At 63.9% G+C, this 84,594-nt stretch carries 77 protein-coding genes and 5 pseudogenes; 28 read left to right on the forward strand and 54 right to left on the reverse strand.

The genetic code is table 11. The features are described 5' to 3' along the window. Nucleotides 1–160 precede the first annotated feature (160 nt). The 3 genes from AB4Y44_RS27415 (at nt 161) to AB4Y44_RS27425 (ending at nt 1,861) form a co-directional block, all read left to right on the forward strand. Nucleotides 161–532 (forward strand): DoxX family protein, encoded by a 372-nt coding sequence (locus tag AB4Y44_RS27415; protein WP_368701327.1) that lies wholly within the window; start codon nt 161–163, stop codon nt 530–532. A gap of 271 nt (nt 533–803) precedes the next feature. Continuing rightward, the gene (locus AB4Y44_RS27420) at nt 804–1,391 is read left to right on the forward strand and encodes a YSC84-related protein (protein WP_342922657.1); all 588 of its coding nucleotides are present in this window, start codon (nt 804–806) and stop codon (nt 1,389–1,391) included. Nucleotides 1,392–1,624: 233 nt separating this feature from the next. After that, the gene (locus tag AB4Y44_RS27425) at nt 1,625–1,861 is read left to right on the forward strand and encodes a hypothetical protein (protein WP_368701328.1); all 237 of its coding nucleotides are present in this window, start codon (nt 1,625–1,627) and stop codon (nt 1,859–1,861) included. Between the two features lie 24 nt (nt 1,862–1,885). On the opposite strand, the gene AB4Y44_RS27430 is transcribed toward AB4Y44_RS27425, so the two are convergent. The 8 genes from AB4Y44_RS27430 to AB4Y44_RS27465 all read right to left on the reverse strand — a co-directional run bounded on the left by AB4Y44_RS27430 (nt 1,886) and on the right by AB4Y44_RS27465 (nt 9,262). Beyond that, nucleotides 1,886–2,329 carry a hypothetical protein gene (locus tag AB4Y44_RS27430; RefSeq protein ID WP_368701329.1) on the reverse strand — a complete coding sequence of 148 codons (444 nt, stop codon included), beginning with the start codon at nt 2,327–2,329 and terminating at the stop codon, nt 1,886–1,888. Between the two features lie 221 nt (nt 2,330–2,550). Continuing rightward, nucleotides 2,551–3,789 carry an acyl-CoA dehydrogenase family protein gene (locus AB4Y44_RS27435; protein WP_368701330.1) on the reverse strand — a complete coding sequence of 413 codons (1,239 nt, stop codon included), beginning with the start codon at nt 3,787–3,789 and terminating at the stop codon, nt 2,551–2,553. 67 nt (nt 3,790–3,856) lie between these two features. Continuing rightward, nucleotides 3,857–4,621 (reverse strand): SDR family oxidoreductase, encoded by a 765-nt coding sequence (locus AB4Y44_RS27440; RefSeq protein WP_368701331.1) that lies wholly within the window; start codon nt 4,619–4,621, stop codon nt 3,857–3,859. 47 nt (nt 4,622–4,668) lie between these two features. Further along, nucleotides 4,669–5,688, reverse strand: a complete 1,020-nt coding sequence (locus AB4Y44_RS27445) for a phosphotransferase (RefSeq protein WP_368701332.1) — start codon at nt 5,686–5,688, stop codon at nt 4,669–4,671. A 22-nt stretch (nt 5,689–5,710) separates the two neighbouring features. Next, nucleotides 5,711–6,385 (reverse strand): histidine phosphatase family protein, encoded by a 675-nt coding sequence (locus AB4Y44_RS27450; RefSeq protein ID WP_368701333.1) that lies wholly within the window; start codon nt 6,383–6,385, stop codon nt 5,711–5,713. A gap of 95 nt (nt 6,386–6,480) precedes the next feature. Continuing rightward, on the reverse strand, nt 6,481–7,380 hold the full coding sequence (locus AB4Y44_RS27455) for a LysR family transcriptional regulator (protein ID WP_368701334.1): 900 nt from the start codon (nt 7,378–7,380) through the stop codon (nt 6,481–6,483). Between the two features lie 64 nt (nt 7,381–7,444). Beyond that, complete coding sequence (locus AB4Y44_RS27460) at nt 7,445–8,212, reverse strand: class II aldolase/adducin family protein (protein WP_342922649.1); 768 nt, start codon at nt 8,210–8,212, stop codon at nt 7,445–7,447. Nucleotides 8,213–8,344: 132 nt separating this feature from the next. Next, nucleotides 8,345–9,262 carry a LysR family transcriptional regulator gene (locus tag AB4Y44_RS27465; protein WP_368701335.1) on the reverse strand — a complete coding sequence of 306 codons (918 nt, stop codon included), beginning with the start codon at nt 9,260–9,262 and terminating at the stop codon, nt 8,345–8,347. A gap of 115 nt (nt 9,263–9,377) precedes the next feature. Here AB4Y44_RS27465 and AB4Y44_RS27470 point away from each other — a divergent pair, with 115 nt between their 5' ends. After that, nucleotides 9,378–10,229, forward strand: coding sequence for an alpha/beta fold hydrolase (locus AB4Y44_RS27470; RefSeq protein WP_368701336.1), 852 nt, complete (start codon nt 9,378–9,380; stop codon nt 10,227–10,229). Here AB4Y44_RS27470 and AB4Y44_RS27475 read toward each other — a convergent pair. From AB4Y44_RS27475 to AB4Y44_RS27495, 5 genes are all read right to left on the reverse strand, one after another. Further along, nucleotides 10,183–10,524 carry a carboxymuconolactone decarboxylase family protein gene (locus AB4Y44_RS27475; RefSeq protein ID WP_342922646.1) on the reverse strand — a complete coding sequence of 114 codons (342 nt, stop codon included), beginning with the start codon at nt 10,522–10,524 and terminating at the stop codon, nt 10,183–10,185. The two genes, AB4Y44_RS27470 and AB4Y44_RS27475, sit on opposite strands and share 47 nt — an antisense overlap. Then, complete coding sequence (locus tag AB4Y44_RS27480; protein WP_342922645.1) at nt 10,508–10,951, reverse strand: MerR family transcriptional regulator; 444 nt, start codon at nt 10,949–10,951, stop codon at nt 10,508–10,510. The genes AB4Y44_RS27475 and AB4Y44_RS27480 overlap by 17 nt, the downstream gene beginning before the upstream one ends. Nucleotides 10,952–11,203: 252 nt before the next feature. Continuing rightward, nucleotides 11,204–12,391 carry an MFS transporter gene (locus AB4Y44_RS27485; protein ID WP_368701337.1) on the reverse strand — a complete coding sequence of 396 codons (1,188 nt, stop codon included), beginning with the start codon at nt 12,389–12,391 and terminating at the stop codon, nt 11,204–11,206. Continuing rightward, nucleotides 12,391–14,460, reverse strand: a complete 2,070-nt coding sequence (locus AB4Y44_RS27490) for an ATP-binding protein (protein WP_368701338.1) — start codon at nt 14,458–14,460, stop codon at nt 12,391–12,393. Before AB4Y44_RS27490 ends, AB4Y44_RS27485 begins: the two co-directional genes overlap by 1 nt. Then, the gene (locus tag AB4Y44_RS27495; RefSeq protein ID WP_368701339.1) at nt 14,447–15,961 is read right to left on the reverse strand and encodes an ATPase domain-containing protein; all 1,515 of its coding nucleotides are present in this window, start codon (nt 15,959–15,961) and stop codon (nt 14,447–14,449) included. Before AB4Y44_RS27495 ends, AB4Y44_RS27490 begins: the two co-directional genes overlap by 14 nt. A gap of 275 nt (nt 15,962–16,236) precedes the next feature. Between AB4Y44_RS27495 and AB4Y44_RS27500 the strand changes: the two genes are divergently transcribed. Beyond that, nucleotides 16,237–16,458, forward strand: a complete 222-nt coding sequence (locus AB4Y44_RS27500) for a dodecin family protein (RefSeq protein ID WP_368701340.1) — start codon at nt 16,237–16,239, stop codon at nt 16,456–16,458. An 81-nt stretch (nt 16,459–16,539) separates the two neighbouring features. Here AB4Y44_RS27500 and AB4Y44_RS27505 read toward each other — a convergent pair whose 3' ends face one another. From AB4Y44_RS27505 to AB4Y44_RS27515, 3 genes and pseudogenes are all read right to left on the reverse strand, one after another. Continuing rightward, nucleotides 16,540–16,815, reverse strand: a complete 276-nt coding sequence (locus tag AB4Y44_RS27505) for a hypothetical protein (RefSeq protein ID WP_368701341.1) — start codon at nt 16,813–16,815, stop codon at nt 16,540–16,542. 261 nt (nt 16,816–17,076) lie between these two features. Beyond that, on the reverse strand, nt 17,077–17,280 hold the full coding sequence (locus tag AB4Y44_RS27510; RefSeq protein ID WP_368701342.1) for a hypothetical protein: 204 nt from the start codon (nt 17,278–17,280) through the stop codon (nt 17,077–17,079). A gap of 80 nt (nt 17,281–17,360) precedes the next feature. After that, nucleotides 17,361–17,495 (reverse strand): annotated as a pseudogene (locus tag AB4Y44_RS27515) (ferritin-like domain-containing protein); the annotation flags it as partial. Between the two features lie 7 nt (nt 17,496–17,502). Here AB4Y44_RS27515 and AB4Y44_RS27520 point away from each other — a divergent pair. Next, a pseudogene (locus tag AB4Y44_RS27520) lies at nt 17,503–17,613 on the forward strand (NAD(P)-dependent oxidoreductase); the annotation flags it as partial. Here the strand turns inward: AB4Y44_RS27520 and AB4Y44_RS27525 are convergent. After that, on the reverse strand, nt 17,565–18,572 hold the full coding sequence (locus AB4Y44_RS27525; protein WP_368701343.1) for a PIG-L deacetylase family protein: 1,008 nt from the start codon (nt 18,570–18,572) through the stop codon (nt 17,565–17,567). The pseudogene AB4Y44_RS27520 and the gene AB4Y44_RS27525 sit on opposite strands and share 49 nt — an antisense overlap. Nucleotides 18,573–18,587: 15 nt before the next feature. Here AB4Y44_RS27525 and AB4Y44_RS27530 point away from each other — a divergent pair, with 15 nt between their 5' ends. Then, nucleotides 18,588–19,070 carry a PRC-barrel domain-containing protein gene (locus AB4Y44_RS27530; protein WP_368701344.1) on the forward strand — a complete coding sequence of 161 codons (483 nt, stop codon included), beginning with the start codon at nt 18,588–18,590 and terminating at the stop codon, nt 19,068–19,070. Between the two features lie 135 nt (nt 19,071–19,205). After that, on the forward strand, nt 19,206–20,885 hold the full coding sequence (locus AB4Y44_RS27535) for an SAM-dependent methyltransferase (RefSeq protein ID WP_368701345.1): 1,680 nt from the start codon (nt 19,206–19,208) through the stop codon (nt 20,883–20,885). 23 nt (nt 20,886–20,908) lie between these two features. Here the strand turns inward: AB4Y44_RS27535 and AB4Y44_RS27540 are convergent, their stop codons facing one another. Then, complete coding sequence (locus AB4Y44_RS27540; protein WP_368701346.1) at nt 20,909–21,592, reverse strand: glycosyltransferase family 2 protein; 684 nt, start codon at nt 21,590–21,592, stop codon at nt 20,909–20,911. 241 nt (nt 21,593–21,833) lie between these two features. Between AB4Y44_RS27540 and AB4Y44_RS27545 the strand changes: the two genes are divergently transcribed. Next, nucleotides 21,834–22,715, forward strand: coding sequence for an FAD-dependent oxidoreductase (locus AB4Y44_RS27545; protein ID WP_368701347.1), 882 nt, complete (start codon nt 21,834–21,836; stop codon nt 22,713–22,715). Continuing rightward, a complete protein-coding gene (locus tag AB4Y44_RS27550; protein ID WP_368701348.1) occupies nt 22,607–22,879 on the forward strand; it encodes an oxidoreductase C-terminal domain-containing protein in 273 nt (90 codons plus the stop codon). The genes AB4Y44_RS27545 and AB4Y44_RS27550 overlap by 109 nt, the downstream gene beginning before the upstream one ends. 29 nt (nt 22,880–22,908) lie before the next feature. Here the strand turns inward: AB4Y44_RS27550 and AB4Y44_RS27555 are convergent, their stop codons facing one another. Continuing rightward, complete coding sequence (locus AB4Y44_RS27555; RefSeq protein ID WP_368701349.1) at nt 22,909–24,207, reverse strand: NRAMP family divalent metal transporter; 1,299 nt, start codon at nt 24,205–24,207, stop codon at nt 22,909–22,911. Between the two features lie 124 nt (nt 24,208–24,331). Here AB4Y44_RS27555 and AB4Y44_RS27560 point away from each other — a divergent pair, with 124 nt between their 5' ends. The 3 genes from AB4Y44_RS27560 (at nt 24,332) to AB4Y44_RS27570 (ending at nt 26,365) form a co-directional block, all read left to right on the forward strand. Then, nucleotides 24,332–24,559: a hypothetical protein gene (locus AB4Y44_RS27560; protein ID WP_368701350.1), complete on the forward strand. Its 228-nt coding sequence runs from the start codon at nt 24,332–24,334 to the stop codon at nt 24,557–24,559. A 117-nt stretch (nt 24,560–24,676) separates the two neighbouring features. Beyond that, nucleotides 24,677–25,972 (forward strand): Nramp family divalent metal transporter, encoded by a 1,296-nt coding sequence (locus AB4Y44_RS27565; protein WP_368701351.1) that lies wholly within the window; start codon nt 24,677–24,679, stop codon nt 25,970–25,972. A gap of 180 nt (nt 25,973–26,152) precedes the next feature. Then, the gene (locus tag AB4Y44_RS27570; RefSeq protein WP_368701352.1) at nt 26,153–26,365 is read left to right on the forward strand and encodes an ester cyclase; all 213 of its coding nucleotides are present in this window, start codon (nt 26,153–26,155) and stop codon (nt 26,363–26,365) included. 356 nt (nt 26,366–26,721) lie between these two features. On the opposite strand, the gene AB4Y44_RS27575 is transcribed toward AB4Y44_RS27570, so the two are convergent. The 10 genes from AB4Y44_RS27575 to AB4Y44_RS27620 all read right to left on the reverse strand — a co-directional run bounded on the left by AB4Y44_RS27575 (nt 26,722) and on the right by AB4Y44_RS27620 (nt 39,938). Then, the gene (locus AB4Y44_RS27575; protein WP_342922635.1) at nt 26,722–27,462 is read right to left on the reverse strand and encodes a 3-ketoacyl-ACP reductase; all 741 of its coding nucleotides are present in this window, start codon (nt 27,460–27,462) and stop codon (nt 26,722–26,724) included. Nucleotides 27,463–28,033: 571 nt separating this feature from the next. Further along, the gene (locus AB4Y44_RS27580) at nt 28,034–28,471 is read right to left on the reverse strand and encodes a hypothetical protein (RefSeq protein ID WP_368701353.1); all 438 of its coding nucleotides are present in this window, start codon (nt 28,469–28,471) and stop codon (nt 28,034–28,036) included. A 311-nt stretch (nt 28,472–28,782) separates the two neighbouring features. Next, nucleotides 28,783–29,721 carry a LysR family transcriptional regulator gene (locus tag AB4Y44_RS27585; RefSeq protein WP_368701354.1) on the reverse strand — a complete coding sequence of 313 codons (939 nt, stop codon included), beginning with the start codon at nt 29,719–29,721 and terminating at the stop codon, nt 28,783–28,785. Between the two features lie 172 nt (nt 29,722–29,893). After that, the gene (locus AB4Y44_RS27590; protein WP_368701355.1) at nt 29,894–30,544 is read right to left on the reverse strand and encodes a TetR/AcrR family transcriptional regulator; all 651 of its coding nucleotides are present in this window, start codon (nt 30,542–30,544) and stop codon (nt 29,894–29,896) included. Nucleotides 30,545–30,842: 298 nt separating this feature from the next. Further along, nucleotides 30,843–31,706, reverse strand: coding sequence for a 4Fe-4S dicluster domain-containing protein (locus AB4Y44_RS27595; RefSeq protein WP_368701356.1), 864 nt, complete (start codon nt 31,704–31,706; stop codon nt 30,843–30,845). 10 nt (nt 31,707–31,716) lie between these two features. Next, on the reverse strand, nt 31,717–34,695 hold the full coding sequence (locus tag AB4Y44_RS27600; RefSeq protein ID WP_368701357.1) for a molybdopterin-dependent oxidoreductase: 2,979 nt from the start codon (nt 34,693–34,695) through the stop codon (nt 31,717–31,719). A 191-nt stretch (nt 34,696–34,886) separates the two neighbouring features. Then, nucleotides 34,887–35,627, reverse strand: coding sequence for an OmpW family outer membrane protein (locus AB4Y44_RS27605; RefSeq protein ID WP_342922628.1), 741 nt, complete (start codon nt 35,625–35,627; stop codon nt 34,887–34,889). A 259-nt stretch (nt 35,628–35,886) separates the two neighbouring features. Beyond that, entirely contained in the window at nt 35,887–37,878 is a 1,992-nt protein-coding gene (locus AB4Y44_RS27610) for an acyl-CoA synthetase (protein ID WP_368701358.1), read from the reverse strand. Continuing rightward, entirely contained in the window at nt 37,875–38,831 is a 957-nt protein-coding gene (locus AB4Y44_RS27615) for a fumarylacetoacetate hydrolase family protein (protein WP_342922626.1), read from the reverse strand. The genes AB4Y44_RS27610 and AB4Y44_RS27615 overlap by 4 nt, the downstream gene beginning before the upstream one ends. A 36-nt stretch (nt 38,832–38,867) precedes the next feature. Beyond that, entirely contained in the window at nt 38,868–39,938 is a 1,071-nt protein-coding gene (locus tag AB4Y44_RS27620; protein ID WP_368701359.1) for a VOC family protein, read from the reverse strand. Nucleotides 39,939–40,288: 350 nt separating this feature from the next. On the opposite strand from AB4Y44_RS27620, the gene AB4Y44_RS27625 reads away from it, so the two are divergent. Next, nucleotides 40,289–41,044 (forward strand): TetR/AcrR family transcriptional regulator, encoded by a 756-nt coding sequence (locus AB4Y44_RS27625; protein WP_368701360.1) that lies wholly within the window; start codon nt 40,289–40,291, stop codon nt 41,042–41,044. 18 nt (nt 41,045–41,062) lie between these two features. Here AB4Y44_RS27625 and AB4Y44_RS27630 read toward each other — a convergent pair whose 3' ends face one another. The 6 genes from AB4Y44_RS27630 to AB4Y44_RS27655 form a co-directional block, all read right to left on the reverse strand. Then, nucleotides 41,063–41,809 carry a PqiC family protein gene (locus AB4Y44_RS27630; protein WP_342922623.1) on the reverse strand — a complete coding sequence of 249 codons (747 nt, stop codon included), beginning with the start codon at nt 41,807–41,809 and terminating at the stop codon, nt 41,063–41,065. Then, the gene (locus AB4Y44_RS27635) at nt 41,806–43,401 is read right to left on the reverse strand and encodes an intermembrane transport protein PqiB (protein WP_368701361.1); all 1,596 of its coding nucleotides are present in this window, start codon (nt 43,399–43,401) and stop codon (nt 41,806–41,808) included. The genes AB4Y44_RS27630 and AB4Y44_RS27635 overlap by 4 nt, the downstream gene beginning before the upstream one ends. Before the next feature lie 15 nt (nt 43,402–43,416). Continuing rightward, nucleotides 43,417–44,802, reverse strand: a complete 1,386-nt coding sequence (locus AB4Y44_RS27640) for a paraquat-inducible protein A (RefSeq protein ID WP_368701362.1) — start codon at nt 44,800–44,802, stop codon at nt 43,417–43,419. Nucleotides 44,803–44,997: 195 nt separating this feature from the next. Next, nucleotides 44,998–46,461 (reverse strand): efflux transporter outer membrane subunit, encoded by a 1,464-nt coding sequence (locus AB4Y44_RS27645; protein WP_368701363.1) that lies wholly within the window; start codon nt 46,459–46,461, stop codon nt 44,998–45,000. 2 nt (nt 46,462–46,463) lie between these two features. Beyond that, nucleotides 46,464–49,637: an efflux RND transporter permease subunit gene (locus tag AB4Y44_RS27650; protein ID WP_368701364.1), complete on the reverse strand. Its 3,174-nt coding sequence runs from the start codon at nt 49,635–49,637 to the stop codon at nt 46,464–46,466. Continuing rightward, nucleotides 49,634–50,758 carry an efflux RND transporter periplasmic adaptor subunit gene (locus AB4Y44_RS27655; RefSeq protein ID WP_342922737.1) on the reverse strand — a complete coding sequence of 375 codons (1,125 nt, stop codon included), beginning with the start codon at nt 50,756–50,758 and terminating at the stop codon, nt 49,634–49,636. Before AB4Y44_RS27655 ends, AB4Y44_RS27650 begins: the two co-directional genes overlap by 4 nt. Nucleotides 50,759–51,042: 284 nt before the next feature. Between AB4Y44_RS27655 and AB4Y44_RS27660 the strand changes: the two genes are divergently transcribed. Continuing rightward, nucleotides 51,043–51,723 carry a TetR/AcrR family transcriptional regulator gene (locus AB4Y44_RS27660; RefSeq protein WP_368701383.1) on the forward strand — a complete coding sequence of 227 codons (681 nt, stop codon included), beginning with the start codon at nt 51,043–51,045 and terminating at the stop codon, nt 51,721–51,723. A gap of 207 nt (nt 51,724–51,930) precedes the next feature. Here the strand turns inward: AB4Y44_RS27660 and AB4Y44_RS27665 are convergent, their stop codons facing one another. Continuing rightward, nucleotides 51,931–52,128, reverse strand: coding sequence for a hypothetical protein (locus AB4Y44_RS27665; RefSeq protein ID WP_342922618.1), 198 nt, complete (start codon nt 52,126–52,128; stop codon nt 51,931–51,933). A gap of 62 nt (nt 52,129–52,190) precedes the next feature. On the opposite strand from AB4Y44_RS27665, the pseudogene AB4Y44_RS27670 reads away from it, so the two are divergent. Beyond that, nucleotides 52,191–52,781 (forward strand): annotated as a pseudogene (locus AB4Y44_RS27670) (MFS transporter); the annotation flags it as partial. A 38-nt stretch (nt 52,782–52,819) separates the two neighbouring features. Next, entirely contained in the window at nt 52,820–53,713 is an 894-nt protein-coding gene (locus tag AB4Y44_RS27675; protein ID WP_368701365.1) for a LysR family transcriptional regulator, read from the forward strand. A 21-nt stretch (nt 53,714–53,734) separates the two neighbouring features. On the opposite strand, the gene AB4Y44_RS27680 is transcribed toward AB4Y44_RS27675, so the two are convergent. Continuing rightward, nucleotides 53,735–54,742 (reverse strand): aldo/keto reductase, encoded by a 1,008-nt coding sequence (locus AB4Y44_RS27680; RefSeq protein ID WP_368701366.1) that lies wholly within the window; start codon nt 54,740–54,742, stop codon nt 53,735–53,737. Between the two features lie 106 nt (nt 54,743–54,848). Further along, nucleotides 54,849–55,790, reverse strand: a complete 942-nt coding sequence (locus AB4Y44_RS27685; protein WP_368701367.1) for a LysR substrate-binding domain-containing protein — start codon at nt 55,788–55,790, stop codon at nt 54,849–54,851. A 157-nt stretch (nt 55,791–55,947) separates the two neighbouring features. Here AB4Y44_RS27685 and gtdA point away from each other — a divergent pair, with 157 nt between their 5' ends. The 5 genes and pseudogenes from gtdA (at nt 55,948) to AB4Y44_RS27710 (ending at nt 61,104) form a co-directional block, all read left to right on the forward strand. Beyond that, nucleotides 55,948–56,997, forward strand: a complete 1,050-nt coding sequence (gene gtdA, locus AB4Y44_RS27690; protein ID WP_368701384.1) for a gentisate 1,2-dioxygenase — start codon at nt 55,948–55,950, stop codon at nt 56,995–56,997. Between the two features lie 95 nt (nt 56,998–57,092). Beyond that, nucleotides 57,093–57,791, forward strand: a complete 699-nt coding sequence (locus tag AB4Y44_RS27695) for a fumarylacetoacetate hydrolase family protein (RefSeq protein ID WP_368701368.1) — start codon at nt 57,093–57,095, stop codon at nt 57,789–57,791. A 29-nt stretch (nt 57,792–57,820) separates the two neighbouring features. Beyond that, nucleotides 57,821–58,471 carry a maleylacetoacetate isomerase gene (maiA, locus tag AB4Y44_RS27700; RefSeq protein ID WP_342922612.1) on the forward strand — a complete coding sequence of 217 codons (651 nt, stop codon included), beginning with the start codon at nt 57,821–57,823 and terminating at the stop codon, nt 58,469–58,471. Between the two features lie 43 nt (nt 58,472–58,514). Continuing rightward, a complete protein-coding gene (locus AB4Y44_RS27705) occupies nt 58,515–59,723 on the forward strand; it encodes a 3-hydroxybenzoate 6-monooxygenase (protein ID WP_368701369.1) in 1,209 nt (402 codons plus the stop codon). Nucleotides 59,724–59,831: 108 nt separating this feature from the next. Then, nucleotides 59,832–61,104 (forward strand): annotated as a pseudogene (locus AB4Y44_RS27710) (IS256 family transposase). 367 nt (nt 61,105–61,471) lie between these two features. Here AB4Y44_RS27710 and AB4Y44_RS27715 read toward each other — a convergent pair. The 10 genes from AB4Y44_RS27715 to AB4Y44_RS27760 all read right to left on the reverse strand — a co-directional run bounded on the left by AB4Y44_RS27715 (nt 61,472) and on the right by AB4Y44_RS27760 (nt 72,990). Next, complete coding sequence (locus AB4Y44_RS27715) at nt 61,472–62,173, reverse strand: ABC transporter ATP-binding protein (RefSeq protein ID WP_368701370.1); 702 nt, start codon at nt 62,171–62,173, stop codon at nt 61,472–61,474. Beyond that, complete coding sequence (locus AB4Y44_RS27720; protein WP_368701371.1) at nt 62,166–62,906, reverse strand: ABC transporter ATP-binding protein; 741 nt, start codon at nt 62,904–62,906, stop codon at nt 62,166–62,168. Before AB4Y44_RS27720 ends, AB4Y44_RS27715 begins: the two co-directional genes overlap by 8 nt. Continuing rightward, entirely contained in the window at nt 62,893–63,882 is a 990-nt protein-coding gene (locus tag AB4Y44_RS27725) for a branched-chain amino acid ABC transporter permease (protein WP_368701372.1), read from the reverse strand. The genes AB4Y44_RS27720 and AB4Y44_RS27725 overlap by 14 nt, the downstream gene beginning before the upstream one ends. Nucleotides 63,883–63,887: 5 nt before the next feature. Beyond that, nucleotides 63,888–64,760 carry a branched-chain amino acid ABC transporter permease gene (locus AB4Y44_RS27730; protein WP_254358187.1) on the reverse strand — a complete coding sequence of 291 codons (873 nt, stop codon included), beginning with the start codon at nt 64,758–64,760 and terminating at the stop codon, nt 63,888–63,890. A 28-nt stretch (nt 64,761–64,788) separates the two neighbouring features. Next, nucleotides 64,789–66,000, reverse strand: a complete 1,212-nt coding sequence (locus AB4Y44_RS27735; protein WP_368701373.1) for an ABC transporter substrate-binding protein — start codon at nt 65,998–66,000, stop codon at nt 64,789–64,791. Between the two features lie 85 nt (nt 66,001–66,085). Further along, nucleotides 66,086–67,315, reverse strand: coding sequence for an ABC transporter substrate-binding protein (locus AB4Y44_RS27740; RefSeq protein WP_368701374.1), 1,230 nt, complete (start codon nt 67,313–67,315; stop codon nt 66,086–66,088). Between the two features lie 310 nt (nt 67,316–67,625). Beyond that, a complete protein-coding gene (locus tag AB4Y44_RS27745) occupies nt 67,626–69,065 on the reverse strand; it encodes a DNA-binding protein (protein WP_368701375.1) in 1,440 nt (479 codons plus the stop codon). A gap of 271 nt (nt 69,066–69,336) precedes the next feature. Beyond that, entirely contained in the window at nt 69,337–70,173 is an 837-nt protein-coding gene (locus tag AB4Y44_RS27750) for an IclR family transcriptional regulator (RefSeq protein WP_368701376.1), read from the reverse strand. A gap of 96 nt (nt 70,174–70,269) precedes the next feature. Then, complete coding sequence (locus AB4Y44_RS27755) at nt 70,270–71,529, reverse strand: CaiB/BaiF CoA transferase family protein (protein ID WP_368701385.1); 1,260 nt, start codon at nt 71,527–71,529, stop codon at nt 70,270–70,272. 153 nt (nt 71,530–71,682) lie between these two features. After that, nucleotides 71,683–72,990, reverse strand: coding sequence for an MFS transporter (locus tag AB4Y44_RS27760; RefSeq protein ID WP_368701377.1), 1,308 nt, complete (start codon nt 72,988–72,990; stop codon nt 71,683–71,685). Nucleotides 72,991–73,301: 311 nt separating this feature from the next. Here AB4Y44_RS27760 and AB4Y44_RS27765 point away from each other — a divergent pair, with 311 nt between their 5' ends. From AB4Y44_RS27765 to AB4Y44_RS27775, 3 genes are read left to right on the forward strand one after another with little or no spacing between them, the layout of a single operon-like run. Next, nucleotides 73,302–73,772, forward strand: a complete 471-nt coding sequence (locus AB4Y44_RS27765) for a MaoC family dehydratase (RefSeq protein WP_233888092.1) — start codon at nt 73,302–73,304, stop codon at nt 73,770–73,772. Nucleotides 73,773–73,832: 60 nt separating this feature from the next. Then, nucleotides 73,833–74,999, forward strand: a complete 1,167-nt coding sequence (locus AB4Y44_RS27770) for an acyl-CoA dehydrogenase family protein (RefSeq protein ID WP_342925387.1) — start codon at nt 73,833–73,835, stop codon at nt 74,997–74,999. Nucleotides 75,000–75,012: 13 nt separating this feature from the next. Further along, complete coding sequence (locus AB4Y44_RS27775; RefSeq protein ID WP_368701378.1) at nt 75,013–76,041, forward strand: acyl-CoA dehydrogenase family protein; 1,029 nt, start codon at nt 75,013–75,015, stop codon at nt 76,039–76,041. A gap of 125 nt (nt 76,042–76,166) precedes the next feature. On the opposite strand, the pseudogene AB4Y44_RS27780 reads toward AB4Y44_RS27775, so the two are convergent. The 3 genes and pseudogenes from AB4Y44_RS27780 to AB4Y44_RS27790 form a co-directional block, all read right to left on the reverse strand. Next, a pseudogene (locus AB4Y44_RS27780) lies at nt 76,167–76,646 on the reverse strand (M28 family peptidase); the annotation flags it as partial. A 12-nt stretch (nt 76,647–76,658) separates the two neighbouring features. Then, nucleotides 76,659–77,834, reverse strand: a complete 1,176-nt coding sequence (locus AB4Y44_RS27785; RefSeq protein ID WP_368701379.1) for a M20 aminoacylase family protein — start codon at nt 77,832–77,834, stop codon at nt 76,659–76,661. Nucleotides 77,835–77,853: 19 nt separating this feature from the next. Next, the gene (locus AB4Y44_RS27790; protein ID WP_368701380.1) at nt 77,854–79,068 is read right to left on the reverse strand and encodes a diaminopropionate ammonia-lyase; all 1,215 of its coding nucleotides are present in this window, start codon (nt 79,066–79,068) and stop codon (nt 77,854–77,856) included. 115 nt (nt 79,069–79,183) lie between these two features. On the opposite strand from AB4Y44_RS27790, the gene AB4Y44_RS27795 reads away from it, so the two are divergent. Then, nucleotides 79,184–79,663 carry an Lrp/AsnC family transcriptional regulator gene (locus AB4Y44_RS27795; protein WP_342924933.1) on the forward strand — a complete coding sequence of 160 codons (480 nt, stop codon included), beginning with the start codon at nt 79,184–79,186 and terminating at the stop codon, nt 79,661–79,663. A gap of 59 nt (nt 79,664–79,722) precedes the next feature. Continuing rightward, nucleotides 79,723–80,484, forward strand: a complete 762-nt coding sequence (locus AB4Y44_RS27800; protein ID WP_342924934.1) for an aldolase — start codon at nt 79,723–79,725, stop codon at nt 80,482–80,484. Nucleotides 80,485–80,497: 13 nt separating this feature from the next. On the opposite strand, the gene AB4Y44_RS27805 is transcribed toward AB4Y44_RS27800, so the two are convergent. Genes AB4Y44_RS27805 through AB4Y44_RS27815 form a run of 3 tightly spaced genes read right to left on the reverse strand, consistent with a single transcriptional unit; the run spans nt 80,498 to nt 83,282 of the window. Next, complete coding sequence (locus AB4Y44_RS27805) at nt 80,498–81,262, reverse strand: crotonase/enoyl-CoA hydratase family protein (RefSeq protein ID WP_342924935.1); 765 nt, start codon at nt 81,260–81,262, stop codon at nt 80,498–80,500. 12 nt (nt 81,263–81,274) lie between these two features. Next, nucleotides 81,275–82,054, reverse strand: coding sequence for an SDR family NAD(P)-dependent oxidoreductase (locus tag AB4Y44_RS27810; RefSeq protein ID WP_368701381.1), 780 nt, complete (start codon nt 82,052–82,054; stop codon nt 81,275–81,277). A gap of 34 nt (nt 82,055–82,088) precedes the next feature. Then, nucleotides 82,089–83,282: a thiolase family protein gene (locus tag AB4Y44_RS27815; RefSeq protein ID WP_324161557.1), complete on the reverse strand. Its 1,194-nt coding sequence runs from the start codon at nt 83,280–83,282 to the stop codon at nt 82,089–82,091. 341 nt (nt 83,283–83,623) lie between these two features. Here AB4Y44_RS27815 and AB4Y44_RS27820 point away from each other — a divergent pair, with 341 nt between their 5' ends. Continuing rightward, nucleotides 83,624–84,472 carry an IclR family transcriptional regulator gene (locus AB4Y44_RS27820; protein ID WP_368701382.1) on the forward strand — a complete coding sequence of 283 codons (849 nt, stop codon included), beginning with the start codon at nt 83,624–83,626 and terminating at the stop codon, nt 84,470–84,472. Nucleotides 84,473–84,594: the final 122 nt, after the last annotated feature.

The raw sequence follows: 84,594 nt of genomic DNA on the forward strand, positions 1-84,594 counted from the left end.
CAACCCGCGAATATCAGTGTGATCGACCGTCGAGATTTACTGCTACGTCGCCCTCAGGAAATTCACATGACATGTACTCGAGAAGCAGAAAACCGATCCCCATTGACTCGTGAAGTCATATCAGTCCTCCGCTGCGCACTCAACAGAGAAGGTAGAACGCATGTCCAAGATTTCCTGGCACCAGATATTACCTTTGGTTCTTGCCGCTTTTTTCGTCGTCGGATCGCTCAGCAACATCGTCGCCCCGCGATCCATCTTTGAGGAATACCTGAAGTGGGGATATCCGCACTGGTTCCATTTCGTGACTGGTTCGCTGGAACTCATGACGGCCCTTCTGCTCGCGCGAGCACGGACGAGGCTGTGGGGCGCGGCGCTCGGCTGCACCGTGATGTTGGCTGCGCTGGCAACCGTCGCAGTGCACGGCGAATACGAACACGCGGTGGCGCCGCTTGTCGCGGCGACACTATCGATTGTCGTCGGCTGGATTGCCTGGCGCGAGCGGCTCGCTACCGGTTCTTTGGCTCGGGCCTAACCCTTACGTGGCCTGCAAGAGCTACAAAGCATGCTGGGAGTGCGTTTACCAGCCTCTGCAAAAGGCTGCCATCACCCTATTGGACCTAAGTCCTATTGCGCAACCCGCGAGTCTGCCAAATATTGTTGGCACCACCGCGCACCAGGCGCCCGGTCTGGTCAAATCGATCTGGATAGCTGTATCGCCAGACGAAAAGGCTTCGCCTGCGGCGCCACAATCCTCGCCTCACTTTCCTGTGTGAATTCGACCTTAACCCTTGATGGAGGTGATCATGCACAGACGTTCTGTTTTGAAGACAGGTGCCGCAACGCTAACGATCACGGGACTGTCGTTGACCAGTTTCTGGGCGCCGGTGACTGCGGCCGTTGCCGCAGAGTCCAATGCAGCAAAGCGCCACGAAATCGACGCGAAGGTCAATGAAACACTGTCGCGGCTGTTCGAGACAGTCAGTGGCTCAAAGGAACTCGTCGGCAAGGCGAATGGCGTACTCGTATTCCCGTCTGTCATCAAGGCTGGTTTCGTCGCCGGGGGAGAATACGGCCAGGGCGCTTTGCGGATAGGCGGGAAAACTGCCGGCTACTACAGCACGGCGGCGGCCTCATTCGGCTTGCAGGCAGGTGCGCAATCCAAGGCTGTCATCTTTCTGTTCATGACGCACGATGCGCTTAACAGCTTCCGCAACTCGAAAGGCTGGTCGGTCGGTGGCGAAGGATCGGTTGCGCTGGTGAAGGTCGGAGCGAATGGCCAGATTGATACGACTACGGCTACCGCGCCGGTTCAAGCCATTGTGATGACCAACGCTGGATTGATGGGCGACGTGTCGCTGTCCGGCGCCAAGATTTCGCGACTGAAAATCTGAAGTGGGTCTCGCCCCGGCGCGGGCAATCCGTGCTGCAGGTACTTGATATACGCGCACGGATAGCCCGTCTCCTTCGCACGCTCCTGAATCCCAATGTCGGCTCGACTCCAGGCGTTCGGCAAACGCTGGAACAGGCGACGGCCATGTCATGCTCACGCTCGCCACGACGGTGCTCGCACAAATCGGCACCTTCATCATTTTCACGTACTTCTCCGTGGTGTTCGATCGCGCCATTGGCCAACGCGTCCGTGCTGCGCGGACTCCTGGTGCTCTGGGGTCTGGCGGGAACGTGTTCGAACCTGCTGACGGGCCGCATCCTCAACAAGGTCGGTTCGCGCCCGGTGGTCGTCGCGATGCTGGTCGCCGTGGCAGTCGTCATCCTCACCATGCCGCTTTCGGGAACCCACCTCTGGAGTGCCGCTGTTGCGATCAGTGATCAACCGTACCGGCTTGACGGCGCGTCACTGTAGTGGCTTCGACAGCTTCCCGGAGGCTCACGTCGGCCAGGTCCTGCCCGGACGATAACCATCGGCAACTTCCACCTCTTTCAGGCGGAGCGCCCTGGCGACCTCCTTCTTCGTGGCGAACCGGGCGGTAACGTGAAATTTCGTGGTGCTCTGGCGCATTCGCCCGATACCATAGGCACCCTTCTCGTTTTCCTTGACGATGATGTCTGCGGGATGAGCGGCTTCCCCGCGGAAGTCTTCCGACTCAAAATCGACATGCTGACGATTCTTGATGTTGGTTTCGGCAGTTCGGTCGAGATCGTAGGCCACTAACCAGGCGTTACCGGAAATTGCCTGCCCAGGCCGATAGGACTGTTCAAGATCAAACACCCACAGCGCTGACCCGTTATGCGACATGAGCTTTTCCTCCACCGCGGTGAGTGCGTGCTGCCTGGGAATCCAGCGAAACAAGCTCCACGTTTTTGTCGCCATGAACGTCTCCACGGGTGTTGTCGGACTCAAAGCATCTGTCGCGACCAGGTATCAGGTGCTTATTAGAACAGTTCGCCAGCCGGTTTATTCCGTGCCTCATGCGGCGGCGCTGGCCGCCAGCGTATCTCGCATGCCACAAGCCTTGCGGGAACTGGCCGATCGAACGGGACAGCCAACCTGCATCCACATGATCGCGAACCTGCACGCTCGCGAGCCTCTCGCTAACGCATCAGATAAGGACTCTCACGGCCCGGCTCATACGGCCGCGCCTTGATCTCCATACGCGCGATGCTCTGGAGATGCACCTCGTCCGGGCCATCGGCGAACTTTAATGCACGCCCCCAGGTCCAGCTGTCCGCCAGCGGCGTGTCGGGGCTCAGCCCCATCGCGCCGAAGGTCTGGATCGCGCGCTCGCATACGGCGGTGTGCACGCCCGGCACGAGCGCCTTGATCATCGCGATTTCCTTGCGCGCCTCCTTCGCACCCACGTTGTCGATCATCCAGGCCGCCTTCAGCACGAAGAGCCTTGCCTGATCGATTTCGATACGCGACTTCGCAATCCACTCGCCCACGGAGCCGTGCTGATAGAGCTTCTTGCCGAACGCCGTGCGCGCCTGTGCGCGCTCGATCATCAGTTCGAGTGCCAGTTCGGCGGCGCCGATCGAACGCATGCAATGGTGAATGCGGCCCGGTCCGAGACGCGCCTGGGCGAGCGCGAAACCGCCGCCTTCTTCACCGAGCAGGTTCGAGCGCGGCACGCGCACACCCTTGAATTCGATCTCGCAGTGGCCTTCGGGCGCCGTGTGGTTGACCACCGTGATATTGCGGATGATCGTCACGCCCGGCGTATCGCGCGGCACGAGAATCATGCTTTGCTGACGGTGCGCGGGCGCGTCCGGGTCCGTCTTGCCCATGACGATGAACAACTGGCAGTTCGGGTGCGCCGCGTTCGTGATGAACCATTTGCGGCCGTCGATCACATAGTCGTCGCCGTCGAGTCGAATCGACGAGGTGATATTGGTCGCGTCCGACGACGCTACTGCGGGCTCCGTCATCGCGAACGCCGAACGGATCTTGCCGTCGAGCAGCGGCTCGAGCCACCTCTTGCGCTGCGCGGGCGTCGCGAACATATGGAGCAGTTCCATGTTGCCCGTATCTGGTGCGTTGCAGTTGAACACCTCGGAGGCCCACGACACGCGCCCCATGATCTCGGCCAGCGGCGCGTACTCGAGATTGGTCAGCCGCGTGCCCGGCTCGTCGTCGCGCAGGTGCGGCAGAAACAGGTTCCAGAGGCCTTCCGCACGCGCCCTCTCCTTCAGGTCCTCCATGAAGGAAACGGGATACTGCCCCGCGCTCACTTCTTCGTGCCATTGGTGAATGCGCGGCACGATATGCATGCCCATGAACGCGCGCAACTGCGTGCACAGCGCTTCGACTTTCGGGCTATAGGCAAAGTCCATCTCGCTCTTCCTTGAATCGGGGGTGAATGTGCGGCGCGTGGGTCCACGATGCGCGCCGCTCCCATCGTCAAACCGTCAGGCCGCCGTCCACGACGATGCATTCGCCGTTGGTATAGCTCGCCGCGTCGGAGACGAGATAGAGCACGGTGCCGGCCATCTCGCGAGGCTCCGCATGGCGGCGCAGCGGAATCTTCGTCATCCAGCTTTCGTACACGGCCTGGTCTTCGAACAGGGCTCCGGCGAATTTCGTCTTGGTGAGGCCCGGCAGCAGCGCGTTCACGCGGATGCCGAACGGTCCGCACTCCTTGGCAAACGCCTGCGTCATGTTGACCACGGCGGCCTTCGTGATCGAATAGATGCCCTGCTTGTCGCCGGGCTGCAGCGCATTGACGGAAGCCGTGTTGACGATCGCACCGCCGCCGTGCTCGCGCATCAGCTTGCCCGCCTCGACCGACATGAAGAAGTAGCCACGCAGATTGACCTCCACCGTTTTTTCGAATGACGACAGATCGGTGTCGAGAATGTGGCCGAAATACGGATTCGCCGCCGCGTTGTTCACGAGGATGTCCAGCCGGCCATGTTTCGAGCGGATGTGCTGAAAAACGCCCTGAATGTCGTCGAGACGGCCCACGTGGCACGGATACGCCTCGGCGCTGCCGCCCGCTTCCCGGATGCCGCGCGCCACGGTCTCGCAGTCGTCGAGCTTGCGGCTCGACACGATCACGTGGGCGCCCTGTTGCGCGAGCAGCTTCGCGATCTCTTCGCCGATGCCACGGCTCGCGCCAGTGACCAATGCAATCTTTCCGTGCAGATCGAACAAATCAGTACTCACAACTGTCTCCTCAATATAGTCGCAGTGTCCGCGTCAAATGCCTGGCGTCAGATGACGTCGACGCCCATCTTCGCGAGCGCACCGGCCATTTCACCGACCTGGCGCGCCTTCTCATGCGATGCGTTGCCGCCCAGCGCACGTTTCTTCACACCCTGCGCGATGGCGGCCAGCCGGAAGAAGCTGAACGCCAGGTAAAAATTCCAGTTCCCGATCGGCCCGATGCCCCTCATGCTGCAATACCGCTCGACGATCGCGGCCTCGTCCGGCACGCCAAGCGCTGCCCTGTCCAGCCCCGCGAGACCGCCGATATGGCCTTTGGGCGGCAGCCGCAGGCACATGCAGAAGTACGCGAGGTCGGCGAGCGGATTGCCGAGCGTGGAGAGTTCCCAGTCGAGCACGGCGCGAACCTTCGGCGTGCCGCGGTGGAAGATCAGGTTATCGATGCGAAAGTCGCCATGCACGAGCGAAGGCTTGCCCGCTTCGGCCGGACAGTGCGCGGGCAGCCAGGCGATCAGCGCTTCCATGGCGTCGAGTTCGTCGGTCTGCGCCGCGCGATATTGCTTCGTCCAGACTTCGATCTGCCGTGAGAAGTAGTTGCCCGCGCGGCCGTAGCCGGCGAGGCCAACGGCCTCGACATCCACATCGTGCAGGGCCGCCATCGTGCCGATCAGCGCGTCGTACACAGTGCCGCGCTCTTCAACGGGCAACGCTGGCAACGACGGGTCCCAGTAGATTTCGCCCTCTTCGAAGCTCATCACGTAGAACAGGCTGCCGATCACCTTGCGGTCCTCGCAAAGATGCAAGGCCCGCGCGACAGGAACCGGTGTGTCGCCGAGCGCGCTCAGCACGCGGAATTCGCGGTCCACCGCATGTGCGGACTTGAGCAGTTCGCCCGGCGGCTGACGCCGCAGCACATAGCGGCCGCTTTGCGCTTCGAGCAGAAATGTGGGGTTCGACTGTCCGCCAGCGAACTTCTCGACGACCATGGGCCCCTGAAGGCCGGGCACGTGCGCGGCCAGATAGCGCGTGAGTGCATCGACATCGAACTGAAGACTTGCATTCGTCATGGTGCGGGAATCCGGATTCGAGTCAGCCATAGGTGACGTGTTCGCGCCTCTCGGCCGGTTCGAGATGCGGCAGGGTGTTGAAGGTGACCAGCGACATCGCGCTGTCGTTGAAGACGTACTGGCTCACGCTGCTGTTGCGGATCTGCATGTTGAGCGCGATGGCGGCAGCAGCCGGCGCCTGCAGAACCTGCTGGGTGAACACGGCGATCGGTCCGCCTGAACTCACCACCAGAATCCGCTTGCCGCCGCTGCGCTGAATGGCGAGGCGTGCACGCTCGCAGCGCGCCTGGAACTGCCCCCATGTCTCGGGAACGCGCCCGGGCAGCTTGTCTTCGGACCAAAGCTGCAAGACCTGTTTGAGCCCCTTGTAGAAGTGCTTCATCGAGCCTTCGGCCAGCAGGCCGGGCGCCAGACCGCTCTCGCCGAGCGCGGCAAAGAGGCCGTGAAAGTCGTACTCGTTCAGATCCGCGTCCTGCACGATTTCCGCGGGCGCGCCGCCCATGGCGGTGAGCAAGGCGTCGGCGGTCTGCGCGTGCCGGCGCATCGTGCCGGTCACGACACGATCGAACGTCAGCCCCGCCTGCGCGCAATATTCGCCCAGCCAGCGCGACTGGGCGACGCCGCGAGCTGAAAGCTCGTCATAGTTTCCGGCGCCGAACGACGCCTGCCCATGCCGTACCAGGTAGAGTTCCGCCATGCCAACCTCATCTGAACATGACGGCAACGATACTGGGACACTCGCTATTCAGGAAATTTATTCTGGTGATACTGCGCCATAACGATTCGTGACACCTACGGTCTCTGCTTGCGCATCAGACGGCCGATCTGCTCGCGCAGCCAGCGATGGGCCGGATCGGCCGTGACGCTGCGGTGCCAGTAGCCATGCGTCTCGAGATCGGGGAGATCGAACGGCAGCGCCAGGATGCGTGCGTCATAGCGCTTGAGCAACATGAGCGGCGCAGTCAGGGCGAGATCGGTGCGCATCGCGATCAAGGGCGCGACGAGATAGTGCTGAACGCGGGTCTGGATGGTGCGCCGGAGTCCCAGCTTGTTGAGTTCGGTATCGACCAGACCGGGTCCCTGCCGGCGGCTCGACACATGGATATGGCCGAAGCGCAGGTAGTCGTCGATCGTCAGTTTCTTCTTCGCGAACGGATGGTCCTGGCGCAGCATGCACGCGTAACGGTCGCGGCCCATCGGCTCCTGCTCGAGGTACGGATCGTCGATCAGCGGCGCGTCGATCGCCAGATGGACCGCGCCGCTCGCCAGCGCTTCGGGAACGTCGCGGCGCGTCGTGAAGTAGCTCTCGATGCGGATGCCTGGTGCAAGACGCTGCAGCACCTCTTCCAGCGCAGGCAGCAGCATGGTCTCGGTCAGGTCGTTCATGCTGAGCCGGAAGGTTCGCTGCGACGAGGCCGGATCGAAGCGTTCACCGGCATGGGTGCTCGAATCGAGCAACTGCAGCGCATCGCGCACGCGCCCAATGATGTTCTCCGAGACGGGCGTGGGCATCATGCCGGCCGGCGTGCTCACGAACAGCGGATCGTCGAACGCCTTGCGCATGCGCGCGAGCGCGTTGCTCACGGCGGGCTGCGTGATGAACAGCAACTCCGCCGCGCGCGTGAGGTTGCGCGTTCGATAGACGGCCTCGAACACGACGAAGAGATTCAGATCGACTTTGGATGAGCGCATGGCCCGAGCCTAACCGGCCCATCGCAATGCCGTCAATCGAGCGCGGATCGGATCGTCTCGAACGTCAATCCGCATACCCCGGATAGGCTCGATCGAGCCGGCGCAGCAGTCCGGGCCAGACGAGCGCCCCTGGCATGACGCCGCGCGTCACTGCCACGATCTGCTGCCTGAAGCCGTCGAGAATGGGCTGCGCGATCGGCGTCAGCTTTGCGCCGCCCGACTGCGCGCGCACCTGGATCATGCAGGCCGCCTCGAAGAAGTACATCGCGACAAAGGCGTCCGCCGGCGTGCTGCCGACGGTCAGCAGTCCGTGATTACGCAGCATCAGATACGTCTTGTCGCCAAGGTCTCGAACCAGACGCGGCTTTTCGGCTTCGTTCAGGGCAAGGCCCTCGTAGTCGTGGTAACCGAGCGACGCCAACACCCCGAGCGACTGCTGCGAGAGCGGCAACAGTCCCGCCTCCTGGGCCGACACGGCAACGCCGTTGATCGAATGGGTGTGCATCACGCAGTGCGCGTCGTCACGTGCTGCATGCACGGCGCTGTGGATCGTGAAGCCAGCGGGATTGATGTCGTATGGCGATTCGCTGACCTTGCGGCCCTCGAGGTCGATCTTCACCAGCGAGGACGCCGTGATTTCCTCGAACATCATGCCGTACGGGTTGATCAGGAAATGATGCTCCGGACCGGGCACACGCGCCGAGATATGGGTAAACACCAGATCGTCCCAGCCGAACAGCGCGGTGAGGCGATAAGCAGCTGCCAGATTGACGCGCGCCTCCCATTCGGCGGGTGACACGTCGTTCTTGACATTGACACAGGGTGAAGCCATGTCGACGCTCCTTGGTTGGGTTTGGTGAACTCCAGAGAGTCCTCATGATGCGCGCGGACTCGCCGTAAGATTGTCGGCCAGGCGACAACTCCATTCAACCGCGGCCGGCACATGCCATTCGATAGCGCTCGTCTAAGGCTTCGCCTTGCGATCCCAGGGCGGTTCGTCGCCAAACGTCTCCGCGAGATAATCGACGAACCGGTGCACCTTGAGCGGTATGCGCCGCACGCCCGGATACACCGCCTGAATCGCCAGCTCGGTCGCGCGATAGTCCGGCAGCAGCGCCACCAGTTCGCCGCGCCTGAGGTGCTCGCCGAACACGAAGGTCGGACCATAGGCGATGCCGGCTCCGGCCAGCGCGGCGCCGAGCAGCATCTGCGTATTGCTGGCCGCGAGCCGGCAAGGTCCGTCGATGACGTGTGCGCGGTTGCTCGCATCGAGCAGGGTCCAGTCGCCGGCCGAGACGGCCTCGCTGAAGGCGAGGCGCTGCGCGCGACGCAAGTCGTCGGGGGTGCGCGGCGTGCCATGGCGCTCGAAATACGCGGGCGACGCACACACGACCATCCGGCACGGCGCGAGCCGGCGCGTCACGAGTCCAGGGTCCTGCAGCCGTCCGATCCGGATCGCGACATCGACGCCCGCATCGATGAGATCCACGTAGCGGTCCCCGAGCAGCACTTCCACGTTCACGTGCGGATGGTCCTCCAGATAGCGCGCGACGACCCCGCCCAGATGCATCGCGCCGAACGTCACCGGCGCGGCGACGCGCAGCACGCCGCGCGCCGTGCCCTGCGAATCGCTTGCCTCCCGATTCGCTTCGTCGAATGCTTCGAGAATCCGCTTGCAGCGCTCGTAATAGGTGTGGCCGACGTCGGTCAGGCTCAGGCGCCGCGTCGTTCGCTGGAGCAGCCGCGCATTCAGTTCGGCCTCGATTGCGCTCACGTGCTTGCCGGCCATCGCGGCCGACAGCCCGAAGCGACGCGCCGCCGCGGCGAGGCTGCCCTCCTCTACAGCGGCGACAAATACGCCGAGACTCGTCAGTCGGTCCATCGCATCCTCCAATTCGATCATCCGATTATCGACTGACCACACTGGAACGGCAATTATCAAATACAAGGCTTGAATCTACCATGCATCCATCGCCCAACCGGGAAGGAGCCTGGAAATGAAAATCGAGTCGAACGGCACGCGGATTCACGTCAAGGAGCAAGGCAGCGGCGAGCTGGCGCTGGTGTGCCTGCATTACTACGGCGGCTCGTCGCGCACCTGGGACGGCGTCGCGAGCGAACTGTCCGACCGGTATCGGATCGTGGCCACCGATCACCGCGGCTGGGGCGATTCCGAGGCACCCACTGGCGGCTACCGCATCGCCGATCTCGCCGCCGACGCCGAGGGCGTCATCGAGGCGCTCGGTCTGCAGCGCTACGTGCTGGTCGGACATTCGATGGGTGGCAAGGTCGCGCAACTGATCGCATCGCGTCGGCCGGGCGGGCTCGAAGGCCTCGTGCTCGTGGCGCCATCGCCGCCTTCGCCGATGATCCTGTCGGACGAGCAGCGCGCGACGTTGACCGGCGCGTATCAATCGCGCGCATCGATCGAATACGTCATCGATCACGTGCTGACCGCAAAATCGCTCGACGCCGCCCGCCGCGAGCAGGTCATCGAGGACAGCCTGAAGGCCGCGCCGCACGCCAGGGCGGCGTGGCCGAACGTGGCCATGCACGAGGACATCACCGACGCGGTGGCGTCCATCGACGTGCCGACCATCGTCATCTCAGGCGAGCTTGACCAGGTGGATCGCGTGGCGACGCTGCAGGCGGAACTGCTGCCGCGCATCCCGCACGCGGCGATGCACATCCTGCCTGGAACGGGACACTTGTCGCCGCTGGAGGCGCCGGCCGACGTGGCTCGGGTCATTGCGCAGTTCGTCAGCGCGATCGAGGATCGCGCCGACGCATGCCGCGCACACCTCAACCCCCTTGGGCAAACACCTCACGCGCCGCGAACAGGCCGTTGAGCGCCGCCGGAAAGCCCGCATAGACGGCCATCTGCATGATCGTCTCGACGATCTCCTCGCGCGTGAGGCCCACATTCAGGCCCGCCGCGATATGGACCTTGAGCTGCGGCTGCGCGTGGCCGAGCGCCGTGAGCGCCGCGATGGTGGCGATCTCGCGCGAGCGCAGGTCGAGACCCGGCCGCGCGTAGATGTCGCCGAACGGAAATTCGAGCAGATACTGCGCGAAATCCGGCGCGATGTCGGCAAGCGAGTCGATCACGTGCTCGCCGCCGCTGCCGTCAATCGCCGAGAGCATGCGCTTGCCTCTTGCGAGGCGGCTTTCCTGCTGGGCGTCGCTGTGCTGATTCATCGTGGTGTGCATTCTCGTTCCTTTGCATGGCGTGGGAATAACCTTCGATCTTGTTGTCGAGGACGAGAAGACACGCCTGGAGTTCCGCCACCTGCGCACGCACCGCTTCGCGATGCGCCGCCAGCAATTCGCCGCGCTCGCGCTCGGTGGCCTTGCCCGCCGCACGCAGTTGCGCGTAGCGCAACATGCCCTGAATCGGCATGCCCGTGGTCTTCAGACGGCCCAGAAACTCGATCCATTCGAGCACCGAGCGGTCATAAGCACGCTGGCCCGTTTCGTTGCGAACCGCATAGGGAATCAGCCCGATGCGTTCGTAGTAGCGAATCGTGTGGGCCGAAAGGCCCGTGAGCGCGGCCAGTTCGCCAATCTTCATGCGCTTCTCCTCATCGACGTTCTGAATGGTGAGACTTCGAGTGCACTCCAGGTCAAGCTTTTTTTGCGAGGGAACACCGTACCGCGTAGCCGCCCGGTGACCGAACATCGGGGAGACCGGGTCATCTCTGGTTCAAGGAGACGGGGCATAAGCATGCCTTGAGTTAGGTGGATCTCATCCACAAGTGTTGTGTCTTCTGGATTCTGCGCACGGATCATGCGTCTGCGGCGATTGATTCGCAGCCCGCTCCTCTCATGCCGACCGGCGCGCCACTCGTGCGCCGACCGCGAGTGCGACGCACGCGAGCGCTGCACAGAAGACTGCGAACACCACATTGGCCCACAGATGGCCAACCGCGCTCGCAAGCAGCGCAACGCCGACTGCAGGCACCGAGTTCCCGGTGTAGCAGCACAGCAGATAGGCCGATAGCAATTCCGCGCGCTTGTCCTGGGGAGCGATGCGGTTGATCTCCTGGAGATTACCGCGAAATCCCCACGCGCTCGCAACACCGCAAAGCGCCGTCGCCGCCAGTAGCCAGGCGAGCGAGCCGTCAATCTGCGCCCACAGGAGGATGGCGAGGCTGGGCGGCAAAAACCATAGCCCTGCCGACATCGCGGTCCGCGCCGCGAGCATGGGGGTCGCGATGACCGTAAGCGCCCCGGCCAGGAAGAGTTCGGCAACCACCGCGCCGCTCAGCGCAGGACTGTGTATGCGCATGCTCCCGGCGAGCAGATTGGGCAGCAGTGCAGCGTAGAGGCCCAGTAGCGCGAAGGTAGCGAAAGCCGTCACGGCGGGCGCCACGAAAGCGAAGCGCAGATCGCGTGGCACCCCGACACGTGGCTTGAGCGAAAGCTGCGCGGTCGAATGCGTGGGCGATTCGACCGTTTCGCAGGCGAGCGCCGTCGATGCTGCCGTTACCACGAGCACGGCCAGATAAACGATGAAAGGCAGGCGCAACGGCCACGGCGCGAACTGTGCCAGGAGGCCCGCGATCAGCACGCCGACCGCGAGGCCCGCGAGATTGACGGCCGCAGCGAGCCGGCTCGCGCTCGCCTTGTCGTCGGCGGCGTACAACTCCGCGATCCATGCCGTTGCGCTCGCTGCGCCAACACCGATTGCAAGCCCGCTTAGTGCGCGCCCGAGAAAGAGCATGACGGGGTGCACGGCGAACAGGAACGCCAGCGCACTCACGATCGCCACGGCGAGCACGATGAGGCTGACGGCGCGCCGCCCTGCCTGATCGGAGACGCGCCCAAACGCGACCAGCGCTACGAGATTGCCGGTCACGTAAGTGGCGTAGATGAGCGTGACCGTCAGTTCGGAAAGACCGAAGCTGCGTTGATAAAGCGGATAGAACGTGTTTTGGGGAAAAAGGGCCGCGTGGCTGTTAGCGCCAGTCGGCGTCGCACAAGTCGCACGCAATTCGGGGCGTCGGACCACTACCCGATGGCTCTGGCCTTGGTAAGGGCCTTCGCTATTTCCGCGACAAGCTGGTGTTGCTGATACGGTTTACGAAGTCTCTGGATTTCGACAGCGGTTCCCTGCGGAAGCTCTGCGTAGCCGGTGGCCAGGATCACAGGGAGTGCCGGGCGCAACTCGCGTGCGGCCACCGCCAGCTCAAGTCCCGTCATCCGTGGCATCGAATAATCGGTGAGCAGGAGATCGATCTTCCGCCCCGCCTTCAGGATCTCGAGTGCGCCTGCGCCCGAGTCGGCTTCGATCACCTCATGTCCCATATCCTGAAGGAGATACGCAGTGCTCGTTGCGATCAGGGCATCGTCATCGACGAGAAGAATGCTCGCCTGGATCGGATCGATTGCGCTGCCCTCCGGTTCAGCATTGTGCTGCAGGTCATCGGGTGTGACGCGTCGCGAGGTAACGGGTAGCCATAACTCTACCCGCGTCCCTCGTCCTGCCTCGCTTTCGAGGCGCAGGGCGCCGTTCAGTTGCAGCGCGAGTCCGTGAATCATTGAGAGACCCAACCCCGTCCCCTTGCCGAGCTCTTTCGTTGTAAAGAACGGCTCGGTTGCTTTCGCGAGGGTGTCCGGATCCATGCCTTTCCCGGTATCAGTGACGATGATGCGTACGTAATCGCCCGCAGGCAGTCCGTTGTCGCAACACGTGTGTATGTCATCGACCGCTATCGACAACGCCCCTCCCTCCGGCATCGCGTCGCGGGCGTTGACCACCAGGTTCAGGAGCGCGAGTTCGACCTGATTCCCATCGGCAAGGGTAAGCGGAATGCCCTCCGGCAAACTCAGCTCCAGCGCCACTCGCGGCCCTATCGATCGCTCCAGGAGATCGGTCATCCCACGAACCACGGTGGGGAGGTGGGTCGGCTCGACCTTGAGATCCTGCTGCCGCGCGAAGGCCAGAAGCCGCTGCGTAAGCGCGGCGCCACGCTGTGCTCCCCTAAGCGCGCCGTCGATCAGTCGCGTTGCTCGAATGGCTTCCCGCGGCTGCTTGCGCAGCAGTTCGAGATTGGCCATGATGGCCATCAGCAGGTTGTTGAAATCGTGGGCAACCCCGCCCGTCAACTGCCCGATCATTTCCATCTTCTGAACCTGGCGCAGCAACTCTTCTGCGCGCTCGCGCTGCCGGATCTCGTCCAGCACAAGTTGGTGGGTACGCTCAAGCTCCGCAGTACGCTGGGCAACCCTTGCCTCGAGCATGTCGTTGACCCGCTGCAGGCTGTCTTCCGCCGCCTTGCGCATGGTGATATCGGATGTCACCCCGACGAGCCGCGCGATCTTTCGAGTGCGGTCTCGAACCAGCCGCGCGCGCAGGTCCGCCCAATGCACCGTCCCGTCTGGCCAGATCGTACAGAGTTCGAGTGCGAAATCGCAGCCGGTCGCGAGGCTGCGATTGATTGCGTCGGTTATGCGGGGCCTGTCATCGCGGCTGATGCCGGCAATGAGATCGGTGTACGTGAAAGGCTCGCCTGACGCAAGGCCGAAAATCGCGTGACACGCAGGCGAGGCAACGAGTGCAAATGTCGACAGGTCCAGCTCCCATGAGCCCAATTTCCCTGCCGTCAGTGCGGTATGCAGGCGCGCCTCGCTTTCGCGCAGTTCATCGATACGTAGACGGGCGTCGAATTGCCGTGCCCGGCCACGCAGCGCTGTGCCAACCGCGCTGATGAACGTCCGCGGATGAAACGGGCGCTCGATGAACGTCGCGTTTCCCAGTGTTGCCGCGAGTCGGGCCAGTTCGGGGTCCCGATCCGGCGCGCCCCCGCGCTGCGTAAGGATGATGAACGGAAAGTCGGACCATGTGGGCTGCGCCGAAACCCAGTTTTCGAGTGAATTCAGGTCGGCACCTCGCAGCCCCTCGTCGGTCACGATCGCGCAACAAATTCCCTCACCGAGCTTTGCGACGAATTGCTCGAAATCGCGACATACGCACGCCAGCGCGCCTGCCTCCTTCAGGAGAGCCGTGGCAACGACAGCGTCTCGCCCAATCGGTGTAAGAACCAGTGCGGGACAGCGATTGAATTCAGGTGCTTTCATTACCAGCGGCGCCCGTCGGCATGAGCGGCCCTGTGTTACCCACGAACGTGGGTACACTGCGCAGGATGCCCTGGAAGCTGTCGAGCGGTGCCCCGACGTTCAGACCGAATCGCCCAATGCGAAATTCCCGGATCGTCTCTTCGTGACGACCGGTGCGCTTCTTGATGATCGACACCGCACGTCGCACGCTTCCCAGTGCCTCGAAATACCGCAGCAGGATGACCGTGTCGGCAAGATACGTGACGTCGACGGGTGCCTTCATGTCGCCAACGAGCCCATGCTGCGCTACCGTCAGGAAAGTCGTCGCGCCTTGCCTGTTGAGGTATTGCAGCAATTCGTGGATATGAAGGACGAGCGCGTTCTCCTGCGGCATGGCAGCCTGGTAACCGTTGAGGCTGTCGATGGCCACCGTTTTGGCCTCGGAGTGATCAACGCAAGTGCGTACGCGCTGGGCGAACTCGCCAGGCGAGAGTTCCGCGGCATCGACCTGCTCCACATGCAGCCGTCCGGCGTCGCGCATCGCTTCAAGGTCGAAACCCATCGCGCGGGTCCGGTCAAAGAGCAGTCCAAGTTCTTCGTCGAAGACGAACAGCGCTGCCTTCTCGCCCCGGGCGACCGCAGCTGAAATGAACTGAAGTACAAAAATGCTTTTGCCAGTGCCCGCTGGTCCTAGCACCAAAGTGCTCGAGCCCTGTTCGATGCCGCCGCAGAGAAGCGCATCGAGTTCCGCCACGCCGCTCGTCATTTGCTCGCGTGCAAACCTGACGCGATGTTCCGCGGCAACGAGTCGGGGAAACACGGCAACACCTCCGCATTTGATGGTGAAGTCGTGATAGCCACCACGGAACGCCTGCCCCCGGTACTTGGAAATCCTCAACCTGCGCCGCTCGGCTCCATAGTCAGGGGCAAGTTCTTCGAGCTTGATGACGCCGTGGGCAACGCTGTGTACGGTTTTGTCTGCGGCATCTGCAGTCAGGTCGTCGAGCAAGAGGACGGTCGCTCCCTGTCGCGAGAAGTAATGCTTGATGGCGAGCACCTGGCGGCGGTAACGCAGCGAGTTCTGCGCGAGCAGACGGATTTCCGACAGGCTGTCGAGGACGACCCGCCTCGGCCGAACTCGTTCGAAGGCGTCAAAGATCAGGCGGGTCGTCTCGCCGAGCTCGAGATCGGACGAATACAGCAGACTCTGTTGCTGATCCGCATCGAGCAGGCTCTCCGGGGGCACCACCTCGAACACGGCGACGCGATCGCCCAGTTGCCAGCCGTGCGACGCGGCGCCGTCGCGCAATTCCCGCGCTGTTTCGGACAGCGTGATGTAAAGGCCCTGATCGCCCGCCTCGCCCCCTTCAAGGAGAAACCGCAGCGCGATGGTCGTTTTCCCGGTGCCGGGGCTCCCTTCGAGAAGGAAAAGATTTCCCTGAGTCAGCCCTCCCCCCAGGACATCGTCCAACCCGGGAACGCCAGTGCGCACGATCGGCTTGGCTTTGGTCTCATCGTCCATCAGGCGCTCCTGACTGCTCGGTGTTTGACGCGATATTTCCCGATCGCGGGCGGCCTGGCTCACTGTATCCGTCTCGATGCACTGACTGCGGCGCGCTACGTGCGCAAAGCGCATGCCCGCCCTCCTTCTGCCGCCCGGTGAAAGCTGCCGGAGGAGATCTCGAAGCGAGCGCCAGATTTCCGTGCAGCGGCCATGGAGCGTGTCTGCCAGCGTATCCGCGAGGCACGCGGAATGCGCGTGGCGGTCCATCGCCCATCTCAAAGTGGAGAAAGACCATGACCAAAAGCACGGATTCCAGCGTCTATAAGGTGACGGAGATTATCGGCACGAGCACGACTTCCTGGGAGGAAGCCGCAAAAAATGCAGTGGAAACCGCAGCCGCGTCGTTGCGTGACCTGCGAATCGCCGAAGTCTGCAAACTCGACATCAAGATCGAAAACGGCAGGGTCGTTGAATATCGGACCCGTGTATCCGTGTCCTTCAAATACGAGACCTGAGAAGATCGCAGGCCACGATTGCGCCCCGGGCGCCGTGAAGCAATGGGGAAGTGGCGCGCGCTTCGGTCCATCTACTGCGCTTCACGATCGGAAGCGCTTTCGCCGGAGTTCGCTGTTTCGATTGCCTGCAGAAAGCTTCCTTTCGCTCCGAGAAAATAGAGCGCGAGCCAGAGCTCCAGCGCGGTTGCGGATGCATTGAAGTGACTGCCAGATGACTAGATAACGAATAATCATGCCGCGCTGACGCCAGAGATCGCTGATCGACTGATCGATGCGCACCGACTCGCCGACGAGCGAACGGAATTTGCCGCTCGTGATGCGATTGAACAGTTTCGTCACGCGAGCGAACGGACTCATGCGCTGCACGAACAAAAACGCGAGGAGCAGGACCGTTCACGGACTCCCGAATCCAGACGAGGCGCAGGACGCCCAACAGCGTTGGACGTCTCGCACCGCGCATCAACATTTGCCAGTTCCTGGCATTGGCGAGCATCGGCAAAACATGGATCATCCCTGCAAGCGCGAGCCCTGCGCCGCGCTCTCGCCGCGAAACCTGAAGCGCTGCCCGTTGGACGCAACTTTCAGATGCCGCTTGTGCAGCGTCGTTAGTCCCCCATGTCAGGACGTTCCCTGCGTCGTTCCCGGCGGAACAGGATTCTTCTCCTGCGTGGATGGCAACTCGTTTTCCGACGCTTCGTGCTTGCGCTTTACGCGCTCCTCGCGCTCAGCCTGCTTCGTGTCAGCGGGCCGCGCAGTGGAACGGCGGTCGCCCTCAGGCGTTTGCGCGGCGGCGCGCGTGCAGGTATCAGTATCTGGTCGCATGTCGATATCCTTTCGTGCAGGGCGTGCGCTGGCGCTTTCGCGAAGCGCCGTCACGCGAATGAAGCTCGCAATCGGTGTTCTCAGCGTAGGGACGTATGGCGCGTCGTCTCGAACAGGAACCAGACGCGCTCTTCGGTCTGGTCGATCCAGTTCTCGATCAGGCTCGCCGTGGCGACGTCGTTTTTTTCGTCGCAAAGTTCGTGCAGATCACGCATGTAGGGGCGGACAGGGCAACCTGCGGAGCTAGCCGGTGCTTATGTACTGCTCTTGTCGCACGAGGGCAGCTACATCTCTGGCGCCACCGTTGCCGTGACGGGCGGCACGCCGCTCATCCAGACGGCGGGCCGCTCCACCTGCCAGTAACGTTCGGGGCGTTCCACATCCGGCGGAAACGGTCCGAATGCACGCATCTGGCTCGGGTACGCTCCCACCGCGCGCCGCTTGATCGCCGCGAGCCGCCGAGCCGGATACCGGCCGAACCCCTGCGCGCTCATCGGACTCACCAGCAAGCGCGCTGCTTCGAGGCGCTGGAAGCCGGCGTCGAGCACACCGGGCATTGCGCGGTAAATAGCGTCCTCATAGGCGATATAGCGAGTAAGACGCTGCGTTTGCAGCAGCAAACGGCACGCGGCGCCCACGAGTTGATGATCGGAATGCCACAGGCCAAACGGGCACACGGGCAGCCAGGCGCCAAAACGCGCGAACTGCCCGGCCAACGTGTGCGCAACGTCTTCGACGTCCGGCGTCGCACCATACTGTCCATCCAGAAAATCTAGCCACAACGGCGTAGCGCCGCACAGCGCAAGCGCACGCTCGTCCTCCCGCTTGCGCGCACGCACGGCTTCGTGCGCATCGGCAAAGCCGCTGGCTTCATCCCATTGCGTATGCATCGGCGCGACAGGCTCGCCCGCGAACACCGTGCAAACGATCGAACCGGGGCACCTCGCGATGAGACCTGCGCAGCCGAGTATCGCGTCGTCCAGATGTGGCGAAACCACGATCAACCGCGGCGCACCGTCGCTGATGTCGTGAGGCGAAGCATTCGTCATCGTCTCTCCTTTTCTCGCACAACGGGCATCCAGGCGATATGGCACGGTGGCCACCCAATTCGTACAGCCTGCAGCGCTTGTGGATTCCTTCCCGATGCGCCTCGTCGAACATCTCTCGAGCGCAATTGGCGTTCCGGCTGGGCCCCCGGGCACGGCGTGCCGATCCGGGCGCGCCGGTTGCGGAACGATCGATGCACCGTCTGCGCGCAGGCGATGCGAATCCATCACGCAACCTTCGATCATTTTCAGGAGCCCATCATGGCGATGAACCCCGATTCCCCGCAGACCGGCGCGCGTATCGTCGGTAAAGGCAGTGAGACCGCGGCCGGCCCAGGCCCATCCATCATGGCCGCGAGCACACTCGAAGGCGACCGCGTCTCCAGTTCGGATAACGAAGAGCTTGGCAAGATCAAGCACATCATGCTCGATGTCGAGCGCGGACGGATCGCCTACGCGGTCATGTCGAGCGGCGGCTTTCTCGGCATTGGCGACAAGCTGCTCGCGCTACCGTGGGCCGCGCTCACGCTCGACACCACGCGGAAATGCTTCGTGCTGAACGTGACCGGCGAGCGCGTGAAGGATGCGCCGGGCTTCGACAAGGACCATTGGCCTGCCATGGCCGACATCGGCTGGGCCACTACGGTGCACGACTACTACGGCGCACGCGCGCACTGGCAGGACGATCCGCTCGCGCCGGGCAGCGGCAGCGAGCCTCCGGGGATGGGTGGCCCGAAGCTTTAAGACCGGCATGCGCCTGAGCGAAGCGGGCTCGCGGCTTTCGCGGGCCCGCACACGCTTCCTGCCCGTCCAGGGTGGAGCGCAAAGGCATGCCGCTTGCTGGAATTCTGGCAACTCACATGGGGTCGGGAGTCCACCATGTCCGATTTACCTGCGCACTGGCAGGCGGAGCTCGATGCCCTGCTGGCCAGCGAATCCATGCCGCTCGACGCAACGACGCTCGCCGGCGCGACTGCGCGTCTCGCGGCGGCGTTTCCTGCCCTGCCGATGCCAGGCGCGGGCAACACGCTCGTGCGCTGGCAATTACTCGCGGAGGTAGCGGCGCACGACCTTTCGCTAGTCAAGATTTATGAAGCGCACGCCGACGCCCGCGCGATCCTGGCCGAACTCGCGCCGGCTGCGCGCTTCGAAGCCCCTTCCCTTCGCGCGCAGCCTGTCTGGGCCGTCTGGGCCGCTCGCTTGCCGGGCAACGAACTGAGCTTTGCTTCGCGCGATGGCAAGGACGTCAAACTCGCGGGCACCAAGGCATGGTGCTCGGGCGCGCGCTTCGCGACGCATGCGCTCGTGACCTGCGTCGATGCAGACGGGAGCGACTGGCTCGCCGCCCTGCCCATCGACCAGCCAGGCGTGACGGTCAGTGCGCGCGGCTGGGAAGCGGTCGGCATGGACGCCACGCAAAGCGTGGAAGTCGACTTTGCCGACGCGCATGCCACGCTCGTGGGCGACGCCGGTGCGTACGTGCGCCGCCCCGGCTTCTGGCACGGCGGCGCGGGTATCGCCGCCTGCTGGTACGGTGCCGCTTCGGCGCTCGCGGCGAGACTGCGCGACGCCGCGCAGCGTCGCGACAATCCTTATTTGCGAGCGCACCTGGGCGCTGCCGACGTGGCGCTCGCAGGCGCGCGCGCGTGCCTGCGCGAGTGCGCGGCCGCCATCGACACCGCGCCGCGCGCGCACGCCATGCGGCATGCCTTGCGCGCGCTGTGCCGTGGAAAGCGCGGTGGACAGTACCCTGCGTGCCTGCGCACGCGCGATGGGTGCGGCGCCGCTGTGCCGCGACCGCTGGTTCGCGCGCGTGAGCGCCGATCTGCCGGTCTTCGTGCGCCAGAGCCATGCGGAAGCCGATCTTGCCGCGCTCGCCGGCGCGATCCTCGAGTCCGGCGAAGACTGGCGGCTCTAGAGCCCGTGATCGCAAGGATAACGATGGAGCGTCCCCCCGCATCGCTCGCCAGCTATTTCGACAGCAAGTTCGCCGCGAGCCCCGATCCCTGGCGCTACCGCGACAGCTGGTACGAGGAGCGCAAGCGCGCGCTGCTGCTCGCATCGCTGCCGCGCGAGCGTTATCGCAAAGCGTTCGAGCCGGGTTGCGCGATCGGAGCCTTGTCCGCCGACCTGGCGCAGCGTTGCGAGCATCTGCTTTGCGCGGACTTCTCGCCTCGCGCCGTCGCCGCGGCACGGGCGCGCCTTGTCGCGTTCGCGAACGTGGACGTGCATGCGCTCGCCATGCCGCGCGACTGGCCCGCCGGCCAGTTCGACTTGATTGTGATGAGCGAATTCGCGTACTACCTGAACGCTGGCGACTGCACGTCACTCGCCACGCTAGCCGCATCCTCGCTGGCCGCGGATGGCACGCTGGCATGCTGTCACTGGCGTCACGGCGGCGAGACGTGGATGCTGCAAAGCGTCCAGGTGCACGGCATCTTCGCGCAGGCGGCGGCAAACGCCGCGCTGCATGCTGTCGTTCAGGTCGACGACACGGATTTCCTGCTCGATGTCTGGAGCCGCGATCGGCTCAGCGTCGCACGCCGCGAACGCGCGTAAAGACACGCTGGGACGTCTGGGACTCAAGGCGCAACGGAAGGCGCGCTGTCGTCCACCCCGTCCGCCCACGCGGCGAGCGTGTCGCCGAAGCCGCCGCGCGCACGCGCGTCGCGCCGCCCGCTCGTCACAACGCGCGGCGCCGCGCTCCACGCGAGTGTGGCGCCTGTCGCGATCAGCAGGTCGACCAGCGCGACGTCTTCGCGGCAGGCAAGCGGAGGAAAACCTCCAGCGCGCAAATACGCATGCGCCGCGACGCCCAGGTTTGCGCCATGAATGTGGCGATGCCCGTCCGCGTCGCGGTAGCGCCGCTCCCAGGTCGCGCGGGCGCCAGGCGCCAGCGCACTCCAGTCGTCCACGCTCACGGGCCCGCACACGGCGTCCGCGGCAAGCGCGAGCTGGGCGGCAAGCCAGTCGGGCGCGACGTGGCTGTCGGCGTCGGTGAAGGCGAGCCAGCGGGCGCCGCACGCAAGCAGAGCCTGCGCACCGGCGGCGCGGGCGACGCCGACGTTGCCGGCTTCTCTGCATAGCACCTCGAACCCGAAGTCCGAGACGATCGCAGCCGAGGTATCCGTGCAGGCGTCGAGCACCACGAGCGGGCGAACCGCTTCGCCTCGCAGCGCAGGATGCGACGCGGCGCATCGCACCGAGGCAAGACACACGGCGATCAGGCGCGCTTCGTTGTGCGCAGGAATAACGACCCCGATCATTCGAACTCCATGATATTGGCGTGACTTTGCGTCATGCCACCCGAAGTCCGATCGTGACGTGCGCAGCAAACGCCAGACTGCATGCGCACGCCGGATGCCTGCGCCCACCGGCGGGTGCCGTGGTCTGTGCGGCCGTCAGTGCTCCTGGCGCGGCATTGGCGCACGCGTCCCCGGCACATCGATTGCGCTTGCGGTCACATAGGAGAGACCGGAGCACGCTATGGCTGGATGGATCAAGGCAATGGATGTGGCAACAGTGCCCGCGACGGCCATGCGGCGCGTCGAGCTGGAAGGTGTCGCCGTGCTGCTCGTGAATACCGGCGATCGCATCCGCGCATTCAGCGCGGACTGCCCGCATGCGGGCGCGCCGCTCGAACAGGGTGCGCTTTGCGCAGGCCGCATCGTGTGTCCATGGCACAAGGGCGTGTTCTCGAGCGAAAGCGGCGCGTGGCTCGAACCACCTGCGCTGGAGGGGCTGACGTCGTACCCCGTGCGTATCGAAGCGGACACGATCCTCGTCGAACTTACCCCGCAGCGTGCCTTCACGCCTCGCACACCCTCCGCGCGCGCCAGGTCCGCGCGTCGTTTCGCGGTGATCGGCAGCGGCGCGGCGGGCGCAGCGGCCGTCGCCACGCTGCTGGAAAGCGAATTCGCTGGCGAGGTGACGATGTTCGCCGCCGAGCCGCAAGTGCCCTACGACCGTACCTGTCTCAGCAAATTCGTGCCCGCCGGCGAGATGACGCCCGATGCGGTCCCACCGATCCTGCCCGAACCCGTGGCTCACGACAAGCGCTTGCGCGTCGACCACAGCGCGGTCAAACACTGTGACGTCCAGACGAGACAGGTCACGCTAGCCGATGGCCGCGTGCAGGCCTTCGAAGCCGTGCTCATCGCGAGCGGCTCGATGGCAAAGCGACCCGATATACCGGGCGCCGAACTTGGCAACATCTACACGCTGCGCGCATCGAACACTGGCGCGTTGCACAGCAACAAGGGTGCATCGCGGCGCTCAACATGCTGGGCCAGACGGCAAGCTACGACGGCGTGCCGTTCTTCTGGACCCAGCACTACGACAAGCGCGTCGACTATCTGGGACATGCCGGACATTGGAACGAGCTGGTGATGTCGGGCCGTGCCGGGGACGATCGCTTTGGAGTCCTCTACGCTGAGTCCGGCCGCCTTCGGGCCGCGCTCGCCTGCGGCTACGATCGCGAGATGGCGCTCATGAGCGAACGCATGCGCAGGCCCTGGTCCGTCGACGCAGCGCGCGAAATGCTGGGATTTTGATTGGGCGAGCCTTCGCCATTCGTGGGCCCTCATGTGAACTGCAAAACGGTATGCACTGTCAGCGCCGCGCCCGTGGCGAGTGTGGCCAGCCAGCACAATGCGCGAGTGATCGCGTGCGCCTTCATCTCACCCACGGCCTCACGGCGCCGGCTCAACAGCAAGAGCAGGATGAGGACCGGCGCGACCGTCATGCCGTTGGCCAAGGCACTCCAATAGCAGGCCTTGACCGGATCGACCCCGGAAGCATGGAACAGCAACGCAATGGCGACACTCACCACCATGAGCGCAACGAGGACGCCGGCGATGCGGCGGTCTCGCTGCTCACCCTGCGGCCAGCCGAACGAACTGGCGGCAGCGTGCGCCGCCGAACCCGCCAGGGGCGGGAGCGCAAGCAGCGCGGTGCCGAGGAGCGCGAGGCCGAGCAAGGGCGACGCGTATCCATGCGCGACCGGAGCGATCGCAAGCGCGGCGGCCTGGGCGCTGCTGACCGGCTGGTGCGCGGCGTGGAGCGTAACGGCAGCCGCGACGAGGACAAACGTCCCGCAGGCGTTGGAAAACAGCGTGCGCACGAGCGTATCGCGTCGCATCTTTTGTAGCCGCGGTGGGTCTTCATTGCGGCTTTCGCGGCTTTCCGCCGCGCGCGTTCGCTCTTCGACTTCCTGTTCCGCTTGCGAGAACAGCAGGTAGGGGCTGACCGTGGTGCCAAGCACCGCAAGCAGCATCCCGAAGTAGTCTTCGGACCAGGTGAAACCGGGCACCAGGGCATGCCACGCCACGGCGCGCCACGGCACGTCGGTCGTGAACATCACGCCAGCATACGCGAACAGCGAGAGCGCCAGCCACTTGAGCACGTTAGCGTAGCGCGCATAGGGGATCCACCATTGAAGCGCGATTGACGCGCCGGCAAAAAGGACGATGAATGGCGCGACCGGCCCGCGAAACATCAAGCGTGCGGCCTCGCCCATGGCCAGCATATCGGCAGCCATGTTCACGGTATTCGCACCCAGAAAGCGTGCGACAGCGATCAGGAAGATCCAGCGCGCGTAGTGCTCGCGCATGTTCTCCGTGAGGCCCTTGCCCGTGACGGCGGCCACGCGCGTCGCGATCAACTGGAGCGCTACCATCGACGGGTACGAAAGAACGCACACCCAGAGCAGATCGAAACCATACTGCGCGCCGGCCAGCGAATACGTCAGGATGCCGCCCGGGTCATTGTCCGTTGCGACGGTGCCGAGTCCCGGCCCAATGTCCGCCGCCCAGGCGTGCGCCGGGAGTTCGCTTCGATTGGCATGCTCGCGTCGAAAACGTAGGCTCAGGCCGGCTTTCATCGAGAAGAGTGCATAGACGTGCGGAGTGCACGCTGCCCCGCAGGGCACGTTCCCGGGCATCGAGCGTGCTCTTCTGATTCCGGTCGTTCGTCACGTGATGGTCAGCCTGCCAGGAATGAACTCAATGAATCTCGAGCAGATTTATGCCCGAATCTGGGATTGCCTCGCTGCCGCGGTAAGCGAAGCGGATCAGCCGTTCAAGGCGAGGCAGGCCGCGACGATCGGCCTTGATGGTTCCCCGAAATGCGCACCGTACTGCTTCGGAGCGCCAACGAAGCGCAGATATTGCCAGCAGCGCGCGCTGTTTGTCCGTCACGCTGACAGCTGGATCCACGGCTGGGTCGCCCCCTGATCAGGCCGGGTGCACGTCCAACGCGTCACACAGCGAGATGCAACTGGTGTGCCTCATGCGGCACGAGACTTGCGGTTTCGTCGCGACGCTCGTCCCGAGCGCTGCAGGAAGACCGCCGTGGCCGACAACGAAAAGCTTGAACCCGAACTCGCCGTCACCGATCGGACGGAACGCTCATGGCTGTCGCGGCTCGGGCCCGGGCTCGTAACGGGCGGCGCGGATGACGATCCGAGCGGAATTGGCACCTACTCCCAGGCTGGCGCGAAATTCGGCTTCGCGCTGCTATGGACGCTTCTGCTGACCTATCCGTTGATGGTCGCCATCCAGATGATCAGCGCCCGCATTGGACGCGTGACTGGCAAAGGGCTCGCCTCCAACATGCGAGCTTTTGGTCCCCGCTGGCTCGTGATCGTTCTGGTGCTGCTGCTCGCCGTCGCCAACACGATCAACATTGCCGCGGACCTGGCGGCCATGGGCGCAGCCATCGGTTTGCTGGTGCGTGGCCCTGAGCAACTTTACGTGGTCGCGCTGGGCGCGTTTTCCGCCATCCTCCAGATCTGCCTTCCCTACGAAAGTTACGCACGCTTCCTGAAGTGGCTGACCGTCGTGCTCTTTGCGTATGTTGCAGTGGCGTTCGTCGTTCCGGTCGACTGGTCGCAGGTCGCGCTTTCCCTGGTCCACCCGCGTGCGCCTCTGTCTGGCGACTATCTCACCACCGTCGTCGCCGTCCTCGGAACCACGATCAGCCCTTACCTGTTCTTTTGGCAAGCTTCGCAGGAAGTCGAGGAACTTCGCTCGAAGCCCGGCGAACATCCGTTACGCTGGGTCTCGTCATTCCGTGCATACCGGCAGCTCGACAGGATCACCGCCGATACCTGGATCGGCATGGGCGTCTCGAACGGGGTGGGGTTTTTCATCATGTTGACCGCGGCCGCAACGCTGCACGCGCACAATATCAGCATCCAGACGTCGGCGGATGCAGCGAAGGCGCTTGCCCCCATTGCCGGGCGTTTCACCGCGTTAGTGTTCGCCGCCGGCATCCTGGGAACCGGGCTGCTCGCGCTGCCCGTGCTGGCCGGTTCGGCGGCCTATGGCGCGGCGGGCGCGCTCCGGTGGCGCAATAGCCTGTCTTTACACCTCACGCTCGCGCGCGAGTTCTATTCCGTCATCGTCGTGGCCATCCTGGGCGGCGTCGCGATTACGTTCTGCCACCTCGACCCGGTGAAAGCGCTTTACTGGAGCGCTGTCGTCAACGGGCTTGCCGCCGTACCCGTCATGATCGTCGTCAATTTGATGGGAACCAGTCACCGCGTGATGGGAGAGTTTGCAATATCAGGGATCCTGAAAATCGGCGGCTGGACGGCAACTGCTGTTATGGCCGTCGCAGCCATCGGCATGTTCATTCCCGCATAGTCTTTTGTCAAACATTACGCGCGCCGGCGTAGACCCGGTGACTCGTGCGCGCTTGCGACAATGCATTGGCCCCGCCGATGGTCGGGCCTGCGCCCGTCGCCAATACCACTGGTTTCGTGCATCTGTCAGGGCGCGACTCCGAGGTCAATTGCAGGTGCGAATGAGGACCTTGCCACGCGCATGGCCAGTGGCCGCCTTTTCCAGTGCGGCGCGTGCCAGGCCTTCCCGGATGTCCGCATCGTTATCCATGACCTGATCCAGGTGCCAGGGCGGATCGCGGTGCGTGCCGAGATCAGCGGCACGCATCAGGGCGAGCTGTTCGGCATCGCGCCCACCGGCAAGCAGGTCAGCTTCCGCCTGCATGGCCAGTCGCTCATCGCGGAGACGGTCTGAGTCGAGTGCATTCATAGGTTGGCGTACTTGCACGCGACCTCCAGTCACCGCTTGGCGCGATATTGAATTCCAGCGAAGTGCTGCTACACGACGAGGGCATGTCTTCAGCCGGTATGAGGGCACTCGCTTTTGTACAGCAATCTGCTGACAAACGCCGTTCGCAATGGTTCGGGGCAGATTGTTGTCGAAGCCCGTGCTCACGCTGGACAGGTGACCGTGGTCGTCGGCTGGTCCGACGACCAGTTACACGGCGGAGAGAGAGCGTCGGCCCCACTCTCCACTTCATCTAGCGGTCACCCAAATGGCGCCGCCACACTGTTATCAGCGAGAAAGCCAATTGACTTCGGTTGAGTTCGTCACCCCATGTGAAGGCCACCATTTAGCGAGAAGTCTGCTCCGGTCGAAAACGCTGCTTCGTCGCTGGCGAGCCACGAGACAATTGAGGCGACCTCGTTGGCTTCTCCGAGGCGCCTGACTGGAATGCTCTGAACGATGGCATCGAGCACTTCGGGACGAACAGCCCGAACCATATCCGTCCCAATGTACCCGGGGGAAACCGTATTCACCGTGATGCCCTTTGTTGCGACTTCCTGGGCAAGCGCCATCGTAAAACCATGAATGCCTGCCTTCGCGGTCGAGTAGTTGGTCTGGCCGAACTGTCCTTTTTGTCCATTCACCGAGGAGATGTTGATGATGCGGCCCCACCCCTTGCCGACCATCCCGTCGATGACCTGCTTGGTCACATTGAAAAGGCTGGTCAGATTCGTGGCAATGACTTCGTTCCAGTTCTCGCGCGACATCTTGCGAAACACGCCGTCTCGCGTAATGCCCGCGTTGTTCACCAGCACATCAATGTCGCCGATCTCCTTCTTTACCTTGGCGAAAGCGACCTCCGTTGACTCCCAGTCCGCGACGTTGCCTTCCGACGCTGTGAAGGAAAAACCAAGCGCAGCCTGCTCGGTCAACCAACGCTCGCGACGCAACGAATTTGACCCACAGCCGGCGACTACGGTAAATCCGTCGTCATGGAGCCGCTGACATATTGCGGTTCCGATTCCGCCCATGCCCCCTGTTACATAAGCAATTCGCTTTGCCATTGTTGCCGCCTCCCATTGCGCTACGTTGATAAATCGAAACGCTTTCAGGTACAGCTACGATGAGTCGCGTTTTACACGCACTCGAAAATCGCGGTTAGAACTGTTGGACAACTCGCGAAAACTCGAAATTCATTGCTTTACATGCGGATAAGGGCACGTTGCACAGCCATCCGCTCTTGCGCGAACGCGAGCGACGCGAAGGTTTAAAGCGTTGCCCCTGGCGACGGGCCATGCTTTACCAACCCCAGAAGTACCTCGGCTGCTCTCAGGTTTCCGCGTTCCTCCAGTTTCCTGGCGAGTGCGCGCGTGAATATTTTCAACTCCTCAGGTCCGTGTGCGGCCTCGAACTGAAGAAGGGTCTCCCTGATGGCCGCCTGCATGCTTTCTTCATGAAGCATGCTTGAGATGTGGGAAGCACTTCGCGCCAGTTCCATATCATGCTCAATCAGCCACCGCCTGTCCGCCCTGTGACGATCTGTCGTCATAACCGCACCTTTCGCACTAGTTGTTCGAGACGCGTTCTACTCGAATGTCGACGGGAAGCCAGAGCTGTTCACGCCTATTGGTTCACTCAAAATTGCTCCGACCGCAGCGAATCGAATTCGTCGCGGCAAAGATCGCTGAATCGGTTGAGAATGTCGATCGAACCATCTGCGAGCATTGCGCGCAGTTCAAGGAAAGATTTCTCCGGGGCATCATAGGTGTCCACAATCTTTCGCCCGACCTGATCGGCTTCAATGGCAACCTCGGTAGAGGATTGGACACGCATGCGGCTTATCTTCGCGAACAGACTGACGAGAGCGGTAACGTCCGGCTCCTTGTGCTGAAGCGCGTGGACATAGCACTGCGATGCCTGCTCGATAAATTCTCTATAGAGCTCCTGCCGGCGGATGCGGTCGTGCGCGAGCCACTCTGCCCTTGCCTGCGTTCGTTGAGTAACAAGAGACGATAGGCCACCGATAGCTGCACCGAACAATGCCGCTGTAGCTGATAAGAGTGTTGCGTTCATCGTGTTCAATGGGCGACGGCCGCCTGCCCTCCAATTTGTCTGCCAGGAACAAATGCCAGCAATGACATTAAATTCAATATTGATTTTTATGTCAATATTGCGCAGAAAAGTCTCAGCCCTCTGTCGAACAGAGCGCGAGGTCTGGTGTGGACGCGCCTCGCCCCAGACATCCTCTCCGGCACCGCTCGTTTTCCGAATGCCTGGACGACGCCCAAGTGCGTAACAAGCGGACTCGTATGGACGAAAGCGACGACACGCCGCCTAAAGAAATGTCAGTCAACAAGACATCAATTTTCTGAATGCCTGCTGCATCATTGGTGTTCCCGGACGACCTGTGCGCGAGTGGCACTGCCTTCACTAACCTCGAAAAAAGCCGCGGCATGATCGATAAACGCTCTAACCTTCGCTGGCAACATCGCGCGCCCTATATACGCCAGCCGGACCTCCGCCGCGGTATCCGCGATCTCAAAGTCTTCCAGCAGTCGAATGAGTCGTCCCGACTTGATGTCTTCCTCCACGAGCGTGATGGGAAGCAAACCGATGCCCAATCCCTCCAGAATGACGTCGCGGTTAAAGATCGGATTGTTCGACGATATCTCGTAGTTGATCGGGACGGCGACCTTCTCCTCTCCTATCCGAAACGTGACAGACGGCTTGTGCATTGACGGCGGCACCGTCACGAACGCATGCTGCTCGAGATCCGCAGGATGCCGTGGTCGAGGATGCCTGCCAAGATAAGCTTCCGTTGTCACGATGACGAGCGGTAACCGCTGGAGAAGCCGTGTCACCGCCAGATCTGTCGCCAGCATGAAGGGCAGGACGATACCCAGATCGTACCCGTCGGCCGTCAGGTCAACTGGCCGCTCAGTCAGCGTGATATCGAGAGTGACATTTGCATGTTTTCGTCTGAACGACGCGATCAACGGCGCCAGCCACGTCAGGGCGGCCGTCGTGTGCGCAACCAGTCGCAACACTCCCGTCGGCAGCCGACCGTGGTCCGCGGCACTCGCTTCCATGCAATCCAGATCGTCGAGGACGCGGCAACACCCGTCGTAGAAGCACTCCGCGGCTTCCGTCAACGAAAATTGCCGGGTCGAGCGGTGAAACAGTCGCGCCCCAAGGCGCTCTTCCAACGACGCAATCGCACGGGAAACGACCGAGGGTGACAGGCCCATCATTTCGCCAGCTCGTCGAAAGTTTTTGACTTCGACGATGGTGCGGAAAAGGCGCAAACTTTCGATATATTCCATCGTTTAGATAAACCAGGTGTCTCTGTTACGGCATTGCCAGTCGCGCTGAGGACATCGTCTTGTGACGTCTGAATGGCGGACCGATGACTACGGAGCGCGAACCACAGATCCGATAAAAACGTGGTCATTGCGAGTTCTCGATCGCAACTATTTGCCGGGCTTCGAGTAAAGATCACCGGTCGATAGCGCTCGGTCTGCGGCCGACGTCTTCCCGCCTTTGCCACGACACGTATGAAGCGAGTTCGGCAAGCAATGATGGGATTGCCTGGCCTTTGACCGTCTGCGTGTTGCACATTCTGACGAACTGAAGTCCATCAGACAGGCTCATCAGAGCGACCGCTAGTGCATCAGCGCCTCCTGACCATAACCTGTCGGCATCATGCACGAACGTCCGCAAGCGGTTGCTGATATGGAAGAGCGTCTCGTGCCGCAATACATCAAGACGCGCCCCGAACAAGTCATCTTGACGCGCGAGGAGTTGCGCTTCGAGCCAAAGGGGGAAGCAATCGCTGTCAAATTTCCCATTGCCGTAGCAGGCGATCACGCGAGCAAGCATCTCTTTGGGCGTGCCGCCCAATTCAATGACGGCCTGCAGGTTCTCGCGGGCCAGAACTGCATCGCGCTGCAACAGCTCAGCCAGCACATCCCGTTTGCCGCGGAAATTCGAGTAGAAGGCTCCGCGCGTGTAACCCGCCGCCCCGGCAATGTCCTCTACGCTCGTAGCGGCCACGCCCTTCTCAAGGAAAACGGCTCTTGCAGCGTCAAAAATGCGCTCGCGGGTCTGCTGCTTCCTTTGTGCGTGTGTCAAGCGTTCGTGCTTCATGATGTAGCGCCTGGCGTGCGACGCGTTCTGCGTTCGCCGGAACGAAGGCGCGCGCCAGCGGCGGGTTCTCAATGAGTTAACACACGTCCGGATCGTTCGATTGTTTGTCTATTACACTCACTTCTGATACTTTAGTCAACAATAAAATTGAGGGCGTGAGCGAAAGAGAAGTCGATGCAATCCACCAGCACGTGCGTGGGTGCACCGCTTGCCCATACCGGCCGGCTCGCACATCATCCGTCCGGCGGTACTGACGCCATCCGTGCGCCGTCTCAAGCAACGTTTCCCTATAGTGGCGTCAGGCGGCCTCGACTTCGTTGGTCGACCTGGCGAGTTCGATCTCGCCCAGATAGACGCTTTCGCCCAGCTGACATTCACGCGACGCATTGCCGAGGTCATGGTGTACCTCGATTCGACAGTGCCCGCTGTCCTTGCGCAGTCCTGCGAACCGGAAGTCGCCAAACGCGTCCGTGACGGTATCGGCGACCTTCTGGCCGCCCGTATACAACGCGACTGCGGCCGAGGCCACGCACTCGTCTACCTGCCCCACCCGTGCGCTGACGCTGCCGCCAATAAAGCAGGTATCCCAGCGTTCGAGGCCGCGATACCATACCCGGGGCTTTGTCTTCAGTTTGGGCTCCAGAACCCTGAGCCCTTCGCGTCGAGCCTTGTATGCCATTGCAGCGTCATCGAGTCTGATGGATTCGAAAACACCGGTAGGACATGACTGCGCGCATCGCGGCTGTTGCCAACCCTGGTCCAGCAGGTGCGCGTCGAAGATCCAGGTCTGTGGCAGTTGCAGTGCCTCGTTCCAGACGATCGCCTTGTACGGACAGGCTTTCACGATGTCGTTTCTGCCCCTGGCCTTCTCTGGATCGATGATGACGATACCGTCGGCGCGTTTGCGGATGGCATCGCCGCCCACTCGCATGCATGGCGCGTCGTCACAGTGATTGCACATGACCGGCAGGTACGTCGTCTCGACCATGTGCGAGTCGCCCTGGACCCGGCGCAGGATGCGGATGGGGCTTTCGGCATCGACCGCCGCGGGTGCCGCGTACCCGGGAAAGTCGTTGCCCACGTGCTCGTCTCGCGCAGCGATCACGCAGTTCTGGCAGTTCTCGCATTGCCCGACGTTGATAACCAGATTCCACTTGCTCATCGTGTGTTCCTCACGCTGCGCGGCCGAGCATGAACGCGTCGGCGGCTTTCCACTTTTCAACCTGCACGAGGCATGAGTTCGGGCTCATGCTGCTTGTCCCAGCCGTCTGGGGCCGGTCAGGCGTCAGCATGTTCATGCAGCCGCCGATCTCGACACGCTCACCGGCGATGTCGATGAGCTGGAATTCAGCGCTCGCCTCGTATGACTTGACGACGCCGACGGCCACCAGAGGCGACACGTCAGCGGCACAGATAACCGCGCCGCGGTCGTTGTAGACCTTGACGAGATCGCGATGGACAATGCCCCGGGCCGCCGCGTCAGCGGGGCCGAGGCGCAGCAGCCAGAAGCGATGCCCGCCGATCAACGCGCGATGATCTTCAACGCTGTTGACCGAGGAATTCTTGCCGTCGCAATGCGTGTGGAAGCTGTACCGGCTATGAGTCGCAATCAGTTGCAGCGGATAGCGCTGGGCCAGTTCGCTGTGCAGCCCTTCCCAGGACGGGATATACAGGTTCAGCGGCGGCCGCTCGGGGTTGTCGGCGGTGTGCCGCTTCAGCAACTCCGGCACGAATTCGAGCTTGCCGCTAGGCGTCTGCAACCCCATGCCGAACTTTTCGGCGTATTGCGAGGGCATCGGATGCGGTTCCGGCAGATCCTTGCGACGACCTTCCGCGAACCAGCGCATGTCCACCGGGTGGCGCAGTTCAGGCTTTTCGGACGGGACGACGAAATAGCCTTTGCGGCAGAAGTTGCGCCATGAAATGTGATCCGGCAGATCCGACGATTCGAACACCCTCTTGACCCAGTCGAGTTCGCCGCATCCTTCGGTGAACACGCCGCCGAGCCCGAGACGGCTCAGAATCGCTGTGAAGATGTCATAGTCGGAGCGGGACTCGCCCAGCGGTTCGATGCATCTGTGTTGCATCATCACCATGCGGTGATTGACCGTGTTGAAGCCGTGATGCGCATACCCGCCCGAATTCGACCATTCGCCAATATCCCATCGCTCGAGGGACGTGCACGCCGGCAGAATGATATCGGCGAACTGCGCCTCGCCCTCCATCCAGATCGACTGGTTGACCACGAACTCGATGCTGGGGTGCCGGTAGGCGTCGGCCCAGCGTCCGGATTTCGTGACCGTGCTGAATGCAGATCCGCCATAGCGATAAATCATGTGGATCGGCGAATAACCGGGCATTGGATACGTAAACGGCGCGAACTGTGCTTCCTGAGACATACCGTCCCACAGGTATCCCGTCGCGTGACCGTTGATGATGGCGTCGGGTAGCTGCTGCCGCGGAACCATCTGCTTGACGGGATTCATGGTCAGAATGTGCGGCATTCGCTGATAGTTGTTCACCGCATTGGCGGTCCACGCGAGATCACCGGACATGCCGCCGTCCGCGTAGCCCGGGAAATAGAAGTGCAGGTCGTGCGGAGCGCCGAGCTCCAGACATCCGAAATTGACGCCTGGTTTGCCCCATCCCTGCATCGCCATCATCATGATCATGCAGCGCGCCCACTGCGCCCCGGTCGCGCCGCGTCCTGCGCCGCCGAACCCCGCACCTGTCATACCGACCGCGAGATAGACCTTCTTCCTGCCCCACAGGCGCGCGAGCGCCCGCACATCTTTCGCTGGCACGCCAGTCTCGCTCTGCTGCCATTCGGGAGTCTTCGGGACCCCATCGGATTCCCCCAACAGATAGGCGCGCCACTCATCGAAGCCGGTCGTGCGCGTGGCAACGTAATCCTCGTCGTACAGACCCTCCACGACCCAGACGTGCATGATGGCAGTCGCGAGGGCCGCGTCGGTTTGCGGACGCACGGGAATCCAGCGCCCACCCAGCAACTGCGCAGTCGGATTGCAGTGCGGATCGATGTGAACAAACTCGATACCCAGTTCCTTGGCCCATAAACGCCGCGGCGTGCCCTCGAATCCCGCGTACGCTCCGTTGGTGCTTTCCGGGTCGCACGACCAGAAGACAATCATTTCCGCCTCCCTCAGGCAGTCTTCGATGCCGCCATAGCCTGAAGGCACGCCCACGCGCATCGAATTGCCAAAGTGATGCATCGCGCCCCAGTACCATCCTTCCCAGCTATCCGGGTTCGCAGCCACCCGGGTGAAGCCAATCAGGTTGGCAAAGCGCGTTAGCGCGCTCAGGTAGTAGCCGACATTGCCCCACTGGTGATGGGACGACATCGGGAACGTAATCGAACCGGGACCGTGAACGCGCTTTTGCCGGTTAATTTCCTTTGTGACGATGTCAAGGGCCTCATCCCAGCTAATGGGCACATAGCCCGACTTGCCGCGGTTCTGCGGATTGCGTTCCCCGTCGGGATCGAAATCGACCCGCTTCAATGGACGAAGAATGCGCTTATCCGAATAGACAAGCGACTTGATCGCCAGCGCGTGCGGTGCAACGAGGCCTCGCCGTGGCGGGCTGAAGCTGCGCCCGCGTGCCTCTATCTCCCAACTGGCAGCATCCTTGTCGTCCAGATCGACAGGCGTCACCCGAACGATGCGATCCTCCTTGACGTAGACGAACAACGGGCCGCCGTTCGTACAGGTGGTGTACCGACGCGTGCCGTCTCGCATTGGCGTGCCCATTGGCAGACCGATGGTTTGCATCATGCTGAGCGTCTGCATGAACCAAACCAGCAGTTCATCGTCGCCCTCCGTCACGACCTTGAAGTTCTTCGCCGCATGAATGATGTCGGCATGGTCCTGGCGCGGAGAAAGGAACTTGAGGGCCGTGGCGACGTCCTTGAACAGCATGCTCACGTCCGCATCCCGATACGAGCATGCTCGCGACCGGATGCGACCGTTCCTGATCTCGATGACGCGACCGAGGCTCCGATCCATCAGCCCGATCCAGGCAACCAGATCTCGCTCCTTGAGGCGATCACGATAGTCGGGGAAGCGGCGCGCCGTCAGAGCGAGTACCTTCGGCAGCGCAAACAGAATCGATTTGAGTACTTGTCGCTTCATCGTTTCATCCGGAATGAGGCATCGCTGCAAGGAGAAAAAACGAACGCATGCCTGACCGTCGCTACGTCCAGACACGCGTCAACTGCTTGAACCGAAGGGTCGCTTTCGACCTCTGTGTTGTGCATTGAAATCTCTAATGGTGAAACTCTGCCACCCTCTCAGGCGTCCGCGCGGGACGTCGCTCGTGTGTGCTAGAACGTGTAGGCGACATTCAGGAAGACATTGACGGGATTGATCCGGATCGTTGATCGGGAAACGATTTGCGTCCCGTTCGCGGTCGTCCCGTCCAGTGTCAGGTGAGTTTTTACGGGAACGTAACCGACACTGGCTCCGACGGACCAGTGGTTCGTAATCGCGTAGTACGCCCCGAGTTCGAATACCGGGTTCCATGACGAACTGAGTGACGCGTGCGCAGACCCGCCAGGACCGAGGCTGTCAGCGACAAACTGACTATTGGTCGTGCGAACCTGTGTGAACCAGGTGTAGTTCACGCCTACCCCGACGAACGGACGGAATTTCGATTGGGCGTCGAGCAGGTGGTATCGAAGAACGATAGCGGGCGGCATCGGCCGCGTCGAGCCCAGGGTGCCATACTTCGCAAGCGCGCCATCACCATCCAGATTCACTGTCAGCGGGAGCCCGATCAATGTTGCAACGCCAATGTGATCGGTGACGTAGTACTCGGTCGTGATCCCCATCGTATCCGTGGGCGTCGCGTGGGCCCCGGAACCCGGTAGCTGCTGATTCACCGTCATGCCGCCCACGCTTTCTATGGTGAGCGGCGTTGCGCTGCTTTGCGGCGCGACGTGAAGCCACCCTGTTGCCACGGTGAAACTCCCAGCGGTCTGGGCGTTTGCAGTAACGGCAAGCACAGCCGAGCAGATACACACCGCCAGACCGGCGGAACGAATCGTTCTCCCGCAATTTCTCACGTGTCTTCTCCTGTCTCTTACGCCGGGACGTTAGTGCCCGCACAAGCGTTCCGCTCAGCGCACGGGACCACGTTGTGCCGGCATCCGTCTGTTTTGATCACAGCCAGTCGTCTCTTACCGGTTTTATGTAGTTATGCTAAGTTAAATGTTGCTAACCGCTGACCGCATCCATACTCCCTCCTTCGCGCTGCCTTCCGATCCAAAACGAAAGCCGCCCAGCCTCGCGTCGCTTACGCGTGAACGCGCATTTAGCGCGCTTCTATCTCAGCCCCCCCTTTCCGTCGCATGCCAGACCTGCCGACACAGACAGCGAAAAGGAGAAAGGAAAACGCCCTAGCGTAGTGCGCGCCAACTCTTCCGATTCAGCACCGGGGAGATCGACGTGAACTGCAATCCCTCGTGACATGTCATCCGTAATGCTAACGGTTGCGTTACTGACACCAGCCTCGATGAGCGCCGACTGTAACGCGTCTGCCACTTCTCGTCGCTTCAGCGCCGGCTTGAATATCTTGCCAACGGCCGTCAGCGGCATCGCATCGACAACCCGTATGCCCTTCGGAAACGCAGCGCGCTCGTTGATTCCATTACGCAGGAACCCGGCAAGTTCCGCTTCGGTTGCGGCGACGCCAGGCTTGAGCTGGACATAGACGACAGGCAGCTCACCCGCGTGCATATCGGGACGCCCCACCGCGGCGGCAATCTGGACTGCAGGATGACGATGCAGTGCTTCCTCGATTGCCACAGGGTCGATATTGTGTCCACCCCGGATAATCAGTTCCTTCTTCCGCCCGGTGAGCCAGAAGTAGCCGTCGGCGTCACAGCGCCCCAAGTCTCCAGTATTGAGCCAACGTTCGCCGTCGCCGAGGTCAGTCCAGATTCCGCTGTCCTGCTCGGGCCTGGAATAGCCAACAAACACATTTGGCCCGGAAATCAGCAATTGGCCGACTTCATCCACCGCGCAGTCCCGTACATACCGTCCCGCTTCGTCAACCACCACGGCCTTCATTGCCTGGCCAGGCAGGCACAGACCGATCGAGCCCACCCTGCGCTCTCCAAATGGAGGATTGACGCTGCTAACGCAGGCGCCTTCAGTAAGACCGTAACCTTCCAGGATTCGAATCCCTGTACGAAGCTCGAAACTGCGAAACAGCTCGACTGGCATCGGCGCAGCGCCGCACAGGCCATACTCGAGCGAGCTGATATCGTTCTCTCCAACTGGAACCTCCAGCAGCGAACCATAGAGCGTCGGAACAGCGCTGAAGAAGTTAATGCGGTAATGCTCGACTATTTCCCAGAAGCGCTTGACAACGCCCTCACCCCGATAGCCTTGTGGCGTGCCGAGGACGACGTGGGCGCCACGCGAGAACGCCAGCAGTCCTGTCACCATCACGGCGTTGACGTGAAAAAGTGGCAGCCCGCAAAGTATTGTCTTGCCGGGGCCAATGGCTTCGCCAAAGAATTGGCCCGCATTCCACGCATTGGCCACCTCGTTGTGATGCCGACGCATCGCAATTTTCGGTAGTCCCGTGGTGCCGCCCGTGCAGAAGCAGGATGAAACATCATCGATGCTCAGCCGACGTGAGCCGTTGAGCACGACCCCAGACTCACTCGATTGGGCCGTGGCGAAATCATGGATCCGAAGCTGCGCTGGAACCGCGCTTCGCATACCACCCTCGCCATGCAGCCTGGCGCTCTCACCACGCTGCAGCATCCGTGACGCAAATCCCTTTTCGCCAGGAATCCGGTCGGCCAGGTTGACGAGCACCAGATCCCGCAATGCGGGGACGCAATGCAACACCGGCTGCACTTTTTGCCACAGTTCAGTCCCAGCCCCAGGAAATGGCGCGAGGGTGACGAGTACACTGGCGCCCGACGCATTGAGCAGTTCGCCTATTGCATCGCTTTCAAGCAGCGGATTGATCGCGCAGACAATTCCGGCTGCTTCTCCTCCCCAGATGACGAAATGCGTTTCCGGGAGATTCGGCAGCAAATAGGCAATGACTGTGTCCTTTTGCACGCCCAGTCGCGAAAACATGTTGGCAGTGCGCGTAATATCGCGCACCAGTTCGCCGTACGTCCAGCACTCTGGGCTGGCATAGTCGTCGGCTGTCAGGAAGAAAGAGAGCGCGGGCGCCGATGGATTGATGGCGGCGCCCCGGCGAATCATTTCGTAGGTACTCGACGGAAGATCAGCCCGTTGTCCCTGTGCTTCAACAGCAAGGGCGTCCTGCGCGTTCGCGGCGTCTTTCATGCTGCCTCTTCGACTACGAGGTTATGTTGCACGCCCAGATTGATGGAGCGGTCGTAGCTGACGATCTGTGCCTCGACAACGTCCCCGACCTGGAGGTACTGCGGCCTGTCCTCCTGCATTTTCAGGAAGAGCCGCCATTTTTCCGCTTCTGGCAACTGCGCTGCAGCGCGTTGCTTCTCAGGTGACGGAATGCTCAGCGCACAACCGGAGGGCGTGCCAGTTGCGAGCAGGTCCCCGGTGCGCAGGTCCTGTACGCCAGAAAGCTCCGACAGTGTCTCTGCGGGGCCATAGACGAGCCCAGCAGTCGTGTCATTCTGGCGGACAGTTCCGTTGACGGTCAGCGTCAGCACGAGCTCTTTCAGCTTTGGCATGTCGTGCTTCTCAAGCAGGCAAAGGTAAGGACCGACAGGGCCAAAGGTCCGGTAGCTTTTGCCCTTGTAGAACTGCATCTGCGGAATCTGGATATCGCGCGCAGAGTAGTCGTTGACGATCACCGCGCCAGCAATGTACTCATGCAGGTTTTCGTCGGTGATCGCTTCACGGGACGTGATATCGCGTTTGAGGACGAGCCCAAGCTCGATCTCATAGTCGAGGAAGCGCACCGCGTCTGGTTTCACGACGGCCGAGTTGGCTGCAACGATGCAGCTTGTTGCCTTCGTGAAGATCATGTTGAATTTCTTCACGTCCGGGTCCATGCCCGACTCGATCATATGCTGGCGATAGTTCGCGCCTTGACATATGAACTGCTGGTCGGTGGTCACAGGCGACAGCCACTGTATTTCTGCTTCGGGAATCGACGCTCCGTTGAGCGTCATAAGCCGCTCTACCGGATTGGCCGCGATAAACGCGCCTGTCGACCTGAACTCACCTGGAATCGGCGTGATAACGCCATCCGCGACGACACCCCACTGGGCGCGACCATCATGAAGGTAATGCAGGACGTGAATTGCCATTGCAGAATTCTCCGGAGTCTGTGAATAGGGTGTGGTTCAGGCAAAAAGCTTTGCCAGCGTCCGCAACTTGCTCAGCGTCAGGTCAGGGCTGCGGCGCAGATTTCTGACGAGCGCCACCATGCTCTCGAACGTGAACCTGGGTTTCGTGAAACTGCGCGGCATGGTTGGCCCCCATTGAGCCATCGCCTCGCGGCTTACGGCATGAATGCCGGTCGGCACGTTGGCGGTGAACAGGTCGCCGTCGCAGTAGTGTTCGTGTTTGTCGCCCCACGGGTCCTGCCAGTAGTCGAAAATCTGGCTGCCGAGGATATGTCGGCCGATGCCCCAGGCGTGCGTCCAGCCCTTATCGCGCAGTACACGTTGCCCCATACCGACCGCGTCCGCGTCAATGAGCTCGAACGCGCTGTGGCTGTACGCCGCCACAAAGCCCTGCGCAAGCGCGAGCGTGTGATGATCGGCCGGCCTGTCGCCGAGATCCAGGCGCATGAACGCGACAGCCGGCGCCCCGTCGGGAAGCACCTGGACGTCGCTCGGGATAAAACCGAAATGGCGCGTGTACCACGCACAGGTCTCCTGATAGTCGGCGAGTTCGAGTACGACGTGCCCGAGCCGGATGACTTCCGGGGCATTTTCGGGCGGTCGCTGCGTACCGTTGACCCGGACGGTGGCATCGACGGAATTGAAGGGCAGCGGGAGCCGATGTGGCAAGGTTGACGCTGGTGTTTGGCCCCATACCGCTTCGATAGCGAACCCGGATGGATCCGTGAGTCGCACCACGTAGCCGCCGCCCGGCAGCGCAGCGTGTTCGACCTCTGATGCGTCAGGCAGCTTTGCGAGTGCATCAAGCTCCGCCCGGCTGCCGACCTGCAAGCCAAATCCGACAAACCGCGCTTTCGATGCCTTACGCACTACATAACAAAAATGCGAAGCCCCGGTGCCGCGCAAAAGCAGCATCGCCTCGTCCCGCGATACGGTTTGAAGCCCAAAGTCATTGAGAAAACGTTCGGCTTGCTCGAGGTCGGACCGATCGAATACCAGATAGGCCAATGCGGTTGCCTTCGCCGTCGGATGGGGGTGACGAGCCGGCTGTGAAGTAGTCAGTTTCATGGCGGAACGTAATCAGGCGGTTGCGGTGGCCGATGCAGATTCGAGAGATCCCGCGCCGGCGGTGTGATAGAGCGGAACGCCTGCTGCGGGATCGCTCGCGGCGTTCCACGGGCGGCATTTCACCGACGCGCAGCGGATAGCGGGTCCCGGTGCCGGGATGGGCAGAGGGATAACGTGATGCGGGCCGCCTGGCGCGGCGCCATGTCTGATTGCTGTCTCCACAGTCACTCCATCAGTTCTATTTAGATCGGTCTACGAGGCCGTTGATGACATTAAACTCATGACTGATCGTTTTGTCAATATAGACGTTCGAATCTATACTGTGGAATATGACCAGATCAGGATCCACCATGACGACCACGACAAATCGCCGGGCAGTCAAACGTGCCACGGTTGCAACGCCCGTCGCCCCGCCCCCCCTTGTCGAAGAACGGGAGCCGCGCGGTGCACGCCGCAAGCGTGAGACGCGTGCCCGTCTGCTCGACGCCGCCCTGAGGCTGATGGCCGAAAAAGGCATGGAGGGCGTGGCGATCAACGAAATCACCGAGGCCGCCGACGTGGGCTTCGGCTCGTTCTACAACCACTTCGAATCGAAGGAAGCGATCTACGCGACGCTCGTCGACAACGTTTTCGAAGAGTTTGCGAACATGCTTGACCGCCTTTCGGTGGGCATTTCCGACCCCGCCGAAGTGGTCGCGGTCTCCGTGCGCCATACGGTTCTGCGCGCGCGCACTGATCCTGTCTGGGGACGTTTTCTGATCCGCGAGGGCTTTTCTGCCCGCGCGATGAGCCGCGGCCTCGGCCAGCGGCTGCTGCGCGACATCGGCAGTGGCATTGCGGCCAAGCGGTTCGCCGTTGCCGACCCCTTTATCGGCTTTCTTGCCGTGGGCGGAACGGTTCTCTGCGCCATCGCCGCCGAGCTGAACTTCGTTGTGCCGGGCGCGAGCGCCGCGGGCGTGCTGAAGGAGCTCGGCTTCAGCGGCGAGCACTTTCCGGAGCGCACGGCCGCGATGTTGCTGCAGACCCTCGGGCTTAAACGCGCGGAGGCGGAAAAGATCGCCGCGCGCCCACTGCCCGTCGTGGACGAAGCTGTCGACGAAAACTGAGATCGGTCAGCCGAACAGCTACCACTCGAAGCGCGCAGCTGCCCCGTTGGCTGCCCCGTTGGCTGCCGCTTGCGGGCGGTCCCCGGATTGCGGGCAGGCGATCATCGTCTTTTGCGCTGCGCGCGACGCTCCCGCAGGCCTCAACGGACTTTCCGTCGGCCTGGCAGCGAGGCCGCGCACGACCTCGGCTATTTGCCCGGCGACGGCGCCTATCGCATGACGATGGCCGACCACAATCGCCCGATATCCATCCGCTACGGGCTCGCTCACGACGCTGTGACAGGTCAATGTTTCGGCGCCTGGCGACGTGCGCACAGTCCATACGACGTCAGCCAGCACATGTGAGCCAGGCCAGGATTCGAAGCGCTGGACGTCGACGGCAACCTGGTACACAGGGCTGTCCTCATCGCGCATGACCGCCTGTGCGCCCGACCCGCCGGCCTGCTGGCTCACGCCCGCAATCAGCGCATAGCGGATCTCGTCCGGCAGGGACGACGCCCAGCGATCGTCCTCCAGCACCTTGACCTGTGTCGCGTCGACCTGCACCACGAGCTGGCTTCGCGCGACGGCGGCCGGCACCCGAACCGGGCGTATATCTATCCGCAACGAAGGGCTTGCGTTGCTGCTCGCCGTCGTCTGTTGCGCATCCGTTCCGAGCGTGTAATAGCGCGTAGCCGGCGAAGCACACGCCGTCAGGACGGCCAGGCCAATGGTGCTCACGGTCCGCGCCATCGCGCGCCACGAGGCGGGTTGCATCAGGTTCATGGCGTGTCTCCCTTCTTGCCGAACAGCAGTGCCTGCGGATGACGCTCCAGGTAATCGGCGAGCGCATTGAGCGACTGCAGCGTGCGCGTTAGCTGCTGCATCGCATCCTGAACGTCCGACTGCATCGGCGCGGCTTCGCGCAGCGTCGATTCCGCGGTGCTGAATGTCTTCTGGGCGGCAGCCAGCGTGTCACGGGCTTGCGGTACGACTTCCGTGTCCATGTGCCCGAACAGCCGGTTGGCGTTTTCCAGTGCGCCATTCAGGTTCGCGCCGATCCGGTCGAACGGCACCTGGTCCAGTTTTCTGGCGATGTCCGCCACCTGCACCTGGAGTTCGTCGAGCGTATTCGGCACTGTCGGAAGTTCGATGGGTCTGCGACGCACATCGACGCTCGCGCGAGGCGCCTTCGGGAACATGTCAAGGGCGACGTACAGCTGGCCCGTTATCAGGCTCCCGGTCCGCAACTGCCCGCGCAGGCCTTCCATCACGAGGTGCTCGAGCAATTCGTGACCGCCTGGCGTGTCCGGCGCGGGTAGCGCGTCACTGGAGCGCCGGCTGAGCCGGTCCGGATAAAGTGCCATCGACACTTTCATACTGAAGCTCTTTTGCGCTTCGTTGTACTCAATGCCAATGTCGGTCACCTGTCCCAGTACGATCCCGCGCAGATCGACGGGCGCCCCGACGGACAGTCCGCGCAGCGACTGATCGAAGCGCATCACCACGTTGAGCGGCGGGCCGTCTGGCTCGCGCATGGCGTCGGCTTCGTCCGCGGCAAGTCGGAACACGGCCTTGTCGGCAGCCGGCTCTCCGGCATCCTGCCCCGCCGGAGACTGGAACGCCAGGCCGCCAACAACGACCGTCGCCAGCGACTGCGTATTGAGCTTCAGACCGCTCGAATCGAGACGCAGATCGACGCCGCTCGCGTGCCACCACCGCGTGTTGGCACTGACGTAACGGTCAAACGGCGCATTGACGAAGACATTCACGATGACCCCAGCACCGCCGGGATCGAGCGAGAAACCGACCACCTGACCGGCCTGGATACGATGGTAGAAGATGGGTGCGCCGATATCGATCGAGCCCAGCGACTCGCCTCGTAGCGTGTACTGATGCCCCGGCTGTCCCGTCGTGACAATGGGCGGGCTCTCGAGACCCGGAAACGCGGTCTGGCTTATGGTCGAGCGTCCGATATCCACGCCGATATACGCGCCAGAGAGCAATGTGCCGAGGCCCGAGATGCCATTGGCGCCGATGCGCGGGCGCACCACCCAGAACCGCGTGCCTTGCGTCGCGAATTTCCCGGCGTCCTTGTCCAACTGGACGCTCACGAGGACGCGCCGCAAATCGCTGGACAGCCTGATGGCTTGTACCGTACCGATTTCAACGTCCTTGTACTTGACCTTCGTCTTGCCGGCTTCCATGCCCTCTGCGCTATTGAAGGTGACGGTTACGACGGGTCCCTTGTCGGCAATGGACCTGGCCACCAGCGCGACACCGATCAATGCGGAGATGAGTGGCACCAGCCAGATCAGGGATGGCAGCCAACGTTTGCGCGGCTTGAGTTCAGGAGGGGATAGATTGGAAAGATGCATCGTTCGAAAGCTGTTTCAGGAATTCCGGTGTGTGTGGAGAGGAGCAGCCAGCGCTCCATCGCTCAACGTCGGGATGGGAGACAATACTGCATCTGCGTTGTCCCAGATAAGCCGAGGATCAAACTGATGCGACGCGAGCATGGTGAGGATGACCACCGCGGCGAAAGCGAGCGCGGCGGGGCCCGCAGTGACGACGGCAAACGAGCCGAAATGCACCAGCGTTACCGTCAGGGCGACGACAAAGACATCGAGCATCGACCATCGGCCAATGCGCTCGACAATCCGGTACAGACCTGCCCTTTCGCGGGTGCGCCAGCCGGAACCTCGATGGGCGGCAACCGTGAGTAGCGTGAGAACCACCAGCTTGAGCATCGGCACCAGAACGCTGGCGACAAAAATGACGATGGCGAGTGGCCAGTCTCCAGACGTCCAGAAGTACGCGACTCCACCCAGGATGGTGTCGTCTTCCTGATGGCCCAGTGACGTCGCGTGCATGATGGGCAGCAGGTTCGCCGGAATATAGGCAAGCGCGGCGGCAAGAAGCAGGCTGACCGTCCGTGTCAGGCTTTCCGGCCGGCGTTCATGCAGCATGTGCTGGCATCGCGCGCAGTGCTGGTGGATCTGACTTTCGACACGCGTCTGAACAAGACCGCAGGCATGACAGCCGACAAGTCCGGCACGCTGTGCCGTGATGGCGGACGACGAACCGGCCTTGCGCATTCGCACTGGACGCGTGAAACGCCCCCGGCCTGAACTCACTCGTGACCAGCGAACCCGGGCCATTTGAGAAAGCGGGATTTCGTCACGGACGGCCCAGAGCCCGCTCGGGTCAAACGAGGCGACTATGCCCAGCATGACGGTGAGCGCGCCCCATGCGAACAGTCCAGGCCCGGGGACCACCTGGGCGACGGTGACCATTTTTACGATCGTCACCAGCACGCCGAGCATGAACACTTCAACCATGCCCCATGGTCGGACGAGTTGCACGACGCGCAACATCCCGTCGAACCGCGGCGCAAGCTTGCCGAGCCGAAGCGGCACCATTACATATAGCAGTGCGAACAGTTCGACCAACGGAAAAAGTATCGACGCACAGAACACCACCGTCGCGACGACACGCATGTTGCTCGTCCAAAGCGTATGCACTGCGCCAAACAGCGTCGCCTCCGACGTCATGCCGTTGGCGTGCAGTTCGATCACGGGAAAAGACTGCGCGATGCAAAAGGTGATCAACGCAGCGAGCGTCACAGCGCAGATCCAGTCAAGCGACCGTCCGGCGCCAGGTAGCGCTGTCAGGTTCGCGCCACAGCGCGAACAGGTAGCGCGGTAGCCCCTGACACTGCGAGGTTTGCGAAACAGAAGATCGCATTCGTGGCAGACAATCAGTCTCTGATATTCCATGAAGAATCAAGCGGAAAATGCGGTTGCCTCCGCTGGTGCAGCGCCAGCTTCTGGCGTTTGCCCCAGCGGGAACGATCGATGTCCTTCAGACGGCCGTCAGCCTGTCCAGTCGGGTGACCCTGACTGACTCACTCACTGACAAACGACGGCGAGGGATTCGGCCAGGCAGCCCTGGCCGTTATCACAAACGCGTGTTTATTGCGTAATCGCTGCCGTCTGCTGGGCGGCCGGCAATTCACCCATCGACTGGAACAGCGCCGCCGTATCGCTCATGCGCTGACCTGCGGCGCGAGCGGCAGCGATTTGCGCGTTGAGATACCGCGACTCGCTGGCATGTGTTGCAGCCGAAGGCAGGGCTCCCAGGAGATGGCGTGACGCGGTATCGCCAAATGCCATGCGAGCGGCGTCTGCGGCTTCGTCCGTCGAGGCCAATGTCTGCGCGTCGTTGTCCAGTGCAGCGAGCGAATTCGCCACGTCCTGGAACGCAGACAGCACGGTCGCCTTGTAGTGCAGTACGGCGGCGTCGTACGCGTCGATCGATGCGCGGCGCTGCGCGAACAGCGCGCCACCATGAAAGATGGGCTGCGACAGGCTGGCGCCGATGGCCCACAGTCCGCCCGCGCCGGAGAGCAACATCGGCCAGCTGAACCCGCCGCGGCCCATTGAGCCCGTCAGCGAGAGGCTCGGAAAGAGTTGGGCCGTCGAGGCGCCCACGTCCGCGGCAGCCGCCTTGACGGCAGCGTCCGCGGCCCGGATGTCTGGGCGCGAGCGCAGCAGGTCCGACGGCACGGCGACGGGCACATGCTCAGGCAGAGACAGGCTGTCGAGGTCCGGCACGCGCGGCGCGTTGTCTGGTGTGCGGCCCATCAGCACGGCCAGTGCATGGATCGCGGACGCGCGTTGCTGACGCAGCGCCGGCAACGTCGCCGCGATGGCAGCCGCGTCCTGTTTTGACGCAAGCGCCTGTGCGCGCGAGACCGAGCCCAGCGCGCAGCGCTGCTGGTCCTCGTTCGCAGCGTCCCTGGACACGGCAACGAGCCGTTCGGTAAGTGAGATCTGTCGGTCGAGCGCCGCCACATTGATAGCGGTGCCGACGATGTTCGCTGCAAGCGCGCGACGCGACGCCTCCAGCTCATAAGCCTGCACATTCACACGGGCCGCGCTCGCGGAGTTCATGTACCGCGTCTGCCCGAACAGGTCGAACGTGTAATGCGCAAACAGCTGTCCAGCAAAAAAGTTGTACTGGACCTGCTCGGGGCCAAGCCCCGGCACCACCGGGGTACGCGCGCGCTCGACCTGCGCGGCGCCGTCGATCGACGGCAACGTCGATGCGCCGACCTGCGCGCGCAATTCCTCTTGCGCGGACGCGAGCGTACGCTGCGTCGCCGCGAGCGTCGGGCTGTTGTGCAATCCTTCGTCAACGAGTGCATCCAGGTCAGAGGACCCGTAAAGCCGCCACCATTGCGGGCCAGGCGTCGCGCCGATTTCGAATGTCTGCGCAACGCCACCAGCGGACACCGTCTTCGCTGGCTGCGCGTCGGCACCGTAATGCTCGGGCGCCGGCATGGCCGGCGGCTCGCCGCTCGGCCCGAACGAGCACGCCGTCATCGCGAGCGCCACCGCCGCAGCAGCCACGGATGTCTTATAAGTCAAGCTCATGATCAACCCTCCGTATGCTCGACGACGACCTGTGACGCGCCGCGCTCGTCACGATGGACCCTGAAGCAGGTCGCATAGAGTGCAGGCAGGAAGAACACCGTCAGCAATGTGGCAACCGTGATACCGCCCATCAGCGCGGTCGCCATCGGTCCGAAGAATCCGGAGCGAAGCAGCGGAATCAGTGCGAGCACGGCGGCGGCGGCCGTCAGCATGATCGGGCGGAAGCGCCGCGCGGTCGCCCCGATGATGGCGTCAAAGCGCGCGTGCCCCGCGGCGATGTCCTGATCGATCTGGTCCACCAGAATCACGGAGTTACGCATGATGATGCCGAACATCGCGATCACGCCCAGCAAGGCGACGAAGCCAAACGGCTTGCCGAAAAGCAGCAGGGCCGCTACCACGCCAATCAGGCCCAGCGGCGCGGTCAGCACGACGATGAACGTGCGCGCGAAGTTCTTCAGCTGGATCATCAGAAGCGTCAGCACCGCGATGATCATCAGTGGCATTTCCGCGTTGATGGACGTCTGGCCCTTGACACTTTCCTCGACCGCGCCGCCCACCTCGATGCGATAGCCGACCGGTAATCTGGCGCGCGCAGCGGCAAGCGCGTGCTCGATGTTGTGAGTCACGTCGATCGCCTGCGCGTCGCCGCGCACGTCAGCCTGCACGGTGATCGTCGGCTGGCGATCGCGTTCCCAGATCACGCCGTATTCGAGCGTGTCGCGCACGTGCCCGAGCGAGCCGAGCGGCACCGGACCGTTCGGCGTGGGAACGGCGAGGTTCGTGAGCTTTGCAGGATCGACGCGCTCGCTTTTCGGCGCACGCAGATCGACATCGATCAGCTTGTCACCCTCGCGATACTGCGTGACCGTGTACCCGGACAGCGTCATCGCGAGGAAGCTCGACACGTCCTGCGACGTCACGCCGAGCTGGCGCGCGCGGTTCTGGTCGATTTCAAACGAGATCGAGCGCTCAGCCGGCTCATCCCAGTCGAACTGCACGTTGCGCGTGCGCGGGTCGGCACGGACCTGCTCCGCGACCGTCTCGGCGATCGAGTGCACCGTTGCGATGTCGTCGCCGCTCACGCGGAACTTGATCGGGAAGCCGACGGGCGGCCCGTTCTCGAGTCGTGCGACGCGCGTGCGCTCGCCGGAGAAGTCCATTTCCAGTTTCGCGTCGAGCCAGTGCATCAGCTCCTCACGTGTCTCGACGTCCTTCGCGGTGATGACGAACTGCGCGAAGTTCGGCTGTTGCAATTGCTGGTCGAGTGGCAGATAGAAACGTGGCGCACCGGTGCCAACGAAATCGACGTAATGATCGATGCCTGGCCTGCCGTGCAGGACTTTCTCGAGGCGCTGCGCTTCACGCAGGGTGGCCTGATACGACGCGCCTTCCGGCAGCCTCAGATCGACCAGCAGTTCCGGCCGCTCGGAGTTCGGGAAAAACTGCTGTGGCACGCGCGTGAACGCGATCATGGCAAGCGCGAACAGGCCGCCGGTGACGCCGAGCACGACCCAGCGCCGCTCGATGCACCATGACACCCAGCCCGACAGGCGGCGGTAGAAGCCCGTGTCGTACACCTCGTGCTCATCGCCGTGGCCCGCACCAGCATGAGCCTTGCGCTCGGGCAGCATATGAAAGCCGAGCAGTGGCACCAGCACGACCGCCGCGAACCACGAGACGATCAGTGCGATGGCCGACACCTCGAAGATCGAGCGGGTGTACTCACCCGTACTCGATTTTGCGAGCGCAATCGGCAGGAAGCCCGAGACCGTTACCAGGGTTCCGGTCAGCATCGGAAACGCGGTACTCGAATAGGCAAACGCCGCCGCGCGCATCCGGCTCCAGCCCTGCTCCAGCTTCACCGCCATCATTTCGACGGCAATGATCGCGTCGTCGACGAGCAGCCCCAACGCAAGCACCAGGGTGCCGAGCGACACCTTATCCAGACCGATGCCGAACAGATGCATGCACAGCGCTGTCACGGCAAGCACGATCGGAATCGTGATCACGACCACCATGCCGGTTCGCAGACCGAGCGACACCAGGCTAACGACGAGCACGATCGCCACGGCCTCTCCGACCGAGCGCACGAACTCGTCCACGGAGTGCTTGACGGCGTGCGGCATGCTCGAAACCGGCACGAGCTTCAGCCCTGCTGGTAGCGTTGCCTGCAGTTCGGCCGTCTTCGCGTCGAGCGCCTTGCCGAGGTCGATCACGTCGCCGCCCTTTTGCATCGTAATGCCGATGCCGAGCACTGCCTGGCCACCCACACGCATCTGCGTGACGGGCGGATCGTCGTAGCCGCGTTTGATGCTCGCGACATCGCCAAGGCGGAACGTCCGCTTGTTAACCGTGATCAGCATGTCCGCCAGCGCCTGTTCGTCCTTGAATGCGCCGCTTGGGCGCACGAACACGCGATCATCTGCCGTCGTAAAGGTGCCCACCGGCGCGACGGTATTCTGCGCGTCGATGGCCTGAGCGAGTTCCTGCGGCGAAATCGAGAGACTCGTCAGCCGCGCATTCGAGATCTCGACAAAGATGTGTTGATCGGGGTCGCCGAAATAGTCGACCTTTGCAACGCCAGGGACGCGCAACAGCACCGTACGCAGCTTGTCCGCGTAGTCGTGCAGTTGTGCGGCAGAGAAACCATCGCCTTCGAGCGCGTAGAGGTTCGTGTAGACGTCGCCAAACTCGTCGTTGAAGAACGGCCCGACAGTTCCCTTTGGAAGCGTTGCCGCGATATCGCCGACTTTCTTGCGGACCTGGTACCACGTCTCCGGGACTTCCTTGACCGGCGCCGAATCCTTCATCGCGAAAAAAATCATCGACTCGCCCGGCCGCGAGTAGCTCTTGATGTTGTCGACGAAGGGCGCGGCCTGCAACTGACGGCCGATGCGATCGGTGATCTGCTCCTGCACCTCGCGCGCGGTCGCGCCCGGCCAGTAGGTCTTGACGACCATCGTGCGGAACGTGAACGGCGGGTCTTCCGATTGCGCGAGGCGCGTATAGCCGACCACACCGAAAAGTGTGGCGAGCCCGATCAGGAAGATCACGAGCTGCTGGTGCCGCAGCGCCCAGGATGAGAGATTGAAGCCGGTTGCGTCGGCGGCTTCTTTGCCGGTAGGACCTACGGGCGCGCTGTTGCGTGTGTTTTCATGGTCGCGGGCGTTCATGTCGTGGGGCCCTCCTGATTCAATGGAGGCACCACCTGTACGTGCAACCCCGAACTCACCGCATGCACGCCTTGCAGCACGACGCGATCGCCATCGTGCAAACCTGAAGCGATCGACACCGTGCGCTCGTCGTATCGCCCGATCGTGACGGGGCGCAGTTCGAGCGTGTCGCTACCTTTGCGAACCACCCATACGGCCGGGCTCACGCCCTGATGGAAAAGCGCTGTCACTGGCAGCGTGTATGGCTCGCCCGCGGCATCGTCAGTTGCGACAGCAAAGCTCACGTTGGCCGTCATGCCGAGACGAACTTCGGAAGTCGGTGCGGTCAGGGTCAGCTTTACGCGCCAGGTCCGGCTTTGGGGATCCGCGGCAGCGGACACCTCGCGCACGGTTGCATCGAAGGACTTGCCGGGAAGTGCCGACAACGACACGCGCGCCTTCTTGCCGACACTGAGCGCATCGACCGTGCTTTCCGGCACGTCACAAACGATGTCGACGTCGCCCGTCCAGTCGAGGTGGTACACGGCCTGGGTGGCCTGCACGTTCTGCCCGGTATCGACGTCTTCCGAGGTGATGACGCCGTCGTGATCGGCCGTTAGCGTCGCGTAGCGCAGATGATCCGTCGCAAGCGCCATCTGCGCGAGAGCAGAGGTTCGCTGTGCGAGTGCGGAAGCATAGGCATCCTGCGATTGCTCCAGTTGCGCGGTTGCGATGAGGTTCGCGCGCGCCTGTGCCTCGTCGCGGTCAAGCTGCTGCTTCGCAAACACGAGGCGATGCTCCGCCGCATCGAGTTGCGCGCGCGCGTTGACCAGGTTGTTCTGCAGATCGGTCGGATCGAGCAGCGCAACGATCTGTCCGGCCTTCACCGTGTCGCCAATGCGCACGCGCCGTTCAATGACCTTGCCGCCGACGCGGAATGATAGAGGCGTGGAATAGCGTGCCTGCACCTGCGCCGGCAATGACGCGCCGGCCGCATGTCCATCTGGATGAACAACGCGTGCCACCACCGGCTTGGGCTCCGGCACGACGGCTTCGCCTTGATGGCATGCGCCAAGGAAGATCGCGCTGCACGCCGCGATGACGACGGGCAACCGGTGCGTCGGCCGGAACAGGGAAGAAATCGAGGAGCGCGCCTGTTTCGGCGCAACGGGTCCGGAAAGATTCACGATGTTCAAAAGGCAGGTGATGAAATCCAGGTGAAAAAGTCATCTGCGCGGACGGAAGAGGCGGTGCCACCGTCATGCCCACCGCGCGAATGACATTAGACCCATAACTGATATCATTGTCAACTATGAGATGTACATCTAAAATATGAAGAAACTGCGAATTGGGAGGCAACATGCCAGATGTCCCTAACCTGAGTGCGAGGCATCGGCCAACGATCAAGGGTGCGAGCCGCGCGCCGATGACGGGGCGATCGCCTCGTCGGACGCGACGCAAGCACGAGACGCGTGTCCGGTTGCTCAACGCTACATTCGTGCTGGTGGCGCAAAAGGGAATGGACGGCGTTACGATCAGCGAGATCACCGAGGCCGCCGACGTGGGTTTCGGCTCTTTCTACAATCACTTCGACTCGAAGGACGGGATCCTCGCTGCGCTCGGCGACTGGCTTTTCGACGAATTCGGAAAGACGCTCGATCACGTTGTCAGCGGACTCTCCGACCCGGCAGAAGTGATCGCCGTATCGGTACGCCATACGCTCATGCGCGCGTGCCGCGAGCCGGTCTGGGGGCAACTGCTGATACGCGAAGGGCTGTCCGCACGCGCGCTCAGCAGGGGGCTTGGTCAGCGGCTATTGAGAGATACGGCGACAGGAATTGCGGAAAAGCGCTTCAAGGTGGCCGATGCCTTAATGTGCGTTATTTCCGTGATTGGCACTGTGCTCGCCGGGGTCGCTGCCGAGCTTGATCTGTCACGGTCACCCAGGCCGGCGAATCGTGCGCGCCCCGTCCTCCGGACCAGAGCCGAACAGTTCGCCGAGGACACAGCGGCCATCGTTTTGCAGGCGTTCGGCCTCAAATGCCTGGAGGCGGAGAGGATCGCCCGACGCCCACTGCCCGCGACATCACAGAGCGTAATCGACTGACGGGAACTGGCGCAGCGCCGGGCAGCGGACGTGCCGACCTTCTGGCTGGCGTCGCCAAAGAGCGAGTTGGCTGAGGCTCGCCCCGAAACGCCGACGTGAATACGTCACCTTTTTCGGATCTTTTGTGCACCGACAGCGAAATGCGGGCCTTTCACCGCGGCGCATCAGCGCAAACAAAAAAGACGGAGAATCCCCGCCTTCGGCACATCACGCGGAAACCCGCACCTCCACCTCCGCCCGCGCCAGCAATCCGCTGCAACGCGGCGAAAGATGCGCGAACACGACCCGCTTGCCCGCGCGCTCGTAGCGCCCCTGCACCGCTTCGAGCGCGGCGATGGCCGAATCATGCAGATGCGCGCAGTCGATCGTGACGTGAGCGGGATCGTTCTGCATATCGAAGAGCATCTGGAAGTGAGTGGCCGAGGCGAAAAATCCATCGCCATCAACACGGCGTAGGATTTACAGCGGTCTCGGGCATGGGCCTGGCGATTGCCGCCGCGGGACTTTACGCGCTGGCGCTGGCGTTGCGCGGCGGTGCGAATGCGTCCGCGATCGGGCCGATGCTCGCGATCGGCACCGGCGCAGCCATGCCCTGGGGCTTGATGGACGGCCTCTCCGTGAGCGTCGTGCCAAAGGAGCGCGCAGGCATGGCCACCGGCATCTTCAGCACGACGCGCGTGGCGGGCGAAGGGATTGCGCTGGCCTGCGTGAGCGCGCTGCTGGCCGCGCTCACACAAACCCGGCTGCTCGCAGCGGTCCACGTTCATGCCGATGCGGGCGTGCTTGCGCAGACGTCGGCGAGACTCGCGGCGGGCGACCTCGCGCAGGCTGCGGCGTGGCTGCCGGGCTTGCCAGTGTCCGCGCTGCGTGCGGCCTATGCCGATGCGTTTTCGGTGCTGCTGATGGGACTGGCTGCGCTGACGCTTGGCTGCGCTATCGCGGTTCTCGTGTTTCTGGGGCGGACGCGCGCGGCAAGCGCCGTGCAAGCGGATTTGCCGGAGCACACCGCGACGATCGTGCATGAAGGAGGCGAGGCGCACACTCGTTCGCGCGTTTGATACGATTCGCTCCACCCGCCCCCACAGCGAACCCCATCATGGCGCGTGAAAACTTCAGCGATCTCCTTGCGTTCCTGGCCGTCGCGCGCGAGCGCAGCTTCACGCGCGCGGCCGCGCAGCTGGGCGTCTCGCAGTCGGCGCTGAGCCACACCATCCGCAGCCTCGAAACGCGCCTCGGCCTGCGTCTACTCACACGCACCACGCGCAGCGTCGCCACCACGGAAGCCGGCGAGCGGCTCTTTCAGGCGCTCTCGCCGCGCTTCGAGCAGATCGACGCCGAGCTTGCCGCCCTCACCGAACTGCGCGACAAGCCCGCAGGCACCATCCGCATTACAGCGATCGACCATCCCATCGACACCGTGATCTGGCCGAAGCTGCGCCCGCTCCTCGCCGACTACCCCGACATCAAGGTCGAGATCACGGTGGACTACGGCCTGCGCAACATCGTCGCCGATCGCTACGACATTGGCGTGCGCCTCGGCGATCAGGTCGAGAAAGACATGATCGCGGTGCGCATCGGGCCGGACGTCAAGATGGCAATCGTCGGTTCTCCCGATTACTTTGCCGCGCACAAGCCGCCGCGCGCGCCGCAGGATCTGCTCAAGCACAATTGCATTACGCTGCGGCTCACTTCATCGGGTGGCCTGTACGCGTGGGAACTCAAGAAAGACGAGCATGCGCTGCAAGTGCGCGTGGACGGCCAGCTCACGTTCAACGCCATGCCGCAAATGCTCAACGCCGCGCTGGACGGTCACGGCCTCGCGTTCGTTCCCGAGAACGCCGCGTTGCCGTTCATCCGCGCAGGCCGCCTGAAAAGCGTGCTCAAGGACTGGTGCCCGGTATTTCCGGGCTATCACGCGTTTTACCCAAGCCGGCGACAGTCGTCGCGCGCGCTCGCGCTCGTGATCGACGCGCTGCGCTATCGCGCGTAGCGCAGCGCCTGCCGCTGCGGATCACGCGCCTGTCTTGCGCCCTTCGACCGGATAGCCCGGATCCGTATATCCCGGCGTAGAGGCATGCCCCGGCGCCACGAGGCTGTCGACGAACGTTTCGTCGTCGGGGCCGAGCTGGAGGTTCAGCGCGTCGATATAGCTGTCCCAATGCGCTTCGGTGCGCGGACCGGCGATCGTCGAACTGACGTGACGATTCCTGAGCACCCATGCGAGCGCGAACGCGACAGGCGTCGTGCCGCGCTGCGCGGCGTAATTCGCGATCTCGCTCGCAATGCGCAGTGACTCGGCGCGCCACTCCGTCTCGTGGATGCGCCGGTCGCCGCGGCCCGCGCGGCTGTCGCCGGGCGGCGGTGCATCGACGGCGTATTTGCCGGTCAGCACGCCGCGCGCGAGCGGACTGTAGGGCACCACGCCCAGCCCGTAATGCGCGGCCGCGGGCAACTGCTCGACCTCGGCCGTACGATCGACGATGTTATACAGCGGCTCGCTCGCCACGGGCCGGTCCATGCCCATCTGCTCCGCGAGGCGCACGATCTCGGCAATGCGCCAGCCACGGAAATTCGACACGCCGAAGTAGCGCACCTTGCCCTGGCGGATCAGATCGCCCACGGCGCGCACGGCTTCGTCGAGCGGCTCGTCGGGCAGCGCGCGGTGAAAGTAGAGGATGTCGATATAGTCGGTCCCGAGGCGCTTCAGGCTCGCCTCCACCGACTGGTAGATCCACTTGCGCGACTGCCCCTGCTCATTCGGCCCCTGTGCGAACGGGAAGCCGAATTTCGTCGCCACGACCCAGCTGTCGCGCTGCGCCGCGATTGCGCGGCCGACGATTTCTTCCGAGCGGCCCGCGTGATACACGTCGGCCGTATCGATGAAATTGATCCCCTGTTCGAAGGCCTTGTCGATGATGCGCTTCGACGCGGCCTCGTCGGTCTCGCCGCCGAACATCATCGCGCCGAGGCACAGCGGGGAAACCTTGAGCGCACTGCGGCCCAGATTGCGATAGTCCATATCCTCTCACTTCGAGCTCATTGCCAAAGTAGGGATTTAAATACGTAGTCGCTTTTCGATAAAGGCCCGGATCGCGCATGCTTTCATGAATAGGATTCATGAAACGCTATTGAAGGACCGCGCCCTCCGCAGGCAGGTTCGCACTCTCGCGCAGACAATCCAGCGCCAGCGCCACCGCCGCGCGGCTCACGCTGTCGCGCCGCCAGTACATGGCCACCCCGCCCGAACTGCCGAGGGGCATCGGCATGGCGAGCACGCGCAGCACGTTCAGCCGCGAGAAGCGCACGGCCGCGCGATGCGAGGCCACGCCGATCAGGTGCGTCTGGTTCAGGAGCGTCACGTTGAGCATCGACGAATTCGACTCCACGGTGTGGCGCGGCATGCTGCGCCCCGCGGCGGCGAGCGCCGTTTCGAGCGCCGTCCGAATGGGCGTGCCGGCCGGCCAGACGATCCACGCATACTCGAACAGATCGGGCCAGTCCAGCTTGCGGCGTTTCGCGAGCGGATGCCCGAGCCCCACGACGAAGTTCACCGGGTCGCGATAGAGCGTTTCCATTTCGAGCGTCGGGTCGACCTGCGCATTGGCCGCGCGCCCCACCACGATATCGAGCTCCCCATGGACGAGCGCCGGCATCATGAGGTTCATCGTGCTTTCGACGAGGCGCACCTGCGCGCGCGGCATGGCCTCGACGAGCCGCGCGACCGCGAGCGGCACCGTGTCCGCCGCCGAAACACCCGACGTGCCGATCGAAATCAGCCCGCTGCCGCCCTCGCGCAGCGCATCCATGTCGTCGCGCGCGCTGTCGAGATGGCCCTCGATGCGCCGCGCATGCTCGATCAGCGCCTCGCCATAGGGCGTGGGCCGCAGGCCGCGCGCATGGCGCTCGAAGAGCGGCAGGCCGATGTCGGCTTCGAGGTCCTTGAGCCACTTGGACAACGCCGGCTGTGTGGTGTTGAGCGCCTCGGCCGACTGGCTCAGATTGCCGGTCTGCGCCACGGAAAGCAGCATCTGCAGGTGCCGCAGACGCAGGCGATGTGTCCAGTCCATGTGTCCCCCACTTAGCTATACCCAAAAACATATGGACAAGAAGAAATCATGATTTTACTGGATATGGCTCGCTGGCTTATAAATTCGTTCAACGGCAATGCAGGCCAAACGCCGTGCCAACGAATACACAGGAATAAAGGAGACTCGCATGTCCAGCATGTCAGCCAGCACAACCACGCCCGAACGCGAAGCCTACTATGCGCAGATCGCGCGCAGCGGCATGTCGCCGCTCTGGGAGTCGCTGCACGCCCTCGTGCCGAAGTCGCCGCGCCCGCAGGCCCTGCCCGCCATCTGGAAGTACGCACAGTTGCGCGAGCTCGTCATGCAGGCGGGCTCGATCATCAGCGCCGAGGAGGCGATCCGGCGCGTGCTCGTGCTCGAAAATCCCGGTCTGCCCGGCAAGTCGAGTCTCACGCCCAATCTGTATGCCGGCCTGCAGCTGATCCTTCCCGGTGAGATCGCGCCGAGCCATCGTCATACGCAGTCGGCGCTGCGCTTCATCGTCGAAGGCAAGGGCGCGTGGACGGCCGTGAACGGCGAACGCACCACCATGCACCCCGGCGACTTCATCATCACGCCCTCGTGGACCTGGCACGATCACGGCAACCCGTCCGTCGAGGAAGGCGGCGAGCCCGTGGTGTGGCTTGACGGTCTGGACATCCCGCTCATCGCGCATCTCGACGCGGGCTTCGCCGAGAACTACCCCGAGGCCACGCAGCCCATTGCGCGCCCCGAGGGCGATAGTTTCGCGCGCTTCGGCCACAACATGCTGCCGGTGCGCCATACGGTGAGCGATCCGACCTCGCCGATCTTCAGCTACCCCTATGCGCGCAGCCGCGAAGCGCTCGACACGCTCTACCGCGGTGGCGAACTCGACGACTGGGACGGCGTCAAGCTGCGCTACGTGAATCCGGCCACGGGCGGCTGGCCCATGCCCACCATGGCGACCTTCATGCAGTTCCTGCCGAAGGGCTTCAAGGGCAAGACCTACCGCAGCACCGATTCGACCGTCTACTGCGTGGTGGAAGGCAGCGGCGCGGTGCGCATCGGCGAGGAACGCTTCACCTTCGACCCGCACGACGTGCTCGTCGCACCCTCGTGGGTGCCGGTGCAACTCGAAGCGCAAAGCGACGCGGTGCTCTTCAGCTACTCCGATCGCCCCGTGCTCGCCGCGCTGAATCTGCTGCGCGAAGAACGCATCGGCTAACGCCTCGACGGCGAGCGCGCGTCCGCTTCGATACGCGCTCGCAACTTGCTTCGGCATCCATATCAATCTGTTCACTCTCTCAAAGAGCAACTATCATGGCATTCGTTTTCCAGCCCGAGGCGCCCGTCGCCCTTGCCGTCGCCGGCTCGACCGATCAGTTCGCCGTGCGCCGCGTGTACTGCGTGGGCCGCAATTACGCCGCGCATGCGCGCGAAATGGGCTTCGACCCGGACCGCGAGCCGCCCTTCTTCTTCTGCAAGCCCGATAACGCCATCGTGCCGGTCGCCTACGGCGAAACGCTCGAACTGCCGTATCCGGCGCAAACGCAGAACTACCACTACGAAGCCGAACTCGTGGCGGCGATCGGCAAGGCGGGCTCGGACATCGCCGAGGAAGACGCGCTCTCGCACGTGTGGGGCTACGCCGTGGGCCTCGACATGACGCGCCGCGACCTGCAGATGAAGATGCGTGAAATGGGCCGCCCCTGGGAGATCGGCAAGGCGTTCGATCTTTCCGCGCCGGTGGGCCCCGTGCATCCGGCGAGCGAGGCCGGCCATTTCGAGAACGCAGGCCTGTGGCTCACCGTGAACGGCGAAACGAAGCAGAAGAGCGACGTCTCGCACCTCATCTGGTCGGTGGCCGAAACAGTTTCGTATCTCTCGAAGTTCTTCCGCCTCGAACCGGGCGATGTGATCTTCACCGGCACGCCCGAAGGCGTGGGCCCCGTGAAGACCGGCGACACCTTGAAGGTGGGCGTCGAGCGCCTGGGCGAGCTGACCGTGAAGGTGGTTTGAGCCGCATCCGTTCTACAGGAAAGTCCATCGTGCAGCTCTACAGCTTCTTCAATAGCTCGACTTCGTACCGCGTGCGCATCGCGTTGCGGCTCAAGGGCGTCGAGCATGAGTATCTTGGCGTCAACATCCGCACCGGCGAGCATCGCGCGCCGCAGTACGTCGAGCACATCAACGCTTCGGCAGCGGTGCCCGCGATCGTCGAAGGCGACTTCCATCTGGGCCAGTCGCTCGCCATCATCGACTGGCTCGATGCGCGCTATCCCGAGCCGCGTCTGGTTCCGGCAGAGCCGCAAGCGCGTGCGCGCGTGCTCGAACTCGCGTACCTGATCGGCTGCGACATGCATCCCGTCAACAACCTGCGCGTGCTCAAGTATCTGCAGGATGTGCTGGACGTGACGCCGGAGCAGAAGAGCGCGTGGTATCGGCACTGGGTCGCGCAAGGCATGGCAGGCGTGGAGCGTCTGCTCGCTCAGGCCGCCGGGTCGCACGATGGACCGTGGTGCTTCGGCGCGGCGCCCACGCTGGCCGACTGCTGCCTCGTGCCGCAAATCGCCAACGCGTTGCGCATGGACTGTGATTTGTCCGCTTACACGCGCAGCATGGCTGTCTATCGCCACGCCTGCGAGCATCCCGCATTCGCCGCGGCCGAACCGCAGCGTCAGCCCGATTACACCGCCTAGCCGCGCGCTGCGGGCCTCAAACAAGTCATTCAGGAGACAAGACATGCAATCATCCAACGCCAGACGCAGCGCGATCGTGGTGGGCGGCGGCATCGGCGGCCTTGCCGCGGCGCTTGCGCTCGCGCGGGCCGACGTCCGCGTGCTGCTGCTCGAGCAGGCCCCGCAGATCGGCGAGATCGGCGCGGGCATCCAGCTCGGCCCCAATGCGTTCACGGCACTCGACGCGCTCGGCGCGGGCGAGGCGGCGCGCAACCGCACCGTGTTCACGGACTCGCTCACGCTCATGGACGCGACCGATGCGAAGCCCGTTGCGCGCATCGAAACGAGCGAGCGCTTTCGCGAACGCTTTGGCAATCCGTATGGCGTGATTCATCGCGCGGATATTCATCTGTCGATTCTCGAAGCGGTGAAGGACAATCCGCTCATCCAGTTCCGCACCGACACGCAGATCAAGTCGCTAGAACAGAACGAGCACGGCGTAACCGTGATCGATCAGCATGGCGAGCGCTACAGCGCTGACGCCGTGATCGGCTGCGACGGCGTGAAGTCCGCAGTGCGCGCGGCGCTGATCGGCGACGAGCCGCGCGTGACGGGCCACGTGGTCTACCGCGCCGTGGTCGACGTGGAGAACATGCCGAAGGATCTGCAGCTCAACGCGCCCGTGGTGTGGGCGGGGCCGCACTGTCACCTCGTGCACTATCCGCTGCGCGGCGGCCGGCAGTACAACCTCGTCGTGACCTTCCATAGCCGGGAGCAGGAAGTCTGGGGCGTGCGCGACGGTAGCAAGGAAGAAGTCATTTCGTACTTCGAAGGAGTCGACGCGTTGCCGCGGCAGATGCTCGACCGCCCGACGTCGTGGAAGCGCTGGGCCACGGCCGACCGCGATCCGGTCGAGCAATGGAGCTTCGGTCGTGCGACGATTCTCGGCGACGCCGCGCACCCGATGACGCAGTATGTGGCGCAGGGCGCTTGCCAGGCGCTCGAGGATGCGGTCACGCTGGGCGTTGCCGTCAAGGCTGACGATGGCGATTTCGTCGACGCGTTCAAGCGGTATGAGGCGGCGCGCATTCCGCGGACGGCGCGTGTGCTTTACTCTGCGCGTGAGATGGGGCGCATCTATCACGCCAAGGGCGTGGATCGGCTCGTGCGCAATGCGCTGTGGGTGGGGCGCAGCCAGGAGCAGTTTTATGACTCGCTGCAGTGGCTCTATGGGTGGAGTGCTGAGAGTTGTCTTGGTTCTGGGGTTGTTTGAGGTTTGGCTTGGTTTTTCTTGTCGCTTTCGCGTTTTCTTGTTTTCGCGTCGGTCGGACGGACCTATCCGCCATTTTGTGGGCGAGGCATATCATGAGAGGTAAAAATCATGGATATGCCGCTGGACAAGAAGCAGAAACGACGTACTGTCGCTTCGCAGGCAGCGGCCCGAGGGCCGCTGCCTGCCTTGCCGGAAGGGCTGCTGGACGAACTGGTCAAGGGGCCGATGACACCCGCGCAGGTCAAGGACCTGATGCTCGCCTTCAACAAGGCCGTCATTGAGCGTGCCATGGGCGCCGAAATGAAGCTGCATCTGGGGTATCCATCCGGCGATCCCAGGCCGGATGGCCAGACCAACGAGCGTAACGGTGCCAGTGGCAAAACCATCATCACGGACCACGGTCCACTCAGGGTCGATCTGCCACGTGACCGAGCCGATACTGATTCCCAAGCACGAGCGCCGCTTTACCGGCTTTGATGAGCGCATCATCGCCATGTACGCGCGCGGCATGAGCGTGCGCGAAATCCAGGCGTTTCTGGCCGAAAGCTACGGCACGCAGGTGTCGCCCGACTTCATCAGCTCGGTCACCGACGAGGTGATGGCCGAGACACTCGCCTGGCAAAACCGACCGCTCGAACCGATGTATCCGGTGGTATTCTTTGATGCGCTTCGCGTAAAGATCCGCAGCGACGGCGTGGTGAGCAACCAGGCCGTGTATCTTGCGCTGGGCATTCAGGCCGACGGCCAGCGTGACGTACTGGGCTTGTGGATCGAGCACACCGAAGGCGCAAAGTTCTGGCTTAAGGTCTTCAATGAACTCAAGACGCGCGGCTGCCAGGACATCCTGATCGCCGTGGTCGATGGCCTGAAGGGGCTGGCCGATGCGATTGGCACGGCCTACCCGCGCACCGCCGTGCAGACCTGCATCGTGCATCTGATACGCAACAGCCTGGAATACGCGAGTTACAAGGACCGCAAGGCTATCGCCGCGGCGCTGCGCCCGATCTACACGGGCGCAAGCGGACAGGCCGCGCAGCAGGCGCTTGAGGCATTCGCTGCAGGCCCATGGGGCACCAGATATCCGACCATTGTGCAATCCTGGCGGTGTGCGTGGGAGAACGTCACGCCATTCTTCGTGTTTCCACCAGAAATACGCCGGGTCATCTACACGACGAATGCCATCGAGAGCCTGAACATGCAGTTGCGCAAGATCATCAAGACGCGCGGGCACTTCCCCAATGACGAAGCGGCCATCAAGCTGCTGTGGCTGGCATTAAGAAACGTGCTTGCAAAGTCCGTGCGCCATGCCTATGACTGGAAATCTGCGATGAACCAGTTTGCCATCCTGTTTGGCGAGCGGTTTACGCGGGCGCGCGGGTAACGTCTTTTTAACCGCCTCGCCCACAAAAATGCGGACAGGTTCGAGGCATTGGACAGTCGTCCTAACCGGCTCTACGCGCTGGGCGCACCCAAGCCGATCCTCAGTGGCTGCCTTCTGCGTATCGCGCGCTGTCTGGAGAGGCTCCCCGCGGTTCTTGCAGTGATCCACCGCACCCGATGTCGCATACAGCCCTCACGCTCCTATCCCAGGCCACCCAGAAAGGCCAAACCCCATTTCCACCTCGCCTACAAACTCGCGTGATGCAATCGGGCTTAAGTTGAGAGCATTGCCCCGCACAGGGGCAACGCTGGCAGACCGACGCGAACACGAGGAAACGCGAAACAGCCAGGAGCGAAAATAAAAAAAACTAACGCGCAAAATACATATCGTGAAGCTCATCCACATTCACATCCTTAGCGCGCGCAGCAAAAGTAACCTTCCCGCCCTGCAAGAGATAAACCTGATCAGCAAGCCGCAGCGCCATATTGGTATTCTGCTCCACGAGCACAATAGTCCGCCCGGCAACCTTGAGCCGATCAAGAATCGCAAACACTTCCTGCACCATCACAGGCGCAAGCCCAAGCGAAGGCTCATCGATCAGCATCAGCTGCGGCGAAGACATGAGCCCGCGCCCCAACGCCAGCATCTGCGCCTGCCCACCGGATAAGGTGCCCGCCGGCAGCGCACGACGCTCCTTGAGCAGCGGAAACAGCGCATAGACCTCCTCGAGCTGCGATTTCGCCCCAGCGCGTCGCGTTTTCGCAAACGCGCCCAGCATCAGGTTCTCCTCGATCGACATGTCGCGGAAGATCATGCGTCCTTCGGGCACCATCGCAATGCCGCGCTGCGCCATGTCCCACGTGGGCACGCCCGCGAGCGGTGCACCATCGAAGGTGATCTGGCCACGCTCCAGCGGCACGAGCCCCATGATCGCCCGCAGCAGCGTAGTCTTGCCCGCGCCGTTCGGGCCCACGATGGTCGTGACCTCGCCGCTCGCGATATTGAGCGTAACGTCCCATAACACATTGATCGCGCCATAGCCGGCGCGGGCGCTGCTGACTTCAAGCATGGGCGGCCTCCCCCGTATAGCTGCGCACGACTTCGGGATCGCGGAACACCTCGGCAGGCGGTCCGTCGGCGATCAGCTTGCCGAAATTGAGCACGCACACACGCCGACACAGGTTCATCACGGTCTCGATATCGTGTTCGATGATCAGGATGCCTACGTTGTATCGCTCGTGCACCGCCAGCAGTGTCTGCATGAAGCGGCGCTTGGTGGCCGTCTCGAGGCCGCCCAGCACTTCGTCGAGCAACAGCAGCTTCGGCCCCGTCGCGAGCGCCTTCGCCACCTCCAGCGCCTTGAGTTCGGTCAGCGCGAGTTCCGTCGCCGAGTCGCGCTGCGCCTTGCCTTCGAGCCCCAGGAACGCGAGGATTTCGTCGATACGCGCCTCGTCCACGCGCCCCGTGCCGAAGCGCTGCGCGACGATCAGGTTCTCGCGCACCGTGAGTTCGTGCATGGGCTGCGGCACCTGGAACGTGCGCCCGATGCCAAGGCGCGCGCGCCGGTAAAGCGGCGCTTTCAACAGATCCACGTCGCCGAAACGGATCGAGCCGCTCGTAGGACGCACGAGCCCTGAAATCGCATTGAACAGCGTCGTCTTGCCCGCGCCGTTCGGGCCGACCAGCCCCACCACGTCGCGCGTGCCGAGCGAGAGCGATACACCGTTGACCGCCGTGATGCCACCGAAGCGGATCGAGACATCCTGCAGGCGTAGTTCCGCCGCCGGTTCAGCTTGCTGCATAAACACCTCGCCGGGTACGTTTGAAGCGTAGCGCGGTCAGACCCGCGGGGCTCACGATGATCATCGCCACGAGCAGGATGCCCAGCACGATCTGGTGCCCCGTCGGCAGCAGGCTCTTGAGCATGAGCTGATCGACCAGATAGACCGTCACCGCGCCGACCAGCGGCCCGAGTATGGTGCGGTAGCCGCCACAGATCGCGGCGATGATCGGCACGACGGCCCAGCTCGCGTTGAATGCGTAATCGGGTTCGAGAAAATTGATGTAGTGCGCGTTGAAGGCGCCGACGAACCCCGTCATCAGCGCCGAGAGCATCAGCATGGCGAGCTTGAGCATCACGCTGTTCACGCCCACCACGCGCGTGGCGTCCTCCGACTCGTGCATCGCCCGTAGCGCGAGTCCCACATGGCTGCCGCGCAGTCGCGCATAAATCGCGGCGAACACGAGCACGAGCGTAAGCACGACGAGATAGCCGCCGCTCTTGCTGCCGAAATCGAAGCCCGCGACCGTCGGCAGGCCCGGAATGCTGGAAAGGCCGCTCGCGCCGCCCGTGAGATCGGACCATTCGGTCGCGATGATGCGGAAGATCTGCGCATAGGCGAGGATGGCGAGCGCGAAGTACGGCCCCTTCAGGCGCAGCGCCGGCGCCATGGCGAGCGAGGCGACTGCCGCCCCCACGCCGCCCGCGAGCATCGCGGGAAACACGGGCCAGCCGGCCTTGAGCGTGAGAAGTGCGGAGATATACGATCCCACGCCGAAAAACGCCGCGTGTCCAAAGCTCACCATGCCGCCGAGGTTGCCGAGCAGCGCCCACGCGAGCGCCACGCCCGCGATCGTCAGCGAGGCCACCGCCAGACTCATCAGATACAGGTTCTGCCCGAACACGAGCGGCACGCCCGCATACAGCACGGCCAGCGCCACGGCGAGCCCCGCCAGGCGCGGGCCGGACCAGGCCGTTGTGGTTTTCAATGTCGACATCGATCTCATCCCCTTCGTTTCGCCACACCAAACAAGCCGTTCGGCAGCACGTAGAGCACGAGCAGAAACAGCAGCATGCCCGCGAGTTCCTGCAACGCCGAACTGGCGAGCGTGACGGTGAGCGCCTCGGTAATGCCGAGCAGCATCGCGCCCGCCAGCACGCCCGGAATCGAGCCCACGCCCGCGAGCACCGTGATGATGAACGCCTTCACGGTAAGCGCCTCCCCAACGGACGGCTGGATCGCGCTCGACGCGTAGATCGACACGCCCGCGCACGAAGCGAGCAGCCCCGCCACAATGAACGAGATCAGTTCGGTCTTGCGCGGGTCGATACCCATCAGGCGCGCCGCATCGCGGTTGCTGGAAATCGCGCGCACGGCGCGGCCATACCACGAACGCGAGAGCCACCACCAGAGCGCGAGCATCAGCACGACGCTAATGCCGAACGAGAGCACTTCGCTGCGCATGGAAAGCAGGTTGCCGAGCATCACGCTGTCCTGCAGCCATGCGCTGCCGGTCGAGTGCACGTCGGCGCCCCAGCCCAGCAGCACGGCGTTGGTCAGCACGATGCCGATGCCGTAGGTCAGGATCAGCGAGTTCAGCTCGCGGTCGCGCTTGATGCGGCTCACCAGGTACCACGCGGCGGCGGCGGCGGCGCAGACCACGGGAATCGCCACCGGAATCGCGAACACGGGGTTGAGGCCGAGCTTCGTCTCGAACGTGTAGGCGATATAGGCGGCCAGCAGCACCAGTTCGCCGTGGGCGAGATTGATGATGCGCATCGAGCCGAACACCAGCGCGAGCCCCAGCGCGACGAGCGCGTAAGCGCCGCCCACGAGCACGCCCGAATACAGCGATTGCAGCAACAGGTCCGTCATCGCGGCTCCTCTTTCGTTGCGCGCGCAATTACCACGGCAGCGCGGGGTAGTTCAGCTTGCCCGTGGCGCGCTCCTTCGGCCACACGAGCGCGATGCGGTTGCCCTGGATCTGCGCCATGTTGTTCAGGAACGCGGGGTTGTCGCCGTTCGGCGCGAAGCTCACCTTGCCGATCAGCGTGTCGTGCGGCTTCGCGCGCAGTTCGGCGGCAATGCCGTCCTGCTTGAGCGTGCCCGCATCGGCCGCGCGCGCCATGGCGTCGAACAGCAGCCGCGACTGCACGTAGGCGAATTCGGCCAGGTAGTCGGGCTCCTTGTGATAGGCAGCCTGATATGCCTGCACGAATGCCTTGCCGTCGGCCGCGCCGAAGTCCGCGGGATACGGCAGCATCGCGCAGCCGATCACGTTGTTCACGAGATCGGGATAGTCGGTGGTCATCTTCGGCGTGACGATGGACCACGCGCCCATCACGGCTTTCAGTTGCGGGCGCAGCACCTTGGCCGCGCGCAGAATGCCGATATAGTCGTTCTCGTACGCGATCATCAGCATGACTTCAGGTTTGTCCTGCAAGCGCACCTTGTTCACGAGCGGCTTGAAGTCCGTCATCGCCGGGTCGAACGCGTGCACCGTTACCGTCACGCCCTGCGCGCGCAGTTGCGTCGAGACTTCGTTGCTGAGGTCGGTGGTGGCCTGCTTCGTCGAGGCGAGAATCGAAACCGATTTCACGGCCATGGCGTTCAACTGCCCCACCACGGCCTTCGAGTAACCCGATGCGGGCCCGATGCGGAAGAAGTGCTTGAGTCCGCGCGTGGTCATCGCGCTGTCCACGGCCCCCGAGGTGATATAGACGATGCCCGCCTTGTCCGCCGCTTCCGAAGCCGGGCTCACCGAATTGGAGCCGTAGCCGCCCGTAATGGCGAGCACGCCTTGCGAAGCGAGCTTCTCCACCGCCGATACGGCCTTGGCGGGTTGCGCCTCGTCGTCGACCACGGTGAGCGCGACCTTGTGCTTGCCGCTGTCCTTGTTGAACAGATCGGCGGCGAGCCGGATGCCCTCGAGCTGCGCGTTGCCCGCGCGTGCCATCGAGCCGGTGAGCGGCAGCTCCACCCCCACGGGCAGCGTGTCGGCGAATGCGGCGGGCGTGTGGGCGAGCAGCGCGCAGGCGCTTGCGGCGCCCGCGCCGATGCGAAAGAGTGCGCGCACGAGGGCGCGCGGCTTGCTGCGAGTCGCGAAGCGGACCATCGAACCTCCAAACCTGAGTCTCGGGAATAGAAAGCGGCGCCGTTCAGATGCGGCGCTCGCCCTGTTTCGTTGTTCTATGTTTTTGTTACCACGGCACGCCCGGATACACCGGCTTCGCCGTCGCGTAGGTCGCGGGCCAGACGAGCGCGAGCTTGCCGTCGTGCGCGAACTGGCCCATGTGCGCCACGTAGTTCGCGTTGTCGCCGCGCGCGTCGAACGCCACCTTGCCAATGAACGTGTCGTCGCGCCGGGTGGCGCGCAGCGTGTCGGCCAGACCGCCCCTGTCGAGCGTGCCCGCTTTCTGCGCACTCGCGATCGCGTCGAACAGCAGTTGCGCGTAGACGAACGACGTCTGCGACTGATAGTTCGAGCCGGTCTTGAAGAGCCGCTGGTACGTATCGGAGAAGTCGCGCTGGTCCGCCGAGCGGTAGTCAGCCGGCGAAGAGAGCACGGTCGCGCCATACACGTTCGGCACGAGGTCGGGGAACGACTGCGCCATCTTCGGGCTCGCGAACGCCCATGGCGCCGCTATCGCCTTCAGCTCGGGCTTGAGCACGCGCGAGGCGCGCAGAATGCCCACGTAGTCGTTCTCGTAGCCGATCATCGCCATCGCGTCGGGCTTGTCCTGCAGCTTGACCTTGTTGATGAGCGGCTTGAAGTCGCTGATAGACGGATCGTAGGCATGCAGGTAGGTCTTCACGCCCTGCGCTTTGAGCGCCGTGTCGAGCTGCCTCGCGAGGTCGCTCGTCGCGTCCCTTGTCGAGTAGACGATCGCCACCGACTTCACGCCCAGCGTGTTGAAGAGGCCCACCATGCCCTTCGTGTAGCCGGGCGTATTGCTCACGCGAAAGAAGTTCTTCAGGCCGCGCGTGACCATGTCGTCGCTGGTGCCGCCCGAGGTCACATAGACGAGCCCGGCCTTGTTCGCGGCTTCCGACGCCGGGCCGGCACAGTTCGAATTGGCCGCGCCCGCAATCGCGACCACGTGCTGCGAGGCGAGCTGCTCGACGGCGGCGACGGCCTTGGCCGGGTTCGATTCGTCGTCGACGGCCACCAGCGTGATCTTGTCCTGCGGATGGCGCCGGTTATAGATGTCGGCCGCCACCTGAATGCCGCGGTACATTTCGGTGCCCGCCTGCGCGAGCGCGCCGGTAAGCGGCAGTTCCACGCCCACGCGCCACTCCGTGGCGTGCGCGAACGACGGCGCGAGTGCGATGGCCAGCGCCGCCGCCAGCGCGCCGCGCAGGTTCATCGGTGCGGGCCGTCCGCGTCCCGGTCTGCCGATGCCCGCGTGCTGCGTCTTGATTCGCGTCATGTCTCCTCCTTTGCCCTTGGGGGCTTTTGTGTGCTTTGGAGTGTGCTGCGCGGCGGCGCCTGATTCGCATATGCGCGCCACTGGACAGGTGCCAGTGTGGTTCAGGCGCGCAAAGCCAACAATTCGTTTTCGGGAAAGCGGGCGTTCGGCTGGCTGGAAGTCGGCATTTGTCCCGATGCCGGCGCGCGTGCAGGCCGTGGATCCGCCGGTAAGGGCAAAAAAAACCGCTGCACTGAGGCAGCGGGCATGGAGAAACGGCTCGGCGCACCGCATTCGCGATGCGCCATCAAACAGACGGTCTTTGGTGCGCTCAGGCCGGCGCGTTTTCGGTGCTCAGCTTCGTCACCATGCCGGTCTTGGCGTCATAGGCATAGCCCTGCTGCTCGAGATGGGCGCTGACCGCCTCGACGACCACTTGCTGCTGGGACTCCTTGCGCAGGAGTTCATGCTCCGGCACGACCTGGCCCAGCTCGGCGGCGAGGCGCCGGCTCAGCGAGGCTTCGCCGGCGCTGCGGGCCAGACCCACGATCGCCTTTTCGTTGGCCTGGGCCAGTTGCTGCTTCAGTCCGTTCGCGTACTCGGACCAGCGCTTGATGTTCTCGCGCGCATCGGTAATCGCGGCGGCGTGCTTGGCCGTCTCGCTGGCAAGCTGGGCCTTCAGCGCCTCGACTTCTTCCGGATCGGCGGCCGCAGGCTGTGCCTCGGCCGAGACCTCGGCGGCTTCGCTCGACGCCGCGGCCCTGGCGAATTCGCCCAGTTCGGCGAGTTCAGTCGCTTGCTGCTGCGCGGCGTCGGCGCGCTCCTGAGCCTCGGTCAGGCTCGCCGTGAGACGGGCGATCTCGGAGGCGTCGGCCGTGCGCTCGTCGCTCAGGCTGGCGAGCTGCTGCTGGGCATTCTGCAGTTCGGTGGCGGCGGCATCGCGCTCGGCCTGGGCGCCGGCGACCTGTTCACGCTGGGCCGCGTGCGCTTCCTGCTCGGCCTGCAGCGCCGCGCGAATCGCTTCCAGTTCGCCCTCGAGCTTCGCAACCGCTTGCGCGTGCGCCGCTTCCCGCGCGGCACGCTCCGCTGCGTCGCTTTCGGTCGCGGCTGCCGGCTCGGCCTGCTCGCTCGCCTCTGCGGTTGCCGCAGCCGCGGCGGCTTCGGCTTCCGCGGCCTTGGCCGCGTGCGCTTCGCGCTCGGCGGCCAGTTCGGCGACCGCGCGCTCCAGTTCCGCTTCGAGGGCCGAAACGCGCTCGGCCAGTTCCTCGGCGCGCTTTTCCGCTGCGTCGGCGCGCTCGATCGCGCTCGCGATGTCTTCCTCGAGAGCCGGCCCGTCATTGGGCTTGGTCTCGTAGGCGCGCGTCATGTTATCCAGCTGGACCTGCAGGGCGTCGAGTTCCTGGACTGTGCTCTGCAGCTCTTCGAGCGCGTTGTCGCGTTCGTTGCATGCGTCTTCGACGCGCTCGCGCATCGACAGCAGGCGGCGCGCCACGGCGCGCTCGGCCTCGTCCTGCGCCGACGTCCACAGACGGTCGAGCGCGTCGCGCATCGTGTCCGTCACGGTTTCCGGCAACGCGGGGCGCTCGACGACCTGCTGCACGCGCGGCGCACGCTCTTCGCGCCACTTGCGCAGCGAGGCAGCCACTGCGACCACCGAGCCGGTATGAACTTCCGACCAGATGGCCATGGGAGAAACCTTCTGGCCTTCGTCGGCCATCCGGTCCGCGATTTCAGCAACCAGTTCGTCCGTGATCGTAATGCTGCTTGACATATCTGCCTCGAGAAAGTGCGAGCCCACCCCGCGTTTCTAGAGATTGTCAGGCAACCCCCTCCCGGTTAATCGCTCGAAAAGCCGGGTTTAAGGGGAGGTGTTCACAGGATTGCGCCGCCACTTCCGAAGCGCTTGCGGCAAGCCACTCGCCCTGGGCGGCGTTTTCGGTGTTCTGGCGCAGCGCGGAAGTCAGTTCCTTGCTGGCCGCCGGGTTTCTGTGGCTCGGGTCAGGCAGCCAGCGCCAAGCCAGTGTGCGGTCAAGCGAGGCGGGTTATCTCTGCGGCTTCGAAAACGCCAGCGTAGCAGGCCCCGCATAGCCAAGCAGCGCCGACACCTCCGCCGCGCCGCGCGCGATCAGCGCCTTGAAGCGCTCCATGCCCGGCACGCCGCGGCTGACCGGCGTGCCCATCACGAGCGCCGCGATCACTGCACCCGACTCGTCGCGAATCGGTGCGGCAAAGCCCACCACGTCGGCGGAACTCTGCTCGACCGTGGCGGCCACGCCGGTCTCGGCCACTTCCTTGAGAAGCGCCTTCAACTCGCGCTTTTGCGTGCGCGTGGCGGGCGTATGGGCGCGCAATTCGGCCGTGCGGAAATACTCGGTTTGCTGCGCCTCGCTCATCGCGGCCAGCAGCACGCGTCCGCCCGAGGAGGAAAAGAGCTCGCGCCGCTCGCCGATGCCCGCAATGAAGCGGATCGCGCTGCGGCTCTCCGCCGACATCACATAGACCATGGAAGGCCGGTCGCTCGCGAGTTGACCGATCAGGATCGTTTCGCCTGCTTCGAGCGCGAGGCGCTCCATCACGGGGCGCGCGATCTCGGGAAAGCGCCGCTGCGCGACGATGGCTGCGCCGAGCTTGAACGCTTCCACGCCGAGCGCGTACTTGCCGCCGTCATGCGTGAGATAGTGCGCATGCGTGAGTGCGCGCAGCAGCGCGAGGAGGCTCGTTTTGGGCGTGGCGCTGAGGTCCGCGAGTTCGGTGAGCGTGGCGCCTTGCGGATGGTCGGCGAGAATGCGCAGCACCTGCACGATGCGCGTAGTCGCGCGCGGCCCGGGCGACGCGGTGGATTTGGTGCCCGCATCGCGGTCTTCGGGGGGGTGCGCCATGGATCGATCGACGGTTGAACGGTGCGAAAAATTATACATGTCGCCCTGCTCCCGAAAGAGATGCGAACCGGCCGCGGCGGTGTGCGCGGTGCCGGATCAAACGGCCTCCTCATGCTCGCCGCGCGTGCGCACGCTCGCGTTCGCGCCGATCGCCCCGCTCGCGCACAGCGCGTCGATGCGCGCGGCGTCGAGCCCGAGCAGACCGTCGAGCAGCTCACGCGTATGCTCGCCGAGCAGGGGCGGCGGCACCTCGTATTGCACGGGCGTTGCCGACAGGCGCAGCGGACTCGCCACACTCGGCGACGTGCCCGCCAGCGGATGCGCAATGCGGCGCACGGATTCACGCGCGCGCGCATGCTCGGAGCCGAACGCCTGCGCCACGTCGTTGATCGGCCCGCACGGCACGCCGCACGCTTCGAGCGCGTCGATCCACGCGTCGCGCGTGCGCTTGCGGAACGCCTGTTCGAGCACCGGCAGCAGCAGCGCGCGATTCACGCTGCGTGCGCTGTTGGTGGCGAAGCGCGAGTCCGCCGCGAGTGCGTTCAGATCCATCGCGCCGCACAGCGACCGGAACTGGCTATCGTTGCCGCACGCGAGAATCAGATGACCGTCGCTGGCCGCGAAGGTCTGGTACGGCACGACGTTGGGATGCGCGTTGCCGAGGCGCCGCGGCGCCTCGCCCGTGCAGAGGTAATTCATCGACTGGTTCGCGAGCATCGCCAGCTGGCAGTCGAGCAGTGCAATGTCGATGTGCTGGCCGAGGCCGCTGCGCTGCCGCTCGATCACGGCGGCGAGCACGCCCGTCGTCGCGTACATGCCGGCCATGAGGTCCGTGACCGCCACGCCGACTTTCTGCGGACCGCCGCCGGGGGTCTCGTCGGGCTCGCCCGTCACGCTCATGAGGCCGCCCATGCCCTGAATGAGGAAGTCGTATCCGGCGCGGTGCGCAAGCGGACCGCTCTGCCCGAAGCCTGTAACCGAGCAGTAGATGAGCGCGGGATTGAGTGCCGCGAGGCTTGCGTAATCGAGCCCATACTTCTTCAGGCCGCCCACCTTGAAGTTCTCCACCAGCACGTCGCACTGACGCGCGAGTTCGCGGATCAGCGCGGCGCCTTCTGGCGCGGCGATGTCCACCGCCATCGACAGCTTGCCGCGGTTCGCGCATTGGTAATACGCGCTCTCCACGGTGTCGCGGCCCGCTTCGTCGCGCAGGTAGGGCGGCCCCCACGAACGCGTTTCGTCACCCGGACCGGGCCGTTCGATCTTGATCACCTGCGCGCCGAGATCGGCGAGATTCTGCGTGCACCACGGCCCCGCCAGCACGCGGGATAGATCGAGCACCCTTATGCCTTCCAGCGGCCGGCCGCGCTGGCCGCCTTGCTGTGCCTGTTGTCGTGTCTGCGTTTTCGCTGACTGCGATGCCGATGCTGCTCTCGTCTGCTGCTGCATGTGAAATGACCTCTGCCTGGATTGCGAAACTGCACATTCGGCGCTGCGTGTACGCCATGCTTAGTCGAGCGCCTTGCCCGCCGTCTCGGGCATGCGCCAGTAAGCGATAAGGCTCACGGCCGCGCCCGCGCACACGTAGGCGAGAAACCAGCCCTCGCGCTGCTGCGATTGCAGCCATGTCATGAGATACGGCGTCGTGCCGCCGAGCAAGGCGACCACGAGGTTGTACGCCGCGCCGATGCCGATGCCCCGCACCGCGGTCGAGAACAACTCGGCCATGATCGCGGGCGCGATGGCCGAATAGAGCCCGTAAGTCAGCAGGCCGAAGCATTCGACGAGCAGCATCGACGTCACGCTGGGCCCGATCGAGCGCACCACCGGATAAAGGAACACGAGATAGGCCGCCGCAAACACCATCAACTGCGGACGCCGCCCGAAGCGGTCCGACAACGCGCCGAAGAACGGCTGCGCAATCATGAAGATGGCGATGCTCAGCGTGCTCGCCAGAAAGGCGCCGGCCGGCGTCGCGCCCGCGTGGCGGATCGCGTAGATCGGCATGAAGCTGATGAAGAGATAGAAGCTGAACGCGCCCAGCACGCTGATGCCCACGAGGCGCAGCACGGCGGTGCGATGTTGCGTCCACGTCCACCACAGCGAGCGGCGCTCGATACGGCCCGAACGACGCAGTTGCTCGAACGCGTGCGTTTCGCCCACGTTGCGGCGCATCCAGAAGCCCGCGAGCGAGCCGCAGCCGCCGATGAAGAACGGGATGCGCCAGCCCCACGCGACGAGCGCATCCTTCGACATCACGTTCGTCATCACGCTGGCGAGCGCAGAAGCGAGCAGCAGGCCCGCCGCGATGCTGAAGAACAGGAAGCTGCCATACAGCCCGCGACGCTTCGCAGGCGCGGATTCCGCAAGGAAGGTGGTGGCCGCGCCGTATTCGCCGCCGACCGAGAGGCCCTGCACCATGCGCAGCACCGTCATGAGCACGGGCGCAAGCACGCCGATCGTCGCGTAGGTGGGCAGTACGGAAATCAGCAGCGAGGAACCCGCCATCATCATGATGGTGAGCGTGAGCGCGGCGCGCCGCCCGAAGCGGTCGGAGAAGCCGCCGATCACCCAGCCGCCCAGCGGCCGCATGAAAAAGCCCACGGCGAATACGGCGAAGGTCGCGAGCAGCGAGGCGGTGTCGTTTTCGGCGGGAAAGAACTGCTTGCTGAAGTAGATCGCGAAGGTCGTGTACACCGACCAGTCGAACCACTCCACCACGTTGCCGACGCTGCCGGCGAATATTACGCTGGCCGTGCGCCGCGGCGCCGCTGCGGCCGCCGCGCCTGCCTGCGCGATCTCGGGGTTGGCGTTCATCCAGCTTGTCTCCTTGAATCCTGTTTTCAGGTTTATTCGAATCGTTCTGGCTACCGGGCCGGCGGGTGCCGGCCTCGGGTTCCGAATGTAGCATCGGATTCCGAATATCGAACGAGGTATGTGCCTGGCGTATACCCTCAAAGCGTCCTGAATTCGGCTAATTATTCCTTATAAACATAAGGTTATCTGCACGCTATCGGTCGAACACGCTGTTCCGATATTCGAACTCTGTTGCTGATATCGAAACACGATTCTAGAATCGGAACACGATACCGGCGCAGCGCGCCATCCCACACCGGAGGAAGACAGGCATGACGACACACGAGGACGCCCAACTGCTCGGACGCGGTTTCTACTGGCAGGAGCTGCAAGCGGGTCAGCGCTTTCGCACGTTCCGGCGCACGGTCACGGAAACCGACCTGGTCAATTTCATTTCGGCGACCGGCATGCTGGAGGCGATCTTCATCGACGCGCATTTCGAGCACGGCGCCATGAGCGGGCGCCCCGTGCCGGGCGCGCTCACGAGCGGCCTGATCGAAGGCCTGCTGTTCCAGACCATGGTGCAAGGCACCGGGCTCGCCATGCTCGAGTTCTCGATGAAGGCGCACGCGCCGGTGCTCGTCAACGACACGATCTACGGCGTGGTGGAAGTCGAGGAAGTGAAGCCCACCTCGAAGCACAATCGCGCCGTGGTCACGAGCCGCGTGGAAGTGCTCAACCAGCGCGACGAACTCGTGCTCTCGTACACGGTCAAGCGCATGCTCGCAGGCCGCCCCGAATGAGCGCACAAGCGCCTGATGACTTCGCACTGCCAGGAACTGCACTGTAAAGCGCAACACGCTATGACCGACCCTTTCACACTCCGAACCATTCCGCCCGAAGACGAGGCGTTGCGCGCGCCGGTGCGGGCGTTCCTCACTGAAGCGCTCAAAGGCGTACCGTCCGCCGTGCGCGCGCGCTCGTGGCTCGGCTTCGACGCCGACTTCAGCCGCCGGCTCGCGGCGCAAGGCTGGCTGGGCCTCACGCTGCCGCGCGAATACGGCGGCGGCGGGCGCAGCCCGTTCGCGCGCTTCGTGCTCGTGGAAGAACTGCTTGCGGCCGGCGCACCGGTTTCGGCCCACTGGATCGCCGACCGCCAGAGCGGCCCGCTCATTGCACGCTACGGCACCGAGGCGCAGAAGGCGTTCTATCTGCCGCGCATCTGCCGGGCCGAGGCGTTTTTCTGCATCGGCATGAGCGAGCCCAACGCGGGCTCCGACCTCGCAAGCGTACGCACGCGCGCCGAGCGCACGGCCAGCGGCTGGCGCCTCTCGGGCCGCAAGATCTGGACGACCAACGCCCCGCATTCGCACTTCATGATCGCGCTCGTGCGCACCTCGGGCGCGCCCGAGGACCGGCATCGCGGGCTCTCGCAAGTGATCGTCGACCTGTCGCTGCCGGGCGTGCATGTCGCGCCGATTCGCGACCTAGCCGGCGACGCGCATTTCTCCGAAGTCACTTTCGACGATGTCGAATTGCCCGAGGACGCGCTGATCGGTACCGAAGGCGCGGGCTGGGAACAGGTCACCGCGGAACTGGCGTTCGAGCGCAGCGGTCCCGAGCGCATTTATTCGAGCATCGTGCTGCTGGAGGAATGGGCGCATACGCTGCGTGAAGCCGCGCGCGCGGCACACGCGCCGGTCGGCGAAAGCGAGCGCCGGACACTCGGGGCGTTCGTGACCGAACTGGCGACGTTGCGCGCCATGTCCGTGGCCGTCACGGGAGCGCTTGCCGACGGGGCGAGCCCCGCCACGCAGGCCGCGCTCGTGAAGGACCTCGGCACCAGCTTCGAGCAGAGCGTGCCCACGCTGATCGGTGACGCGCTCGGCGCGCATCCGCAGCAGGCCGTGACACGCGAGCTAGCCGATACGCTCGACTACGTGACGAAGATCGCGCCGTCGTACTCGCTGCGCGGCGGCACGCGCGAGATCCTGCGCGGCATGATCGCGCGCGGCCTCGGGCTGCGCTAAACGAACGACGAACATGGAGAAGAACACCATGGATGACATGCTGACCGAATCGGCTCAACACGTGCTCGCGCGTCACTGCACGCCGCAATTCGTGCGCACCGTGGAAGCGGCGCGCGACCGCCACGCGGGACGCGCCCTGTGGGACCAGCTCGACGCGCTCGGCTTTCTCGACGCGCTCGTGCCTGAGGAGAAAGGCGGCTCGGGCATGCGCCTCGCCGCCACCGCGGGCGCGCTGTTCGAATTCGGCGCGCACGCGCTGCCGCTGCCCGCCGCGCACACCATGATCGCGCGCGATCTGCTCGCACGCGCGGGCGTGGAAGCGCCGCGCGGTCCCATCGCCATCGCGCTTGGCAACGCCTCGCGGCACGGCGCGGCCTTCGTGCCCTACGGTCTCGTCGCCGAGACGCTCATCGTCGAAACCGCCAGTGGAACGAGCCTCGTCGAGCTCGCCAGCGCCGATCTGCGCGCGCACGGCGACAGCCTCGACGCCACGCTCAGCTATCCCGCACACTCGGCACGCGCGCTGCCCGCCACGGTGCGTGGCGTGGGCGAGCTGGGCGCGCTCGCCACGGCCGCCACGATGGCGGGCGGCATGCAGCGCGTGTTCGACATCACGCTCGGCTACGTGAACGACCGCCAGCAGTTTGGCCGCTCACTCGGCAAGTTCCAGGCCGTGCAGCAGCAGTTGAGCGTCATGGCCGAGCACGTGGCCGCCACGCGCGTCGCGGCACAGTTGGGCTGCGCGGGACACCACACGTCGGAACAGCGCATCGCGGCGGCCATTGCGAAGGCGCGTGCGAGCCGCGCCGCGCCGCTGGTGGCGAACGGCGCACACGCACTGGTGGGCGCGATGGGCATCACCGCCGAGTTCGACCTGCAGCTCTATACGAGACGGCTGCATGCGCAACGTCTTCAATATGGATCGGAGTCGTTCTGGGACGACGTGGTCGGCACGCACGCCATCGATCATTGGAACAATGTCGCCGCGGGCGTGATCGGCATCTACGATGCGCTCGACGAGGCCGCGGCGGTCGGCACGTAATCCCGCACCACGCGGGCCTCACGCCGTGCCAACGCGCTCCAGCACCACATCGAGCAGCACGTTCGCGCCGTCGATGAGCTGATCGTCGTCCGTGTGCTCGCGCGGATTGTGGCTAATGCCGCCGCGTCGCCGAGACGCGTGCCGTCGATGCCGCGCACATCGAGCGCCGCTTCCACGGCCAGGCCGCCGGCGTAGACCAGCGAGCCCATTATGTCCGGCTGGTAGCGCACGCCTTCCTCGTTCGTGAACGCGCCCACGGTAATGGACCGGCCCGGCTTCACGCCCGCTTCGCGAAACGCGCGCACCACGGCGAGCCCGCCATAGCACCCGTCGAGCGCGCCCGCGTTGCGCACGGTGTCGATGTGGGAGCCCATCATCAGCGGGCGTTGCGAGCCGGCATCGTCGCCCGCGTGCAGGGTGCCGAACACATTGCCGATGCGGTCGATGCGCAGTTCGAGATCGAGTTCGCGCATCCACGCGACCACCTGGTCGCGTCCGGCCTTTTCGTCGTCGGTGAGCGCGATGCGGGTGCGCCCGCCCGCTTGCGGATCGGCGCCGATTTCACCCAGTTCGCGCAGTTGGCGAAGCAGCACTTCGCCGTTCAGTTTTCAGCATCTTCATGATTGGTTGGTTCCGACGGCCAACGCGAGGCGCGCGATTTCCGCGAAGTAGCGTGCGCCGGTCATCAGGATGTCGTCGTTGAAGTCGTAGCGTGCGTTGTGCAGTGGAACGCCACCGCGTTCCGGCGCGTCGCCGTTGCCGATGAAGATGAAATTGCCGGGCACGGCCTGCAGGAACGCACCGAAGTCCTCGGAGATCATCATCGGCTGCACGTTGGCGTCCACGGCGGCGTCTCCCGCCACGTTGCGCGCGGCACTCACCGCCAATTCGACGAACTGCTCCGAATTGACCGTTGGCGCGAACTCGTGCGTGTACTCGAAGCTGCATTCGGCGCCGTGCGTCTGGCAAATGCCGACGCTGACTTCACGCATGCGGGTTTCGAGCAGCGCTTGCACGTCCTTCGAATAGCTGCGCGTATCGCCCTTGATGATCACGTTCGAGGGAATCACATTGCGAATGCCGTCGGTGATGAATTCCGTGCAGGAAATCACGGCTTGCAAGCCCGGGTCGAGATTGCGCGACACGATGGTCTGCAGCGCGAGCACGATCTGCGCGGCGATGACGATCGGATCGGCCCCCATGTGCGGGCGCGCCGCGTGCGTGCCACGTCCCTTGATATGGATGACGAAGTTATCCTCGCTCGCCATGATGCCGCCCGCGCGCGTGGCGAACGTGCCGGCGGCCATGCCCGGCATGTTGTGCGCGCCGAAGATCGCATCGACGGGGAAACGTTCGAACAGGCCGTCCGCGATCATCGCCTTCGCGCCGCGGCCGTGCTCCTCGGCCGGCTGGAAGATGAACCGCACCGTGCCGTCGAAATCGCGCCGCTCGGCGAGCAGCCGCGCCGCGCCGAGCACCATCGACATATGGCCGTCGTGCCCGCAGGCGTGCATTTTTCCCGCGTTCAACGAGGCATGCGCGCGGCCCGGCGCCTGCTCCGCGATATTGAGCGCGTCCATGTCGGCACGCAGGCCGATCACGCGCTTGCCGTTGCCGACCGTGAGGTTCGCCACGAGCCCCGTGCCGCCAATGCCGCGGTGCACTTCGAGACCCAGTGTCTCAAGGATGTTCGCCACGTAGTGGGCGGTGTGGATCTCCTCGAAGCCGGTTTCGGGACGTTGGTGCAGATACTGTCGCCAGCTTTTGAGTTGGCCTTGCAGTGTGCTTTCCATGTGGGTGTCCTCTTTTCGGTTACTGCGTGACCTGACTCAGCCAGGCGTCGCGACGCGCCGCCACGGTTTCCGCAGACGCGCCGACCAGTTCCGCGTACACGCCCGGCGCCGTGGCGCCCTCGGTGCTGATCAGCAGCACGCGTGAGTTCGCGTCGAGCCCTGCTGCGCGCGCAAGTTCGGGTTCGCGCATGAGCTTCGCAAGGCCCGCGAGCCCTGCCGCGCCCGATTCGCCCGATACGACGGGTACGTCGCCTGCCGCGCCGGCGGCGAGGCTGCGCATTGCTTCCACGGCGTCCTCGTCGTCGATCAGCATGAAGTTGTCGACGCACGGCTCGAGTATCTGCCACGCGAGCGGCGAGGTCTCCCCGCACGCAAGACCGGCCATCACGGAATCGACCGACCCCGTGGCTTTCGCGGCGCAGCCAGCGATGGCGCTTTGATACAGGCAGTCGGCCTGGCGCGGTTCGACCACGATGAAACGCGGACGCGCGGCGCCCTGATGCTCCCACAGGTAGCTGGCCACGCCGGCCGCGAGACCGCCCACGCCGCCCTGCAGAAACACGTGCGTCCACGCATCGCCGGACTGTTCGATGACTTCCGCCGCGATGGTGCCGTAGCCTTGCATGACGTCGCGCGGGATCGCCTCGTAGCCGTCATAGGAGGTATCGGAAACGACGTGCCAGCCGTTCGTCTTCGCGAGCTGCGCCGCATGCTCGACCGATTCGTCATAGTTGCCCGCGATTCGAACGATACGCGCGCCGTACGCGGCGATCGCCGCTTCGCGCTCGGCGCTGACGTTCGCATGCAGCACGATCACGCAGTTACAGCCAATCGATTGCGCGGCGGCGGCGAGCGCCTTGCCGTGGTTGCCATCGGTCGCGCTGATGACGGTGAGGTTCGTGACCATCTCGCCGTAGCGGCCCTCGATCAGCTTGCGAGGATCGATCTCCTGCTGGGGCCACAGGCGCATGATGAGACGCATCAGCGCGATCGGTGCGCCCAGCGCCTTGAAGCTGCCAAGAGGAGAACGAAACGATTCGTCCTTGAGGCCGATGCGGGCCACGCCCAGTTGCGCGGCCGCACCGCTCAGGTCCCAGAGCGGCGTGGGCTCCGGGCTGATCAACGCCCAACTGGCGAGCCATGCCCGGCTCTCGTCGCCCGACTTCACGTTCAGGATGGCCCCGAGCGTCTCCGGGTAGGCATGGCGCGTGGCGCGCGGGTTGGCGATCAGCATGGGTTGGCTCCGGTGGACTTGCGATGTCGAAATGATATTGCGCAGCCCCCGTAAAAAAGTCTCATAATGCGGTCGCGTCACGCAAAAAAATATCGACTTACAGGCTTCCGCGTAAATGGCGACACATCTCGACTCCTTCGACCGCAAACTCCTGATGGAAGTCCAGCGCGACGCCCAGACTCCGCAAAACGAACTCGGCGCACGCGTGAACCTTTCCACGGCAGCGGTGAACCGGCGTTTGCGCCGTCTCGCCGACGAAGGCGTGATCGACCATTACGCGGCGATCGTCTCGCCCGAGAAGGTCGATCATCCCATCACGATCGTCGCGACTGTCGAGGTGGAGAGCGAGCAGATCGACTTGTTGGACGCCATGAAGCGCACCTTCGAGCGCTGCCCGCAGATTCAGCAGTGCTACTACGTCGCGGGCGAGTGGGATTTCGTGCTCATTTTCGCGGTGCGCAACATGGACCAGTACACGGAACTCACGCGCGAGCTATTCTTCTCGAACAACAACGTGAAGCGGTTCAAGACGCTGGTGAGCATGAGCCGCGTGAAGGTGGGGCTCGAAGTGCCGCTCGCGCTGGACGGCGAATGAGGAACGCGGGTTGCGACGCAGACGCAACGCGGTCATTTGGACAACAGGAGCCACGATCCATGAGCAACGCAGTACATCATGCTGGAGCCATTGAAAGCGAAGATTTGTTCCATCACCCGGAAATCGCGACGCTGCGCGCGGACCTCGCGCTCGCGCTGCGTGCCGCTGCGCATTTCGGGCTCGGTGAAGGCGTCTGCAATCACTTCAGCGTCGCGCTTCCCGGCGAAGACGGCCTCTTTCTGCTGAACCCGCGCGGCCTGATGTGGAGCGAGGTGATGGCCGACGATATCGTCATCGTCGACGCACAGGGGGACGTCATGGCGGGCCGCCATGCCGTGGAGCCGACGGCGATGTTCATTCACGCCGCCATCCACGGCATCGCAAAGAAGGCCTGCGTGCTGCATACCCATATGCCGTACGCGACCGCCCTCACGCTCACGGAGGACTGCGGGCTCGACACGACCTTGTCGCAGAACGCCATGCGCTATCACGGCCGCGTCGCCCTCGACCGCGAGTACAACGGGCTCGCGCTCGGCCCCGAGGAAGGCGAGCGCATTGCGCATGCGCTCGACGGCAAGGATATCGGCTTCCTCGGCAACCACGGCGTGGTGGTGTGCGGCGAGCGCATCGACTACGCGTTCGACGACCTCTATTACCTGGAGCGCGCCTGCGCCGCGCAGGTGCTCGCGGGCTCCACCGGGCGCGCGTTGCGGCCCGTGGCCGCCGATCTCGCCCAGCGCGTGGCCGATCAGGTTCAGGGCGAGCGATTGCAGTCGGAGCTGTTCTTCGCGGCCCTGCGAAGAACGCTCACGCACGCCTGACGCAAGGGCCGCCCTACTTCCCCTGCCACACCGCCTTGCGCTTCTCCGCAAACGCCGCCGCGCCCTCTCGCGCGTCGGCGGAAGCGAACACCGGGTCCGTGATCTCGCGCTGACGCGCGAACATCCTGGCACTGGACCAGTCGCGCGACTCGCGCATCACGCGCTTGCTCGCCGCCACCGCGAGCGGCCCGTTCGCCACGATCTTCTGCGCGAGTTCGAGCGCGCCCGCCAGCGCTTCGCCCGGCGCGGTGAGACGGTTGACGAGACCGAACTCGAAGGCCCGTTGCGCGCCGAACATGTCGCCCGTGAGCACGAGTTCCATGGCGATGCGCTCCGGCAACTGCTGTTGCAGACGCAACAATCCACCCGCTGCGGCGCATAGCCCGCGCTTCACTTCGGGCAGACCGAACTGCGCGTTATTCGCGGCGACGACGAGATCGCTCGCGAGCACGACTTCGAAGCCGCCGGCGAGCGCGTAGCCTTCGACCGCCGCAATCAGCGGCTTGCCCGGCGGCGCTTCAGTGAGCCCGGCAAAGCCGCGGCCCGGCAGGCTCGGCCTTTCGCCTTTGAGAAAGCCCTTCAGGTCCATGCCCGCGCAAAACGTGCCGCCCGCGCCGGTGATGATGGCGAGCCGCAGATCGTCGCGCTGCTCCAGTTCGTCGAGTGCCGCGGCTAGCGCTTCGGCTACCGCCTTCGTGCAGGCGTTGCGCGCCTCGGGACGGTTGATCGTGAGGATCTGGATGCCGTCGCGGGACTCGATCAGCAATTCGTCGCTCATGGTCGGCCTCACTTAGCGCGGCTGCATGCGAATCGCGCCGTCAAGGCGGATGGTCTCGCCGTTGAGCATCGGATTCTCGAGAATGTGCAGCGCGAGCGCGGCGAATTCGTCGGCTTCACCGAGTCGCGGCGGGAACGGCACCATGCGGCCGAGCGATTCGCGAATCTCCTCGGGCAGGCGCGCGAGCAGCGGCGTGTCGAACAGGCCAGGCGCGATCGTGCACACGCGGATGCCCTTGCTCGCCAGGTCGCGCGCGGCCACGAGCGTCATGCCCACCACGCCCGCCTTCGACGACGCATACGGCACCTGCCCGATCTGCCCTTCGTACGCCGCCACCGAAGCTGTGAGCACGCACGCGCCGCGCTCGCCTCCCGCATCGGGCTCGTTGCGCGCCATCACCGCCGCCGCGAGGCGCAGCGCGTTGAAGGTGCCGAAGAGATTCACGCGAACCACGTTCTCATAGGCTTCGAGCGAACCCGGCGAGCCGTCCTTCTCGATCAGGCGCACCGCGCCGCCACGGCCCGCGCAATGCACGAGCGAGCGCAGCGTGCCGCGCTTCGTGGCCGCCTCGAACACGGCGTTCATGTCGTCGGCGCTCGTCACGTCGGCGGGCACGAAGCTCGCGTGCGCGCCGAGTTCATCGGCCACGGCCGCGCCGCGCGAGCCGGCGAGGTCGGCGATCACGACCTGTGCGCCTTTTGCCAGCAGCCGCTTTGCGCTCGCGAGGCCGAGCCCCGAAGCGCCGCCCGTCACCACCGCCACCGTGCCGGCGAATTTGTTCTGTTCGTCCATGTGTCGTTTCTCCGTCGTTGTTCGTGGTCACGCTTTAGAGGCGTTCGATGAGCGTCGCGTTGGCCATGCCGCCCGCCTCGCACATCGTCTGCAGGCCGTAGCGGCCACCGCTCACTTCGAGCGAATTGAGCATCGTGGTCATGAGGCGCGCGCCCGAGGCGCCAAGCGGATGTCCAAGCGCGATCGCGCCGCCAGCCGGGTTCAGCCGCGCCGCGTCCGCGCCCAGCGCCTTCTGCCAGGCGAGCGGCACGGCGGCAAACGCCTCGTTGACTTCGAAGTGCGAAATATCGTCGATGGCGAGACCGCGTTTCTTCAACAGGCGTTGCGTGGCAGGAATGGGGGCGGTCAGCATCATCAGCGGATCGTCGCCGCAGACGTCGAACGCCACGATGCGCGCACGCGGTTTCAATCCCAGTTGCGCCGCTTTCTGCTCGCTCATGATGAGCAGCGCCGATGCGCCATCGGAGATTTGCGAGGCGTTGCCCGCCGTGACGTTCCAGCGGATACCCGGAAAGCGCGCCGCGAGCTCGGCGCTCTCGAACGAAGGCGCGAGGCCCGCGAGACGCTCGACGGTCGTACCGGCGCGGATGGTTTCGTCGAGATCCACGCGACGCACGCCTTCAGGACCCGGCACATCGATCGGCACGATCTCGCGCGCGAACTGGCCCGCGGCGCGCGCGGCGTCGGCGCGACGGTGCGACTCGGCCGAGTAGCTGTCGAGCGCCTCCCGGGTGAGCGCCCACTTCTGCGCCACGAGATCGGCGCTCACGCCCTGCCCGACCATGCCTTCCGGATAGCGCGCGTGGTACAGCGCGCCGTACGGATCGCGGCCGATGCGCGAAGAGCCCATCGGCACGCGGCTCATCGACTCGACGCCGCCGGCCACGACGATCTCGTTCACGCCCGCCATGATCGCCTGCGCCGCGAAATGGATGGCTTGCTGGCTCGACCCGCACTTGCGCTCGATGGTGGTGGACGGCACGTGCTGCGGAAAGCCCGCCGCGAGCCACGCGAGGCGGCCCGGCGTGGAGGCCTGCTCGCCCACCTGGCTCACGCAGCCGATCATTACGTCGTCCACGCTGCCGGGGTCGAGGTCGTTGCGCACGATCAGTTGCTGCAGGACCTGCGAGAGCAGATCCACGGGATGCAGGTCGACGAACGCACCGCCCGCCTTGGTCCGGCCCATCGGGCTGCGCACTGCGTCGACGATTACCGCGCTGTTGGTCATGGTTCTCTCAACGGTTTGAAGTGTCAAAAAAATGAATCACTTGGCTCAAAATACACCTAATCGGCCCACTATTTCAATAGTGGTAAACATATTTCGGTACTTTAGGTTCATTTTTATTGATTTCCGGATCACGATCCGCAACACTGTTTGGACGACTCGATCCCCAGATGTCGAAAAAGGAGACATCAACACGTGGCTGTGAGCGGCGCGGCATCACGAAGGCGAAAAAATGAACCAGGCGTCTTAAAAAATTGTTCCGGCGTGCGGCAGAAAGCTAGAATCCGGGGTTTGCCGCTAGCCGCACCGGCGCGCCGCGACCTTACCCCGACGAAGGACCCGACATGAACGAACAGGCCAACTCCCGCACCGACGACGCCGCCGACTCGCAGCTCGTGAGCGCGCTCGCGCGCGGCATCCGGATCCTGCAGTGCTTTTCGATGGGGGACGCGGAGTTGTCGGCGCGCGATCTGGTCGAGCGCACGGGGCTGCCCAAGCCCACGGCGCTGCGGCTCATCAACACGCTCGCGGAGTTCGGCTTGCTGCGCTATTCGGAGCGCATTTCGAAGTATGTGCTCGGCACGGAGATGCTGAGCCTCGCCGCCCCGGCGCTCGGCCGCATGACGATCCGGCAGATCGCGCGGCCGATGATGCAGGAGCTGGCCGACTACTGCCACGGCCAGGTGACGCTCGCGGTGGGCTACCGCCTGAACATGGCGTACGCGGAGGTGATTCAGGGCGAAGGCAGCGCGGTGTATCGCTCGGAAACGGGCACGCGGCTCTCGCTTTCGCGCACGGCGTCGGGCCGCGCGTATCTGTGGACCGTGCCGGGCGCCGAGCGCGAGCAGTACCTGCAGGACACGCTCGCGCGCGACCCCGCCAAGGGCGAGTTGCTCGCGCAGCGCCTCGCGCTGGCGCAACAGGAGTTGCGCGCGCACGGCTGCACGCTCTCGCACGGCGACATGCAGCGCGAGATCCATTCGGTGGCGATTCCGTTGTCCGCCCCGATCGACGACGAGTATTGGGTTTTTAGCTGTTCGATTGCAGTGTTCAACATCAGCGGCAACCAGCTGACCGACGACATCGCCCCCCGGCTGATGTCGCTCGTCAGGCGCGTGGAGGCAGCGCTCGGCAGCATGACTGGGGCCGCGCATGACATGGAGACGAGACCGTGGAGCGTGTCCGCGAACTGATATGACTTCACGAGTCAATGGGGATCGGTTTTCTGCTTCTCGAGTACATGTCATGTGAATTTCCTGAGGGCGACGTAGCAGTAAATCTCGACGGTCGATCACACTGATATTCGCGGGTTGGC

The organism is Paraburkholderia sp. BR10937, from assembly GCF_040965695.1.
GTDB lineage: Bacteria > Pseudomonadota > Gammaproteobacteria > Burkholderiales > Burkholderiaceae > Paraburkholderia.

Coding starts and splice junctions, on each gene's coding strand:
- AB4Y44_RS27415 (WP_368701327.1), top strand. CDS start 161: ATGTCCAAGATTTCCTGGCACCAGATATTACCTTTGGTTCTTGCCGCT.
- AB4Y44_RS27420 (WP_342922657.1), top strand. CDS start 804: ATGCACAGACGTTCTGTTTTGAAGACAGGTGCCGCAACGCTAACGATC.
- AB4Y44_RS27430 (WP_368701329.1), bottom strand. CDS start 2,329: ATGGCGACAAAAACGTGGAGCTTGTTTCGCTGGATTCCCAGGCAGCAC.
- AB4Y44_RS27435 (WP_368701330.1), bottom strand. CDS start 3,789: ATGGACTTTGCCTATAGCCCGAAAGTCGAAGCGCTGTGCACGCAGTTG.
- AB4Y44_RS27445 (WP_368701332.1), bottom strand. CDS start 5,688: ATGACGAATGCAAGTCTTCAGTTCGATGTCGATGCACTCACGCGCTAT.
- AB4Y44_RS27450 (WP_368701333.1), bottom strand. CDS start 6,385: ATGGCGGAACTCTACCTGGTACGGCATGGGCAGGCGTCGTTCGGCGCC.
- AB4Y44_RS27455 (WP_368701334.1), bottom strand. CDS start 7,380: ATGCGCTCATCCAAAGTCGATCTGAATCTCTTCGTCGTGTTCGAGGCC.
- AB4Y44_RS27460 (WP_342922649.1), bottom strand. CDS start 8,212: ATGGCTTCACCCTGTGTCAATGTCAAGAACGACGTGTCACCCGCCGAA.
- AB4Y44_RS27465 (WP_368701335.1), bottom strand. CDS start 9,262: ATGGACCGACTGACGAGTCTCGGCGTATTTGTCGCCGCTGTAGAGGAG.
- AB4Y44_RS27470 (WP_368701336.1), top strand. CDS start 9,378: ATGAAAATCGAGTCGAACGGCACGCGGATTCACGTCAAGGAGCAAGGC.
- AB4Y44_RS27475 (WP_342922646.1), bottom strand. CDS start 10,524: ATGCTCTCGGCGATTGACGGCAGCGGCGGCGAGCACGTGATCGACTCG.
- AB4Y44_RS27480 (WP_342922645.1), bottom strand. CDS start 10,951: ATGAAGATTGGCGAACTGGCCGCGCTCACGGGCCTTTCGGCCCACACG.
- AB4Y44_RS27490 (WP_368701338.1), bottom strand. CDS start 14,460: ATGAAAGCACCTGAATTCAATCGCTGTCCCGCACTGGTTCTTACACCG.
- AB4Y44_RS27495 (WP_368701339.1), bottom strand. CDS start 15,961: ATGGACGATGAGACCAAAGCCAAGCCGATCGTGCGCACTGGCGTTCCC.
- AB4Y44_RS27500 (WP_368701340.1), top strand. CDS start 16,237: ATGACCAAAAGCACGGATTCCAGCGTCTATAAGGTGACGGAGATTATC.
- AB4Y44_RS27505 (WP_368701341.1), bottom strand. CDS start 16,815: ATGAGTCCGTTCGCTCGCGTGACGAAACTGTTCAATCGCATCACGAGC.
- AB4Y44_RS27510 (WP_368701342.1), bottom strand. CDS start 17,280: ATGCGACCAGATACTGATACCTGCACGCGCGCCGCCGCGCAAACGCCT.
- AB4Y44_RS27525 (WP_368701343.1), bottom strand. CDS start 18,572: ATGATCGAAGGTTGCGTGATGGATTCGCATCGCCTGCGCGCAGACGGT.
- AB4Y44_RS27530 (WP_368701344.1), top strand. CDS start 18,588: ATGGCGATGAACCCCGATTCCCCGCAGACCGGCGCGCGTATCGTCGGT.
- AB4Y44_RS27535 (WP_368701345.1), top strand. CDS start 19,206: ATGTCCGATTTACCTGCGCACTGGCAGGCGGAGCTCGATGCCCTGCTG.
- AB4Y44_RS27540 (WP_368701346.1), bottom strand. CDS start 21,592: ATGATCGGGGTCGTTATTCCTGCGCACAACGAAGCGCGCCTGATCGCC.
- AB4Y44_RS27545 (WP_368701347.1), top strand. CDS start 21,834: ATGGATGTGGCAACAGTGCCCGCGACGGCCATGCGGCGCGTCGAGCTG.
- AB4Y44_RS27550 (WP_368701348.1), top strand. CDS start 22,607: ATGCTGGGCCAGACGGCAAGCTACGACGGCGTGCCGTTCTTCTGGACC.
- AB4Y44_RS27555 (WP_368701349.1), bottom strand. CDS start 24,207: ATGAAAGCCGGCCTGAGCCTACGTTTTCGACGCGAGCATGCCAATCGA.
- AB4Y44_RS27560 (WP_368701350.1), top strand. CDS start 24,332: ATGAATCTCGAGCAGATTTATGCCCGAATCTGGGATTGCCTCGCTGCC.
- AB4Y44_RS27570 (WP_368701352.1), top strand. CDS start 26,153: ATGGCCAGTGGCCGCCTTTTCCAGTGCGGCGCGTGCCAGGCCTTCCCG.
- AB4Y44_RS27575 (WP_342922635.1), bottom strand. CDS start 27,462: ATGGCAAAGCGAATTGCTTATGTAACAGGGGGCATGGGCGGAATCGGA.
- AB4Y44_RS27580 (WP_368701353.1), bottom strand. CDS start 28,471: ATGAACGCAACACTCTTATCAGCTACAGCGGCATTGTTCGGTGCAGCT.
- AB4Y44_RS27585 (WP_368701354.1), bottom strand. CDS start 29,721: ATGGAATATATCGAAAGTTTGCGCCTTTTCCGCACCATCGTCGAAGTC.
- AB4Y44_RS27590 (WP_368701355.1), bottom strand. CDS start 30,544: ATGAAGCACGAACGCTTGACACACGCACAAAGGAAGCAGCAGACCCGC.
- AB4Y44_RS27595 (WP_368701356.1), bottom strand. CDS start 31,706: ATGAGCAAGTGGAATCTGGTTATCAACGTCGGGCAATGCGAGAACTGC.
- AB4Y44_RS27600 (WP_368701357.1), bottom strand. CDS start 34,695: ATGAAGCGACAAGTACTCAAATCGATTCTGTTTGCGCTGCCGAAGGTA.
- AB4Y44_RS27610 (WP_368701358.1), bottom strand. CDS start 37,878: ATGAAAGACGCCGCGAACGCGCAGGACGCCCTTGCTGTTGAAGCACAG.
- AB4Y44_RS27615 (WP_342922626.1), bottom strand. CDS start 38,831: ATGGCAATTCACGTCCTGCATTACCTTCATGATGGTCGCGCCCAGTGG.
- AB4Y44_RS27620 (WP_368701359.1), bottom strand. CDS start 39,938: ATGAAACTGACTACTTCACAGCCGGCTCGTCACCCCCATCCGACGGCG.
- AB4Y44_RS27625 (WP_368701360.1), top strand. CDS start 40,289: ATGACGACCACGACAAATCGCCGGGCAGTCAAACGTGCCACGGTTGCA.
- AB4Y44_RS27630 (WP_342922623.1), bottom strand. CDS start 41,809: ATGAACCTGATGCAACCCGCCTCGTGGCGCGCGATGGCGCGGACCGTG.
- AB4Y44_RS27635 (WP_368701361.1), bottom strand. CDS start 43,401: ATGCATCTTTCCAATCTATCCCCTCCTGAACTCAAGCCGCGCAAACGT.
- AB4Y44_RS27640 (WP_368701362.1), bottom strand. CDS start 44,802: ATGGAATATCAGAGACTGATTGTCTGCCACGAATGCGATCTTCTGTTT.
- AB4Y44_RS27645 (WP_368701363.1), bottom strand. CDS start 46,461: ATGAGCTTGACTTATAAGACATCCGTGGCTGCTGCGGCGGTGGCGCTC.
- AB4Y44_RS27650 (WP_368701364.1), bottom strand. CDS start 49,637: ATGAACGCCCGCGACCATGAAAACACACGCAACAGCGCGCCCGTAGGT.
- AB4Y44_RS27660 (WP_368701383.1), top strand. CDS start 51,043: ATGACGGGGCGATCGCCTCGTCGGACGCGACGCAAGCACGAGACGCGT.
- AB4Y44_RS27665 (WP_342922618.1), bottom strand. CDS start 52,128: ATGCTCTTCGATATGCAGAACGATCCCGCTCACGTCACGATCGACTGC.
- AB4Y44_RS27675 (WP_368701365.1), top strand. CDS start 52,820: ATGGCGCGTGAAAACTTCAGCGATCTCCTTGCGTTCCTGGCCGTCGCG.
- AB4Y44_RS27680 (WP_368701366.1), bottom strand. CDS start 54,742: ATGGACTATCGCAATCTGGGCCGCAGTGCGCTCAAGGTTTCCCCGCTG.
- AB4Y44_RS27685 (WP_368701367.1), bottom strand. CDS start 55,790: ATGGACTGGACACATCGCCTGCGTCTGCGGCACCTGCAGATGCTGCTT.
- gtdA (WP_368701384.1), top strand. CDS start 55,948: ATGTCAGCCAGCACAACCACGCCCGAACGCGAAGCCTACTATGCGCAG.
- AB4Y44_RS27695 (WP_368701368.1), top strand. CDS start 57,093: ATGGCATTCGTTTTCCAGCCCGAGGCGCCCGTCGCCCTTGCCGTCGCC.
- AB4Y44_RS27705 (WP_368701369.1), top strand. CDS start 58,515: ATGCAATCATCCAACGCCAGACGCAGCGCGATCGTGGTGGGCGGCGGC.
- AB4Y44_RS27715 (WP_368701370.1), bottom strand. CDS start 62,173: ATGCTTGAAGTCAGCAGCGCCCGCGCCGGCTATGGCGCGATCAATGTG.
- AB4Y44_RS27720 (WP_368701371.1), bottom strand. CDS start 62,906: ATGCAGCAAGCTGAACCGGCGGCGGAACTACGCCTGCAGGATGTCTCG.
- AB4Y44_RS27725 (WP_368701372.1), bottom strand. CDS start 63,882: ATGTCGACATTGAAAACCACAACGGCCTGGTCCGGCCCGCGCCTGGCG.
- AB4Y44_RS27730 (WP_254358187.1), bottom strand. CDS start 64,760: ATGACGGACCTGTTGCTGCAATCGCTGTATTCGGGCGTGCTCGTGGGC.
- AB4Y44_RS27735 (WP_368701373.1), bottom strand. CDS start 66,000: ATGGTCCGCTTCGCGACTCGCAGCAAGCCGCGCGCCCTCGTGCGCGCA.
- AB4Y44_RS27740 (WP_368701374.1), bottom strand. CDS start 67,315: ATGACGCGAATCAAGACGCAGCACGCGGGCATCGGCAGACCGGGACGC.
- AB4Y44_RS27745 (WP_368701375.1), bottom strand. CDS start 69,065: ATGTCAAGCAGCATTACGATCACGGACGAACTGGTTGCTGAAATCGCG.
- AB4Y44_RS27750 (WP_368701376.1), bottom strand. CDS start 70,173: ATGGCGCACCCCCCCGAAGACCGCGATGCGGGCACCAAATCCACCGCG.
- AB4Y44_RS27760 (WP_368701377.1), bottom strand. CDS start 72,990: ATGAACGCCAACCCCGAGATCGCGCAGGCAGGCGCGGCGGCCGCAGCG.
- AB4Y44_RS27765 (WP_233888092.1), top strand. CDS start 73,302: ATGACGACACACGAGGACGCCCAACTGCTCGGACGCGGTTTCTACTGG.
- AB4Y44_RS27770 (WP_342925387.1), top strand. CDS start 73,833: ATGACCGACCCTTTCACACTCCGAACCATTCCGCCCGAAGACGAGGCG.
- AB4Y44_RS27775 (WP_368701378.1), top strand. CDS start 75,013: ATGGAGAAGAACACCATGGATGACATGCTGACCGAATCGGCTCAACAC.
- AB4Y44_RS27785 (WP_368701379.1), bottom strand. CDS start 77,834: ATGGAAAGCACACTGCAAGGCCAACTCAAAAGCTGGCGACAGTATCTG.
- AB4Y44_RS27790 (WP_368701380.1), bottom strand. CDS start 79,068: ATGCTGATCGCCAACCCGCGCGCCACGCGCCATGCCTACCCGGAGACG.
- AB4Y44_RS27795 (WP_342924933.1), top strand. CDS start 79,184: ATGGCGACACATCTCGACTCCTTCGACCGCAAACTCCTGATGGAAGTC.
- AB4Y44_RS27800 (WP_342924934.1), top strand. CDS start 79,723: ATGAGCAACGCAGTACATCATGCTGGAGCCATTGAAAGCGAAGATTTG.
- AB4Y44_RS27805 (WP_342924935.1), bottom strand. CDS start 81,262: ATGAGCGACGAATTGCTGATCGAGTCCCGCGACGGCATCCAGATCCTC.
- AB4Y44_RS27810 (WP_368701381.1), bottom strand. CDS start 82,054: ATGGACGAACAGAACAAATTCGCCGGCACGGTGGCGGTGGTGACGGGC.
- AB4Y44_RS27815 (WP_324161557.1), bottom strand. CDS start 83,282: ATGACCAACAGCGCGGTAATCGTCGACGCAGTGCGCAGCCCGATGGGC.
- AB4Y44_RS27820 (WP_368701382.1), top strand. CDS start 83,624: ATGAACGAACAGGCCAACTCCCGCACCGACGACGCCGCCGACTCGCAG.